105 protein-coding genes and 1 riboswitch (1 of these 106 only partly in view) are annotated in these 115,343 nt (G+C 32.1%); of the genes, 53 read left to right on the top strand and 52 right to left on the bottom strand.

The window, feature by feature from the left end:
• The 8 genes from cobA to ACKTTV_RS19130 all read right to left on the bottom strand — a co-directional run.
• Nucleotides 1-38: the beginning of a uroporphyrinogen-III C-methyltransferase gene (gene cobA, locus ACKTTV_RS19165; RefSeq protein WP_408032494.1), read on the bottom strand. The gene continues 730 nt to the left of window position 1, outside the view; 38 of the gene's 768 nt are visible here — the first part of the coding sequence; its start codon is at nucleotides 36-38; the stop codon falls past the left edge of the window.
• A gap of 63 nt (nucleotides 39-101) precedes the next feature.
• A complete protein-coding gene (locus tag ACKTTV_RS19160) occupies nucleotides 102-2,210 on the bottom strand; it encodes a HEPN domain-containing protein (RefSeq protein ID WP_408032493.1) in 2,109 nt (702 codons plus the stop codon).
• A 48-nt stretch (nucleotides 2,211-2,258) separates the two neighbouring features.
• Nucleotides 2,259-2,606 carry a 4Fe-4S dicluster domain-containing protein gene (locus ACKTTV_RS19155; RefSeq protein ID WP_408032492.1) on the bottom strand — a complete coding sequence of 116 codons (348 nt, stop codon included), beginning with the start codon at nucleotides 2,604-2,606 and terminating at the stop codon, nucleotides 2,259-2,261.
• Nucleotides 2,607-2,617: 11 nt separating this feature from the next.
• The gene (locus ACKTTV_RS19150; protein ID WP_408032491.1) at nucleotides 2,618-3,865 is read right to left on the bottom strand and encodes a sulfate adenylyltransferase subunit 1; all 1,248 of its coding nucleotides are present in this window, start codon (nucleotides 3,863-3,865) and stop codon (nucleotides 2,618-2,620) included.
• A gap of 38 nt (nucleotides 3,866-3,903) precedes the next feature.
• Nucleotides 3,904-4,809, bottom strand: a complete 906-nt coding sequence (gene cysD / locus ACKTTV_RS19145; RefSeq protein WP_408032490.1) for a sulfate adenylyltransferase subunit CysD — start codon at nucleotides 4,807-4,809, stop codon at nucleotides 3,904-3,906.
• Between the two features lie 17 nt (nucleotides 4,810-4,826).
• The gene (locus tag ACKTTV_RS19140; protein ID WP_408032489.1) at nucleotides 4,827-5,450 is read right to left on the bottom strand and encodes a phosphoadenosine phosphosulfate reductase domain-containing protein; all 624 of its coding nucleotides are present in this window, start codon (nucleotides 5,448-5,450) and stop codon (nucleotides 4,827-4,829) included.
• Nucleotides 5,447-5,701 carry a DUF2061 domain-containing protein gene (locus ACKTTV_RS19135; RefSeq protein WP_408032488.1) on the bottom strand — a complete coding sequence of 85 codons (255 nt, stop codon included), beginning with the start codon at nucleotides 5,699-5,701 and terminating at the stop codon, nucleotides 5,447-5,449. Before ACKTTV_RS19135 ends, ACKTTV_RS19140 begins: the two co-directional genes overlap by 4 nt.
• A gap of 119 nt (nucleotides 5,702-5,820) precedes the next feature.
• Complete coding sequence (locus tag ACKTTV_RS19130; protein WP_408032487.1) at nucleotides 5,821-6,228, bottom strand: RrF2 family transcriptional regulator; 408 nt, start codon at nucleotides 6,226-6,228, stop codon at nucleotides 5,821-5,823.
• Nucleotides 6,229-6,475: 247 nt separating this feature from the next.
• Here ACKTTV_RS19130 and ACKTTV_RS19125 point away from each other — a divergent pair, with 247 nt between their 5' ends.
• On the top strand, nucleotides 6,476-6,862 hold the full coding sequence (locus tag ACKTTV_RS19125) for a hypothetical protein (RefSeq protein WP_408032486.1): 387 nt from the start codon (nucleotides 6,476-6,478) through the stop codon (nucleotides 6,860-6,862).
• Here the strand turns inward: ACKTTV_RS19125 and ACKTTV_RS19120 are convergent.
• Entirely contained in the window at nucleotides 6,854-7,486 is a 633-nt protein-coding gene (locus tag ACKTTV_RS19120) for an NAD(P)H-dependent oxidoreductase (protein WP_408032485.1), read from the bottom strand. The genes ACKTTV_RS19125 and ACKTTV_RS19120 overlap by 9 nt on opposite strands.
• Nucleotides 7,487-7,567: 81 nt before the next feature.
• Here ACKTTV_RS19120 and ACKTTV_RS19115 point away from each other — a divergent pair, with 81 nt between their 5' ends.
• The 3 genes from ACKTTV_RS19115 to ACKTTV_RS19105 all read left to right on the top strand — a co-directional run bounded on the left by ACKTTV_RS19115 (nucleotide 7,568) and on the right by ACKTTV_RS19105 (nucleotide 10,276).
• Complete coding sequence (locus tag ACKTTV_RS19115) at nucleotides 7,568-8,476, top strand: LysR family transcriptional regulator (protein ID WP_408032484.1); 909 nt, start codon at nucleotides 7,568-7,570, stop codon at nucleotides 8,474-8,476.
• 148 nt (nucleotides 8,477-8,624) lie between these two features.
• A complete protein-coding gene (locus ACKTTV_RS19110; protein WP_408032483.1) occupies nucleotides 8,625-9,566 on the top strand; it encodes a GTP-binding protein in 942 nt (313 codons plus the stop codon).
• 140 nt (nucleotides 9,567-9,706) lie between these two features.
• A complete protein-coding gene (locus tag ACKTTV_RS19105) occupies nucleotides 9,707-10,276 on the top strand; it encodes a Crp/Fnr family transcriptional regulator (protein ID WP_408032482.1) in 570 nt (189 codons plus the stop codon).
• A 96-nt stretch (nucleotides 10,277-10,372) separates the two neighbouring features.
• On the opposite strand, the gene ACKTTV_RS19100 is transcribed toward ACKTTV_RS19105, so the two are convergent.
• Nucleotides 10,373-12,382: a sulfatase-like hydrolase/transferase gene (locus ACKTTV_RS19100; RefSeq protein WP_408032481.1), complete on the bottom strand. Its 2,010-nt coding sequence runs from the start codon at nucleotides 12,380-12,382 to the stop codon at nucleotides 10,373-10,375.
• 264 nt (nucleotides 12,383-12,646) lie between these two features.
• Nucleotides 12,647-14,353: a sulfatase-like hydrolase/transferase gene (locus tag ACKTTV_RS19095; RefSeq protein WP_408032480.1), complete on the bottom strand. Its 1,707-nt coding sequence runs from the start codon at nucleotides 14,351-14,353 to the stop codon at nucleotides 12,647-12,649.
• A 236-nt stretch (nucleotides 14,354-14,589) separates the two neighbouring features.
• Here ACKTTV_RS19095 and ACKTTV_RS19090 point away from each other — a divergent pair, with 236 nt between their 5' ends.
• The 17 genes from ACKTTV_RS19090 (at nucleotide 14,590) to ACKTTV_RS19010 (ending at nucleotide 31,128) form a co-directional block, all read left to right on the top strand.
• On the top strand, nucleotides 14,590-15,594 hold the full coding sequence (locus ACKTTV_RS19090) for an NAD-dependent epimerase/dehydratase family protein (protein WP_408032479.1): 1,005 nt from the start codon (nucleotides 14,590-14,592) through the stop codon (nucleotides 15,592-15,594).
• Nucleotides 15,595-15,708: 114 nt separating this feature from the next.
• On the top strand, nucleotides 15,709-16,620 hold the full coding sequence (locus ACKTTV_RS19085) for an alpha/beta hydrolase (protein ID WP_408032478.1): 912 nt from the start codon (nucleotides 15,709-15,711) through the stop codon (nucleotides 16,618-16,620).
• A 118-nt stretch (nucleotides 16,621-16,738) separates the two neighbouring features.
• Nucleotides 16,739-18,013 (top strand): NAD(P)/FAD-dependent oxidoreductase, encoded by a 1,275-nt coding sequence (locus ACKTTV_RS19080; RefSeq protein WP_408032477.1) that lies wholly within the window; start codon nucleotides 16,739-16,741, stop codon nucleotides 18,011-18,013.
• Between the two features lie 4 nt (nucleotides 18,014-18,017).
• Nucleotides 18,018-18,527 carry a GNAT family N-acetyltransferase gene (locus tag ACKTTV_RS19075; protein ID WP_408032476.1) on the top strand — a complete coding sequence of 170 codons (510 nt, stop codon included), beginning with the start codon at nucleotides 18,018-18,020 and terminating at the stop codon, nucleotides 18,525-18,527.
• Between the two features lie 141 nt (nucleotides 18,528-18,668).
• The gene (locus ACKTTV_RS19070; RefSeq protein WP_408032475.1) at nucleotides 18,669-19,577 is read left to right on the top strand and encodes a M43 family zinc metalloprotease; all 909 of its coding nucleotides are present in this window, start codon (nucleotides 18,669-18,671) and stop codon (nucleotides 19,575-19,577) included.
• A 197-nt stretch (nucleotides 19,578-19,774) separates the two neighbouring features.
• Entirely contained in the window at nucleotides 19,775-20,512 is a 738-nt protein-coding gene (locus ACKTTV_RS19065) for a class I SAM-dependent methyltransferase (protein ID WP_408032474.1), read from the top strand.
• Between the two features lie 127 nt (nucleotides 20,513-20,639).
• Nucleotides 20,640-21,020 (top strand): hypothetical protein, encoded by a 381-nt coding sequence (locus ACKTTV_RS19060; RefSeq protein WP_408032473.1) that lies wholly within the window; start codon nucleotides 20,640-20,642, stop codon nucleotides 21,018-21,020.
• Between the two features lie 106 nt (nucleotides 21,021-21,126).
• Nucleotides 21,127-22,173, top strand: a complete 1,047-nt coding sequence (locus tag ACKTTV_RS19055) for a cellulase family glycosylhydrolase (protein ID WP_408032472.1) — start codon at nucleotides 21,127-21,129, stop codon at nucleotides 22,171-22,173.
• A 162-nt stretch (nucleotides 22,174-22,335) separates the two neighbouring features.
• Complete coding sequence (locus tag ACKTTV_RS19050; RefSeq protein WP_408032471.1) at nucleotides 22,336-23,370, top strand: helix-turn-helix domain-containing protein; 1,035 nt, start codon at nucleotides 22,336-22,338, stop codon at nucleotides 23,368-23,370.
• A 118-nt stretch (nucleotides 23,371-23,488) separates the two neighbouring features.
• Nucleotides 23,489-25,180: a serine hydrolase domain-containing protein gene (locus tag ACKTTV_RS19045; RefSeq protein WP_408032470.1), complete on the top strand. Its 1,692-nt coding sequence runs from the start codon at nucleotides 23,489-23,491 to the stop codon at nucleotides 25,178-25,180.
• Between the two features lie 7 nt (nucleotides 25,181-25,187).
• Nucleotides 25,188-26,429: a serine hydrolase domain-containing protein gene (locus ACKTTV_RS19040; protein ID WP_408032469.1), complete on the top strand. Its 1,242-nt coding sequence runs from the start codon at nucleotides 25,188-25,190 to the stop codon at nucleotides 26,427-26,429.
• Between the two features lie 133 nt (nucleotides 26,430-26,562).
• A complete protein-coding gene (locus ACKTTV_RS19035) occupies nucleotides 26,563-27,330 on the top strand; it encodes a VOC family protein (protein ID WP_408032468.1) in 768 nt (255 codons plus the stop codon).
• Between the two features lie 36 nt (nucleotides 27,331-27,366).
• Nucleotides 27,367-27,810: an SRPBCC family protein gene (locus ACKTTV_RS19030; RefSeq protein ID WP_408032467.1), complete on the top strand. Its 444-nt coding sequence runs from the start codon at nucleotides 27,367-27,369 to the stop codon at nucleotides 27,808-27,810.
• Nucleotides 27,811-27,864: 54 nt separating this feature from the next.
• Nucleotides 27,865-28,173 carry a hypothetical protein gene (locus ACKTTV_RS19025; RefSeq protein ID WP_408032466.1) on the top strand — a complete coding sequence of 103 codons (309 nt, stop codon included), beginning with the start codon at nucleotides 27,865-27,867 and terminating at the stop codon, nucleotides 28,171-28,173.
• Between the two features lie 2 nt (nucleotides 28,174-28,175).
• Complete coding sequence (locus tag ACKTTV_RS19020) at nucleotides 28,176-28,637, top strand: hypothetical protein (protein WP_408032465.1); 462 nt, start codon at nucleotides 28,176-28,178, stop codon at nucleotides 28,635-28,637.
• Nucleotides 28,638-28,643: 6 nt separating this feature from the next.
• Nucleotides 28,644-29,069: a hypothetical protein gene (locus ACKTTV_RS19015; protein ID WP_408032464.1), complete on the top strand. Its 426-nt coding sequence runs from the start codon at nucleotides 28,644-28,646 to the stop codon at nucleotides 29,067-29,069.
• Between the two features lie 271 nt (nucleotides 29,070-29,340).
• Nucleotides 29,341-31,128 carry a PI-PLC domain-containing protein gene (locus tag ACKTTV_RS19010; RefSeq protein WP_408032463.1) on the top strand — a complete coding sequence of 596 codons (1,788 nt, stop codon included), beginning with the start codon at nucleotides 29,341-29,343 and terminating at the stop codon, nucleotides 31,126-31,128.
• A gap of 72 nt (nucleotides 31,129-31,200) precedes the next feature.
• Here the strand turns inward: ACKTTV_RS19010 and ACKTTV_RS19005 are convergent, their stop codons facing one another.
• The 4 genes from ACKTTV_RS19005 to ACKTTV_RS18990 form a co-directional block, all read right to left on the bottom strand.
• Complete coding sequence (locus ACKTTV_RS19005; RefSeq protein WP_408032462.1) at nucleotides 31,201-32,367, bottom strand: trans-sulfuration enzyme family protein; 1,167 nt, start codon at nucleotides 32,365-32,367, stop codon at nucleotides 31,201-31,203.
• A 134-nt stretch (nucleotides 32,368-32,501) separates the two neighbouring features.
• On the bottom strand, nucleotides 32,502-35,906 hold the full coding sequence (gene thrA / locus ACKTTV_RS19000; protein WP_408032461.1) for a bifunctional aspartate kinase/homoserine dehydrogenase I: 3,405 nt from the start codon (nucleotides 35,904-35,906) through the stop codon (nucleotides 32,502-32,504).
• 24 nt (nucleotides 35,907-35,930) lie between these two features.
• The gene (locus ACKTTV_RS18995) at nucleotides 35,931-37,223 is read right to left on the bottom strand and encodes an O-acetylhomoserine aminocarboxypropyltransferase/cysteine synthase family protein (RefSeq protein ID WP_408032460.1); all 1,293 of its coding nucleotides are present in this window, start codon (nucleotides 37,221-37,223) and stop codon (nucleotides 35,931-35,933) included.
• A 129-nt stretch (nucleotides 37,224-37,352) separates the two neighbouring features.
• Nucleotides 37,353-37,481: riboswitch (SAM riboswitch) on the bottom strand.
• 105 nt (nucleotides 37,482-37,586) lie between these two features.
• On the bottom strand, nucleotides 37,587-38,564 hold the full coding sequence (locus ACKTTV_RS18990; RefSeq protein ID WP_408032459.1) for an endonuclease/exonuclease/phosphatase family protein: 978 nt from the start codon (nucleotides 38,562-38,564) through the stop codon (nucleotides 37,587-37,589).
• Between the two features lie 379 nt (nucleotides 38,565-38,943).
• Between ACKTTV_RS18990 and ACKTTV_RS18985 the strand changes: the two genes are divergently transcribed.
• The gene (locus tag ACKTTV_RS18985) at nucleotides 38,944-39,405 is read left to right on the top strand and encodes a hypothetical protein (RefSeq protein WP_408032458.1); all 462 of its coding nucleotides are present in this window, start codon (nucleotides 38,944-38,946) and stop codon (nucleotides 39,403-39,405) included.
• Nucleotides 39,406-39,480: 75 nt separating this feature from the next.
• On the opposite strand, the gene ACKTTV_RS18980 is transcribed toward ACKTTV_RS18985, so the two are convergent.
• From ACKTTV_RS18980 to ACKTTV_RS18960, 5 genes are all read right to left on the bottom strand, one after another.
• On the bottom strand, nucleotides 39,481-40,779 hold the full coding sequence (locus ACKTTV_RS18980; protein ID WP_408032457.1) for a hypothetical protein: 1,299 nt from the start codon (nucleotides 40,777-40,779) through the stop codon (nucleotides 39,481-39,483).
• Nucleotides 40,780-42,177 carry a glutamate-cysteine ligase family protein gene (locus ACKTTV_RS18975; protein WP_408032456.1) on the bottom strand — a complete coding sequence of 466 codons (1,398 nt, stop codon included), beginning with the start codon at nucleotides 42,175-42,177 and terminating at the stop codon, nucleotides 40,780-40,782. It lies immediately after the preceding gene.
• A gap of 27 nt (nucleotides 42,178-42,204) precedes the next feature.
• On the bottom strand, nucleotides 42,205-42,720 hold the full coding sequence (locus tag ACKTTV_RS18970) for a gamma carbonic anhydrase family protein (protein WP_408032455.1): 516 nt from the start codon (nucleotides 42,718-42,720) through the stop codon (nucleotides 42,205-42,207).
• Between the two features lie 161 nt (nucleotides 42,721-42,881).
• Complete coding sequence (locus ACKTTV_RS18965) at nucleotides 42,882-43,610, bottom strand: LytR/AlgR family response regulator transcription factor (RefSeq protein ID WP_408032454.1); 729 nt, start codon at nucleotides 43,608-43,610, stop codon at nucleotides 42,882-42,884.
• Entirely contained in the window at nucleotides 43,607-45,859 is a 2,253-nt protein-coding gene (locus tag ACKTTV_RS18960; protein WP_408032453.1) for a tetratricopeptide repeat-containing sensor histidine kinase, read from the bottom strand. Before ACKTTV_RS18960 ends, ACKTTV_RS18965 begins: the two co-directional genes overlap by 4 nt.
• Nucleotides 45,860-46,108: 249 nt before the next feature.
• On the opposite strand from ACKTTV_RS18960, the gene ACKTTV_RS18955 reads away from it, so the two are divergent.
• Both ACKTTV_RS18955 and ACKTTV_RS18950 read left to right on the top strand, forming a co-directional pair.
• Complete coding sequence (locus ACKTTV_RS18955; RefSeq protein ID WP_408032452.1) at nucleotides 46,109-46,810, top strand: SIMPL domain-containing protein; 702 nt, start codon at nucleotides 46,109-46,111, stop codon at nucleotides 46,808-46,810.
• 45 nt (nucleotides 46,811-46,855) lie between these two features.
• Entirely contained in the window at nucleotides 46,856-47,986 is a 1,131-nt protein-coding gene (locus tag ACKTTV_RS18950; RefSeq protein ID WP_408032451.1) for a vWA domain-containing protein, read from the top strand.
• Nucleotides 47,987-48,116: 130 nt separating this feature from the next.
• On the opposite strand, the gene ACKTTV_RS18945 is transcribed toward ACKTTV_RS18950, so the two are convergent.
• The 4 genes from ACKTTV_RS18945 to ACKTTV_RS18930 all read right to left on the bottom strand — a co-directional run bounded on the left by ACKTTV_RS18945 (nucleotide 48,117) and on the right by ACKTTV_RS18930 (nucleotide 52,403).
• Nucleotides 48,117-48,944, bottom strand: a complete 828-nt coding sequence (locus tag ACKTTV_RS18945; protein ID WP_408032450.1) for an ABC transporter ATP-binding protein — start codon at nucleotides 48,942-48,944, stop codon at nucleotides 48,117-48,119.
• Between the two features lie 27 nt (nucleotides 48,945-48,971).
• Nucleotides 48,972-49,802 (bottom strand): ABC transporter ATP-binding protein, encoded by an 831-nt coding sequence (locus tag ACKTTV_RS18940; RefSeq protein ID WP_408032449.1) that lies wholly within the window; start codon nucleotides 49,800-49,802, stop codon nucleotides 48,972-48,974.
• Between the two features lie 12 nt (nucleotides 49,803-49,814).
• Nucleotides 49,815-50,840 (bottom strand): ABC transporter permease, encoded by a 1,026-nt coding sequence (locus ACKTTV_RS18935; RefSeq protein ID WP_408032448.1) that lies wholly within the window; start codon nucleotides 50,838-50,840, stop codon nucleotides 49,815-49,817.
• A 183-nt stretch (nucleotides 50,841-51,023) separates the two neighbouring features.
• Nucleotides 51,024-52,403 (bottom strand): CmpA/NrtA family ABC transporter substrate-binding protein, encoded by a 1,380-nt coding sequence (locus ACKTTV_RS18930; RefSeq protein WP_408032447.1) that lies wholly within the window; start codon nucleotides 52,401-52,403, stop codon nucleotides 51,024-51,026.
• A gap of 673 nt (nucleotides 52,404-53,076) precedes the next feature.
• On the opposite strand from ACKTTV_RS18930, the gene ACKTTV_RS18925 reads away from it, so the two are divergent.
• Nucleotides 53,077-53,691: a LuxR C-terminal-related transcriptional regulator gene (locus ACKTTV_RS18925; protein ID WP_408032446.1), complete on the top strand. Its 615-nt coding sequence runs from the start codon at nucleotides 53,077-53,079 to the stop codon at nucleotides 53,689-53,691.
• 159 nt (nucleotides 53,692-53,850) lie between these two features.
• A complete protein-coding gene (locus ACKTTV_RS18920) occupies nucleotides 53,851-57,375 on the top strand; it encodes a molybdopterin-dependent oxidoreductase (protein ID WP_408032445.1) in 3,525 nt (1,174 codons plus the stop codon).
• 2 nt (nucleotides 57,376-57,377) lie between these two features.
• Here the strand turns inward: ACKTTV_RS18920 and ACKTTV_RS18915 are convergent, their stop codons facing one another.
• The 3 genes from ACKTTV_RS18915 to ACKTTV_RS18905 are packed head-to-tail and all read right to left on the bottom strand — an operon-like array spanning nucleotide 57,378 to nucleotide 61,076.
• Nucleotides 57,378-58,157 carry a glucosaminidase domain-containing protein gene (locus tag ACKTTV_RS18915; protein ID WP_408032444.1) on the bottom strand — a complete coding sequence of 260 codons (780 nt, stop codon included), beginning with the start codon at nucleotides 58,155-58,157 and terminating at the stop codon, nucleotides 57,378-57,380.
• Nucleotides 58,158-58,215: 58 nt separating this feature from the next.
• The gene (locus tag ACKTTV_RS18910; protein WP_408032443.1) at nucleotides 58,216-59,151 is read right to left on the bottom strand and encodes a 1-aminocyclopropane-1-carboxylate deaminase/D-cysteine desulfhydrase; all 936 of its coding nucleotides are present in this window, start codon (nucleotides 59,149-59,151) and stop codon (nucleotides 58,216-58,218) included.
• A 5-nt stretch (nucleotides 59,152-59,156) separates the two neighbouring features.
• Nucleotides 59,157-61,076: an ABC-F family ATP-binding cassette domain-containing protein gene (locus ACKTTV_RS18905; RefSeq protein ID WP_408032442.1), complete on the bottom strand. Its 1,920-nt coding sequence runs from the start codon at nucleotides 61,074-61,076 to the stop codon at nucleotides 59,157-59,159.
• Between the two features lie 120 nt (nucleotides 61,077-61,196).
• On the opposite strand from ACKTTV_RS18905, the gene ACKTTV_RS18900 reads away from it, so the two are divergent.
• Nucleotides 61,197-61,601, top strand: coding sequence for a DUF983 domain-containing protein (locus tag ACKTTV_RS18900; protein ID WP_408032441.1), 405 nt, complete (start codon nucleotides 61,197-61,199; stop codon nucleotides 61,599-61,601).
• Here ACKTTV_RS18900 and ACKTTV_RS18895 read toward each other — a convergent pair.
• A complete protein-coding gene (locus tag ACKTTV_RS18895; RefSeq protein ID WP_408032440.1) occupies nucleotides 61,598-62,635 on the bottom strand; it encodes an NAD(P)/FAD-dependent oxidoreductase in 1,038 nt (345 codons plus the stop codon). The genes ACKTTV_RS18900 and ACKTTV_RS18895 overlap by 4 nt on opposite strands.
• Here ACKTTV_RS18895 and ACKTTV_RS18890 point away from each other — a divergent pair, their 5' ends adjacent.
• The gene (locus ACKTTV_RS18890; RefSeq protein WP_408032439.1) at nucleotides 62,636-64,654 is read left to right on the top strand and encodes a hypothetical protein; all 2,019 of its coding nucleotides are present in this window, start codon (nucleotides 62,636-62,638) and stop codon (nucleotides 64,652-64,654) included.
• Between the two features lie 101 nt (nucleotides 64,655-64,755).
• On the opposite strand, the gene ACKTTV_RS18885 is transcribed toward ACKTTV_RS18890, so the two are convergent.
• From ACKTTV_RS18885 to topA, 8 genes are all read right to left on the bottom strand, one after another.
• A complete protein-coding gene (locus tag ACKTTV_RS18885; RefSeq protein WP_408032438.1) occupies nucleotides 64,756-67,233 on the bottom strand; it encodes an Hsp70 family protein in 2,478 nt (825 codons plus the stop codon).
• Between the two features lie 9 nt (nucleotides 67,234-67,242).
• Nucleotides 67,243-67,536 (bottom strand): hypothetical protein, encoded by a 294-nt coding sequence (locus tag ACKTTV_RS18880; protein WP_408032437.1) that lies wholly within the window; start codon nucleotides 67,534-67,536, stop codon nucleotides 67,243-67,245.
• Nucleotides 67,537-67,633: 97 nt separating this feature from the next.
• A complete protein-coding gene (porN, locus tag ACKTTV_RS18875) occupies nucleotides 67,634-68,497 on the bottom strand; it encodes a type IX secretion system ring subunit PorN/GldN (RefSeq protein ID WP_408032436.1) in 864 nt (287 codons plus the stop codon).
• Between the two features lie 18 nt (nucleotides 68,498-68,515).
• Nucleotides 68,516-70,060: a type IX secretion system motor protein PorM/GldM gene (gene porM / locus ACKTTV_RS18870; protein WP_408032435.1), complete on the bottom strand. Its 1,545-nt coding sequence runs from the start codon at nucleotides 70,058-70,060 to the stop codon at nucleotides 68,516-68,518.
• A gap of 47 nt (nucleotides 70,061-70,107) precedes the next feature.
• The gene (porL, locus tag ACKTTV_RS18865; protein WP_408032434.1) at nucleotides 70,108-70,755 is read right to left on the bottom strand and encodes a type IX secretion system motor protein PorL/GldL; all 648 of its coding nucleotides are present in this window, start codon (nucleotides 70,753-70,755) and stop codon (nucleotides 70,108-70,110) included.
• A gap of 60 nt (nucleotides 70,756-70,815) precedes the next feature.
• Nucleotides 70,816-72,180, bottom strand: coding sequence for a T9SS ring complex lipoprotein PorK/GldK (porK, locus tag ACKTTV_RS18860; RefSeq protein WP_408032433.1), 1,365 nt, complete (start codon nucleotides 72,178-72,180; stop codon nucleotides 70,816-70,818).
• Between the two features lie 102 nt (nucleotides 72,181-72,282).
• Complete coding sequence (locus ACKTTV_RS18855; protein WP_408032432.1) at nucleotides 72,283-73,437, bottom strand: formimidoylglutamase; 1,155 nt, start codon at nucleotides 73,435-73,437, stop codon at nucleotides 72,283-72,285.
• A 61-nt stretch (nucleotides 73,438-73,498) separates the two neighbouring features.
• Complete coding sequence (gene topA, locus ACKTTV_RS18850; RefSeq protein WP_408032431.1) at nucleotides 73,499-75,973, bottom strand: type I DNA topoisomerase; 2,475 nt, start codon at nucleotides 75,971-75,973, stop codon at nucleotides 73,499-73,501.
• Between the two features lie 206 nt (nucleotides 75,974-76,179).
• Here topA and miaB point away from each other — a divergent pair, with 206 nt between their 5' ends.
• From miaB to groL, 7 genes are all read left to right on the top strand, one after another.
• A complete protein-coding gene (miaB, locus tag ACKTTV_RS18845; protein ID WP_408032430.1) occupies nucleotides 76,180-77,634 on the top strand; it encodes a tRNA (N6-isopentenyl adenosine(37)-C2)-methylthiotransferase MiaB in 1,455 nt (484 codons plus the stop codon).
• Between the two features lie 56 nt (nucleotides 77,635-77,690).
• Complete coding sequence (locus tag ACKTTV_RS18840; RefSeq protein WP_408032429.1) at nucleotides 77,691-78,917, top strand: sigma-54 interaction domain-containing protein; 1,227 nt, start codon at nucleotides 77,691-77,693, stop codon at nucleotides 78,915-78,917.
• A gap of 32 nt (nucleotides 78,918-78,949) precedes the next feature.
• Nucleotides 78,950-79,456, top strand: coding sequence for an LptE family protein (locus ACKTTV_RS18835; RefSeq protein ID WP_408032428.1), 507 nt, complete (start codon nucleotides 78,950-78,952; stop codon nucleotides 79,454-79,456).
• A gap of 12 nt (nucleotides 79,457-79,468) precedes the next feature.
• Nucleotides 79,469-80,197: a hypothetical protein gene (locus ACKTTV_RS18830; protein ID WP_408032427.1), complete on the top strand. Its 729-nt coding sequence runs from the start codon at nucleotides 79,469-79,471 to the stop codon at nucleotides 80,195-80,197.
• Complete coding sequence (secG, locus tag ACKTTV_RS18825; protein ID WP_408032426.1) at nucleotides 80,197-80,535, top strand: preprotein translocase subunit SecG; 339 nt, start codon at nucleotides 80,197-80,199, stop codon at nucleotides 80,533-80,535. Before ACKTTV_RS18830 ends, secG begins: the two co-directional genes overlap by 1 nt.
• Before the next feature lie 166 nt (nucleotides 80,536-80,701).
• Complete coding sequence (locus ACKTTV_RS18820) at nucleotides 80,702-80,977, top strand: co-chaperone GroES (protein WP_408032425.1); 276 nt, start codon at nucleotides 80,702-80,704, stop codon at nucleotides 80,975-80,977.
• A 78-nt stretch (nucleotides 80,978-81,055) separates the two neighbouring features.
• Complete coding sequence (gene groL / locus ACKTTV_RS18815; protein WP_408032424.1) at nucleotides 81,056-82,690, top strand: chaperonin GroEL; 1,635 nt, start codon at nucleotides 81,056-81,058, stop codon at nucleotides 82,688-82,690.
• 226 nt (nucleotides 82,691-82,916) lie between these two features.
• Here groL and sppA read toward each other — a convergent pair whose 3' ends face one another.
• The gene (gene sppA, locus ACKTTV_RS18810; protein ID WP_408032423.1) at nucleotides 82,917-84,662 is read right to left on the bottom strand and encodes a signal peptide peptidase SppA; all 1,746 of its coding nucleotides are present in this window, start codon (nucleotides 84,660-84,662) and stop codon (nucleotides 82,917-82,919) included.
• Nucleotides 84,663-84,709: 47 nt separating this feature from the next.
• Entirely contained in the window at nucleotides 84,710-85,117 is a 408-nt protein-coding gene (locus ACKTTV_RS18805; RefSeq protein ID WP_408032422.1) for a DUF6146 family protein, read from the bottom strand.
• Nucleotides 85,118-85,219: 102 nt separating this feature from the next.
• Between ACKTTV_RS18805 and ACKTTV_RS18800 the strand changes: the two genes are divergently transcribed.
• The 4 genes from ACKTTV_RS18800 (at nucleotide 85,220) to ACKTTV_RS18785 (ending at nucleotide 90,320) form a co-directional block, all read left to right on the top strand.
• Nucleotides 85,220-85,789 carry a DNA-3-methyladenine glycosylase I gene (locus ACKTTV_RS18800; RefSeq protein WP_408032421.1) on the top strand — a complete coding sequence of 190 codons (570 nt, stop codon included), beginning with the start codon at nucleotides 85,220-85,222 and terminating at the stop codon, nucleotides 85,787-85,789.
• Between the two features lie 40 nt (nucleotides 85,790-85,829).
• A complete protein-coding gene (locus tag ACKTTV_RS18795; RefSeq protein ID WP_408032420.1) occupies nucleotides 85,830-87,866 on the top strand; it encodes a dipeptidyl-peptidase 3 family protein in 2,037 nt (678 codons plus the stop codon).
• Between the two features lie 183 nt (nucleotides 87,867-88,049).
• A complete protein-coding gene (locus ACKTTV_RS18790) occupies nucleotides 88,050-89,300 on the top strand; it encodes a right-handed parallel beta-helix repeat-containing protein (protein ID WP_408032419.1) in 1,251 nt (416 codons plus the stop codon).
• Nucleotides 89,301-89,399: 99 nt separating this feature from the next.
• Nucleotides 89,400-90,320: an ion channel gene (locus tag ACKTTV_RS18785; RefSeq protein ID WP_408032418.1), complete on the top strand. Its 921-nt coding sequence runs from the start codon at nucleotides 89,400-89,402 to the stop codon at nucleotides 90,318-90,320.
• On the opposite strand, the gene ACKTTV_RS18780 is transcribed toward ACKTTV_RS18785, so the two are convergent.
• Nucleotides 90,317-90,508: a hypothetical protein gene (locus ACKTTV_RS18780; RefSeq protein ID WP_408032417.1), complete on the bottom strand. Its 192-nt coding sequence runs from the start codon at nucleotides 90,506-90,508 to the stop codon at nucleotides 90,317-90,319. The genes ACKTTV_RS18785 and ACKTTV_RS18780 overlap by 4 nt on opposite strands.
• Nucleotides 90,509-90,662: 154 nt before the next feature.
• Between ACKTTV_RS18780 and ACKTTV_RS18775 the strand changes: the two genes are divergently transcribed.
• Both ACKTTV_RS18775 and ACKTTV_RS18770 read left to right on the top strand, forming a co-directional pair.
• A complete protein-coding gene (locus tag ACKTTV_RS18775; protein ID WP_408032416.1) occupies nucleotides 90,663-91,343 on the top strand; it encodes an HAD family hydrolase in 681 nt (226 codons plus the stop codon).
• An 8-nt stretch (nucleotides 91,344-91,351) separates the two neighbouring features.
• Complete coding sequence (locus tag ACKTTV_RS18770; protein WP_408032415.1) at nucleotides 91,352-91,738, top strand: pyrophosphohydrolase domain-containing protein; 387 nt, start codon at nucleotides 91,352-91,354, stop codon at nucleotides 91,736-91,738.
• 2 nt (nucleotides 91,739-91,740) lie between these two features.
• Here the strand turns inward: ACKTTV_RS18770 and ACKTTV_RS18765 are convergent, their stop codons facing one another.
• Both ACKTTV_RS18765 and ACKTTV_RS18760 read right to left on the bottom strand, forming a co-directional pair.
• A complete protein-coding gene (locus tag ACKTTV_RS18765) occupies nucleotides 91,741-92,568 on the bottom strand; it encodes a TlpA family protein disulfide reductase (protein WP_408032414.1) in 828 nt (275 codons plus the stop codon).
• Nucleotides 92,569-92,633: 65 nt separating this feature from the next.
• Complete coding sequence (locus tag ACKTTV_RS18760) at nucleotides 92,634-93,683, bottom strand: branched-chain amino acid aminotransferase (protein WP_408032413.1); 1,050 nt, start codon at nucleotides 93,681-93,683, stop codon at nucleotides 92,634-92,636.
• Nucleotides 93,684-93,802: 119 nt separating this feature from the next.
• On the opposite strand from ACKTTV_RS18760, the gene ACKTTV_RS18755 reads away from it, so the two are divergent.
• The 5 genes from ACKTTV_RS18755 to ACKTTV_RS18735 all read left to right on the top strand — a co-directional run bounded on the left by ACKTTV_RS18755 (nucleotide 93,803) and on the right by ACKTTV_RS18735 (nucleotide 96,436).
• Nucleotides 93,803-94,306, top strand: coding sequence for a DUF4920 domain-containing protein (locus ACKTTV_RS18755; protein WP_408032412.1), 504 nt, complete (start codon nucleotides 93,803-93,805; stop codon nucleotides 94,304-94,306).
• A gap of 91 nt (nucleotides 94,307-94,397) precedes the next feature.
• Nucleotides 94,398-94,829, top strand: coding sequence for a hypothetical protein (locus tag ACKTTV_RS18750; RefSeq protein WP_408032411.1), 432 nt, complete (start codon nucleotides 94,398-94,400; stop codon nucleotides 94,827-94,829).
• A complete protein-coding gene (gene mnmD, locus ACKTTV_RS18745; RefSeq protein WP_408032410.1) occupies nucleotides 94,826-95,482 on the top strand; it encodes a tRNA (5-methylaminomethyl-2-thiouridine)(34)-methyltransferase MnmD in 657 nt (218 codons plus the stop codon). Before ACKTTV_RS18750 ends, mnmD begins: the two co-directional genes overlap by 4 nt.
• A gap of 75 nt (nucleotides 95,483-95,557) precedes the next feature.
• Nucleotides 95,558-95,689 carry a hypothetical protein gene (locus ACKTTV_RS18740; RefSeq protein ID WP_408032409.1) on the top strand — a complete coding sequence of 44 codons (132 nt, stop codon included), beginning with the start codon at nucleotides 95,558-95,560 and terminating at the stop codon, nucleotides 95,687-95,689.
• Between the two features lie 27 nt (nucleotides 95,690-95,716).
• Nucleotides 95,717-96,436 carry a tRNA1(Val) (adenine(37)-N6)-methyltransferase gene (locus ACKTTV_RS18735; protein WP_408032408.1) on the top strand — a complete coding sequence of 240 codons (720 nt, stop codon included), beginning with the start codon at nucleotides 95,717-95,719 and terminating at the stop codon, nucleotides 96,434-96,436.
• 13 nt (nucleotides 96,437-96,449) lie between these two features.
• Here ACKTTV_RS18735 and ACKTTV_RS18730 read toward each other — a convergent pair whose 3' ends face one another.
• Complete coding sequence (locus ACKTTV_RS18730; protein ID WP_408032407.1) at nucleotides 96,450-97,532, bottom strand: C1 family peptidase; 1,083 nt, start codon at nucleotides 97,530-97,532, stop codon at nucleotides 96,450-96,452.
• A 65-nt stretch (nucleotides 97,533-97,597) separates the two neighbouring features.
• Nucleotides 97,598-98,968: a saccharopine dehydrogenase family protein gene (locus tag ACKTTV_RS18725; protein WP_408032406.1), complete on the bottom strand. Its 1,371-nt coding sequence runs from the start codon at nucleotides 98,966-98,968 to the stop codon at nucleotides 97,598-97,600.
• Between the two features lie 78 nt (nucleotides 98,969-99,046).
• Between ACKTTV_RS18725 and ACKTTV_RS18720 the strand changes: the two genes are divergently transcribed.
• The 3 genes from ACKTTV_RS18720 to ade all read left to right on the top strand — a co-directional run bounded on the left by ACKTTV_RS18720 (nucleotide 99,047) and on the right by ade (nucleotide 102,910).
• A complete protein-coding gene (locus tag ACKTTV_RS18720) occupies nucleotides 99,047-99,427 on the top strand; it encodes a DUF423 domain-containing protein (RefSeq protein WP_408032405.1) in 381 nt (126 codons plus the stop codon).
• 87 nt (nucleotides 99,428-99,514) lie between these two features.
• The gene (gene pckA / locus ACKTTV_RS18715; RefSeq protein ID WP_408032403.1) at nucleotides 99,515-101,128 is read left to right on the top strand and encodes a phosphoenolpyruvate carboxykinase (ATP); all 1,614 of its coding nucleotides are present in this window, start codon (nucleotides 99,515-99,517) and stop codon (nucleotides 101,126-101,128) included.
• 159 nt (nucleotides 101,129-101,287) lie between these two features.
• Nucleotides 101,288-102,910: an adenine deaminase gene (gene ade / locus ACKTTV_RS18710; RefSeq protein WP_408032402.1), complete on the top strand. Its 1,623-nt coding sequence runs from the start codon at nucleotides 101,288-101,290 to the stop codon at nucleotides 102,908-102,910.
• A gap of 118 nt (nucleotides 102,911-103,028) precedes the next feature.
• Here ade and ACKTTV_RS18705 read toward each other — a convergent pair whose 3' ends face one another.
• The 9 genes from ACKTTV_RS18705 to ACKTTV_RS18665 all read right to left on the bottom strand — a co-directional run bounded on the left by ACKTTV_RS18705 (nucleotide 103,029) and on the right by ACKTTV_RS18665 (nucleotide 110,423).
• Complete coding sequence (locus tag ACKTTV_RS18705) at nucleotides 103,029-103,205, bottom strand: hypothetical protein (RefSeq protein ID WP_408032401.1); 177 nt, start codon at nucleotides 103,203-103,205, stop codon at nucleotides 103,029-103,031.
• Between the two features lie 269 nt (nucleotides 103,206-103,474).
• Nucleotides 103,475-103,783, bottom strand: coding sequence for a hypothetical protein (locus ACKTTV_RS18700; protein WP_408032400.1), 309 nt, complete (start codon nucleotides 103,781-103,783; stop codon nucleotides 103,475-103,477).
• 54 nt (nucleotides 103,784-103,837) lie between these two features.
• On the bottom strand, nucleotides 103,838-105,160 hold the full coding sequence (locus ACKTTV_RS18695; RefSeq protein ID WP_408032399.1) for a beta-1,3-glucanase family protein: 1,323 nt from the start codon (nucleotides 105,158-105,160) through the stop codon (nucleotides 103,838-103,840).
• 80 nt (nucleotides 105,161-105,240) lie between these two features.
• Complete coding sequence (locus ACKTTV_RS18690; RefSeq protein ID WP_408032398.1) at nucleotides 105,241-105,636, bottom strand: DUF1842 domain-containing protein; 396 nt, start codon at nucleotides 105,634-105,636, stop codon at nucleotides 105,241-105,243.
• Nucleotides 105,637-105,780: 144 nt separating this feature from the next.
• Nucleotides 105,781-106,170 carry a DUF1842 domain-containing protein gene (locus tag ACKTTV_RS18685; RefSeq protein ID WP_408032397.1) on the bottom strand — a complete coding sequence of 130 codons (390 nt, stop codon included), beginning with the start codon at nucleotides 106,168-106,170 and terminating at the stop codon, nucleotides 105,781-105,783.
• Nucleotides 106,171-106,530: 360 nt separating this feature from the next.
• The gene (locus ACKTTV_RS18680; protein ID WP_408032396.1) at nucleotides 106,531-107,277 is read right to left on the bottom strand and encodes a LytR/AlgR family response regulator transcription factor; all 747 of its coding nucleotides are present in this window, start codon (nucleotides 107,275-107,277) and stop codon (nucleotides 106,531-106,533) included.
• Nucleotides 107,270-109,006 carry a tetratricopeptide repeat-containing sensor histidine kinase gene (locus tag ACKTTV_RS18675; RefSeq protein WP_408032395.1) on the bottom strand — a complete coding sequence of 579 codons (1,737 nt, stop codon included), beginning with the start codon at nucleotides 109,004-109,006 and terminating at the stop codon, nucleotides 107,270-107,272. Before ACKTTV_RS18675 ends, ACKTTV_RS18680 begins: the two co-directional genes overlap by 8 nt.
• Nucleotides 109,007-109,078: 72 nt before the next feature.
• On the bottom strand, nucleotides 109,079-109,552 hold the full coding sequence (locus ACKTTV_RS18670) for a hypothetical protein (protein ID WP_408032394.1): 474 nt from the start codon (nucleotides 109,550-109,552) through the stop codon (nucleotides 109,079-109,081).
• 127 nt (nucleotides 109,553-109,679) lie between these two features.
• A complete protein-coding gene (locus ACKTTV_RS18665; RefSeq protein WP_408032393.1) occupies nucleotides 109,680-110,423 on the bottom strand; it encodes a Bax inhibitor-1/YccA family protein in 744 nt (247 codons plus the stop codon).
• Between the two features lie 46 nt (nucleotides 110,424-110,469).
• Here ACKTTV_RS18665 and ruvC point away from each other — a divergent pair, with 46 nt between their 5' ends.
• The 4 genes from ruvC (at nucleotide 110,470) to ACKTTV_RS18645 (ending at nucleotide 113,418) form a co-directional block, all read left to right on the top strand.
• Nucleotides 110,470-111,027 (top strand): crossover junction endodeoxyribonuclease RuvC, encoded by a 558-nt coding sequence (ruvC, locus tag ACKTTV_RS18660; RefSeq protein WP_408032392.1) that lies wholly within the window; start codon nucleotides 110,470-110,472, stop codon nucleotides 111,025-111,027.
• Nucleotides 111,028-111,086: 59 nt separating this feature from the next.
• On the top strand, nucleotides 111,087-111,449 hold the full coding sequence (locus ACKTTV_RS18655; RefSeq protein ID WP_408032391.1) for a four helix bundle protein: 363 nt from the start codon (nucleotides 111,087-111,089) through the stop codon (nucleotides 111,447-111,449).
• A 65-nt stretch (nucleotides 111,450-111,514) separates the two neighbouring features.
• Nucleotides 111,515-112,654 carry a radical SAM family heme chaperone HemW gene (gene hemW, locus ACKTTV_RS18650; protein WP_408032390.1) on the top strand — a complete coding sequence of 380 codons (1,140 nt, stop codon included), beginning with the start codon at nucleotides 111,515-111,517 and terminating at the stop codon, nucleotides 112,652-112,654.
• A gap of 14 nt (nucleotides 112,655-112,668) precedes the next feature.
• The gene (locus ACKTTV_RS18645; protein WP_408032389.1) at nucleotides 112,669-113,418 is read left to right on the top strand and encodes a cyclase family protein; all 750 of its coding nucleotides are present in this window, start codon (nucleotides 112,669-112,671) and stop codon (nucleotides 113,416-113,418) included.
• Nucleotides 113,419-115,343 lie beyond the last annotated feature (1,925 nt).

The following is a 115,343-nucleotide window of genomic DNA, read 5'->3' as shown; positions in this document are numbered from 1 at the left end:
CCTGCTCCTACTACTGTTAATTTGGGTTGCTTGTTCATTTTTATTCAATTTTAAAACACAGGGCGACAATCAACTATTTAACTCAAGGTCGCCCTGCTTACTTAATTTTCTAATGCCACTTCCACTTTTCTATAAGCATCAATTGTTGTATAGAAAGTTTTAGCTTCTTGTAAATATTTTTTTGCAAAAGCCTCTGTTGGCTCATTTTGATTTATTTGATATACCAATTCCGAAAAAGTTGTTGGTAATTCTATCTTATTTGTTTCAACAAATACCTTATCGAAGCTAGTAATTATTCCAGCTTGTGTATTTGTTTTAGCTCCTTCAGACGTTAATAGCGCCTTTGCTGTGTTGATTATTGCAGCATAAGAGTGATAAATACTATCAGACCATTGTCCTTCGTTTAAAGCTTCCGAAGCATTTTCAATTTTTTCTTCACTTTCGAACAATAAAGTCGCTACTAGATCAATAACTACTCCAGCACACTCTCCAACACCAATTGCTTTTACATACTTTTCATTATGCCCCCAATCGATGAAGTCTTCATCTGTTAAATTTGAAGTGTCCGATAATTCTTTTAGTAAATCATAGAAATATGTTTTTCCATTTCTATCATAATAACTTAAGAATTCTTCGTTTTCTTCTTTATTAGCTTCAAAATCATTCAATAATATTCTTAAAGCTTCGGGCCCTCTTTTACTTGGTATTTTTACTAATTTATCTGCAAAACGGCCTTGTCCATCTCCTACAATACCACCTCCTATTAAGACTTGTAATGCTGGTGCCAATAATGCTCCTACTTTTACCGACATTCCTTGGAAACCGATATGAGCCATATTGTGTTGTCCACAAGCATTCATACATCCACTAATTTTAATAGTGATATCAGTATTATCTACATAATGAGGGTATTCAGCTTTTAACACTTTTTCTAACTGTGCTGCTATTCCTGTACTACTTGCAATTCCTAAATTACAGGTATCGGTTCCTGGACATGCTGTGATATCGAAAAGACTATTATATCCAGTATCTGTAAAACCTAGTTTTTTTAACTCTGCATAAAACACAGGCAAAAACTCTTCTCTTACGTGGCGAATTAAGATGTTTTGACGTAACGTAAAACGTAATTCATTTGCTGCATATTTCTTTATTAAGTCTGCTAATAATCTCGCTTTATCTGTATAAAAATCACCTAGATGAACTTTAATTCCGACAGCATATAAACCTTCTTGCTTTTGTTTTAGAACATTTGTTTTCTTCCATTGATTATACTCATCAAGACTTTCAATGACTACTGGAGGAATTTCATCAGTTCCAAAAGTTATTTCTTGTTCGAATTTTGAAGTATCAATTGGATAAGTTTGATAAGCCAATGCTCTTTTTTCAGCTTCAACCAATGCTAAAAACCCGTCTAATCCTAAGCTTTTTACTAAGAATTTTAATCTTGCCTTCGCACGTTTTGCTCTTTCTCCATGACGATCAAAAACTCTTAATACCCCTTCAATTGTAGGTATTAATAAATCAGTTTCTAAAAACTCATACATTACATCTGCCTGACGAGGTTGAGATCCAAGTCCACCAGCCAACAACACTTTAAATCCTTTGATTTCTTTATCTCCTACTTTTTTAGTTTTAGCAATAAAACCTAAATCATGAATAAAGCTGATAGCACTATCATCCTCAGTCGCCGAAAATGACATTTTGAACTTTCTTCCCATTTCTTGACAAATTGGGTTTCTTAAAAAGAACTCGAATGTTGCATGCGCATATGGTGTTACATCAAATGGTTCTTTAGGATCAATTCCTGCTGTTTCCGATGCAGTTACATTACGAACTGCATTTCCACAGGCCTCTCTTAATGTAATATCGTCTTTTTCCAATTGCGCCCATAGTTCCGGGGTTCTATCTAAACTCACATAGTGAATTTGAATATCTTGGCGCGTTGTAATATGTAAGCGTCCACGAGAATATTCATCCGAAACATCAGCAATTCTGTGCAGTTGTTCGCTAGTTACTTTACCATACGGTAATTTTATACGAATCATTTGAACACCTAACTGACGTTGACCGTATACTCCACGCGCTAAACGTAAACTTCTAAAACGTTCTTCATCTATTTGACCTTCTTTAAATAAACGTATTTTACGTTCTAATTCTAGAATATCTTTCTCTACAACTGGGTTTTCTATTTCTGATCTAAAACTTTGCATGATTTTTAATAGTTTTCTTTGTAGGCCTCATTCGCCTCAAAGTGTTTTTTAATTGTGCAAAAAGCTCTGTTTTGCAAGTAACTCTTCTTCCGATTCTACATTATCTTCATCTGGCACACAGCAATCGACAGGGCAAACCGCCGCACACTGTGGCTCTTCATGAAATCCTTTACACTCTGTACATTTATCAGCAACAATGAAATAATATTCATCTGAAATTGGTTCCTGATCTTCGTCTGCATCTACTTCATTTCCACTAGGAAAATGTACATTTCCACTAAGGGAAGTTCCTTCGCTATAGTTCCAATCTACGGCTCCTTCGTAAATCGCTGTGTTTGGGCATTCTGGCTCACAAGCCCCACAGTTTATACATTCGTCTGTTATAATTATTGCCATCGATCATTCGTTTACTTAATAAAACCTACCCCAGCGGTATTATTGGTTTTAGGGTTTACTAAAATAAATGCTCCATTAGCCTTATTGTTTTTGTAACTATCAACAAATAATGGTTTGCTTACTTTTAAAGAAACTTCACCAATTTCATTTAATGTTAATTGATTCGAAGATTCTTTTTTTCCAGAGAAATCCGTTTCAATAGTTGAAGATATATTCACAATTTTCACCTGAGCATCATTTACTCCATGCTTGATGTAATACTTATTTGAAGCCTGTAAAGGAGTTTTATCCATCCAACAAATAGTAGCGTCTAATTGTTTCACTACTTCTGGCTCTTCACCAGCCTTAACAATCATATCTCCTCTACTTATATTTACATCATCTTCTAAAGTGATACTTATTGAACTTCCTCTTTTTGCTACCTCAAACTCTTTATCAAAGAAATGAACACTTTTTACTTTTGACTTTGTAGCCGAAGGTAAAATGGTTACTTCATCACCTACTGCTAAATCTCCTCCATACAACTTTCCTGCATATCCTCTAAAATCATGGTATTCTTCAGTTTTAGGTCTAATTACATTTTGCACAGGGAAACGAACTTGAGAGGCTTCTTGAATATCCTCAGGGTTTAAACTCTCAAGATGATCTAATAAACTCTGTCCATTATACCAATCAATTCTATCAGATCTGTCTACTACATTATCACCATGTAGTGCTGAAATTGGTATAAATGTTATATTTTGATTTTGGTATTCGCTTTTACTTGCTAAATACTCTATTTCCCCTTTAATTTGGTTGAATTTCTCTTGTGAAAAATCCACTAAATCCATTTTATTTACAGCAACAACAACATCTTTTACTTTCAATAAGTTATTGATAAAGAAGTGTCTGTATGTTTGCTCTACTACTCCATTTCTAGCATCTACTAAAATGATGGATGCTTGAGAGTTTGATGCTCCTGTTACCATGTTTCTAGTATATTCTATATGACCAGGAGTATCGGCTATAATAAAGCTAGTTTTTGGTGTTGAAAAGTAGATATGAGCTACATCAATCGTAATTCCTTGCTCACGTTCCGCTACTAATCCGTCTGTTGCTAAAGAAAAGTCTAAATAGTCAAATCCTCTTTGTCTACTCTTTTCTTCAATAGCTTCTAATTTATCGTCTGTTAATGATTTTGTATCGTATAAAATTCGTCCTATCAACGTACTCTTTCCATCATCTACACTTCCTGCTGTTGCTATTTTTAGTACATTCATCGCTTTTGTTTTTGTTTGTTTAGGTTACGTTTAATCTTTTAGAAATATCCTTGTTGCTTTCTTTTCTCCATCGCGGCTTCAGATCGCTTATCGTCAATCCTAGCTCCTCTCTCGGATATGGTTGATACTCTTATTTCGTCAACAATTGTATCAATATCGGCTGCCGATGATAATACTGCCGCTGTACAGCTCATATCTCCAACCGTTCTAAAACGTACCATTCGTTCTTCAACTGTTTCGTCTTCTTCTCTATAAACTACTTCGTCATTTGCAGACCAAATAAGTCCGTCTCTAACAAAAGTTTCTCTTTTATGTGCAAAGTATATTGATGGTATTTCAATTCCTTCTTGTTGTATATATGACCAAACGTCTAATTCTGTCCAGTTAGAAATTGGAAAAACTCTTACGTTTTGACCTAAATCGATACGTCCATTTAACATATCAAACAACTCAGGGCGTTGGTTTTTCTCATCCCACTGACCAAAATCATCTCTCACTGAGAAAATACGTTCTTTAGCCCTGGCTTTTTCCTCATCTCTTCGTGCACCACCAATACAAGCATCAAAACCAAATTCGTCAATAGCATCTAAAAGAGTTTCAGTTTGCAACATATTTCTACTTGCATACTTTCCTGTTTCTTCTTTTACCTTTCCTGCATCAATGTTATCCTGAACATTTCTCACTATTAACTCAACTCCAAGTTCTTCAACTAAACGATCTCTAAACTCAATAGTTTCAGGGAAATTATGTCCTGTGTCAATGTGCATCAATGGAAAAGGAATTTTACCTGGGTAAAATGCTTTTTGAGCAAGTCGCACCAGTGTTATGCTATCTTTCCCTCCTGAAAACAATAACACTGGCTTTTCAAATTGAGCGACTACTTCCCTTAAAATATATATGGCTTCGCTTTCTAAGGCTCCTACTCTAATTTCTTTCGTATTCATCTTCCTATTCTATTTTTTTAAACATGCAAACCGCACTCTCTGTTATTTTCTACTTTTGTGGGATCAAAATATTTGAATTCGTTAGGTATATTAAACTCTTCTAAATATTGATCTAATTCTTCGTCTGAATAATTGTAAAAAGGACTTACTTTAACTAATCCGTCTTTGCTCTGTGAAACAATATCAATACTATCTCTAAAAGCAGTTTGTCCTTTTCTTAAATTGGTAAACCAAACATCAGGTTTATGCTCTTGCATGGCTCTTTTAAATGGCTCCAACTTTACTTGTTCTGTAAATAAAGCATGGTTGGGATCATCAACAGTTGGTAATCCTAAGGTTACATTTCTATGAGCTACCGTTTGCTTTGGAACATATAACTGAACATTTAATTGAAGCTTGTGAATTAGTTCTTCAGCATGCTTATAAGTTTGAGGGGTATTGTATCCTGTATCACACCAGATAACCTCAATATCATTATTTAATGAAGTAACTAAATGTAGAATAGCACCTTCATAAGGTCTAAAGTTTGTAGTAACCACTGGTTTTAAAGCCATATCTAAGGCCCACTGCACAATTTCTTTAGGTGTTTTGTCTTTTAATTGTTCGTTTACTACTTTTAAATCAATCATTTCTAAACTCATTTTTTACCCCATTTTATACTATTCCAAACTCTTTCGTGAAAAAAATATAAGAGCATTTTTGTTACTAATTCTATTCCTCCAATAGATAAGGCTGTTTTTACTTGTCCTGTAATAATCCAAGAAATTAGAATGGTGTCAAGAGTTCCAACTGCTCTCCAACTAATTGATTTTACTACACTTCTAATTGGTTTCTCAGATTCCTTATCTACGCTATAATTGGTTTTATTTTCTAATACTTGTTCTACAATCATTTTTAAATACCTTTACCCTATCGGATTAGTAGGTTTTAGAGTTGACAAATATACAGAGTCTAATTTAATATGAAAGAAAAAATTAAAAAATTAACAATTCGATAAGATTAATATAACAATTATACCAAGTCGGCTAAGGTTGTATTTCGAAGAACATTCAAAGTGTTATCACGCACTTGAATCATTAATTTATGCACAGAACAGGCGTCCTCATCTGGGCAGTCATCGCACTTTTCATAAAAGTTTAAACTAACACATGGAACCATAGCTATTGGACCTTCTAATGTTCGAATAACTTCCGTCATTTTAACATCTTCGGCTTCTTTTAACAAATAGTATCCACCACCTTTTCCTTTTTTAGCTCCAAGAACTCCTGCTTTTCTTAATGTTAGTAATATACTTTCTAAAAACTTATGCGAAATATTTTCTTGTTCAGATATAGTAGCTATCTGAACCTTAGTTCCTTTTTCTTGTCTAGCAATAAAAGTAAGTGCCTTAATCCCGTATTTTGTTTTCTTTGAAAGCATACTACAAATATAGAGTTTTTACGCTTTCTACTAATTTAGGTATTTTGATTTCAAAAAAAAACCTTTAAAACTACAATTTTTATGATCCAAAGTATCTTTTCTATCTTTAAAAGAAAATGGCTTAATGCATAAATTCCTCTTTCATTCCTCTAGTGATTACGATTGATTCTTTTAAATAAAAAACTGTATATTTAACTGACAACCAAGCTAAAAACCGACTTTTAAATAATCTAAATCGTTTATTCGCATGGAAAAATATTTAAAGTATTTACTTATTTTCTTTTTCATAGTTGACCTTATTATTTTCATCCTTTCTCAAGTACAACCCGATTTTTTACTTTCACTATTACCTCAATTTGATATTGAAAGTAATAACAATACTTATCCAAGATTGGTAGGAATTTTGTTTTTATCTCTGGGTTTGGCTAGGTTATATGGTGGTCTTTTTATTAAAGAAAAAGGAGCTTTTATGGTATCTATTTGGAGTTGGGTGGTAGAATTGATTTACACATTGACAGAATTAGCTCGTGGTGAATTTATACTAAACGAAAATTTAATGGCACTTGTTTTAGCGCCATTAATGCTGTTTTGGTCGTTGCTTCATTTTAAAAAAACTTGGTTAAGTTCAATCTAGACATTCAGTTCCAAACCAGTTGGAAATTGTTGTTTTTAACTCGACCTTTGCTTGATTTAAAATAGAATCAACATGTTCTTTATTCTCATTTACGCCAAATGCTGAAATTTGCTCAGAAGGTACTCCAATGAAATCAAAATTCTGTTTTATTGTGGAAGAGGCAAATTCCTTGTAGTCTTCTGAACTATTATAATCAAACCCCGCTACAATAATTGACAAAGCTTTTTTATTTTTACATAATCCTTTGAAACCACTCTCAGGAGTAAATGAAAAGGTTTTTTCACTAACAACAATAGCATCTATCCATGCTTTTACTGCGGCTGGCATTGTAAAATTATATATAGGGAAAGCAAGTACAATATGATCTGCTATCAAAACCTCTTCTATCAGTACATGGTGATTGAATAAAATAGCCATTTCTTTCTTAGAAAAATCTCTCTTCCCTTCATTCCATTCCATCATTAAGTTTAAATTTTCTCTGAGTAGTAAATCTGGTGGAGTTTCAACCAAATCAAAGTGTTTAATTTTAGTTTTATTCTTTGCTGAATCAATAAATTGATCTACTAATTGTTTGGTATAAGAACCAATTCTGGGTGTGTAACTCACGACTAAAGTTTGCGACATAATATTTAGTTTTCAAGCAAATATAAATGTCATAAACTCATAATTTTCATTATTTTTATTCACTAATTAATAACTATAGTTATGATTAACTTAGAATGGTTGAGAACCTTCGGTGTTATATATGAATGTCATAATATAACTGAAGCTTCAAAAAAATTAAATATGACTCAACCCGGTGTTAGTAAACATTTATTGGCTTTAGAAGCACATATAGGTAAAAAACTTTTTGAAAGAACTACTCGAAAATTGACAGCCACCGAGTACGGAAGTTTTTTGTACAACCAAATAAATAGTCCTCTTGAACAACTGAAGAAGGTTGAATATTACTCTAGTCAAAGAACAAAAAAAACTCGCCATGCAATTTCAATTGGCTCTACAATAGATTATTTCAAAAAAGAGTTAATTGATAAAATATATTCTTTTGATATGTTTATTACAGTGCAATTTGGAACCGAAAAGGAACTTATAGAAGCTCTAGAGCATGATCAAATACAATTGGTGACTGGTATACCAAAATACAATGTTTACGATCATAGATTCGAACCTATCGGCTATAATTCTTTCGAACTTGTTTGCTCAACTGACGTTACCATTCCTGAACAATTAATTGTCAATAATAAAAAACTAAGTCAATGGCTACATAAACAAACTTGGTTTGTTTACGATAATAATCAATGGGAAATAAAAAGATTTTGGGAACACTACTTTAACTTAAAACCCAAAATAGTTCCTCGGTATGTGCTTCCTTCATATGCAGACATTATTGATGCTCTAAAAATAAATACAGGGTTCAGTATTGTTCCTAAAACCTATTGTACAAAAGCAATAAAAGACAATTTAATAAAAAGCCCAATTGTTCTTGATGAGATAATAAACAGGCCTTTATTTTATTCTTCAAAACACAAAAATTTCAATAGTAAGGAAGTCAAATACTTTATCAACAAACTAAAAGACAAAGGTAAAACTCAACCTGATGCTACCTCCAACTAGAAGAATATTGTTAAAAATTCTAAAATTCAACGACTATACAAATGATTTACCTTAGTATTGCAGGAATATCGTTTAAGCCTTAAATTGAAAAACACAGTTGGTTTTTATAGCTTATACCATTTATTAAGGCAATGCAAACTTATCTATTATGGCAGACAAACTTTATAACAAAGAAGCAATCATTGTACTAGTTGGTTTTTTAGGAGCTGGAAAAACTACCTTATTAAAACACCTTGTAAGCGATTATTTAAATGAAGGATGGAATCCCTTTTTAATTTTGAATGATTACGAGAATGCGCATCTCGACATTCAGCAATTTAAAGAACATATGGATTCTACCTGGATTAAAGCCCTTAGTGGAAGTTGCATTTGTTGTAGTGGTATTCATGCGCTACGTGATTTTGTCAATAATATTCCTTCAAGGGAGAAAGGAATTACACTGATAGAAGCCAACGGAACAACTGATGCCTGCGCTCTTTCAGAATTTTTAGGAGTTGGTATTGAGGATCGTTTCCTGCCTCCTGTTCAAATATCGGTTGTTGATGTAAAAAACTGGCAAAAACGTGGGGAAAACAATGAGTTAGAAAGAAATCAAATTCAAGTTTCTTCTTTAATTGTTTTAACACATACTGAAAATGCCTCACCAGAACGAAAAAAAATAGTGATTGATGAGGTAAAAAAAATCAATCCGAACGCAAAAATTGTCAACATAGATGATCTGGAAGTTACAAAATTGCCGCAACTATTACCTTTAAATTCCATTCCAGAGAAAATGGATCATCACAAAGCTCATTGGGCTTCCTGCTCTATAGATTTACCTCAACTACCAAATATTAAAAGCATTGATTTAATTTGCAAAGCCATTCCCAAAAGTATCCTTCGTGTTAAAGGATGTGTTCAAATTGAAGGGGGAGAAACCTTTACCTATTTCGAACGTACTCCAGATGGAGAAGCTTATATCCGACCATTTAATGGAATTCCTACAATGGGTTCAAAGCTTTTAACTGTTGGTCTAGGTAGTGAAATATCACTTCTTGAAAAGATTATAGCTTCTAGTATTTCCACGAGTAAAAAAACAACTACCGTCTAAATATATTAGTTTATTTTTTTTTAGAAAGTTCTATTTTAAGTTTGTTTGAATTTTTAACAGATACTTAGATAATTTTAACAACAAAACACTATCTATTAACTAAGGCATTTTTTAAGTTTATCAGTTGAATTCTCCAAACAATGAATGAACTTATAAACTACATAAAATTAAGAACTTCTATTCAACCCGACGAAATTGAATTAATCAAGAAACATTTTGTTTTTGAAAACATTCCCGCTCACCACACTTTATCAGAAGCTGGAAAAATAGAGCGTTATATTTACTTTCTTATTGATGGTATTGTGAAAGGTTTTCAAAATATTGACGGAAAAATTGTTATTCAACAATTTGTAAATGAACAAGATTTTTTCACTTCTCTCGATAGCTTTATGAATGAAACACCTTCTTTAGACTATTATGAAACCATTACCGATTGTAAACTCTTAAAACTATCTAAAGTTGATTATGATTTTCTACAAAACAAAACTAATTTTTGGGAAACATTTGTAAAAACAGTTACAAGCGAACATTTGAACTGTAAGTTAAATCGCGTACGAGACTTTCAAACTTTAACTGCCAAAGAAAGGTATGTCAAATTTGTGAATGACTATCCAAAACTAGCCCTAAATGTTTCAATTGATAATATTGCCTCTTTTTTAGGTATGGAACCTCAATCGTTAAGCCGAATAAGAAAACAACTTACCATTTAAAACTAAATGATTCTTTGAATCTGTTCAGAGTAAAATAAATAACAAGAGCCTTAATAAAACTTAAGGCTCTTGTTTTGTGTTTAAAGTATATGTTCTTTAATTTTTGATAAACTTTTCTTTTCTTAATCCATCAACAACAATAAAATATACTCCCGGTTTCAAACCAGATACATCCAAAGAAGTTATTTTCTCTTCTTTTGTATAACTTAAAACACTTAGCCCTTTGAAACTAAATATTTCAATATTTCGTTGCGGATGATAAAAATTAATTCGTGTACTAACTGGTGAAGGATATAATATTCTTTTATGCTCTTTTTTCCCATTTTCATCATATCCGTGACCGCACTCACTTCTTTCTAAATCTTTTAATTCTTCCTCTGGAGATAACTCGCGCTTATCATTCTTAGTACCGTTATTCGCACGAGAGTTTTGAGGTTGAGGAATTGTTGCGTGTAAAGCATCAATATGTGTATATTTTGGTGTACTATTACTAGGTATCCACTGTAATTCGATAAAAGGGTCATTCGTTCTATCTAAATGATCAACTAGTTTTTGATGAAGGTTGTCAATTACATCATCATACCCCATTCCCCTGTATATAGGATTCATTTCGTAAGGATCATTCGTCTTATCATATAAAACCATTTTATCTTCTTCCCTGATATGATCAAGATCTCTAAAATTTCTCCAACTACTATTCGCTAATACATAAGTATATTCATCACTATATATTGATCTCCAAGCTCTATCGGTTCCACCAGCGCTCCCTTGATCGAAAGAACAAAACGCATATTCAGGAAGCGTATCTTGCTCTCCTCTTAAAGATTTTGAATAATCAAATCCATCCATATATCTCGGAACATTAATGTCCGCCAATCCTAGTATCGTTGGCACTATATCAATAGATGACATTGGGCTTTTTTCTGTTCTAGAAGCAACCTTATTTGGATATGATATTAATATTGGAACTCCTACAGATTCTTCATACCACACTCCTTTGGTCATACGCCCATGTGACCCCAATAATTCTCCATGATCAGAAGTAAATACAATAATAGTATTATCGAAAAGGTTGTTATCTTTAAGATGCTTAGTAATTCTAAAAAATTCACGATCAATAGAGCTAACAGCTCCGTAATACCCAGCATATGTCGGCCATACCTCATCTTGCTCTCCAGTCTTTTTTACAGTAATCTTAGTTGCATTTGGTCTTTTGGGTAGACTTTGTGGGTTAGGATATTTATCTTCCCATTTCTTAGGAGCAGCATACCCATATCCGTATTTAATTTCGCCCTCTTTTGTTCTTTTTCCTGGTTGATATCGATCTTCATATCCAGGTCCACCCGCAGTATGTGGAGGTCCATAAGAAACGACCGCGCAAAAAGGTTTACCATTGTTGTTCTGCTGTTGGTTTCCAATAAAATTAATAAGTTTTGTTGTTAACCAAGTTGGACTCCACTGAGAAGTTGTTATCGGATTTTGAGCATCATCAACATAGTATTGTTGTTTATTAGGTCTAATATTTTTTGATATTATCCACTTATCAAAACCATGTCTTCTTGAAGGTGGTACATATCCTTCAGGAGCTCCCGCTTCATCCAAATGCCACTTCCCTAAATAGGCTGTTCTATAACCATTGCGTTTTGTAATATCTCCTAAGGTATTAGACTCTGTGGAAAGGCGAACCTTATTTCCATAAACACCATTTGTAATATTGTACTGCCCTGTTAAAATATTTGCTCTATTCGGACCGCAAATAGGACGGTTAACAATTCCATTACTAAAAAACACGGCATCTTCGCGTTTATATTTGTTTAATTTAGGTGTTCTTACGGGATCTCCATCTCTAAGAAAACCTAACGACTGTCTTCTCCACTGATCGGAAATCACCAAAATAATATTTGGTTTCCGTTCCTGTGTTGATCTTTTTTCAATTGAAGTAACTTCTGAAGTTGAATAATTTTTGTGGTTAGCGTTTGTTTTGAAATCTTTCACTTGGACATAAGACGCTTCTGAATCTTTTAGAAACGAAACATCCATTGAATTTTGAGAATGTAAAGTGAAAATTGAATAAAAAAACAGCAAATTAACTATGAAATTTTTCATGTGTTAAGTTTTAGGTTATTAATTTGCCGGAGTCTCCCGTGTAAAAATACAAATATTTTTCAAAAACCAATACAAGCAACTAAAAACCAAACAATTAAATCAATAAAAAAATCTTCACTATCCTTATATTTCATCTTTTAAAAAAGAAACCCACAGCACTTTAAAAATTAATAAGCACTGTGGATCTTAAAAAATCTCTAGAGACCTTAACTATAACACCTTACGATTAAAGCTTCTTCTTATTTATAATTATTAGTTGCCCTTTTATCTACGCTTTCTCTTCTTCATTTTAGCAGTCCCTTTTTGAGGAATCTTCGCATACAAGGCGTCTTTGTAAGTATACTTTGGCATGCTATTGCTAGGTATCCATTGTAATTTTATAAAAGGATCCTTCATTTTATTTAAATGATCAACTAACTTTTTATGTAAATCATCAATAACATCATCATATCCCATTCCTCTGTATATTGGATTCATTTCATAAGGATCTTTTACTTTATCATATAAAACCATCTTATCTTCTCTACGAATATGATCAAGATCTCTAAAGTTTTTCCAACTAGAGTTAGCTAATACATAAGTATATTTATCGCTATAGATAGACCTCCATGAACGATCTGCATTCCCTACACCTCCTTGATCAAAAGAGCAAAATGCATATTCTGGCAAAGTATCTTGTTCTCCTTTCAAGGATTTAGAGTAATCGAATCCATCCATAAAATCTGGAATATCAATGTCTGCCAATCCTAAAATAGTTGGCACAATATCAACGGATGACATTGGACTTTCCTCAGTTCTAGAAGCTACCTTATCTGGATAAGATATCAGCATAGGAACTCCTACGGACTCTTCATACCAAACACCTTTGGTCATTCTTCCATGTGAACCGAGCATTTCGCCATGATCTGCCGTGAATACTATAATTGTATTATCAAAAAGATTGTTATCCTTTAAATATTTAGTAAGTCTAAAAAACTCATGATCAATAGAACTAATGGTTCCATAGTATCCGGGTAAAACAGGCCAAACTTCATCTTTTTCACCTGTGTTTTTTGCAATAATATCTGTTGCATTTGGTCTTCTATAGAGCTCTTTAGGTTTCGGATACAAGTCTTCCCATTTCTTAGGAGCGGCGTATCCATAACCATATTTAATCTTTCCGTCCTTTGTTCTTTTACCAGGCTGATACCTATCTTCAAACCCAGGTCCTCCACCAGTATGAGGAGGTCCTATAGAAAGTACCGCACAAAAAGGTTTATTATTATGATTTTTCTTATTATTCTTAATAAAACCAATCAGCTTTTTTGTTAACCAAGTAGTTTCCCATTCAGGAGCTGTAGTCGGTTTTTGTGAGTCATCAATGTAAACCTTTTGTTTAAAAGGCGAATGCCCTCTGGTCAAAATCCATTTATCAAAGCCATGCCTTCTTGATTTTGGTACATAACCTTCAGCTCCTCCTGCTCCATCCAAGTGCCACTTACCTATATAAGCAGTTCTATAACCATTAGTTTTGGCTATATCTCCCAAGGTAGTTGATTCCTTAGAAAGACGAACTTTATTTCCATAAACACCATTGGTTATGTTATACTGTCCTGTTAAAATATTTGCTCTGTTAGGACCGCAAATCGGGCGATTAACCACACCATTACTAAAGAATACAGCATCTTCTTTTTTATACTTATTAAGTTTTGGTGTTTTTACTGGGTCCCCGTCTTTAATAAAGCCCATTGCTTGTCTTCGGAATTGGTCCGATATTACCAATATTATATTCGGTTTTTTCCGAGATTTGGTTAAATTTTCTTCATAATTATCGACATTAAAACTTGGTACGTTAGCATCATACAACGTTACCTCTCTAGCTTCAACTTGAGGTGAATTGTAAATTTGATCAACTAGGATTTCTTCCTGATTTTGAGAATGTAAAGTAAAAATTGAATAAAAAAACAGCAAATTAACTATGAATTTTTTCATTTGTTAAGTTTTAGATTATTAATTTGCCGGAGTCTCCCACATAAAAATACAATTAATTTTCTAAAAAAGTGTAAATCTATATTTAACACTAGAGAATAACAGTTCTTTTTTCACGGTACTTACCATCCATTTTTATAAAATTTTGACAAAAAAGTTAGTTAAAAGTACTTTCTAACAAATGTTATTTCTGCTCAAATAAAAGCAATCTAAGTTTGCTTTAAAATAAAAATTTAAACATGAGTAACGAAATTTCATTAGTAACAGGAGGAAATGGACATCTAGGAAATAACTTGGTTAGACTTCTCTTAAAAAACAATATAAAGGTTAGAACTACTGTCCGTAACATTGATAATAAAGTACCTTTTAAAGATTTAGATTGCGAAGTTGTTCAAGCGGATATTACCGACAGGAGTTCTTTAAAAAAAGCATTCAAAGGTGTAACTAATTTATATGCTGTTGCAGCCAACTTCTCTATGTGGGCAAAAAATCCTAAAGAAGAAATTTATGACAATAACATGCAAGGCACACAAAATGTTTTTGATATAGCTAAAGAATGTGGCATAAAAAATATTGTTTACGTAAGTTCAGTAGCTAGTTTAGATTTCACAAAACTCCCCGCGAGTGTTGAAAACGGATATAATAAAGATCGAAGAAATTGGTACTACAACTCTAAAAATGATTCTGATAAACTTGCCTTGGAGTTGGGTAAAAAATATGGAATAAAAACTGTGCTCGTACTTCCTTCTGCAATGATAGGTTCTGAAGCTCATAAACTTAGTTATTCAAATAACTTAATACACCAAGTTTTAAAGGGAGAAATACCTGTTGACACAAATATTTCTCTCAATTGGATTGATGTTAAAGATGTTGCCTTAGGAACCTTCAACGCCATGAAAAGTGGAAAGAACGGTAAACGATATATTCTTTCAAATGAAAAACACACAACGCTGCAAGAAACCGTTAAGGTTGCTGCAGATATGTTTCCAGAGTTAAATTTAAAAATCCCTAAAAAGGCGCCTAAATGGTTACTTTATTCTGTAGCTGGCTTAATGGAATTTAGCAGTAAACTCAGCGGTAAAGAACCTCTTTTGCAGCGTCATTATATTGACATGTTTTATGGTCTTAAACAGGATTATAATATCGATAACTCTAGAAGAGATCTCAATTTTAATCCTAAGTCTTCGAAAAAAGCGCTAGAAAGTGCGCTTCTCTATTTGAAAAATGACTGGGATAAAAATTAAAAAAATCATGCTAAAATCAGAGGTTAATCAAACATGTGAACAATCTCTGATTTTTGTTTCATATATTTTGATTAACTTGATCTTATCTAACCATTAAGTCTAAACTAACCAATTATGTTTAAAAACGTTTTTACATTTCTTTTACTAATTTCAATAGAAATTTCAGTTGGTCAAACACTATACAAAAACCAAAATTACTCAGAAGTTAATAAAACAACACACACCTATTCTTCTCAAGGAAATAAGACGCTTTTATTGGATTTTTACAAAGCCAAACAAAATGAGCAAACAACACCATTGATTATTTATGTTCATGGAGGAGGATTTTCTGGAGGGAAAAGAGATGAATCAGAAATTGTGAGTTTCGCTACTAAATTAGCTCAATATGGATATGCAGTAGCTTCTGTATCTTACCAGCTTACAATGAAAGGAATTGGTTTTGGTTGTAATGTAAATACGGATAAAAAAATAGAGGCTATAAATACAGCTTCTAATGATGTAAACTTAGCGGTAAAATATATCCTAGAGAACAACAATAAATTTAAGATTGACACAACTAAAATTGTCCTTTCTGGCTCTAGTGCTGGTGCAGAAACAGTTTTAAATATGGTGTACACCTACAAAGATGGTGTATTGTCTCCTGATTTTTCTTATGCTGGCGTCATTGGCATGGCAGGTGCCATTACTACTTTGAGTAACATCAATGAAAATAGCGCAATACCAACGCAACTTTTTCATGGTACAGGTGATCGACTCGTACCTTATAACATTGCTCCTCATCACTATTGTACTCCTGATAGTAGTGGGTATTTAATGTTGTTTGGTTCTAAGGCAATAGCAAAGCGATTATCAGGATTGGGCACTTCATATTATCTATACACAATTGAAGGTGGTTCGCATGAGTGGGCTAGCCTTCCTATTACACAATGTTTTGATGAAATTATAGATTTTATTTACAATGATGTTCTAGAAACAGAATCTAAGCGACAGACAATAAGAACAATTAATAGTGTTTCTCCTAATTAAAAGCTATTTTCATTAGTTGATTTTTTAACAAAATGACAAGTATTTTCTTAAACTAGCTTAAGTATTTTCCATTTTTATTTGACGATATTTGTTATACAAAATGAAAGTTAACTTAACTATGAATAACACTAAAACGCTCGTTGTTGTAGGTGGTGGATTTGCTGGATTGGAACTAGTAAAAAGACTAGGCAATTCAAAAGAATATCAAATCATATTGGTGGATAGTAATAACTACAACTTCTTTCCCCCTTTAATTTACCAGGTATCAACTGGTTTTATGGAACCTTCAGCTATTAGTTATCCTTTCCGAAAAATACTTAGAAACTTAAAAAATGCTCGATTCCGTTTAGGTTCATTGGAAAGAGTCGTTCCTGAGGAAAACAAAATTATTTTAAGTAACGGAGAATTCAGTTATGATATACTTGTTATGGCAACTGGTACAGAATCGAACTTCTTCGGGAATAAAAATATCGAAGAGAAAAGTTTACCTATGAAAACTATCAGTGATGCTTTATCGCTTCGTAATACTATTCTTACTAGACTAGATCATGCTACAAGAATTCATGACAAAGAAGAAAGAAAAAAATACTTAACTTTTGTTATTGCAGGTGCAGGTCCAACTGGTGTTGAACTTTCAGGTATTTTGGCTGAGATGAAAAGCTCAATTATCATGAAAGATTACCCTGAGTTGGATAAGGAAGATTTAGGAGAAATTAGTTTAATAGATGCGCAAAGTTCTGTTTTGGCGCCAATGTCCGATTCTTCAAAAAGTTATACGACCAAAAAATTAAAAGAACTAGGGGTTCAGTTAATGATGAATACTTTGGTAAAAGATTTCGATGGAGAAACTGTAATATTATCAAATGGAACAGAAATTAAATCGAGAAACCTTATTTGGGCTGCTGGAGTTTCAGCAAAAACATTTCCTGGATTTTCAGAAGAAAGTTTTGGTGTTGGAAAACGATTAAAAACAGATAAGTTTAATAAAGTTGTGAGCTATGAAAATATTTATGCCTTGGGGGATTGTGCTATGATAAGTGATGATGACAACTATCCTAAAGGACATCCACAGTTAGCACAACCCGCCTTACAGCAAGCAAAAAATCTAGCTCAGAACCTACTTAAATCGAAACAATATTGGAAACCTTTTAAGTACACTGATAAAGGATCAATGGCCATTATTGGTAGAAATAAGGCGGTATTAGACTTCCCTAATCAAAAAAGTTCTATCAAAGGATTTAGCGCTTGGTTAATCTGGATTTTTGTTCATATTATGGGACTGGTCAACTTTAAAAATAAAGTAAGAACACTATATAATTGGTTGGGCTATTATATATACAAAGATCAATACTTCAGAATGATTATTAAACCAACTAAAAAAGATATTCAATAATTAGATGACAATCTCATTTAAACAAATAGAAAAAGAAGACCTAGCAAAGGTTTTAAGTTTATTTAAAGAAGCCGCAGAAAAGATTAATAAAAAAAATGTTGATCACTGGCAATATTGGAAAAACCCTCCTAAAGAGAAGGTTGAATGGGTTGCCGAAGGAATTGCGAATCGTGAGTTCTATTTTATCAATACCGAACAAAATGAGAATATCGGAATGGTCAGAATTTTAGATGAAGATATTCCTTACTGGGGAAAGCAATCTGAAAAAGCTAAGTATATTCATTCATTGGTTATTAAAGAAAGGTTTAACGGAAAAGGATTAGGAGCTACTATTATTCAAAAAATTGAAAACGATTCAATAAAGACCAACACTGAGTTTTTAAGACTGGATGCCGATGCTAAGAATCTTGGACTCTGTCGTTATTACGAAAAAATTGGTTTTGAAAAAGTAGGCATTAAAAAAACTCCTTTATCCACTAACAACCTCTATCAGAAAAAGTTACAAACCACATAACATATTAACTCTTTCTTTTTTCTATTTTATCGAATTAAACAATCTCATTCTTTTCATAAAGTTTGACGCAACCTTTTATATGTTTTTTCATCTTTAGGTATATAACCAAAGTTAAAACTGCTTATAACCAAAAACCAAAGTATGAAAAACAAAATCCTACTACTAGCGATTATAGGAATAATCTTTTCCTGTAATAAAGATGAAAACGATACACCAAGTACACCAACACCCCCTACATTGTACACATTACCCATTGTTGTACATGTGATCCATGGTGGTGAAAATATCGGTGAAGGCTCCAATCTATCTGACGAACGAATTAAAGAACAAATAAAATCTCTCAATGACGATTTCAGGAGAAAAAAAGGAACCTTAGGTGAAAACAACTCTCCAATAAGTGACGACTCATTTATTCAATTTAAACTTGCACAACGAGATGCAAATGGAGCTCCTACTAATGGAATCATTAGAATCAATTATTATGAAAATGATCCTGATCGAGATGAATCCGAACGACCTCATGACTGGCTTCCTAGACTCGCATACTGGAATCCAGAAAAATACATCAATGTATGGGTATATGGAGGACTAAACCGTAATGAAGCTCTCGGGTATGCAACCATTCCTACTACAAACTTACCTGGGCTAGAAGAAGAATTGGTAGCTGTTGGTGATGGTATTATGATTAATGCTCACCACTTCGGAAAATCGGAAATTCAAGATGGAGCTCATTTAGGTAAGACCTTAACACATGAAATGGGGCATTTTTTAGGATTATTCCATATCTGGGGGAGATACGATGGTAAACATTGCCATGAACAAGATGACTATATTGAAGATACACCTCCTGTAGCTGGTCCCATTGAAAATTGTGATAACCCTCCATTAGCTTGTGATGGAAAAATAGCTCCCGTAAATAATTACATGAATATTACCTATGATAAATGCCTAAATGAATTTACCAAGGATCAAATTGAACGCATGCGATACGTTTTAAAACATGCTGTTAGAAGAAAAAGCTTAACTAACTCCAATACCATTGACAGATAAAAAGTCTTTCACTAACAAAATATACTATACCATTAAACGTTTTGAGTCGGAACTAAGTTTTTGACTACAGAGAAAGGGAATCAGAAGAATAAACAGCACAATACCGTGCTGTTTTTTTTATTAAAATGGGTTATATTAGAGTGTCTATTTCAACCCTCAATAAAACCAAGTAAATCAACATATTAAACCATTTATTTATGAAGGATAACTTTTCTTTACGCTCTGATAATTATGCTAAATTTAGACCGAGTTATCCTTCTGATTTTTTTGACTATTTAAGCACTCTTGTTACCAATAAAGAAAATGCATGGGATTGTGGCACGGGTAATGGTCAAATAGCCTATCAACTTTCTAAATCGTTTCAAAATGTTTTTGCTTCAGATATAAGTCAATCGCAGCTTGACAACGCCTTTAAAGCTGAAAATATACATTATAGTAAACAACCTTCTGAAAAGACTAATTTTAACAATCAAACTTTTGATTTAATAACTGTTGCTCAGGCCATACACTGGTTTAATTTTGAAAAATTCTATGATGAAGTAAAAAGAACATCCAGAGAAAATAGCATTCTTTGTGTCATGGGATATGGAAGAGTTCGAGTGTCAGATGAAATAGACGAAATAATTGATCATTTTTATATTAATGTTATTGGAAAATATTGGGATAAAGAAAGAAGTTATATAGATAAAAATTACCAAACGATTCCATTTCCTTTTCAAGAGATTCAAACACCAAAATTTATCAATGAGCATTACTGGAATCTTGACCATTTTATAGGTTACTTAAACACTTGGTCTGCTGTAAAGCACTTTACCAAGAGTAATAATTTTAATCCTGTTAAAGAAGTTCAAAAAAAACTAAATCAATATTGGGCGAAAAATGAACTCAAAAAAATTAACTTTCCATTACTCCTTAGAATTGGTGTTTCTAAATAAACCTGATTTCTTAAGTTTTCTAAATTATTATACCATTCCAGAATTCCTCCCAAAAAACATGTAGTTTATTTACATTTATGAGATTTTCTTTAATTTTAAACTGAAATAATATTGCTAAAAATTGAGTATGCATAAGAAAAAAACACTCAAACTAGATCAAAACATGTTTTGGAATTCAGACATTGTCAGATTTATTCTAGTATGTTTGTTTGTCGGAATTACGGGAATATTTGTTTATCTTTTCTTCACAGATGAATTAAAGTACATCGGTCATGAAACAACATCAATTAGAGCCAAGATCATTTCTGAGAGAAGGTACCATGTTGGCCATGGACTATATGTACAAACAGGAAAATGTGATTTTGTTTATGAACAAAAAAAGTATACTGTCCGATTCAAAACTAAAAACTATCGGGCAATTGGTAATAAAAAAGAGTTTGAAATTGGAGATATAATAACTCTGAAAATTTCAAAGAAAAACCCCACAATTACTAAGTTTTTATATTAACACGCTTTCACTAACTTACCAAATTCACTCTTTTAAACACTAGTTATCAAACCCAAAATCTATCAAAAAACGTATCTTTATAAGAATCAATAATGATACTTGAATTATGACGTATAGACGATTTATTATAGTTTGCTCTTTTCTCGTTTTAATTTCTTGTAGTAGTCGACAAGAAATACAACCATCTTCAGAAAATATACCTCCCGTTCCTGAGCAATTGAATGGTCTATATACAATTGAAGGTTCAAAACTTCTAAAAAATGGTTCAGCAGTTCGATATAAAGGAGTGAACGCCTTGCAAACCTATGGACTTGGTAATATCGATTTAATGGATCGTTGGAATGTTGAAATCATTCGAGAATTCATTGGTAATCTTCGAGAACAGCCTATTGAAGGAAATCCAATTTTGGGAAGTGATAATGTTTGGTATCATTCTCTACAAAACATCGTAAATCAAAATAGAGCACATGATAAAATCACCATCTTATGTCCTTTTGGATGGGTAAACTCGAATGGTGAACGAACTTTATTTACTGGACTTAATCCTTCCTCTCAATCATTTTATGAAACCTATAAAACTAAAATGAAACTTATAGCAGAACATTTCAAAAATCAACCAGACGTTTGGATTCAAGTTTGGAATGAACCTTATCATTGGAATAATCAAAACGATTATACTCATGAACTCTGGTTAAATGATATGAAAGATATGGTTGATAATCTTAGATGGGTTGAGGATTTTCAAAATATAATCATTGTTCCTGGAAATGAGCAAGGGCAGTCGGAAAGTGCTATTTTAGAAAGGGGAGATAGGCTTCTAAATAACCGATATAATATCTTGTTTGATCTTCATGCCTATGAAAAATGGCTTGTGAATACCAGTCAAGAACAAATTACAACAAGAATTAATCGTTTAAAAAATAATGACTATGCCGTTATTATTGGTGAAATTGGAGTTCAAAATGTTGGTGATGTAATGCCTGTTGAGCACTTTTTAAATGCTGTAGAAGCAACAAATACTTCAACTCTTGCTTGGTTATGGAAGCTCGAAAGCAGCGATAATAACGCTCTACTTACGGAAGAAGGTGAACCTAATGCTAGTAACAACAATAACTACTGGGGAAACACTTTTAAGGAGTTTTTGGAAAGGTAGATTGAGTCATTGAAGTTATTATATTAAGAAAATCGGTTGACTTTCCGAGAAATACGAATTAAACTATCGATTAAAAATATCTTTGGTTCTATTATTTATGAATCCATTATATTTAACACTTGAAAACAATCAGCAAACTGAACTTACCAAGTCTATTAATTTATGATAAACGATATTGCTAAAATCATCGTATTTTTATTGTTACTCTTAGCTGTATTTTTAATTACGGTTCCTTCAAAAAATAAAACAGCCAACTATTTTTTTGCGGCTTTTCTTGTTGTTACCTCTTTCGATTTTACTGCACTTTTTTTAAGAGATGTTTATATACAAATTCCTAGTCTAAATAGTATTCGAGTTGCATCTGTTTTTTTACAAATGCCGTTGTTTTACTTCTATGTAAAAACGACCTGTTATACTAATTATTCGCTTTCACCTAAACTATTACTACACGGAATTCCCTTTGCTGTATTTTCAATATTGTTTCTAAACATTGGACTTTCAGGCAAAACTGATTTAATTTATGAAGCTAGTGGACAAATTCAATATTACTCTTATATCATCATAATCCTATATACTTTAAAGCAATATCGAAACAGTTATTTAGAAAATTACACTTCTGAAAATGAAACTTACAAATGGTTAAAAACAACCACTATTCTATTTTTGATTGGTAATTCCTTAGTTGTTCTCAGGGCTTTCGTAAATCAAGATATGCTTCGTGTATTGAATACTGCAATCTTTCTTTTTGCTCTTACTATTATCTGTTGGTTTGTTTTAAAAACAATGAGAAGTCCTCATTTGTTTACTGGCATTGAAAAAGAAATAAAACCATTACCTCAAAAAGAAACTATTGAAGAAAGTGATCAATACGATAAGGACATCAAACTTATCAACCAATTTATGGAAGAGAAAAAACCTTACCTCGACGATGCACTTACACTTCAAAAATTAGCAGAACAAATTGACATTCCTGAAAAGCGTCTCTCCTTTATTATTAACAAAGTTGTGGGGAAGCATTTTTACGATTATATTAACTTTCATCGAATAGAAGAAGCTAAGATTCTTTTAAAAAATAAAGGGCTAAACATTCAAGAAATCATGTATGAAGTAGGTTTTAACTCTAAATCTTCGTTTAATACTGCTTTCAAAAAAAACACTTCAACAACACCTTCTTCCTACAGAAAATCAAACACTTAAAAAAGTACGACTTTTATTCGAACCTTTTATTTACCATAAAAAGGTACGAGTTCCTTTACTAAAACCTCTAGTCGGTTTTTAACCCGCATCTTTGACTCGAATTACAAAACACAATATCATGAGTCAAAAAGCAAACTACTCTAGTACTAACATTTCAAGTCTTACTTTTTTCACGATCTTTATGAGATCTAAAATTGCTTTATTAATTTTTATCCTATCTATTAATGCACATGCTCAAAATCTAACTCAGGAAAAAACCAAAGAAATTAACGCTCTTTTCAATTCTTATTTTTCAAAAAACAAACCTGGGGCTACTTTTACTATTTTAAAAAATCGCAAGGAAATATTTCAAAAAAGTGAAGGACTAGCTAACGTTGAAAATCAAGTTTCAATTAATACTTCCACTCGATTTAATATTGCTTCGGTTTCAAAACAATTCACCACTTATTTGGCTTTATTGTTAGAAGCAGAAGGCAAACTATCTTTCACGGATGATGTTCGTAAACACTTACCGGAATTAAATCATTTACCGTCTAAGATCACAATCAAACAATTAACAAACCATACACATGGTTTACCTAACCCAGACGAGTTAGCACAATTAAGCGGAAAGAACTCAATGCATTTTGAAGAAATCGTTGCTATGCTTTTAAAAATTAAAAAGCCAACTTTTTTACCTGGAGAAAAGTTTGACTACAACAACACTGGTTATATTTTGTTAGCTGAAATTATTGAAAGAATTGGTAAATCTTCATTCGAAGAACAATTAAAACAAAAGATTTTTTCTCCTTTAGGAATGCATAACACTTATGCTGTTAAGTATACAAACAGCGTGGTAAAAAATAAAGCTTTTTCTTATCAAGAACGCAACGGAAACTACATTCAACAGCCAGTAAAGTTAGCCACCATTGGTTCATCAGGAATCTATACTTCAATACATGATTTAAGTCTTTGGGCGAATAACTACCACGATATTAAACTTGGACAAAGAGAATTTTACAACAGAATGGAAGAGGTTACCGTAACTGATTCACAAATAAAAACGAATTATGGTTTAGGATTGCATAAAGATGTTTACAAAGGAATAGAAATCGTTTTCCACGGAGGAGGAACTGAAAGCTATCGTTCCTATATTTTACATGTTCCATCTCATAAGTTATCTTTTGTTTTCCTTTCAAACGCAGGAGGTATGACAGGACTAGATGTTGTTTATAACTCATTAGAAATTGTTCTAAATGAAGAATTAACGGAACCTACATCTAAAACCAATAGCAACAACACCAACTTGAAAGACTTTGAAGGGACTTACGAAATTTACCCAGGATATTATTATAATTTCATTATTGAAAAAGGGAAGTTATGTTGGCAACAGTTTGGTGGTGATGTTAAAACTCCTCTTAAGTCTTTAGGTAATAATGCCTTTGAATTTCCTTATATCCCACACTCAAAGTTTGTATTTCATAAAAATCGCATAAACTTTCATGTGGCCGATATTACTAGATATTGTAAGAAAGTTTCTTTTGAACAAACTCCGAACTTATTAGAATCAGATTTATCGAAATATGTAGGTTTTTATAAAAATGAAGAGTTAAATACAATATATGAATTGAAAATTATCGATAATGAATTGGTTGCGAAACACAACTCAAATAATACTATTTTACTAAAAGTACTTGAGAAAGACAGCTTTTACACGAATGAATATTACTTTGGAAAAGTAGATTTCATAAAAAACAGCAGCAAGGAAATAACTGGACTTAAGGTATCTGCTCAATACTTAAACGAAATCGAATTTAAAAAAATCAAATAAATAACATATGAAAATACTTAAACACATCGCAATCGTTGTTCTTGTCTTATTAATTTGGACGGCATTTATAGGATACGGATTTATGGATGGTTTTCTTCTAAAGCCATTAACTAATGAGAATACACCAAAGGCTTTTAAAGAAGCAGTAAAACAAAAAGTCAATGATGAATATGTAGGGAATTTCGCTATGACCTTAATTGAGGATGGAAACGTTTCCGAACAATGGTACTTTTCTCAAGGTAATGAGATTACTAAAAATACTCTATTCCCTGTTGCTTCGATTAGTAAATGGGTAAGTTCATTTGCTGTTATGAAACTCGTTGAAGAAGGAAAGGTAGATTTAGATACTCCTATCGATCAATACCTAACCCGATGGCATTTACCCGAAAGTGATTTCGACAATAGTAAAGTTACCGTTAGAAAACTACTCTCACACTCTTCTGGATTAATTGATGATTTAGGTTATGGAGGCTTCCTTCCAAGCGAAAGCATCCAAACTATTGAAGAATCGTTAACAAAAGCCAAAGATTCAGGAAACTCTGAAGGAAAAGCAATCGTTGGTTATGAACCTGGAAGTAAATATATGTATTCAGGCGCTGGCTATACTTTACTACAACTATTGATTGAAGAAGTAAGTGGAAAACCGTTTCAGGAATACATTAAAAATGAAGTTTTACTTCCTTTAAATATGCAACAATCCACGTTCAGTTACCAAGGGCAGAATTTCGAAGTTGCTAAAGTTTATAAAACGGATGGTACTACAAGAGTTATGAATAAATTCACAGCACTTGCCGCCGCTGGTCTTTACACTAGTACTAATGATTTATCAAAATTCTTACTGGCAAATGTTTCTGAAAATCCTGTACTGACAGAAAAAACCTTGAACACTATGCAAAAAGCAGAAACATTTATTAATGACACACCTGTTTATGGATTAGGTCCTCATTTGTATAGTCAAAATGATACTAGCTCCCATATTATTGGGCACGATGGTAGTGGAAATAATGCTATTAATACAGCCGCTAGGATTGATGTTAAATCAAAATCTGGGATCATTGTTTTGGAAACTGGAAATTGGAATATTGCGTCGGCTATTGCTGATGAATGGATATTTTGGAAAGCAGGAATCGCTGACTATGTTGTTATGCAACGAAACAAATCATATATACTAACACTATTAATTGGTGGCTATATAAGTATTGTTTTTTTGTATATCATTATCGTTCTAAGAAAGCGAGGGAAAGTGTGAGGTATTTTAATTAAATCTTAGCTTTAAAACACATCGTTAAAGTATGTTAAGGGTCTCTAATTTTAACATGAATAATTCTCCATTCATTTATCTTTAGTATACCTTTATTTGACTAATCAAAGGCTATAATAGAATGAAAATTGACCATGTACTTTTAAGAGTTGATAACTTGGAAAACACCATGAATGATTTTAAAGATCTTGGATTTAGAGTTTATCCTGGGAATAGTAAGAAAAACTGCCATCATGCAATGATTTATTTCAAAGATGGTTCCTTTTTAGAACTCATCGATCAATCAATGTTTCCAAGGGTATTCAGATTTCTTGCTCGTATTAAAATCCTTAATTTATTCGGTATTATATTTAAGAGATTTGCTCATTATTGCATTTCAAAAGAACGGTTCTTGGACTTGGCGGTTCTTTCAGATGATATTGATTCATTTCATAAGTTATCTGAAAAAAAATCCAAACTAATAAAAATGACAAGAAAAAATCATTTAAATCAAATTGTAAATTGGAAGCTCTTTGCTTTTGATAAAATGCATCTTCCTTTTGTTATGTCTGAATATAAACCGAATCGATTTCCTGAAAATGATGCCTATATCCATAAGAATGGAGTGTTAGGTATAAAACAAATTGATATTGATGTTAAAGACTCTAAAGCATACATTGAGGAGTATAATACTTATTTTAAAACCAAGTTTTTGAATATTGAAAATTTCACCATTGGAAATACTACAATCCTATTGAATAACTCAAAGAAATATGGTTTAAAATCAATTACTTTATCAACCAATAAAACACTTATAGATATTGATAATAAACTTAGTCATTATGGTATTCTATTAGCAGAAAACATTAACTCTAAAAATGTGATATCCGAACTAATAACTACACCATAAATAGTTACAAAGCTAATTTTAGTTAACTTTAGAACTATGAATACGTATTTACCCATAATTGTAGAAGAATACTTTGAGACCTCACTTTCAAAAGTTTGGCATGCCATTACGGATTTAAAAGAGATGAAACAATGGTATTTTGAACAGATAACAGCATTTAAAGCCGAAAAAGGTTTTGAAACAGCTTTTGAAGTTCATATTGAAGATAGGACCTTTACTCATTTATGGACCATACAAGAAGTTATTCCTTTTCAAAAAATAAGATATCAATGGAGGTATAAAGAATATACAGGAGATTCACAGGTGGTCTTTGAATTAAAAGAAATTGATGAAAAGGTATTACTAATAGTTACCGCCGAGTATATTGAAGATTTTCCGAAGAACATCCCTGAGTTTAAAAGAGAGTCAGGTGTTCAAGGATGGAATTATTTAATCAAAGAAAGTTTGAAAAAACATTTAGAGAAGGTAAGTAATATTTAAGTTTTGCAAGAGATTATTAATATCAATAAAAGCGGCACAATATTATATTTGTCAATGGGAGTTTATAATATTTATGCTATCGGAGGGTGGCATGTTGAGCTCGGAAAGTTTGAGGTTTCATTTAAAAATATGGAAACAGATATTAAAATTTTTCCAGAGAAAAGCCTATTGAAATTACAGGATTTCTACAAGAATGAAAAAATAAAAAAAATATTCTCTGTTATTGTAAATAAAGGAGGAGAATATGAGATTAACTTTATTCATCAGAACTCTATAATATTAAAAAAGTATGGCTTCCCTCTTTCTTACTTCTTAAATAAAATTGACTCAAAAGAAATTGAAATACTTATTAAAAGGAACTGAAAATGAAAAACTATCTCATTGCTTCTCTATTTATTTTAGGTATGAGCTGTAATCATAAAAATGAAAATAAATCCACCAATAACTCTATGCAGAAGGTGGCATTGGAGTTCATAAACGATTATGTCAAAAATTGTGATAATATGAAGGAAGGACTTGATGTTGAGGAATGGGTCGCAACACATAAAAGTTCGAGTGATTTGTTGAAATCAGAATTAAGTAGAATATTGAAAGAAGCTGATGAGAAAGATCCTGAATATGGACTTGGGTTTGACCCTATTTTTAATGCCCAAGATTATCCCGATAAAGGTTTTAAACTGATAAGTTTTGATTCGATAAAAAGAATCGTAGTTGTAGGCGATAAAGAATTAGATGGCTTTAAACTAAATATTCATATGGTCAAAGTTAATAATGTCTGGAAAGTTAACGGAATCGGAATTGTTAATACAAACTCAACAACTAAATAATAAACTATGAAAAGACTATTTGCCATATTAATATTAATTTCTATATCTAGTTTTTCGTTCGCCCAAGATTTAGTTAAGGACCATTGGAGCATTGATAAAATAATTGGACAAAATTTAAATGATACCGATAGCTTTATCTTAACTCAAATTGATAATAACAAAGGTTCAGAAGGACATCGTATTTATTTTGAAAAGAATGGTGCTTTTTCATGCTATTATTCTGCTCAATGTGGCAATGACTGTTTTTCTCAATCGACAGGTACTTATGAAATTGTTGATAAAGAGCATCTAAAATTATTTGTCGTGGAGTATAAACAATTTGGATTTTGTAAAAGTGAAACTCTAAAACTAAACCACGATTTAGGTATTTATTTCGCGGTAAAAATTAATGATACTGAAATTAAGTTAGAACGTGTACCCCAAAGCAATTAAAATAATAAAGCAAGCCCTTTTGGCTTGCTTTAATTATTCTTTCTAAAACTTACATCTTATCCGTTTAAGGATTAATTTTAAACCTGCAATAACTCCTTCTGCCTTAATCTATATAGATACGACCTATTCCTGCATGACTCATTGCATTCATTCGTGAAATAGAATGATATATTTTTTCAGAACACTTTCGCCTAAATTTATTCTGTAAATATGCTTGAAATCCTGAAAAAAGACTTACAACTACTTTTTTACTAAACTTAATATTTTTAACATGAAAACAATTCAATTTGGATTAGCGGAAAATTATGATAGTGGGAGAAACTGTGATGTCGCAACAAATGCTTTAAAAGCTGTAGAGGTTCATAACTCTGAGGCTTCATCAAAAATGTGGTATCACATTGGAACAGTTAATGGAGCAACAGTTAATTGGGGTAACAGTAAAAGTTACAGCAATGGATACAATCCTTCGATTGCTATCAATGATGGTAATACCGTTGTGGAAGTTCACGAAACTAGTAATGTATTTACAAATACGATGTACTACAAAGTAGGAAATTTGAATGGAAGTTCTATCGATTGGGGAAGTGATCATAGCTACGATTCAGGAAAACAACCATCCGTTGCAATTAACAACAATGGAACTGTTGTAGAGGTACATAAATCTCAATCTTACAATGATTTATATTATCGTGTAGGTAAAATTGATGGTACTAAAATAAAATGGGGAAATAGTCATAAGTACGACAGTGGTGTAACCCCTTCTGTAAGTATTAACAATAACGGAATTGTTGTTGAAGTTCATAAATCACAAACTTATGCCAGTTTATATTACCGAGTTGGACAAATTGATGGCAACAGTATTAAATGGGGAAGTAGTCATAAATATCAAAGTGGAGTAAAACCTAGTATCGGAATTACTGATAATGGAGATGTTATTGAAGTACATGAATCAGAAGGGTTAACAGGTCTTTGGCAGCTAGCTGGACGTATAAATGAAACAGAAATAAGCTGGGGCAGCTCTTCTAATTTTGACTCAGGTAGTACCCCTAAAACGGACACTTCATTTGATGGAAACACTTCAATACAAGTTCATGAAGGTAGTTTATATAAATTATGGTATTCGAATAGTAGGCTAATGGATACAGCTAATTTTATTGGAAATTTACTTCCATTCATTTCTAATTTACCTCTAAAAAAAATGGTCTTTCCAGCTACTCATGATACTGGAATGTATGCAGGAGGGCTAGCAGGAAGAACACAAGACTTAAATCTTTATGAACAACTAAGCTCTGGAGCTAGATACTTTGATTTAAGACTCGATGGAAATCTAAACATAAGGCATGGTATCGTTTATGGCCCTAAGCTTAAAAGCGTCTTAGAAAGTATTAAACAGTTTTATGATGAGGGGCATAAAGAGCTTTCTATTTTGAAATTCTCGCATTTCGACAACTTCTCTGAAAGTAGTTATTCAAAAATGAGAAATGATATTAATAAATATTTAGGTCCATGGCTATTCAAAGAGTTGCCAAAAGGCGTTAATAGATTAGCAGATATTACCATGGGAACTTATTTAAATTCAGGTGGTAAAATATTAATTGTCGTTGATGGTGATTGGGCCATTAATTATCCAGAGACTGGCTATTGGGTTTATAGAGATTGGGATTCGAAAACTCCCGAAAAAGGAGATTTAACCGTTTATGATGAATACTCAGATACAACCGATTTAAATAAAATGATCAATGGACAGTTAACGGATTTGAAAAAATTTAACGGAAAATGTGATAACAATTCTCAAGTCCCTTGTGATTTATTTTTGCTTTCATGGACACTAACTCCTATCACAGCGGTTTGGGAATATTCAAAAAGTGCTAATAGAGTTTTAGGTGATGAAATGATGCAACATCTAACTCCAAATTCATATGGTTACTTTACTAACTTATTGTACCTAGATTATTTCCAATACGCAAGACCAGCCTTTATTGCTAGTATTCTATTAAAAAGCTATAACAACCTTAAAATAGTTGAACAAGACACTTTCGTCTTCGCTGATAATAATTGATTACACCACACGTTGAAAAACAAAAAAGCAAGCCTTTTGGCTTGCTTTAATTATTCTATATAAAACTCAAATCTATCCGTTTAAGGCCTGATTTAAATCTTCAATGATGTCTTCTACGTTCTCTAAACCAATAGAACAGCGTACTAATCCATCAGTAATTCCAACTTCTAATCTGTCAGCCTCACTTAACTTACTATGTGTTGTAGATGCTGGATGCGTTGCAATAGTTCTTGTATCTCCAAGGTTTGCCGATAATGAACACATTTTGATTCTGTTTAAAAATGCTCTACCTGCTTCTATTCCTCCTTTAACTTCGAAAGCCACAATATTTCCGCCTAAACGCATCTGTTTCTTAGCTACTTCATACTGTGGATGTGATTTTAAGAAAGGATATTTCACAAAATTCACTTGATCATGTCCTTCTAAAAACTCCGCTACTTTCAAAGCGTTTTCGCAATGTTTCTCAACACGTATTGAAAGCGTTTCTAAACTCTTAGATAATACCCAAGCATTAAATGGAGACATCGCTGGCCCTGTATTTCTAGAGAACAAATAAATCTCTCTAATAAGATCAGACTTACCTACAGTTACTCCACCAAGTACTCTTCCTTGCCCATCAATTAACTTAGTAGCAGAGTGGATTACCAAATCAGCTCCGTACTTAATTGGGTTTTGTAAATAAGGTGTAGCAAAGCAGTTATCTATTACTAATAGAAGATTATGCTTCTTAGCTATTTCACCTAACAATTCTAAATCTATAATATCAACAGCAGGATTCGTTGGTGTTTCTGCATACAATATCTTCGTATTAGGTTGAATTAGACTTTCTATTTTCTCAGGCTCATTTACTTTGAAATAACTTGTTTCGATATTCCACTTTGGAAAATATTTTGTAAACAAGCTGTGCGTTGATCCAAAAACCGAACGAGATGAAACAATATGATCTCCTGAATTTAAAAGCGCTGCAAAAGTTGAAAAAACAGCTGCCATTCCCGTAGCAAAAGCATAACCCGCTTCAGCACCTTCCATGTCCACTATTTTATTTACAAACTCTGTTGTATTCGGATTGGAAAATCTACTGTATAAATTTTTTTCTTTTTCTTCAGCAAAAGAAGCTCTCATATCTTCAGCATCATCAAATGTAAAACTAGATGTTAGATATAAAGGAACAGAATGCTCAGAGAACTGGGTTCTTTCTGTCTGAGTTCGTATTGCTTTTGTTTCAAAATTTTTGCTCATCTTATTTTTTAGGTTTTTTGTATCGTATTAGTCTTTATAAGCTTGTTTATAAACGCGTTTAAACTTTTACTGAATTCAGTAAAAGTTTAAACATTATTTTATTTATAATTTCGATTGTCGTTTATCATTAGGTCTTAATTACCGCTCTTGGCCAGTCGTAAAATATCTCCAAAAACTCCTCTCGCTGTTACCTGTGCTCCTGCTCCTGCACCTTGGATAACAATTGGTTGTTCTCCATAAGATTCTGTGTAAATTTCAAAAATTGCATCAGAACCTTTTAAACTTCCTAGTGGTGAGTTTTGAGGAACAGATACTAATTTTACATCTAACTGACCTTTTGTTTGTTGCAAATCTCCATGTAAATCTCCAATATATCTTAAAACATGACCTTCTTCTTGCTTCTCTTTTGCCTCTTGGAAGAATGGATTCAACTTAGTCAAGTCTGATAAAAATTCATCCGCAGTAATATCTCTATATGCTTCTGGAATAAGGTTTTCAATCTTGATATCTTCAAATTCATTTTCTAAATCTAACTCACGAGCTAAAATCAATAATTTTCGAGCTACATCATTTCCACAAAGGTCTTCACGTGGGTCTGGCTCAGTAAATCCTTTATCAATTGCTTCTTGAAGTACCGTTGAAAACGGAACCTCATCCGCAGAAAACCTATTGAATATATAACTTAATGATCCAGAGAATACACCTCTAATTCTAGTAATATTTTCACCTGAATCGTGTAATAATTTTATAGTATCAATTAATGGAAGACCAGCCCCAACATTTGTCTCATATAAATAACTCTTGCTATTTGCATCTAATGTTTTACGCAGCTCTTTGTAAAAATCATAAGAAACGGTATTGGCTATTTTATTGGAAGAAACTAAATCGAAACCTGCCTCTACTAAAGGAATATAATTCTTTGTAAAATCTAAACTAGCTGTATTATCAACTGCGATTAAGTTTTCTAAATGATGCTCTTTTGCATAATCAATCACACTCTGAACAATGGTATCGTTCTTTTCACTCGCATCTAGTGCTGATCTCCATTCTCCATTTGCTCCAGTTGTAGACAACAATACTTGCTTTGAATTTGCAATAGCAAATACATTTAATTGTATTTTCTTTCTTTCTAAGATATTTTTAGCACTGTCTAAAATCTGATCAATAAGTGTTCCTCCAACTAAACCTTTCCCAAATACTGCAATGTTAATCTTTTTAGCTACTCCAAAAACTTGTCCGTGAATTACGTTTAAAGCCTTATGAAGTTGACTCTTCTTTACAATTAAACTTACATTTTTACCTGTAATTGTATTGTTAAAAAGTAACGGTACTATTTGGTTTTTAATTAAGGCGTTATATGGGTGGTGGAACTCACTTAAATCTTGACCTACAATTGAAATTACAGAAACGTCATCAAGAATAGAGATTTTATTTACATCTTTCGTATAAAAGTCATTTTCAAACTCTACCTCTAAAGCTTTTACAGCATTTTCGGCATTTTCTTTATCTACGACCAATCCAATTCCTCTTTCAGAAGAACCTTGTGAGATAATACTTACACTAATATCCTGATTACTCAAAGCTCTAAAGATTCGAGCATCTACTCCAACCTTTCCTAACAATCCTCTTCCTTCGAAATTTAATAGAGCAACATTATCCAAAATTGATAACGACTTGATTCCTTTTTGACTAGATTTTGAGGTAATCAACGTTCCTTTATCATTCGGTTTGAATGTATTTAGAATTCTTAAATTGATATTTTTTTCTAATAAAGGAATGATTGTTTTTGCGTGTAAAATATTCGCTCCGAAATTGGCTAACTCATTCGCTTCAGAAAATGATAATTCTTCAATTTTCTTTGCATCTGCTACTAAATCAGGATTCGCAGTAAATATTCCGTCAACGTGCGTATAATTCTGTAATTCTCCCGCATTTAAGTAATTCGCTAATAAAGAGGCTGTATAGTTACTTCCGTTTCTCCCTAAAGTTGTTGTTTCATCATTTAAAGTTGATGCGATAAAACCAGTAACAACATTAACGGTATTTCCATTATGCGCTTCAAAATACTTGGTTACCTTTTCTTTTGATACTTCGTTAATCGGTTGTGCATTTCCAAAGTTCTCATCTGTCTTTAGTAACACTCTGGCATCTGTTGGATTCGCATTGATTCCCTTTTGCTCTAATAACTCAGAAACGGTTTTAATAGACAACAATTCTCCTTGTGCTAAAACCTCATCTTTAATTTTCGAGCTATAGTCGCCCAACAAACTTACACCTTCGAATAATCTTTCTAAACGATCAAACTCTTTAGAGAAGTCAATCAATGGAGTTACCAATGTTTGCTCTCTTTTAAAGGCTTCAAGCTGCTCAGTATATGCTTCATTTTCAGCAGCTTTCTCTAAAATACTTTCTAGAGTATCCGTTGCATTTCCTCTTGCAGAAACTACCACTGCTATATTCTCTCCTTCGTTAACTTTTTGTTCTATAATAGACACTACATCATGGATTCCATCATTCGATAATGACTTTCCTCCAAACTTTAAAACCTTCATTTTTTTATTCGTACTATTTTTATTGAATATAGGTTCAACAATCTTTTTTAGTTGTTCGTATTCGATTAGAAATGCATCATGTCCATGATCTGAATTAATTTCATCATAAGTTACATTTGGATGCACTGCTGCTAATTCTTTTTGTGTTTCTCTGTTTTCTTCGGCAGTAAAAAATAAATCAGAATCTACTCCAACGATATGAATATCGGCTTCTATCGTTTCTAATACATTCAGTCCTTCTCTACCTTTTGTTACATCAATGGTTTTTAACAATTGATTCATGAGTTTATAGGAAGCTAACTGATAGCGTTCCTGTAACTTTTTTCCATGATGCAATAACCAACTTTCAACATTAAAAATTTGTAATTCTTCATTTTTAGTTCGTTGAAAACGCTTCTTAAAAGATTCTGGCGTTCTGTAGCACAACATGGCATGAATTCGTGCATCATGCACTGGATTGTTTGAATTGGTTAAAAACAATTCTTGAATTTGACAATTGGCTATTAACCAATCAGTCGATTTCCAATCCGTAGCAACAGGAATTAAGTGCTCAGTTATTTTTGGTTGTATGACTACCATTTCCCAGGCAATTCCTCCTCCTAATGATCCTCCTATAAGGGCAAATAACTTTTCAATTTTAAGTTTTTCTAACCCTAACAAAAAAATCCTTGCAATATCTCTTGCTATAAAACTTTTATAATCATCAATTAAAAAATCATCATAACCATTTCCAGGAATATTAAAACAAAGTATGGTGTACTCATTTGTATCAATTACTTTATTTTCTCCTATTAAATCTTTCCACCAACCATCTTCTCCAGCAACATCGCTATTTCCAGTTAATGCATGATTTATTAAAATTACAGGTGCAGTACCCAGTGCTTCACCAAACAACTGATAACTTAATGGTAAATTACTGAACTGGGCACCACTTTCTGTAACGTAACTTTCAATTGTTACGTGATTTAAATTTTTGTTTAAACTCATTGATTGTATTTAGAAAACAATTTGTTACGCTAATGTTTCTTCAGATATTTTAGCAAATGCTTCTTTAAGGTCTGTTTTTAAATCTTCAACATTCTCAATTCCAACAGATAAACGTATTAAGTCTTTTGTAACTCCAGTACTTTCCTGTTCATCATCGGCTAATTGTTGATGCGTTGTACTTGCTGGGTGAATAATTAAAGATTTTGTATCTCCAATATTGGCTAATAATGAAAATAGCTGTGTAGAATCTGCAATAGTTTTTGCTGCTTCGTAACCTCCTTTTGCTCCAAAGGTAACAATTCCACTTTGACCTTTTGGTAAATATTCATCGGCTAAAGATTTGTATTTACTACTTTCCAACCCTGGGTAATTTACCCAAGCTACCTCTTCCTGTTCTTCTAACCACTTGGCTAAGGCTAAAGCGTTTTCACTATGCTTTTTTATTCTTACTTCTAAAGTTTCTAACCCCTGTATTATTTGGAATGCGTTTGTAGGACTTAAGGCTCCTCCGAAATCACGTAATCCTTCTAAGATTAACTTAAATGTATATGATGCGGCTCCTAATGCTTCGTGATATACTAATCCGTGATATCCTGCAGAAGGCTCTGTAAACTCAGGGAATTTACCATTTGACCAGTCAAAAGTTCCCGCGTCTACAATTACACCTCCTAAAGAATTTCCTTGACCTCCAATATATTTTGTTAAGGAATGAATCACAATATTTGCTCCGTGTTCAATTGGATTTAATAATGCTGGTGTTGCAACTGTATTATCAACAATAAATGGTACTTGTGCTTTCTTTGCATGAGCTGAAATGCCTTTTAAATCAAGCACATCTAATTTTGGATTCCCTAAAGATTCAACAAAAAATGCTCTAGTATTCTCTTGAACTGCCTTTCCAAAATTTTCAGGATCCGAAGCATCAACAAAAGTTGTTGTAATTCCTAACCTTGGTAATGTTACTTTTAATAAATTATAAGTACCTCCATACAAACTACTTGAAGCAACGATATGATCTCCAGCTTTTAATAAGGTTAATAAACCTGTTGAAATAGCAGCCGTTCCTGAAGCAAAAACTACCGCTCCAATACCTCCTTCTAAAGCCGCTAAACGCTCTTGTAATATTTGATTAGTTGGATTATTTAATCTTGTGTAAATAAACCCTAGTTCTTTTAATGAAAATAAATTTGCGGCATGATCTGAATCATTAAATACATAAGAGGTTGTTTGATAAATAGGCACTGCTCTAGTTCCTCCCGTTTGTTTTACATCATGTCCTGCGTGCAACGCGTTTGTTGCGAATTTTTGTGTACTCATTTTTCTTGTTTTTGAGTTAATATTAAATTAAACCAAAAGTCAAAACACATCTCTTTTTAGATGTTGCTTACTAGAAAAATGTTATTAAGAAATTTTAAGAGATTCTTATAAGATTTTGAATCTTCTCATGGGTTATCTATCCTATTTTACTTTGTGGTTAAAAGCAATATTTAGGTAGAATTTAGCACCTTCTTTGCATAGAGCAAAGGGTTGCTAAGGTTTCATCGGGTCTAATCCCTCCACCTTTCTTGATAACATCGTCAATAAGTCTTTGAACTTTTCCGAGTGCAAATATTTTAAAAATAAGTTTTAATATCCAAACATTTTTTATGTTTTTTTCTCGAAAAGGATTTCTGAAAGTTCTTACTTCAACTTAAATTGCATTTCAACAGGCAGATGATCAGAGGCTTGACCAAAACTTTTCAACACACTTCCTTTTTCATACCTAATTGTATTTTTTGTGTAAAAAATATAGTCTAACCTTTCATAAGGTTTTTCAGAGTCAAATGTTAAGTCATAGCTCGATTCAGAATAAGCTGCATTCCCAATATTAGGCAAGTCAAATATTTTCTTGATAGCAGCATCTTCATAGGTTGGATCACTATTAAAGTCTCCCAATAAAATAGTTGGATTTGTTTCTGCATAGTGCTTAAAAATTCTAACAACCTTCTCTAATTGCTTTATTCTGGTTTCTTTATCAAATGCCTCTAAATGAACGTTCAACACAACAATTTCTTTCCCTTCAATAACTACTTTCACAATTTGCAAAAGCCTATCCAAATAAAATGCTTCCCTATAAAATGGATTATTTGAAACTCTCTCCAAAACAATCCTTTCGTAATCTTTTAAAGGATATTTACTAATTATCGATTGCCCCGAAATTACTTTTCCGAAATGCATATTTGGTGGCCAATATGGAAAGGGAAGGTAGTTTTCATCCCAGTTGATTCCTTTTGCTGAATATGGATAGCCTAGCTTTAAAATTTCTTCTTCCTGATCAATATTGTACGAGCGAGAAGCATCATAGTCAATTTCCTGAAAAGCAATAATATCAGGATTTACCTTCTTTATTTCTGTTAGTACTTTTTCTAAATTTTTATCGAATAACTCTTTTGGTTTGGATACAGCTCTGTTATTGGTCATACCACTTAAATACCCAATATTATACGTTACAATGCTATAAATTGAATCGTTATCGATAGATACTGCGTATTTGTTCTTTGACAGCTGAGCATAACTGGATTTATCTAATGTTGGCGAAGATGCCCAAAAGAAAAAAGCCAACACTCCCACAAATAATACAATTATTAGTTTAATTAGAACTTTAAAAAATTGCTTCATTACGAAATAAATTTTGGTTTAGTTTTCATCTGAAATTTTTCAATTATCAAATGTAATTCGTCAAGAGTTATTTTAAATATTAAAACTTCCCATGGCGTATTTCGTACTCCTTCATCCCCATAAATACTGAATTATCAGAGCATAACATTTTTAGCTAGACCTTAAAAAAATGTTAATATTAATTTCAAATTTAAACCTTTTTGATTTAGCAATGTCAAAGTAGTGTAATTAAATTTAAAAGATTACAACAAATTTCTCTTTTGAGAATTTAAAGTAATTTATTGTTAACAGGAATTATTTGATGAAGACAAAGTCTTTTTTAGGGAAAAAATAAAAATTACCCAACAAAAAAGTATTTATAATTTATAACGTATTACAGATGAAAAAAATAGTAGCAATTTTAGTAGTGGCTTTCGGTTTCAATTCAGCCATCATAGCTCAGGAACATAAAAAGGAAAAATTTGAAGAAACTTTAACTGTTGATCAACAAACCGAACTAGCGGTAAAAAAAATGACATTAAAGCTTGATTTAACAACTTCACAACAAGAGAAAATAAAACCTTTTTTAGCCGAACAAATAGCAGATAGAAAGGCAATGAGAGCGAAGAGGAAAGAAATGAAAAAAAATAAACAGAAACCCTCTTCTGAAGAAAGATATAAGATGATGAATGCAAGATTGGATAAACAAATTGCTTTCAAAGCTGAAATGAAACGCATTTTAAACGCTCAACAGTATGATAGATTTGAAAAAATGGCTGATCGTAAAATGCATAAAATGAAAAAGAAAATGCACAAAAAAGGTAAAAAGCGTAGGAAGATGGAGCATGATGACGATAAATAGTAGTAGATGAGGAATTCATAGCCTCGGATTAGTTTTGTAAAAGCTCGGTTTTAAAACCGAGCTTTTTTGCTTTGTCTAGTTGATATTATCATATAAAACAACTGGGCTAAAACCATAGCCTTTCTTATTATTATCGGAAAAGTGAATTCTATAATTAAGAGTTCCTTCATCTGTTTTCTCAACATAACCTATTCTTGCCATAGGAACAATAATTAACTCCTCTCCATAAGCGGCTGTCATAAACCTTAATTCAACTATTTTATCAAGTTGATCATCAGTTGTAAAAACTTTATACTTAATCTTCTCCTGGGCAATATAATTGGATATTTTCTCTTCTAAACTTTCTAATATCTCCTCGTTAGGCTCCAGAATTAAATCATTTCCTGCTGCTCCCCATTTGTGCTTCCAAACGAAATCTTTATAGTGTAAATCATTCTGTTTGAAAAGGTGCTTAGTATTTGACAACTCATAGCAATTAGGATTATACTCATGTTCTATATAAGGGCACAACCTCTTAGAGATTTCAAATTGCTTTATAGGATGATTAAGGTATTTCAGATCATTATATTTTTTATCAAATCTAAATTTCCAACTATCTGAATCTTCCGGATAATTATCCTTGTAAAGAGCTTCCGTAATTAACACCCTATTATAAAGAGCTTTTATTTTTACAAAGTCATTTCTGTTTTTGTAATAAAGAGAATCGTTATTCTCCAAAATTTCTTTTATGTCGACTATTTTTACAGGAACATTCAATTCTTTTTGGGTCGCAAAAAACTCAAACTTCGTTTTTTGCTTGTCAATTTCTCTATCAACTAATACTACCTCTTGACTTCCCTCTACCTGAAATATTTTGTTATAGAATTTTATAAAATCATCCCAATTGGTATTCATATTTTCAGCGAAAACAAATGCATTAGAATCTGATATAGAGTTTAGTACCATTGTATTCATTTTAGCTGCACTTATTGGATAGGTAGCTACCGCTTGAAACTCTATATTTTGCAATCCTTTTTCTGTTACGGCCATATCAAAACTCCCAAAAGTAAAGTCTCCTTTTGCTTCAATATCAATAAGAGTTTCTATTGATGGTTTAAATCCCTCAATAGAAGAAATATTCTCGTATTTACCTTTAAGAACTTCCTTTATAAATGCTACAAAACTATCTGAAAATCTTTTATCTAGTTTTACATAATAGTTCCCTAGTTGCATCTTTTCTCCATTTTTGAAATGATACTTTGATTCGAAATAATTTAATATTCTTTCATAAGTTTTTTCAGGGATCCTTTCTAATTTCACAAATTCATGAATATCAATATTCTTACAAGGAAACTTATTGTCTATACTTGTTTTAATCATGTTTAATTTATTCATTTAGAAAGACAACTCTTTTAGGAAAGCATCGATTCCTTGTTCTTCAAAAATTTCAATGGCAATATCAGCTGGTGATTCTCGTTTTTCAAGTCTATGATATAGAGGAGTTAAAAACCGTTCTTCATTCATATTTCTCTTTAACAAACCGTCTTTAGCTATATCTAGCAATTCTTTTATTAAAGGAACGATGCTTATGCGTCCAATAAAAATGCGCATTGAATTTTTAATAGCATTTACTCGTAACTCCTTCCAAAAACTTAAAGGATATCGCCTTTCAAAACTTTTAGCTACTTCTAAATTTTCAATTAAACCTAAAGTAAGGGCAGTCGTTGATAAGGTTTCAGAAGGAGGTTGCTGACAGCACATTCTACTTTCAATAGTTCCATGTTTGGGGACTAACCTAGTATTAAACCAAGTGCAAGAAAACATCTGGTTAACATCTTCAATTTCAGGTTTTATTTTTATAATATCTCCATTCAAAGATTCGACAAAACAAGGCTCTTCTCCTTCCAAATATTCGGCATATGTTTCTTTATTTAAAATTTTATAAAAATGCCCTTCCCTTTCGATTAAAAAGGGTTTAAAATTCAATAGGTACTCAATGTAATCGACTTCATCTTTGAATTTAGGAGGTATCCCAATTTGTTCTTTTCGGTTTGGAAAGCAATGCTTCCATAAATCCTCACGATTTGCCTTAACACCTTTTTCCACCTTACCTAGCCATATAGGAGAATTAGCACAAAGTGCTATTTGCAAACCAGACAAGGCATTTAAGGTATTTATAGCTAAAATTGTTTTTTCTTCTTCTATTTCAACATGACATTGATTCGATGCCGTTATTGTTAAAAGGCATGCATCAGATCCTTTATTTTCTGGAACAATATTATTTGATGAAAATTTATTGAAGAAAAAATATCTCTCCTTCGGCATCATTAAACTTAATGAAGGGTCACCTAATGGTTGAATTCCGTATCCTAACATTAAACAATTGTGCATTTTAAAGTACCCTTTTAACAAGTTTAAGAGCTCTGATAAGTAATGCTCCAGCTTGATTAAATCAGTTTGCGGAGCCAAAACAAGCTCTATGATACTATAACCTACATCAGTAGTAACGGAATCATAAAAACAATTGAATTTTTCAAAACTATCGTTATTGATAATTATGGCAGATTCTACTTCTTTACCCTGTTTGTCTGTAACAAGTTTGAAGCCCTCTTTTTCAAGATAAAAAAACATATTTTTTATAATTGAATATGGAGCGGCATTTCCGTCGATAGTAACGATTGGAATTTCACATTCGATTCCAATTCCTCTAGGTTTATGTTTATTCTTATAAGTGAAGGATTTTTTAAATTTCGTAGTTAATTCATGGTTAAGTTTGATTCTTTTTTTTTTCATTTTGGGGGATTAATATAATTTGGTTATTTATTCTTCAAACCAACTGGAGTATTTCACATAATTATTAGCTATACGATTAATTTCTCCTGAAATTAGCTCCTGTGAAATATCCTTTACTTTTTTAGCTGGAACACCAGCATAGATACTACCACTTTCAACGTGTGTATTTTTAGTTAAAACAGCTCCTGCAGCAATAATTGAATTTGACTCTATAATACAATCGTCCATAATAATGCTACCCATACCTACTAAAACATTATCATGAATAGTACATCCGTGAACGATAGCATTATGTCCTATTGAAACATTATTACCAATGGTAGTCGGTGATTTTTGATAAGTGGCATGTATAACAGCACCATCTTGTACATTTACTTTATTTCCGATATGTATATAGTGAACATCTCCACGAATTACGGCATTAAACCAAACACTACACTCTTTTCCTAATTTTACATCGCCTACAATCGTAGCATTCTCCGCTACATAACAATCTTCTGGAATTTGAGGATGCTTTCCATTTACAGGTTTTATTATTTTCATATATCAGTTATCAATTATCAGTTATCAGTTATCAGTTATCAGTTATCAGTTATCAGTTATCAGTTATCAGTTAGTAAGATGCTACTTTTTATTTAAAAAAACGACCCGTATAGTTTTAATTATACAAGACTTTTCTGTCAACCTTATTTCTCACTTTAAAACTACTTAAAATAAGACAGTAAATTCGCTTTTTTAGTTGAAGAAATTGATAGTTCTTTTCCATTACTCAATACCACACTACCACCTTTTCCTTTTTTGTATTTTACTACTGCATTTACATTTACCAAATAAGATTTATGTATTCTAGCGAAAGAGTATTCTTTTAAAGTTTCTTCAATGTATTTTAAGGTTTTACTCACCAATTTTTTAGTATTCTCCAAATAGATTTCAGTATAATTATCATCCGCTTTACAATAAAAAATATCATTTACATCAATAACTTCAAAACCATCTTGAGTAGGAATCGTTATTTTTCCTGACTTAACTTCCTTTGGTGTTAAAACCGTATTCTCTAATTGTGTTTCTTTCTCCTTTATTTGTGTAACATGATTTACGGCAACTATTAAATCATCTATTGAAATAGGTTTTAAAAGATAGTAAGAAGCTTGATTGTTTAAAGCTTCAATTGCATAATGATCATATGCCGTTACAAAAATAGTTTCAAAGGTTCTGTCTTCAATTTTCTCCAATAAATCAAAAGCATTTCCATAAGGCATCTCAACATCAAGAAAAACTAAATCTGGATTGTGTTCTTGTATCAACTTATAGCCCTCTTCAATATCTCCAGCTTCTCCTATAACAGTTACGTTAGGGCAATACTTTTTTATATAATTTCTTAGAATGTCTCTACTTATGGCTTCATCTTCAACAATAATTGCATTTATGTTCATAGTTTAATTTTTTTTAATAATAATTCTACTTTGGTTCCCTCTCCATTCTCATATGCATCGGTCACTCTTACTTCAATTTTATCTTGATACATATCATTCAAAATACCAACCCTTTTTTTGATGGTACTCATTCCTTTCGACTTCTGTTTTAATTGATTTTTTGTTTTCATTTCCATGGATTTCTTTCTTCCAATACCATTATCTTCAATAATCACTTGTACGATATCATTTTCTTTTTGCTCCATTAAAATCCTTAAATATCCTTTTTCTTTTTTATACCTCAACCCATGCCAAATGGCATTTTCAATATAAGGTTGTAATAACATTGGAGGAATAATATAGGTATCTAAAGGAATTTTTTCATCAATATTTATTTCATACTCAAATTTATCTTGAAATCTATTATGTTCGAGTTTCACATATAGCTGCAATAATTCTGCTTCCTTGGACAAAGGAATAAAGTCTTCATCAGAATTTTCCAAAACCGAACGCATTAATACCGAGAATTCAGATAAGTATCTATTAGCACTTCGTTCATCGTTAACAGCTATAAAACTATTTACCGAATTCAATGCATTAAAAATAAAATGAGGATTCATTTGAGAGCGCATAGATTTCAGTGCTAAGAGATTATTTGCCAATTTCTGCTGCCTAATGTTACGGTACATAAAATACATGAGTAAAGAAATTAGTACCATTCCAGCTATTAATGAATAAATAACAATTTCCTGACGTTTGTTACTCTCTTGAGCCAATTGTTGATCTTTGTAAGCCAAATCTATTTTACTATCGGCTAGCTCTTTATCTTTCTCTAAACTCGCAATTCTATTTTGATTATCAGAAATACGTTTACTGAATCGTTTTACTTGCTGAATTTCTTGTTCTCTTTTCGCATACAAAGTATCTACCAAGTTCACATAATCTTGATAATTTTTAAGTGCTTTCGTAAAATCACCCACGGTTGCATAGACTTCTGATAACTTCCTAGTTGCATCTTTCTTAACAATTAAATCTGATTTCTTATCGGCATCACTAATACTCTTCTCCAAGAAAGGAATGGCCTCCTCATATTCTTCTTTTAAGAGATAAGCATTTCCTATTTTATAATTAATTTTCTGAGAAGTTATTGAGTCTACTAAGGTTTCATTGTCTATTGCTTTATTTGCATTTATTGAAATCCCCACCGCATCGACCTCATCAGTTGTTATCTCTTCCGCCTTTTTTAAACTTTCTTTTCTTAACTGTATTTCCTCATCATAACGTTGTGATGAATTCAAATAATCCGCTACTTTCTCCTCTTGTTCCAATGACCTCTTTACATTCTCTTGGTTTGCAAGTTGTAACGAGTTTTGGTATAACACATCTGCCTTCGCAACTTGCCCAGATTTAGCAAACACCTCCGCTAGCTTCGAGTTTAAGTCAGTTATTTTAGATTTATTCCCTTGTTTTTCTGCAATATTTAAAGCTGTTTCGTAGTTAGTTTTCGCTTTCGACCAATCCTTCATTGCTTGCAATACATCTCCTAAACCTTCGAACAAAGTCATTCGTTCAAAATTTGAGAGTTTACCTTTCTTTGATCTATTATAACTTTGCTCACTTTCTTTATACTTTTTTGATAAAAATTGTGATTTTGCCAATAACAAACGAACAGTAACATTGTCTTTTTGTTTTAAAGAAGTATCGTAATTCTGAGAAGCTAAATCATATTGTCTCCAGTAAAAATAGATGTCTCCCATTACTTTAAAGGCTTCTGCTTTTCTTCCTTGAGTTAAATCTTCTTTAAATGTTTTTTCTACAAAAGATAAACTTTTATCAATATCTTTCTCTTTAAATACTTTTGCTGAATCGATATATTCACTAAAATAACTTTTGAACCTTATCTTTTTAAAAGAACGTGAGCTTTTAGATATTTTATCAGATATCTTACTAAATGTTTTCTGTTTATCTTCTTTCTCAACCTGTATTACAATTTCATCATTCCCTTTAATTGTATAATACACGGTTTCAAAATCAAAATGACGCACTATTAATTCGTCATTATATCTAGCCTGAACTTTGTAATATTCATCTATTGTCGAATAACTATATTGAATCCCAGCTACTGTAACGTCCGCATTCTCTATTGGTTTTCTTGTTTCTTTATCTAATACTTTAACTTTAACCGAAAACTTAACAGCTATTTCATCTTGTGCTTTTAAAGTTGAGGACACTATAAAAAGGCATATTATAAATACATATCTCAACATCATTGATATTTTCTTTTAAGTGTAAACTTATTATCAAAAAATGAATAAAAAAAATTGACTTTCTCTATTGAAGAGTTTTTCACCGTTAATTTTTCCTTGATTACTCAAAAAACTGACTCGCATACTAAGTAAAAGATGCATTTCACTCATTCTGAATTTTATTTGAAGAAAGTTGCTTCTAATTTTACTTCATAATTAATCGAGATAATGCCACAGAAATAAGTTGGTTCTTCTCGGCAAAAAAATGAAAAAATGAAAAACTTTTATATCACCATAGCTTTACTAATTTCAACTATATCTTTTGCCCAACAATCTCTTAACGATAAAGCACAAATTGATGTGATTGGAAAATCAGAAATGGAAATAAGTCCTGATGAAATTTACATCGATATTTTTTTAGAGGAAAGAATGGAAAAAGGAAAGAAACTCACCTTAGAACAACTGGAATCCGAATTAAAGAAAGAACTCCAAGCGATTAATATTCCTACTGAAAATTTATTTATTTCTGATATCAATTCAGTCTTATCAAAAACAGGTTGGTGGAGCAAAGAAATTCTATCTACGGGGAAGTATTCTTTACAGGTCAAATCTTCGGAAAAAATTAAAAAGGTCTTTAAGGTTTTTAAAAAATTGAAAATAACAAGATCTTCAATCGTAAAGGCAACACATTCGAAACTCGCAGAATTTAAAAAGAAAAACAGAATAAACGCAATAAAAGCGGCAAAAGAAAAGTCTAATTATTTACTAAATGCTATTAATGCTAAAACAGGAAAGCCTTTACGTGTAAATGAAATAGAACATCAGCTTAACGATTTTGCTCAAATTAATTATGTAAGTAATTCTAAAATGTACGAATCTGATTTTTCAAAATCTAGAAGTTTTAAAAAGGATCAAGTTCAGTTTGAAAACATCAAACTAACCTCAAGCATCCATGTCATCTTTGAAATAAAATAATTCAACTCCAAACTATATAAAAGTTTAATTTAAAAATATAAAATAATGAAAAGAATCACCATAACCTTTGTAACATTATGCATACTTTTTTTAGGAAAGAATAGTCATGCCAACCAGAAAAATAGTTTTGAAAACAATAAACAACAAACAATTAAAGTTGCCCTACTACTTGACACAAGTAATAGTATGGATGGACTTATTAATCAAGCCAAAGCACAATTATGGGAAATTGTAAATGAACTTTCATATGCTAAATGCCATGGAGAAACCCCAAACTTAAAGATTGCTCTTTATGAATATGGGAATGATGGTTTACCGTCTAAAAATGGATTTATTAGACAAGTAACTTCGTTTACAAGTGATTTGGATGATATTTCTGAACGCCTTTTTGCTCTTAAAACAAATGGAGGAAGTGAATATTGTGGTGAGGTTATTTTCACTTCTATTAAAGAATTAGAATGGGGTAAAAATAAAAATGACTTAAAGTTAATATTTATCGCTGGTAACGAACCATTCACTCAAGGAAAAATACATTTTAAAGATGCTATTTCGGATGCTAAAGAAAAAGACATTGTAATCAATACCATTTTCTGTGGAGATTATAACCAAGGAATTTCTGGTAGTTGGCAAGAAGGTGCATATTATGGAGGTGGTGATTATATGACCATAAATCATAACAAGAATATTGTTCATATTGTAACTCCTTATGACAACGATATTATCATCTTAAATAAAAAGCTAAACAAGACTTATTTATTTTATGGAAGTATTGGAAGAGCTAAATATGAAAAACAAGCACTTCAAGATAGCAATGCCGAAGCTTTGGATGAAGTTGTTGCTGTTAAAAGAGCAGTTACTAAAAGCTCAAAGCTATACAAGAACTCCTCTTGGGATTTAGTAGATGCTTCAGACAAAAAAGATTTCTCATTTAAAAAACTAAAAAAAGAACAATTACCTGATCATCTTAAGAATAAATCATCAGAAGAAATTAAGAACTATGTTCAAAAGAAAAAAAATGAAAGAGATGCTATTCAACAAAAAATTCAAGAACTAAACAAGAAAAGGAATGCTTACGTAGCTAAAAAACAAAGGGAAAATTCTAAAAAGAATGAATTAGAAAGTGTTATTATCAATTCCATTAAAAAACAAGCTAAGAAAAAAAATTATAGTTGGTAGTAGCATTGCATAATTTCAGGGAAAATTGAAATAGTAAGTTTTTTTGATTAGCTAGGGTAAAAAGAACATAACTTATGTTGTGTTCTTTTTTGTGATTAAAATAAAGGTGCTAACGTAATTCTTCATCTTTTTAATGTTCCAAAAAGTTTAAAAGTTCCTTTCTGTATTGATAATAATCTTCGTGATTTAAAATTTCTTGTCGTTTTCTAGGTCTTCCAAAATCAATAGGTAAAACATTTCCAATTTTTGCTTTTGGACCACTTGTCATCATCACAACCCGATCAGCTAAAAATATGGCTTCATCAACGTTATGAGTAATCATAACAGCGGTAATTTTTTCTTTACTCCAAATATCTATTAAGACATCTTGTAGTTCTCCTCGTGTTAATGAATCCAGCATTCCAAAAGGCTCATCTAATAACAAAACTTTTGGCTTTATTGCAAATGCTCTCGCTATTCCAACACGCTGTTGCATGCCTTGTGATAACTCTTTTGCTTTTTTATGAAAAGCCCCATCTAACCCTACTTTATGTAAATAATACATAGCTATTTCTTTACGTTGTGATTGTGTTACATGAGCAAATACTCTATCAACACCTAACATTACATTTTCTAAGGCAGTCATCCAAGGCATTAAACTTGGTGACTGAAATATAACGCCTCTATCTGGTCCTGGACCTTGAATAGGTTTCCCCAATAATGAAATTGTGCCTTCAGTTACGTCATTTAAACCCGCTATCATTGAGAGCAAAGTGGTTTTACCACATCCAGAGTGCCCTATAATTGTTACAAATTCCTCCTTAAATATTTGCAAATTTAAATTCTCCAAAACTATATATTCCACTTTTGAAGTTTGATAAGCCTTCTTTATATTCTTTAAATCTAGTAGCACCTCTTTATATGTATAAAGAGCTTTTGATTTCAATTTCTTTACTTCTTGTAATTCATGCAGTTCCATTTTCTTTTTGTTTTAGTAGTTAAACATCTAAATTTTTGGCAATACATCAGGTAGGCTATATACTTTTCCCAAAGATTTCTTTCTCCCTTTACCTATTGCTATTAAATACTGCATTACAGTATTTCGAGTTTCTTGATAATTCCAATCATCATTAAGTTCAGTTTTATCTCTTGGACGATCCAAGTAAATTTTATATTCTGGTCCTAACGTTGCATTAGGTCCAGGAGTTAACGGAATTATTCTATCAGACATATAAATTCCTTCATCAACATCGTTTGTTATTAAAAGAACTGTTTGTTTATTATTTTCCCATATTTTTAATATTTCATCTTGAAGTTTTCCTCTTGTTAAGGCATCCAAAGCTCCCATAGGCTCATCCATGACAATCATTTCGGGACTCATAGCTAATGTGCGAGCTATTGCTACACGTTGTTTCATTCCTCCAGAAAGTTCTCTTGGAAACTTATTCGCGGCCATAGTCAATCCTACCAGATTTAAATAATCAGCAACCATTGATTTTTGCACCTGAGCAGATTCCTTTGGAAAAGTTTCCTTTACACCCATCAATACATTTTGCTCAACATTTAACCAAGGTAACAACGAGTAGTTCTGAAAAATAATTCCTCTTTCATGACTAGTTCCATCGATAGGCTTTCCTTTAAACAAGATTTCTCCGCTTGTTGGTTTTTCTAGCCCAATTATTAAATTAACTAAGGTTGTTTTTCCACTTCCTGTAAAACCTACGATAGACACAAACTCTCCTTCTTCAATGGATAAATTTATATCCTTTAAAACTTCTGTTCTGTTCGAACCAGAACCATAAGATTTACATACATTTTTTAACTCTAAATATGCCATATATCAAAGGAATTAAGCAATACTGTTTTTATTATATGAAATCATATTTTGTACAAAAAGCATCATTCTATCCAATAAAAAACCGATAATCCCAATGACAAACATGGCTACGATAATTTTAGAGTTAGAATCGTTTGCTCCATTTTGAAATTCTTCCCAAACAAATAAACCTAAACCAGGACTTTGAGCCAATAATTCAATTGCTATTAAAACCATCCAGGCAACGGATAATGTTATTCTTAATCCAGTAAAAATTAATGGTAATGACGATGGTAACACTATTTTAAAAACCTTCTGTAATGGTTTCAATTTCAAAACTTTTGAAACATTGATGTAATCTTTATCAACAGAAGAAACTCCCATTGTTGTATTCACTAAAGTTGCCCACATTGAACAAAGACCAACACTAATAAATGAGATGACAAATGAATTATCGGAACTTGTTTCTATCAATAAAGTTTTAACAACCATAAAGACTAATAAATACCATACGACTGGAGATACCGGTTTAAAAACTTGAATAAACCAATTAAAGGTACTCCTTAAAGTATTACTCAATCCGATAAAAATTCCAATAGGAACTGCAATTATAAACGCTAATAAGAATCCAGCAAAAACTGTCTTTAAACTAGTGAACACTATATCTACAAATGATGGTCTGCCCGTATAAATAATAGGACTTTCTCCTGCTGCTTCTCTTTGCTGATTAATTACTTGTGTTTTAGCTAAAAAATCTTCTTTGTCTTTTCTTATCAAGTAATAATCGTTTATTAATGATTTTACAGATGTCCAAACCTGAATTGGAGATGGTAAAGTATTGGTTTGACATTCTGAATCGTTAGTTTCAAAACAAGCTTTTAACGCCTTTGCTTCAGCTATTCCTTGATCATTCATTACTTTTTCCACCCTAAAATCAATTTCTCTATTTCTCAAATATTCAGCACCTAAATACCATATTCCAAGAAATAAGACAATCGAAGCTATTGGAATAATGAATCTATTCAATAAAGACTTCTTTCCAATTTTTAATAAATTCATTTTTGATTTCAGAGGGTTTAACAAAGCTTTAGTTTGTTTTTTGTTCTTTGGTTTGATTTTTTGTTTCATATTTCTTTTCTAAGTCTTCATACTAAATAATCTAAGCCTCATTTCTTTAATAAGAGATATTATTAACTATAATAAAAGCTGTGATATTTAAAATGGGTTATATTTAAAATAGGACTAATTTTTATTCCCAATCTGGAAACTATTGATATAATCAATCGGATGCTTTGCATCGTATAACTTACCATCTATAAAATCATTCGTTGGTTGTTTATACCCATCAGAATCTGGTATATCAGAAACAGGTATGTATCCCTCATTGACTAAGGCGTTAGCGGCTTTTTTCCAAATATCTGGTCTGTATATTTCTTTTATCGTTTCATGATACCAAGACTCAGGTTTTGAATCTGGAATCTGTCCCCATCTTCTCATCTGAGTTAAAAACCAAATGCCATCAGAATAGAAAGGATAGGTAGCGTGATATTTATAGAACACATTGAAATCAGGTATTTGACGTTTATCTCCTTTTTCAAACTCAAAAGTACCCGTCATTGAATTTGCAAGTACAGATTGTGGCGCTCCTACATATTCAGATTTCGACAAGATTTTTACTGCCTCCTCTCTATGATTAGATTCATCCAACCATTTTCCAGCTCTAATAAGAGCCTTTGTTACAGCTATTGCAGTATTCGGATTCTCTTCTACGAACTTCTTGGTCATTACAAATACTTTTTCAGGATTATTTTTCCATATATGGTAATTCGTAATTACTGGAACTCCAATACCTTTAAAAACTGCTTGTTGATTCCATGGTTCACCAACACAGTATCCAGAAATAGTTCCTGACTCCATTGTCGCAGGCATTTGAGGTGGCGGAGTTACTGATAATAATACTTCTGCATCAATTTGTCCTTGTACATTATCACGTGTATACATTCCTGGGTGAATCCCAGAAGCCGCCAACCAGTATCTTATTTCATAATTATGAGTAGATACAGGAAATACCATTCCCATTTTAAAAGGTTTTCCATTTTTCTTGTATTCTTGAATCACAGGTTGTAATGCCTTTGACGATATGGGATGTTCAAGTTTACCATCTCTATCAATAGTAATATTCGGTTTCATTTTCGACCAAACATCATTAGATACTGTGATACCATTTCCGTTTAAATCCATTGAAAATGGTGTTACCAATTTGGCTTGCCTTCCAAAACCTGCCCCAGCCGCTATCGGCTGCCCAGCCAACATATGAGCTCCATCTAACTGACCATCAATTACTCTATCCAAGACATTTTTCCAATTGGATTGGGCTTCTATTGAAACAAACAATCCTTCGTCTTCAAAAAAACCTTTTTCTTTAGCTATGGCAAGAGGAGCCATATCTGTTAGTTTTATAAAACCAAATGTTAACTGAGGTTTTTCAATCTTTTCAGAGATTTGGCTTGCTTGTTCAACTGATGAAGGTAGTACCTCTGTTCGATTCTTTTCGTTGCATGCTAACATCAACAACAACCCAAACATTAACAGTATACTGTGGGGTTCCTTTAACTGTTTCATTTTTTTTGCTTTTAATTGATTTACTTCTTTAAATAGAAGGTATACAGGTTTTACCCAAGGAAATAGTTACCTTCGATTTAGTTCAAATTATCGACAAAAACATATTGAGTAGTATCAGCAGATATATTGTTGTAATCGTGAAAAGATTATTACAAATTTAGGGGCATTGTCATTCTTTTAAACGTTTCTATTATAACCTTAAAGGTTCAAACGTTCACTTTCTCAAATTTTCTCAATTGTTTTTTTTAGAAACTGATTAATTCAGTATTGGTTCTCGATATTTAAGTAGTTTACTTTTCTACTTAAATTAGTTTTTTCCGTGTAGTGTTTTAAGTTTGACAAATTAAGAAATGAGGTTTCTAGTAATTTAGCCTCAATGACTTTCTTCACTTGTCTTTTTCAATAGGATTTTACATAAGTCAATATAAAAAAAATTACGTAGAAATACGTATAAAATTAAAAATTTTGTATAAAAAGTTATTTAAACTAATAATTCAGTCATAAAACCACTAATAGCAAATATTTTTAAAAGAACCATTTATAACTAAACTAATACCAGTTATTAATCGATGAAAGCCATTGCTTAAACATTTAAATATCATTACGTATAAACACGTAAATTAAAGTACTTTAAGTGGTTACTTAAGGTAATTATTTATTAATTCTCCTAAGTATGTATTCTAATTCTTCTTCATTGATTAATGTTATTCTTATGCATGGTCATTCTCTTATTAGAGATTGCATAAAATCGGTATTAGAAAAAAAGAATAATATTCATGTAATTGATGAAACCAGCAATATTAGAAGTGTAATTAATATATTAAAATATAGGAAAGCTGATGTTTTAATACTTGGTTTTGATAGAATTGAACTTAGCACTATGGAATTAATTCATAACATTAAAAAAGAATATCCAAAAATTAAAACGCTTCTATTTACAAAAGATTTTTTCACAGGTGACCCACTCATTAATCTTAGAGAAAATATTGACGGATATCTTAACGAGCATTCTGGTATAGACAATCTCCTCGAAGCTATTGAGTCATTGTACTCGGGAGAGACTTATTTTACGGAAATTAATAAACCAAAAGATCCTCTAACAAATCTCACCTTGAGAGAAAAACAAGTGCTTAATCTTGTTTTAAAAGGAATGAGTAGTAAGGAAATTGGAGTTAAATTGTTTATAAGTACCCGAACAGCAGAAACTCATCGTTTTAATTTGATGAAAAAATTAGAAGTAAATAATCTTATTGCGCTATCAAATAAAATAACAGATTTAATACGTTAATAATTTGTTCGTGCTTCTTTTCCATATTTAATCATCTCATTTTAATCTCCAACAACACAAAAAACTCCACTAAGCATCAGTTTATCAATGAATTAAACACTTGAACTACGTAATTATACGTAATAAAACATTATCTTACTGGTATTTAAAACAATAGCTATGTTTGAAAATGAAATCAAGACAACTTGCTCCTATTGTGGAGTCGGGTGTGGAATACTAGTTAGTAAGACTGCTGATGGCAAAGTTCAAGTAAAAGGTGACCCCAATCATCCTGTCAATAAAGGAATGTTATGTTCCAAAGGAATGAACTTACATTATGTTGTTAACGATACCTCGGATAGGTTGCTTTATCCTCAGATGCGACCTAATAAACTCACTTCTTTAGAGAGGGTTTCTTGGGACAAAGCTTTGAGTTCTGCTTCCAATATTTTTAAAAACTTAATTGAAAAATATGGACCCGATAGCGTTGGGTTCTACGTTTCAGGTCAATGCTTAACAGAAGAGTATTATATTGTTAACAAACTTACCAAAGGCTTCTTGGGTACAAATAATATTGATACAAACTCTCGTCTTTGTATGAGTTCTGCTGTTATTGGGTACAAAAATACTTTTGGTGAAGATTCTGTGCCTATTTCGTATGACGACATTGAGCTTGCCGACTGTTTCCTTATTTCTGGTGCGAATCCAGCTTGGTGCCATCCTATATTATTCCGAAGAATTGAAAATCATAAAGAATCCAATACAGATGTTAAAGTTATTGTTGTGGATCCTCGTAAAACAGATACAGCCAGTTTCGCCGATTTACATTTACAAATTCTTCCAGGAACCGACATTATTCTGAATAACGCCATTGGTAAATGGCTTATCGATAATAATAAAATTAACATTGATTTTATTATTAATCATACCGAAAACTTCGAACTGTATAAGAAACAAGTGCAAGAAACTTCTTTAAGTTTAGCAGCGAAACTTTGTGGTATTTCCTTACAAGAAATTGAACAAGCTGCAAATATTATAGGAAACTCAAAAGCGTTTATTAGTATGTGGGCAATGGGACTTAATCAAAGTAGCATTGGAACATACAAAAACTATTCATTACTCAATTTATCTTTACTCACAGGTCAAATAGGTAAGCCTGGTTCTGGTCCATTTTCATTAACAGGTCAGCCCAATGCCATGGGAGGAAGAGAGGTTGGAGGTATGGCTAGTTTATTAGCCGTACATAAAGATCTTTCTAACGCTGAGCATCGAAATGAAGTTGCCAAATTTTGGGGTGTTCAAAAAATATCTGCAAACCAAGGATATACAGCTACCGAAATGTTCGATGCTCTAGAAAATGGAAAAATGAAAGCAATATGGATTATTTGCACCAATCCATCTGTTAGCATGCCTAATGCCAATAAGATTGAAAAAGCGCTAAAAAGAGCTGAATATGTAATCGTACAAGATATTTCTAATAAATCAGATACACTTCAATTTGCTGATTTGATTTTACCTGCAGCGGGATGGCTCGAAAAAGAAGGCACCATAACTAATTCCGAAAGAAGAATTTCCTACCTACCTAAAATTATTGATCCCCCAAAAGAAGCAAAGTCAGATGTTGAGATTCTTTGTGAATTTGCTAAAAGAATGGGATTTGATAGTTTTAACTATGATTCCACAAGTGCCATTTACGATGAGTACTGTTCAATGACAAAAGGAACCAATATCGACGTATCTCATCTAAATTACACAAGACTTCAAAAAGAAGGTACGTTCCAATGGCCAGTACTTTCACCAACCCATAAAGGAACTCCTAGACTATTTTCAGATAAAGAATTTTATACCTCTTCAAAACGCGCTATTTTTAATATTCCCTCATCAATCCATAACATTTCTCCAAAAACATCTACCGAATTCCCATTGATTTTAACTACGGGTAGAATTAGAGATCAATGGCACACAATGACCAAAACGGGTAAAGTAGCACGACTTACTACTCATTATCCAACCCCAGTTCTGGAAATACATAAATATGACGCGGAAATTCGGCAAATAAAAAGTGAAGATATTATCGTAATTAACAGTAAAAATGGTCAGGTTCGGGGAAGAGCTAAAGTAACTAATTCAATTAAACAAGGAGTTGTTTTTTTTCCCATGCATTGGGGTAAAGTTTTAAATAATAATTTGAACCGGGCAAACAACTTAAGTAACAGCTCCGTTGATCCGTTTTCCAAAGAGCCCGACTTCAAATACACACCTGTTTCTGTGAAGAAATATCATAAACCAAAAGAAGAAATAATAGTCGTTGGTGCAGGTGCAGCCGCATTCCGATTTATTCAAAATTATAGAGATAAAAACACCACGGATTCAATTACAGTTTTTTCTAAAGAACAGAATACATTTTACAATAGAGTATTATTACCCGAATACATTTCTGAAGAGTTAAACTGGGAACAATTGAAAAAGGTAAAGAAAGAAGAACTAGAAAAACTAAATATTGTACTTTATCAAAATACAACTATTGTTCATGTTGATAAAAGCAAACAATTTGTTAAGGATAAGCAAGGGAATGTTTTTTCTTATGACAAACTTATTTTAGCAACTGGTAGTCGACCTTTTATCCCATCAAATATTCTATCAAATACAAAAGGATTATTTAGCATAAGAAGTAAATCGGATGCTGATACCTTTAAAGCCTATCTAAATAATTATAAGTATCCAAATAGTCAAAAACACGTAACTATTGTTGGAGGAGGACTTTTGGGGCTCGAAATGGCAAGTATATTAAGAGAACAAAAGATTGGTGTTGATATTATTCAAAGATCAGACAGGTTAATGAAAAAGCAACTTGATAATACTTCAAGCAAAATATTAAGATTGCATGTAGAAAAAATGGGAATTAAAATATATTTCTCAAATGAAGTGAGCGAAATAAAGAATATCCAAAACCATGATTTAAAAATAAAACTAAAAAACAATGGCACCATACATACAAATGCTATTATTTACGCTATAGGAACTCAACCAAATGTTGAATTCGCTAAATCGGCAAATTTGAAAATAAACAAAGGTATTGTTGTGAATGAGTTCCTTCAATCGACTGATGCTAATATTTTTGCTATCGGTGAAATTGCAGAGTTTAAATCAAAGCTTTATGGAATTACATCTGCTGTCGAAGAACAAGCCTCAAAATTAGCGAATTTCATTTTAGGAGATATCAATAGTATTTATAAAAGTTCTGCAGATATGAACATTTTAAAGTTTAAAAATTTAAACCTGTGTAGTATCGGTACTATTCAAGTTCCAGAAGACGATGATAATTATGAAGAAATCATTTTTTCCGATATTAAAAGAGGCTACTATAAGAAATGTGTTGTGAAAAACGACATCCTAATTGGAGCTATTTTAATAGGAGATAAAAATGAATTTGCCGAGTTCAAAGCTTTGATTGAAAACAAAACGGAATTAGCTGATAAAAGAAACTCTCTTTTAAGTAGTAACACTACAGCAACTATAGTAAAGGGTAAACTTATTTGTTCTTGTGGTCAAGTTGGAGAAGGCAACCTAATAGAAGCCATTCAAAAAGGTGCTCAAAAACTTGATAAGCTTTGCAAGGAAACTGGAGCAGGCCTAGGTTGTGGAAGCTGTAAGCCAGAAATTAGAGAGTTATTAAAGCAACAAGTTCAACCAATATATTACTAATATTACTGAACTAACAAATGTTGTCCTATACTTATTTGATTGCTTCTTAAACCGTTTATTTCTTTTAATAGTTTCACAGATATATTATGTCTTCGAGCTATAGAATACAAAGTATCTCCTTTTTTAACTTCATAATAGTTACCTATGGTTTTTTGTCTTTTTTTAGATGGTCTTATTCGATCATACTTCATTAAATCATACTTATGAATAAGACTTATTAATTTTTGAGGATATCGCCTATCAGTAGCATATCCGGCTCTTTTCAAGCCATACGCCCAACCTTTGTAATCGGTATGCCTAAGTCTAAATAAACTTGCATATCGCTTTCTAGTAAGTAAAAATTGGGAATGATCTTCGTAAGACGACTCTGGATATTTATACTTTCTAAAACACTCTCCTTTTTCATCATCATCATGAGTTACACTTTTTCCCTTCCATCCTCTATGACATTTGATTCCAAAATGATTGTTCGATCTAACGGCCAAAGGGCTTCTTCCGCTTCCAGATTCTAAAATACCTTGCGCCAAGGTTATACTTGCAGGTATATTATGCTCATGCATTTTTTTAACTGCAATTGGAGCGAACTTTAAAATATACTCATTGGTATTCTTAGGGGTTGTTATTGAAGTTTTTTTAATTTGTTCCAATTGAGGTATCTCAGGCATTTCTTCCTTTTCCTCCAGTACTACCTTTCTATTAGAAGTAACTACTTTCTTTTTTGATCCACAACTTGATAATAATAGGGATGCTAAAATAATTGCTACGCTTAATTTAAACTTCATCTTATATACTCTTTACCTTTTCAGGTTATTATCTTTCTGGCATTTTAATTCAATGCCTTTATTGCTGAATTAAATTTATACCTTTTCTTTTCAATTTTTGATTGACTCCTTCAATTCCTTGCAAACCTCCAGTATGAATAACTAGTATTTTAGATCCTCTTGGAAATTTATCTTTTGAAATCATATCCATAATACCATAAAGCATTTTACCAGTATAAATGGGGTCTAAAGGTACTGTTGTGTTTTCTTTAAACTTATTTATAAAATAAATTAGTTTTTCATCAAACTTTCCATAACCACCAAAATGGTACTCGGTTTCTAAATACCAATTATCATTCCGATTTGAAAACTTTTCAATTTCGCCTTCTAAGAAATTTCCTTTTAACGCAGGAAAACCAATTACTTTTTGAGAACCATTTACTGAATTTATTAAACCAGCAATAGTTCCTCCAGTACCAACAGCCGAGCAAATATAATTGAATTTTTCATCACCCTTTGTTAAAATCTCTTCACAGCCTTTTACAGCAAGTTCATTAGAACCTCCTTCTGGCACCAAATAAAAATCACCAAGCTCTTGTTTAAGTTCGTTTAAAAAAGAAGTGCTTGTTTTATTTCTGTAATCTTCTCGTGAAACAAACTTAAATTGCATTCCTTGTTCATGAGCAAACTTCAAGGTTTTATTACTCTTTAAAACGCCGTCTATGTCTTTTGCCAGCTCATCGCCTCTAATAACACCTATTGTTTTGAATCCTTTTATTTTTCCAGCTGCGGCTGTTGCTGCTATGTGATTTGAATAAGCCCCGCCAAAAGTTAAAACAACTTCTGTCTTTTGCTGCTTGGCTTCAACTAGGTTATACTTAAGTTTTCTGTATTTATTTCCTGAAATGTACGGATGAATCAAATCTTCGCGCTTGATAAAAAGTTCTACGTCTTTATCGTCTAGAATTGGTAAGATTATTTGTTGGTTAACTATATTCTCCGAAGCTTCAAACATGCCTGTTAATTAAAAGTGCTCACCTTTTCCTCTACTTCTTCCCACTCCAACATTAGGTCTTCGAGTTTTGTTTTTTTTGCCTTGTATTTTTCAAAGAAATCAGGTCTTGAAGAAACCTCTTCATAGTTTTGAGCCAATTCAAGATCGATCTTCTCAATATCCTCTTCTAAGTCTTGAATTAAATTCTCTATTTTATTTAATCTATTCTTTAGTTTCTTCAACTCCTTTTCTTGTTCTTTAGAAAGCTTATAAGCAATCTTTTTAGAGGAACTCTTCTCCTCTTTAATCACCGTTTGCTTTTCAGCTTCTCTCAAATTTTCAAGTTGGTGCTGTTCTAAGAAATAATCGATATCACCCAAATATTCTTTTATCTCTCTATCCTTAAACCCATATACCGTACTTGTTAAACCTTGTAAAAAATCTCTATCGTGTGATACTATAATCAAAGTTCCATCGAAGTTTTTCAATGCTTTCTTCAAAACATTTTTTGATGCTATATCCAAGTGGTTTGTGGGCTCATCCATAATCAATACATTGAATGGTGATAATAACAACTTACATAATGCCAATCGATTTCTTTCACCTCCAGATAGTACCTTCGCTTTTTTATCTACTGATTCACCACTGAATAGAAAGGCGCCTAACATATCTCTAACCTTAATTCTGTTGGTATCGTTTGCCGCATCCTCCATGATTTCCAATACCGTCTTTTCCTGAGGTAAATATTCAGATTGATTCTGAGCAAAATACCCTACTTCAACATTATGCCCCAACTTCATGTGACCATCAAAAGGAATCTCCCCTACCATCATTTTGGCTAAAGTAGATTTACCTTGTCCGTTTTGTCCAACAAATGCTATCTTACTGTTTCGCTCAATTAGTAAATCAACATTCTCTAAAACTTTTTTCTCTCCATAGTTTTTACATAAGTTCTCAGCTTCAACTACAATTTTACCAGGCTCCTTCGATATTTCAAATCTAACATTCATAACCGCATTATCATCTTGATCAACCTCAATCCTTTCAACTTTATCAAGTTTTTTTATCAATGATTGAGCCATTGATGCCTTATTCGCCTTTGCTCTGAACTTTTCAATTAACTTCTGTGTATGTTCAATCTCTTTTTCTTGATTCTTTTGAGCTTGTAGTTGCTTTTCTTTTATCTCAGCTCTAAGTTTTAAAAATTCGGAATAGGGCTTTTTATAGTCATAAATTTGCCCAAGAGAAATTTCAATAGTTCTATTGGTTACATTATCTAAAAACATTTTATCATGTGATACCAAAACAATTGCTCCTTGATATGATTTTAAAAAGTTTTCCAACCATATTATCGATTCAATATCAAGGTGGTTTGTAGGCTCATCCAGTAATAAAATATCGTTGTTTTGTAATAGTAGTTTTGCAAGCTCAATACGCATTCTCCATCCTCCAGAAAAAGTATCTGTTAACTTGTCAAAATCTTCTCTTTTAAAACCCAAACCTTGAAGAATTTTTTCAGTATCTCCTTGATAATTATATCCACCAATTAATTCATATCGCTCATTCTTTTCGTTTAAATCTATTATTAACTGATTATAACCATCACTTTCATAGTCAGTTCTTTCTGCCAATTGATTGTTAATAGACTCAATTTCTTTCTCGATTTCTTTAATTTCGGTGAATGCTTGGTAAGCCTCTTCTAAAATTGTTCTTCCATGAACAAAGTCAATATCTTGTCGTAAAAAACCAATACGGACTTCTTTATCAAATGCAATCGTTCCTCCACTACTTTCAATGTCTTTCGATAGTACTTTTAACAAAGTTGATTTTCCTGCTCCATTTTTTCCTATTAAACCAACTCTATCACCTTTATTTAATTTAAAAGTAATTCCAGAAAAAAGATCGGTCCCCATAAATGAAACCGTTAAATTATGTACGTTTAGCATTTTTATAAACTAATTAATGTAATTTTGTAACTATAGTTACAGGTGGTTTGATTACAAATATTGAAATTTGCACAAACTTACAAAAACGAAACAGTTTATTTAACTTCAAAGTCTTATTATATGTTCGGAAAAGGAAGTAAATTATATAGTATTTTCAGAAATAAATGTCCTCAATGTCATGAAGGTGATTTTTTTAAATATAAAATTTCTTTCAACCCAAAAAAGGTTACAACTCTTCATGATAACTGCCCTAATTGTGATTTGAAATATATGATGGAACCATCTTTTTATTTCGGAGCAATGTATGTAAATTATGCAATTGCTGTAGCTCTATTTGTAGCTGTTTTCATTATTGCTAAAGTATTTATTGGTCTTTCTATTTTACAAAGCTTTATTGCCATTATTATAATATCTCTTATCCTTACTCCTGTAAGTTTAAGGCTTTCTAGAATAATTTGGATTAACATTTTCGTTTCTTATAAGAAGAGAAAAGAATTAAAGTCGTTAAATAAAAAGCCTGCTTAATTAAACCTTGTTATCGCTATTTCTTCTTCAAGAGGGGTTTTATTTTCTAGGTAATTAAATAAGCTATTTGCTATTGTTGGGGCAATCATAACTCCACGTGTTCCAAGTCCATTCAAAACTGCCAGATTGCTATATTTTGGATGCGTTCCGACAAGTGGGCGTCTATCTTTAACTGTTGGTCTAATTCCAGCTGAATGGTCTACAATTTCATATGGAACAGAAATTACTTTATTCAGTTTATCTACTAATTCTTGTTTTCCATCTTCGGTTAGCAAAGAAGTTTTATCTGTCCAATTGAAAGTAGCTCCAACCTTGTAATGGTGATCTCCCAACGGCATTACAAACACAGATGATTTAAGAACAAAATCTATACTTAATTCAGGTGCATAAATATTCAAAATCTCACCTTTTGTACCGTTTAAAGGAAGATAGTTAAAAAATGGATTTTTTTTGAGGCCATAACCTTCACAGAAAACAACTTTTTCAGCAATGACATTATTATAACTAATGGTCGTACCAACCTTCAAGTTCTCATAAACAAATTCCTCTTCAACAAGCCTGTCTTCATTTCTTAAATAGTTCTTATAACTATTTATTAAAACTTCCGTCTTAAGTCTTCCAGTACCCTGTAAAGTACCAAATCCATGATTGCATATAATTCCAGCAATTTCTGTTTTTTCAATCTGAGACTGCATATAAATCGACATATTTGGTTTATCAAGAGCCATAAACCAATTGTTTTGATCTTGAATGGAGTTGAAAGCCTTTTTCGTCTTGAATTTTACATCAAAATGTGTTTTTAATTTTGATTGAAGTTTTTCATATTTAGGCATGGCATATTGCAATTGTTCGTGCCCATTCCAAGCTGGTGTAAATCTTTTTAGTATAACTGGATTATACATCCCTCCAGCTACCAAAGACGAAGTTTGAGAGTTATTCTCAAAAACCACAAACGTTTTACCATTTTCTAATAGTTTTTCCGCAAAAGCAATTCCTGCTAAACCAAGACCAACAATAATATAATCAACATTCATATGCCAAAAGTACGAACATTACTCGTAAATAAATTTATTCAGTACTTTAAACTTAATCTATTTTTCATACTTTGGTCTACAAATAATTGTATCAAAATTGCCATGTATCAATCTCCTATTGATTTACTAGAAATTTCTTTAGATGAACTAGAAAGTATTGACCATAAAATTCTTGTTCGATTGGAAAAGCGCCTCCGCTTACTTCAAATTCAGAATGAGAACTCTTCCTTTAACAGGGATTTACAGTTTCAACTGCTTCAACAATTAAAAGATCCTCAGAAAAGAGCTTGTATTCTTTTTATTGAAAATCATCCTAATTTTAAGCAATTTTTAAAAACTGGTAAATGTACTGCTCCTAGATGTTTTAATTTTAAAAACTACCAAAATGAAATTCCAGATGGACTTGCTAATTTTTTAGCTCCCTATCTTGAAGATTATTTTATCCCGGTTTTTAAATCTTCATTTCAAAACAAAAATTACGACATTATTAATCAAGCTTTAAATAATGATTATATTTTTACGCGAGAATTTCTTCATACTCTTTACAGTTATGTTCTGCAACAATTAACAATCTTGGTTAAGGTAATTGAACAAGCGAAACCAAGAACTTTATATAAAAAATGCCCTCAAATTACTTACAACGGATTTATAAACTTATTAAACCAAATACCTATTGGTCTAGTTAAATCTGGAAAAATTGATTATGTTAATGCACTCTTAAAATATTATAGAAGAACTCGACAACATAACGCTGAGTATTTAAAAATAAAATATGCATACAGAAATCTTTTTAAATTAGAATTTGATAATCCTGATGTTACAGAAAAGGTTAAGGAAATATCAGAAATAGGCTATGAGGAATCCTCTTACGAAGAATCTCACTTAGATTATTTTTCTGGTAAAAATTTAATTTCTGCCATTGCCTTTATTGTTGCAATTGTTATGTTCATTGCTAAGGCTTCTAATTCAAATACTCGTTCAACTTCAAATAGAACAAATACTTATAATAATAGTTATAATTCTAACATAAATACTATTCATGAGAACTTTCAGACTACCTATTTAAAAAAACTTTTTGGAAGAAGTTATATTCTTAATGAAGTCTATTATGACAGTACCGCTTATAATTTAAAAACGGGTAGTAATCCTTTCAATCTTGTGCAAAAAAGCTCTAAAGCCGATAGACCACTAATAACAATAAAAAACACAAGTGAAAAAGATGCTTTCTTATTTTACTTAAACAAAAAAGATAGTTTTTTTTATGGCGCCTTTATTCGTTCTAAAGATAGTTTACAATGCTCACATGCTATAGAAAACGAATATATTTTTTATAGAGGTCTCGAATTCTCCTTGCTTTCTTATGAAAATTCAGGTGAATATACTTTTAAGAAAATGGATTTAACCGATATTCAATTATTATCTAAAAAGTTTGTTCTTTTTGCTTCTAATGATTCTACACTTGTTACAATTAATAACAAAGGGGTCGCTTTTAAAAATATATTGGTCGATACTTTGAAAAACGAGCTTCTTACCAAAGAAAGAGTACCGGAAGATCTAAGCATTATTAATGCTACTAAGCATGACTTTTTTCGAAAACTTTATAAAAATTCTAAACTCTCCTCAAAAAACTCCAAAGAAATAAAACTTAAGAATGGGGCTAACCCCTATCCTAAATTTTTCAGGAATAGAAAACATAAAGCTATTGAAGGTTCTCCTATCATAATTAAAAATAAGAATAAAAAGCCCCTAATTGTATTTAACAGGAATTTACGAGAGCAAAGAGACTTTGCTGCTTATGTGAAGCCTAATAAGGCTATTAGAATAAAGATTTCTCCTAAAAATGACACTTTATTTTTTTACATAGCGGAAAAATTATGGAAAAATAAAAAAGGGGATACCATTATACAGTTAAATAGTAATACCAGAAAACTTTCAAAAAAACCATTTGTAATGAGTTCCACTTTCTTTAATGGCATCCGATTCTACACTGATAATGAAACCATTAAAATTAGCATGTAGAGTTAACTTAAAAAAACAAATACTTATTAATAACAAAGAAAATTCATGAGTTATTAGTAAGTATTTACGGCTTTACCCTCTTTATTTATTTAGATCCTGGTTTATTGAATTCCGGTTTGATCATCTATTCCTAAATCTTTAGATGTATCATTGTCTTTTGGTAATAAAGAGTTTAGTTGATAGACTATTGATTTTAGCACTCTATAGTCTTTATCTTCTAGGGCTTTATCTCCATGCAAAAACATGCGCTCTGCTTTTATTTTATCAATGAAAACATCAGCATTCATCTTAAAATGAAGATATACATCTATAAAGTTTTTTTCATCAGAATTAAACATAGTGTTATCTAAGGAGTTTAACTCTTTAATTTTAGCCTTAATTAGGTATTTATTTCCAGAATTCAGTATAGCAACTTCGTCTTTTATAATGTGTTCGTACCTAGACATAAACTGTTGATTCCCTTCTTCATTTAATTTAGCTTCCAAATAACTTTTTACCAATCTATACTCTGTTATGTCTTCATTTAACACTCTGTTTCGAGTTAACAAATCATACTCATTCATTAACTCTCTTTTCTGATTATCAATACTATATTTAGTGTCACTAATGTCTTCTTCTGGACTTAAATTTAGAGCTATTTGCAATTCTATTAATTGGTCTTTAATCTTCTTTAATTTTGCTAAAAAATCATAATCATCTCCATTAGTTTCTAATTCTCTTTCTAGTTTACGAACTCCTTTATCAAGTTCTCTTTCTAGTTTGTCTTTACTCAGATAACGTTCTGATGGTGTGAACTTATTTATAAAATCTTGCTCTATTGAATTTAAAAACACATCAACTTCCAAATCTCTAGATTCTGAAAGTTTGATCTCCAACTCTATATCTGTTCCTTTTATTAAATCACTTTCCAATAGGTTTCCTGGAATTTCAATATATCCTATTGTAAGCCCTGAACTAGGTAATCCTGCATTATTTCCCTCAACAATATTAATTCTTAAACTATCTTCACTACCTTTTAAAATAGTCTTAGAAATGGTTTTATAGATCATTTTTCTAAGCGGTAGTATACTATTTTTCTTAAAAACAAGCTCCAATCTTGTTTCCTTATACTCCATATCATCTATCTCCAAACAAATATCAATTGGAAGTACCTGCCCTTTTACTTGGTACTTTCCATGATTTATTGCTAATGTTTGATTAGTATAAATGACCTTATTCTTTTCGTCATATATGTCTAATTGAAATGTATTCAACTCATTTTCCAACAAATCAACATAGATATAAGCCTCTTTGGTAAATTGAACCATTCCTGAATCGAATCCTCCATCTTTTCTAATAATTCTGTAAGTTCCCCTGAATTCCACATCAGCTTTTATATGGATAAGCTCTTCATCATCTCTTGAGTTTCTTTCGTAAAGAATTGTAAAGTCAACATCTTCATAATCGCTAGGCTTTCCTTGTGAGATATCTTCATTAATCTTTTTGAATTTTGACCCTGCAAAATATGCCGCCCCCTTACCTACAGCCTCTGTAGGATCGACTTCTGAAGATAATGGTATCTTAACCTCTTCTAATAACTTCTTTTTCACATACGGAATTAAAGTTGTGCCGCCTACCATTAGCATTCTTTCTACCTGCTCTGGTTTGATATTATTTCTGGTTAGTAAGTCTAAAATAAACTCAATAGTTCGTTGAATTAATGGGTTAATTAGGTCATTAAATTGAATTCTGCTTATTTCAATGGTTTCATAAAAATCTTCTTCTTCTATCTCTACTTCAATTTCTACCGTCTCAAAAACACTCAATTCTTTCTTCGCTTCTTCTGCCTTAAATAAAAGTTCATAATACAATCTTTTATATTTACTATCTTTTTTACGGCATTCTTCCCATAAATTTTCAATAGCAAACTCTTTCTGTATTACTGGAATTATAAGACGTTCTACTATGAGATTATCAATATCCAAACCTCCTAAATAATTATCTCCTGAGTTATCTACAACATCAATTTCTCTGTTATCTATTTTAAGCAAAGCCACGTCAAAAGTTCCTCCACCAAAATCATACACTAACCAATACTTTTCTTCTTCAATATCCAAATTATTTTTATTCGCAAAAGCTAAGCTAGCTGCAATTGGTTCTTGCAACAAATATACCTGCTGAAATCCTGCCTGTTGGCCTGCTAATTTGGTAGCATTTGATTGTATTGTATCGAAAGAAGAAGGAATGGTAATAACAACTTCATTTATGGTAGTACCAGTATGTACAAAATTTTGGAGCTCCTTTAATACTTCAGATGATAGTTCTATAGGTCCTAATTCTTTTTCAATATTAGGAACCCAATATCTATCTGATGTTCCCATTTTTCTCTTAAAACAAGTGAAAACATTTAAAGGGTCACGTTCATATAAATCTCTTGCTTTATCTCCTACAAATATCTTATTCTTTCTATAAGCCACCGCAGATGCTAACGTAGATTTCAGACCTAACGGGTTTTTATATACTTCTAGAGTACCATCAATATAGGAAGCTATCATACTATTTGTAGTCCCTAAATCTATACCAAAATTAACTGTATTCATTTTTAATGATTAAGTTACAATTACAATACCTTTTTGAACAATAAACACACCGTCTTCTTCCCTTTTATATATAATCGGTTTTAATACTTTAGTAATTTTCATCTCACTATGTATATCATTTTCTAAAGACGCATTTACATCAGTTCTTTCTTCCGTATATCGTTCTCCCAACGGATTTTTCAAGTAGTATCCTAACTCGTCAAGTTCATGGTATATACGTCTAATATTTCTCTTAAAATTGTTGAAATTTTCACGTTCGGATTTTTGCTCTATTTCAAACACTTGATTTAGTATTTCTATCATAACATTTTTTAGAAGCTTGTTCAAATATACAAAAAGTAAAAAAGAGTGTTTGCATAGTACAAACACTCTTTTTTTGAAATTATTAAATGTGAATTTTCTAGTAATTCCACATGTCCATTTCTCTGTCTCTGATTCCTTCTTTTATTCTATTAGCTTCTAATAGTTGGAATAAAGAATTACCTCGAACATAGTCTTTAATTGATCTGTCTCCATAAAGGTTTTCTTCTTTCTGAATGATAGCATCAAATCTACGTGCATTTAAAAGGTTGTCATAAGAAATTGGTCGTGCCGAATTTAATGCATTAAATACTTTTGATTTATGCAAACTTTCTCTTGCATCTGGGTAGAATACCCAAAATAAAGCATAAATACTATCTCCATCATCAATTTCTTCTCTTCCTAATACTTGTACATCTGGTCCCATTGGTGCAAGACCAAGTAAACGATACTTCAATTCACCTTGTCTTTTATCAAAATACCAAATTCCTTTCAGCATGTAACCTTTTACCTGCTCAGATTTAATTTCATAGGTATCTGTATTACCATATCCATCATCTCTATTATCAAGAGTTTTTTCTTTGATTTCATCCATTCCAATTTTAGTCGTGAAATAAGAATCATCATAGATTTCCTTTATTTCTCCATCTCTAATTCCTTTTAGCAAAGAATCATATAATGAACGCCTATTATTACCAGTATTTGTGGTATCAATTGGGTAGTAATAAGGTAAATTAATTTTCTGATTTAAATCAACGTATTCCCACACTACCTTCGACCACAAGACATCTCTATCACTTATATTTCCATATGGTAATGGTTTATCATCTTCAGAAGCTATCTGCGCCTCTGACTTAAATCCAATTTCGCTTACCTTTTTAGCATTTAAAAGGTTTGCTTGGGCACTTGCGTAACTTGTTGATACAAGTGTTAATGCAACCAAATAAAAACGCTTCCAATTCATACTCATCTATTTTTCTTATTAATTTGTAATCTCAATATTTACAGGTAATACCTTCTTAAGCTTATAGTTAGATCCTGAAACTGTTGCTTTAATATCAAAAATAGATATTAAATCGTTTCTTCTTGCCTTAGCTAATGCTTTCTTAGCTCTAGCATTTAAACGTGTTCCTGACACAGGTATTGTGATTTGACCAGGTATTTTAATTTTAAAACTAGTTACGTTTAGTTTTAAATCAAATAAGAAGTCTGGTAATCCAGCTCCAACAACAACTTTAGCTACACTTGATTTCGGCATTCTAACTGTACCAAATTGGTTTCTTACCATACCATTCGCTGGTGGAATATCTTTAATTCTAAATTTCTTTGAAGAACTCACAGGTTTTCCATCAGGTAACTTACCGCTTACTCTAATTGTAACTTCATTTCCAGCCTTAGGACGCATCGCATAACTGTTTCCTTTAACTCTATTTAATCCAGGAGCACTTGCAGTAACTTTGTTACCTGGTATTCCAGGAATAGATATTGTTAATGGGTTTGTTAAACCACGATATACAACGTTCATCTTATCTGCAGAAATTACTGCATCATTAGGTCTAGGAATAACAGCATAAGAACTTTCGAATGGTACAGGAACTTCTTCACCGTTTTCAGTAAAGAATATTGTACCTTTAATTTTCTTATCTCCAACAGCTCCTGCAGGCATATCTACAACAACGTGCCCATCTTTGAAGTTTTTATAATCTTTATTACCATTAAATTCAACACGTGTTGGTTTTAATGTAGGGTCATATCTACCTAAAACAACCGATCCAGTAACTTTTTCACCAGGGTAGAATGCGTTCTTATCTAAAGCTACAATACCATTGTAGTTACTCATAGATACCTCTGACTCTAATTGCCCTCCTACTAAAGCTGAATATATTTCTGTTTCAGTAGTTCTGATATCACTTTGGATTTGGCTAACGTTAGCGATCGATGTAATTAAAGGCATTCCTTCATATCTACCTTTCAACCAAGGAATATCTTGACCTTCTGCAGATTTATCTGGATTTGTATTAAAACGTTTATCAACATTCTTTAGGATTTCCGCTGATGCTTTTTCTCCTAAAATGCCTTTTAATTTTGTGTTATAGTTGTTTATTTCAGCTACAAATTTATTCCCTTCTTCTGTGAATTTTTCACCTGAAAATAATAATTCATCTACTTTATCCGGGCTCTTTTGAGACTCATAATTTGTCTTATCCTCATCAGCAATGTCTTCCGACATTTTATCTTTTAAAGATGATAAGTAGTCGAAGAAACCATTAGATAATTCGCTAATTTGTTGAGCCTTCTTATTTAATTCTCCGAATTTCTCAGGTTGTTCACTCGCTTTAGTAGCTAAACCTTGAAGTGAATTCGCATTATTTGTTGCCGCAACCGTATTCGAATCCTCAATCTTTTCTTTCATGAATCCAAAAGATGATAATACCTTCTTATCCATCTGCATAGCAAGCATTGCTAAGAAAACCAGATACATAAGGTTAATCATCTTCTGCCTTGGTGATAATTTTCCTCCTGCCATAATTTTAAAATGATTTTAAGTTAATAACTAGATATAATAATACCTAATTATTTATTAGACATTGCAGATAACATTCCACCATAAACTCCATTTAATGAAGATAAGTTTGTAGCTAATGAATCCATTTGCTCTTGTAAACGTTGCGTGTTTTCAACCATTGCTGAGTTAATTTCAGCCTGTCTTGAAGCATTATCTACTTGAGTAGAGTACAAGCTATTTAATGACTCCATTTTAGCTGCAGCCATAGCCATTTGCTCATTGTACTGATTCGTAGAAGAAACAGTTTCTGATGTTGCAGTTAAACCTTCAGCAGCACCTTGGAAATTTTTAATACTATCTCCTAAGCTTGAGATTAAATCAGCATCTAATTTAGCCTCTTTTAAGATGTTATCTAATTTTTGAGATAACAAACTTTGAGCTTCATCAGGAGTAGCTTCATTTTTCTTTCCTAAAGATGATCCACCAGCTAATTCAGGATAAACTTTTGTCCAGTCTAAATCTTCTTCTACTGGTTCAAAAGCAGAAAGGGCGAATACTAAAGCCTCAACAGCCATACCAATTGTTAACATTAAACCTCCAGTTAAGAAACCAAATTTAAAGTGCATAATTTTAAATAAAGCTCCAACAATTACGATAGCCGCACCTAAACCGTAGGCCATGTTAAATAATTTCTTAGTTGATTTTGATTGTGCCATAATTTTTAATTTTTAAGGGAAATTAATTAATATTTAAGTTTAATTTGGGTACTATTTTGGTTATTGGCTTTTGTTTGTTCCAAGATAATCTTGAACAGTTCTAAATCCAATATAACTTCTAGCGGTATCGGCATACTCCCAATCTCTCGAACTCACCTCTAAGAAATAAGCTACATCTTTCCATGATCCACCACGAATAATTTTTCTTCTATTTTCTCTATTTTCAACATTAGGGTTCATTGTTGATCCCATATAGTATGACATTTGATTGTAAGCGGTATTTGTCCACTCTGCAACATTTCCTGCCATATTATATAAACCATATTCATTAGCATTGTAAGATACAGCTTCAACAGTATATAAAGCTCCATCAGCGGCATAATCTCCTCTCACTGGTTTGAAGTTTGCTAAGAAACATCCTCTATCACTTGTTGTACTTGGTCCACCCCATGGGTATTTTGCATAATTCAATCCTCCACGAGCGGCATACTCCCATTCAGCCTCTGTTGGAAGTCTAAATGCTGGAACTAGCCCTAATTTTTTCTTTGAACGTTGGTAATTGTTTTTCTCTTTAGTTCTCCAATGACAAAAAGCTTTTGCTTGACGCCAACTAACACCAACTACAGGATAGTTTTCATAAGCCTTATGTGCAAAATATTCTTGGTGCATTGGATCATTATAAGAGTAATTAAAATCTTTAATCCAAACTGTGGTATCAGGATAAACATTAATTACCTCATCTTTCATGAATTCTTTTCTGTTCTTTCCAGACCTTGCTGCTTGTTCATTATCAAACCAGAAATAACGGTAGTTTAATAACTTAGTATTAAAAGTTCTAATACCATTTAAGGCCTCTTCTTTTTTAATATATAAAGAATCCATTACCTCTACATAATCGGTATCAGGAAATTCTTGGTTTTCCCAAATAATTTCTTCTTCCCAATTTAATGGTTTCAATGAATCCAGTCCTTCACCTAATTCATAATAATTCTCACGCATGTATTTGTCATACGGAGTTTCATTCACTGTGTCTTTTGATGCAAACGCATATAACTGAATTCCTTCTGGTTTGTCATCTCCTTCACCTGAAGAAGCAAACTCAGCCTGCATAGCTAATTTAGTACGAGTAATTGAATCTCTTACCCAATGTACAAACTGCTTATATTCACTATTTGTAATTTCAGATTCATCCATATAAAACGGTTGAACTGTTACGGTCTTTGTTGGAGCATTCATCGTTCCTAATGGATCTTCATCTTGTTTACCCATAGTAAAAGAACCTCCAGGTATTTTTGCCATTCCATATGGCTTTTCAGCAAACCATTTTCTCTTCGATTTCACACCAACCAACTCTCCTCTATCGCCACTGGAACCACAGGCGTAAACGATAGATACTAATAATGCACATACTGCTAATTTCTTCATACTTTATTCTTTTCTTATAAAAAGAGGCGTAAACCTATTATTTTTTTTATTAAAAAACAATTTCGAGATATAAAAAATACTCAAGACAACCTTAACTGTCTTTTATGCAAGCTTTTGCAAAGCTTTAAACCATCTTTTGGGTATTTTTAATTTGAGAGCTTCTTCATAATCTCGATAGCTACATGGTATTAACGCATGTCTTTTATGTTTATTATTCGATATTAAATTTATTTCCATCCACCAACGACCACTTCTATCACTTTTGTAAAAATTTAGTGGATCATCGTCATCTAAAATCACTGTATATTTTTCATAACTCTCCTTTGAAACGAAAGGATAATCGTTAGCTCTTTTGTTAACTCCTTCTATGAAATACCAAATGATTTGGGCTATTAATTTTGCTGTTTGATTATTAACATCAATAGCGCCATTGTATTCATAAACTCCGAAAGAAGTTACTTTATCACTTATTCCTGCATATCGTGCTATTGCACAAGCATCTTCCCCATAAAAACCATTGGGAGAGGCATTAGTGTTACCAGGAGCATCGCTTTGTCGAACACTTCCAATATCAAAGCTGACTATATCTGCATCTCTCAAAATTGGTTCCACCAAAGTTATATCCTTAACTTCACCAAGTCTATAGGCATCAAAATATAGTTTATCAACTAATTGGATTTCTTCTTGAGAATTAAAAAACGTTTGATAACCTATATTGCTATAATTAAATAGGTTATTAGGCTCTTCCATAATTATTTTGCTAAGAAAAGACCTTGACATAAGTTCTTCATCAGACGTTCCGATATCAAATCGGCTGTCTATGGCAACTAAATTTACAGTTTGCTCAAGTTCATCATATGCCCTATAATTCGCATACGTTAAATCTTGAGTTCCACCAATAATTATAGGAATAATTCCCTGTTTGATTAAAAATGATACAGTTTTAGAAACTGCAAAGTAAGTATCTTGTATTGTATTACCTTCATCAATATTCCCCAAATCGGCAATTGAAACATGCCAATCTCCGGAAAATAATTGATACAATTCTTTTCTAACATAATACAAGCCTTCATGAGAATTGTATTGCTCAGCTCCCCTACTCTCAGCAATACCCATGATGGCAATTTTCACTCCAGATAAATCTGGAAAGCCTTCTTCAGTATGCAATTGCACCAATTTACCAAGCACCATAGCTGGGCATGACATAATATTGGTAACTACCGAATTTTCTAATGGTGAAAAGAATTCGACATTCATTTATTTAAGGGGATTAAAAGTATCGCAATATACTAAAAAAACTATTTCAACCTAGAATTGTTTATTTCTTTTTTTTGGTTGCTTTCTTTTTAGGTGTTTTAGCCTCAATCATTTTAACAGCCTCTTCCTGAGTAAGTTTCTCTATCTCTGTTGTTTTAGGAAGTTCTACCTTTATTTTTCCTTTGATAACATTAAAACGTCCCCATCTGGCTTTTTCTACTCTAATACCAACTTCTTCAAAATTATGAATAAGTTTTTCTCTTTCTTTACGTTTTTTGTCCTCAATTAATTCTTCTAAATCCGCTTGAGACAAATTATCAAAGTCATATTTCTTATTTACATTGATAAAAATTGAATTCCATTTAATAAATGGACCAAAACGACCAACTCCTTTCTGTATTGGCATTCCTTCATAGGTTCCAATAGGCGCATCAGCTTTTCGTTTTTCTTCAATTAACTCAATAGCTCTATCCATATCAACAGACATTGGATTTTCTCCTTTCTCAAGAGAAACATATTTTCCATCAAACTTTATATAAGGGCCAAAACGTCCATTTGCTACAACAACTTCCTTTTCTTCATAATTACCTAATGATTTAGGTAGTTTAAAAAGATCCATTGCTTCTTCGTAAGTAATAGAACTCATGGTTTGATCTCCCTGTAAACTAGCAAACTTAGGTTTTTCTTCATCTGTTGCTTCACCAATCTGAACCATTGCTCCAAATCTTCCTAAACGCACATATACGTTCTTACCACTTTCTGGATCAACTCCTAACAGACGTTGCCCACTTGCTCTGTCTGCATTTGCTGCCACATCTTCTACATGTAAATGGAAACTTTTGTAGAAGTCTTTGATCATAGCTGTCCAGTCTTCTTTACCTGATGCTATTTCATCAAACTCATCTTCCACTTTTGCTGTAAAACCATAATCTAATACAGATTCGAAATTCTCAACTAGGAAGTCATTTACAATATTACCTATATCGGTTGGAACCAGCTTACCTTTATCTGAACCCACTTTTTCAGTTAGTTCTTTTTCAGTTATACTTTCATTGCTCAACTTTAACTGAGCATATTTCCTATCCTTACCATCTACCGTTCCTTTCTCAATATATTGTCTTCTTTGAATCGTAGAAATTGTTGGTGCATATGTTGAAGGACGTCCAATTCCTAACTCTTCTAATCTTTTAACGAGCGCAGCTTCCGTATATCTTGCAGGTGGTCTGGTATATCTCTCAGTTGCCAAAATAACCTCATTGGTAAGCTCTTCACCAATTACCATTTTAGGCAACATTCCTTCTTGCTCCTCATCTTCATTATCAGTACCTTCTAAATAGACCTTTAAGAAACCTTCAAACTTAATTACCTCTCCATTAGCTAGGAAGGTCTTATCATTTTTATTATTATCAATTTTAACTGAAGTTCTTTCTAATTGAGCATCGCTCATCTGAGAAGCTAATGTCCTCTTCCAGATCAAACTATATAGCCTATCTTGATCATAATCAACAGAAACATCATGACATGACATATCCGTTGGGCGAATTGCTTCGTGAGCCTCCTGCGCTCCCTTAGATTTCGTTGAATAATTTCTTGGTTTACTAAATTCAGCTCCATAATAACTAGTTATTTCACTTTGAGCTGCCTTTTTTGCATCATCAGATAGATTTACACTATCTGTTCTCATATAGGTTATCAATCCGGCTTCATACAACCTTTGAGCCATCATCATTGTCTTTGCCACTGGAAAACCAAGTTTTCGAGAAGCTTCCTGTTGTAATGTTGACGTTGTAAACGGTGCAGCTGGAGATTTTTTAGCTGGCTTTTTCTGTAAGTCTGCCACATTAAATGTTGCATTCAAACATGAGTTTAAGAACGCTTCAGCTTCTTCTTTCGAAGGAAAATTCTTACCAAGTTTAGCCTTAAACTTCTTACCTTCCTGACTTACAAACTCTGCATCAACTCGATATGATGCTTGTGCATTAAATGCTTCAATTTCTCTTTCTCTCTCAACAATTAATCGAACTGCAACCGATTGCACTCTACCAGCTGAAAGTCCTCCTTTTACTTTTCTCCAAAGTACAGGTGACAATTCATAACCAACTAGTCTATCTAAAATTCTTCTTGCTTGTTGAGCATTTACAAGATTATAGTTAATGCTTCTTGGGTTATCAACTGCTCTTAATATGGCGTTTTTCGTAATCTCGTGAAAAACAATCCTTTTGGTACTACCATCTTTCAACTTCAATTGCTCAAACAAGTGCCATGCAATTGCCTCTCCTTCCCGATCCTCATCGGATGCTAACCAAACAGTTTCTGCTTTCTTGGCTAAATCTTTTAGTTTTTTAACCACAGCCTTTTTATCTGTGGAAACAATATATTTGGGTTTAAAATCGCCATCAACATCAATTCCTAATTCTTTTGACGGAAGATCCGCAATATGTCCAAAACTAGACTCTACCTGGAAATCTTTTCCTAAAAACTTTTCTATTGTTTTTGCCTTTGCTGGTGACTCTACTATAACTAAATTCTTTGCCATTTTTCTAACTCTTAAAATAGCCACACTAAATACATTGCGGCTGTTTTCAGTTTGCAAAAGTAGCCACTTTTTTTTTATTTGACCTTTTATTGATCAAATTTACTTTTTGTATTTATTTTATATTCAATTAATTTCTGTCATCTTGTCATATTATTTCTATTTTGGTTGTATCTTTGCTGTCTATTTTTTACCTCGATATAAGATTTATGGAACACGTTGAGAAAGTAATTGATGAAAAAAAGCAAGGAAAGCCTTTATTAACTGATCAAAAAGAAGGAAATAGTAAAAAGCTTTTTATTGAAAGTTATGGATGTCAAATGAATATGAATGATAGTGAGATTGTGGCATCTATTCTTGCTGAACAAGGCTTTAATACAACTGGAAATATAGAAGAAGCTGACCTTGTATTAATGAATACCTGTTCAATTCGTGAAAAAGCGGAACAAACTGTTAGAAACAGACTTCAAAAATATAACCATGCAAAAAAACACAACCCAAAAATGAAAGTTGGTGTTTTAGGATGTATGGCAGAAAGATTAAAGACTAAGTTTTTAGAAGAAGAGAAAATTGTAGACTTAGTAGTTGGACCAGATGCTTATAGAGATTTACCTAATTTGGTTGAAGAAGTTGAAGCAGGTAGAGATGCCATTAATGTTATTTTGTCAAAAGAGGAAACTTATGCAGATGTTTCTCCAGTAAGATTAAATTCAAATGGAGTTTCGGCTTTTGTTTCAATAACACGTGGTTGTGATAACATGTGTACCTTCTGTGTTGTTCCTTTTACTCGTGGTCGTGAGCGAAGTCGTGACCCTCAAAGTATTATAAGCGAGATTCGCTCAATGCAAGAAAAAAACTATAAAGAAATTACTTTACTTGGTCAAAATGTTGATTCATATTTATGGTATGGAGGAGGACTAAAAAAGGATTTCAAAAAAGCTTCAGAAATGGCTAAAGCCACTGCTGTTGATTTTGCACAATTACTTGACATGTGTGCTAACGAATTTCCTAAAATGCGTTTTCGTTTTTCTACCTCGAATCCGCAAGACATGACTCTTGATGTAATTCATGTAATGGCAAAGCATAAAAACATATGTAAATATATTCACCTTCCTATTCAAAGTGGTAGTAATGCTATGCTTAAGGCTATGAATCGTCAACATACACGCGAGGAATATCTAGAATTAGTAAGAAATATTTACGAAATAATTCCTGAAATGCACTTGAGTCAAGATATGATTGCTGGTTTCTGTGGTGAAACTGAAGAAGATCATAAAGATACGCTTGATTTGATGGAACAGGTAAAATATAGTTTCGGTTTCATGTTTGCTTATTCTGAAAGACCTGGAACTTTGGCTGCTAAAAAAATGGAAGATGATATTCCTTTGGAAATAAAGAAACGTCGCTTACAAGAAATCATCAACTTACAACAAGACCATAGTTTATTAAGAGCTAAAGAACATGTTGGTAAGGTTCAAGAAGTGCTTATTGAAGGAACTTCTAAAAAGAATGTTAATGAATGGAAAGGACGTAATACTCAAAATACTGTAGTTGTTTTCCCTAAAGAACATTATAAAATGGGCGATTTTGTTAATGTAAAAATTGAAGATTGTACATCGACAACCTTAAAAGGAACTGCCGTTGGGTATTCTGAGAACAACTAAATAGAAAACTGAAGAAAAACCCAGCATAATAAAGTTTTTCTTTCTACTAAAAATATATGGAGAATTTACAAGCTATAAAACAACGTTTTGGTATTATTGGTAACGATCTGCAATTAAACAGAGCTATTGAAAAAGCTTTGAGAGTTGCCCCTACCGATATTTCTGTTTTGGTTGTTGGTGAAAGTGGTGTTGGTAAAGAAAACATCCCTAAAATAATTCACCAACTTTCACACAGAAAACATGCTAAATACATAGCTGTAAATTGTGGTGCCATTCCTGAAGGTACTATTGATAGTGAGCTCTTCGGTCACGAAAAAGGTGCATTTACTGGAGCTACTCAAACTCGTAAAGGGTATTTTGAAGTTGCTGATGGTGGAACCATTTTTTTAGATGAAGTTGGAGAACTTCCTTTAACTACTCAAGTACGATTGTTGCGTGTTTTGGAAAACGGAGAATTTATAAAAGTAGGTTCTTCTCAAGTTCAAAAAACGAATGTAAGAATTGTTGCTGCTACCAATGTTAACATGCATGAAGCCATTTCAAAAGGTAAATTTCGTGAAGATTTATATTATAGACTAAGTACTATTGAAATTCCTTTACCTCCTCTTAGACAAAGAGGTGAAGACATACATCTTCTTTTTCGAAAATTTGCTGCCGATTTTGCTCAGAAATACAGAATGCCAGCTATTCGACTAGAAGATAGTGCTATTAGAGTTTTGGCTAACTATAATTTTCCAGGAAATATAAGGCAGCTAAGAAATATTGCTGAGCAGATTTCAGTAGTTGAAGAAAACAGAAATATCTCACCTGAAAAATTGGTACAATATTTACCCGATATTCAAGGTAACCTTCCTGCTGTGGTTGGAAACAACACCTCTAATAATGATTTTGCAAATGAACGAGATATCATGTATAAAATCTTGTTCGATATGAGAAATGATATTAATGATCTTAAGAAGCTAACATTAGATTTATTAAAGGATGGAAACTCACAACAAGTACAAAAGGAGAATCATAGGTTAATCCAAAAAATATATCAAGAACAGGAAACTGAAGTTATTCCAGAAGTCGAAGTTGTTCAGATACCTCAACAAACAAATCAAAATAATTATGATTTTGTTGAGACAATAGAAGAAGATGAAAGCTTATCATTGCAAGAGAAAGAAATAGAAATGATTAAAAAGTCTCTTGATAAAAATAACGGAAAGAGAAAACTTGCAGCAAAAGAATTGGGTATTTCGGAAAGAACATTATACCGAAAGATTAAACAATATGATCTGTAAAACTTTTAATTATTTTCACTAAAATATTAAACATGAAAAAAGTAATTCAAATACTCTTCTTTAGTTTTATTACAATAACTCTTGTTTCTTGTGGAGTGTATTCTTTTACTGGAGGAGATGTTGGGAATGCTAAAACAATTCAAATAGATTTCTTTCCAAATCAAGCTCCGATTATAGAACCAGCCTTAGGACAACGTTTTACCCAAGACCTTCAAGATTTGTTTACTCGCCAAACTAACTTAACACTGGTTTCTAGTAGTGGTGATTTACATTTTGATGGTGAAATTGTTGATTACAGGATAAATCCAATGAGTGCACAAGCAAATCAAACAGCTGCACAAAATAGGTTAACAATTGTTGTAAATACGCGATACACTAATAATTTGGATGAAAAGAAAAATTTCGAAAAGCAATTTTCATTTTATCACGATTACCCAGCTGATGTTCAACTTACTGGTTCAAGATTAGATGCAGCATTTGATGAAATTATAGAACGAATTACTCAAGATATATTTAATGCTTCTGTAGGTAAATGGTAAGATTCTATTAATTTGACAAACTCTAATTACATACAATCCATAATTGACAAGAATACTATTCTAGACGAAGATCTTAATAAATTAAAATCTTTAGTAGAAAAGTATCCTTACTTCCAAGCAGCTCGAGCTTTATATCTAAAAACTTTGAAGAATAATGAAAGTTTTAAGTATAACAATGAACTTAAAGTTACTGCTGCTTATACAACAGACAGAAAGGTTCTTTTTGATTTAATTACTTCAAAAGAGTTTCAAAAATCAAATAAGAAAAAAGAAAAAAAGATTGTTCCTAAAGCTATTAGTATTTTATCTCGAACGAAAGAATCGAAAGTAGATAAAGCTATGCAAGAGCTTTCTATAGGAAAACCTCTAGTTTTTACTAAAAGTGAATCCTTTTCTTTCAATCAATGGTTAGAACTTTCTTCCAAAAATGTCATTGTTAGAGAAAAGGAAGATAAGAAAGATCCAGAAAAGACCTATCAAGACTCAATTATTGATAAATTTATTGAAAGTAGCCCAAAAATATCAAGACCTTCAAAAACAAATACAACAAGTTTTAAACCATCAGAAGTTAAAGAAGACAATCAATTGATGACTGAAACTTTAGCCAAAATCTATCTCGAGCAAAAGAAATATGACAGTGCTATAAAAGCTTATAATATATTAAGTTTGAAATATCCAGAAAAAAGTGGTTTCTTTGCAGACCAAGTAAAAAAAATTAGAATATTACAAAACAATAAATAATGACTACATATACTTTACTTTTAATTTTAATTTTGATAGTAGCGGTTGCTCTAATATTAATTGTAATGGTACAAAACCCTAAAGGTGGAGGTTTATCTTCTTCATTTGGAGGAGGTGCTCAAAACATTGGAGGAGTTCAAAATACAAACACTTTCTTAGACAAGACAACTTGGACTTTAGCCATTGCTATGTTTGCTTTAATCTTATTAGCTAACTTTGCTATTCCAAGAGGAAATGGAGAAAACGCTCCTCAGTTAGAAGAAACTTTAAGCGGAGTTGAAACAACTCAAAGCGCACCTGCAACAAACGCAAATACAACTAAAGACAGTGTTCAGTAAATCTACTTTAGTTTTGAAATAATAAAAATGTCAACGTGTCATTATCGTTGACATTTTTTTTTATCCAAATATTAAAATTCTTGAAAATGTGTCAGTATCATTTCAATGGCATAGTTTCTGTCATTTTAAACACAAATCAAAAAAATAATAACTAAAAAAATATAAAATGGGATTAAACATTAAACCTTTAGCAGATAGAGTTCTTGTTGAACCAGCTGCAGCAGAGACAACTACTGCTTCAGGAATTATTATTCCTGATAACGCTAAAGAAAAGCCGCAAAGAGGAACCATAGTTGCGGTTGGAAATGGAACCAAAGACGAACCTTTAACGGTAAAAGTTGGTGATACTGTTTTATACGGTAAATATGCTGGTACTGAGTTAAAATTCGAAGGAAAAGATTACCTTATTATGAGAGAAAGTGATGTATTCGCTATTATCTAACAAACTCATTTTAAAAAACTTAAACTAAATTAACAAACATCTTGTTCTTTAACAAGGTTAAAAAATTGAAAAAACACAATGGCAAAAGATATAAAATTTGATGTTGACGCTCGTGAAGGCCTTAAACGCGGTGTTGATGCCTTAGCTAACGCAGTAAAAGTAACATTAGGTCCAAAAGGTCGTAATGTAATTATTTCAAAATCTTTTGGAGCTCCTCACGTAACTAAAGATGGAGTTTCTGTAGCAAAAGAAGTTGAATTAGAAGATGCTCTTGAAAATATGGGCGCTCAAATGGTTAAAGAGGTTGCTTCTAAAACTAATGACTTGGCAGGTGACGGTACAACTACGGCTACTGTTCTTGCACAAGCTATCGTTAAAGAAGGTTTAAAAAACGTTGCTGCTGGGGCTAATCCAATGGATTTAAAGCGTGGTATTGAAAAAGCGGTAAATGCTATTACTGAAGATTTAGCAAAGCAATCGAAAGAAGTTGGTGATACTTCTGAAAAGATTCAGCAAGTTGCTTCTATTTCTGCTAATAACGATGCCTTTATTGGTAACTTAATTTCAGAAGCATTTGGAAAAGTTGGTAAAGAAGGTGTTATTACAGTTGAGGAAGCTAAAGGTACTGATACTTACGTTGATGTAGTAGAAGGAATGCAATTTGACAGAGGTTATTTATCTCCTTATTTTGTTACTGACGCGGATAAAATGATTGCTGACTTAGACAATCCTTATATTTTATTATTCGATAAAAAGATTTCTAACTTACAAGAAATCCTTCCTATTTTAGAGCCAGTTGCTCAATCTGGAAAGCCTTTATTAATCATTGCTGAAGATGTAGATGGACAAGCTTTAGCTACTTTAGTAGTAAATAAATTACGTGGAGGATTAAAGATCGCTGCTGTAAAAGCTCCTGGGTTTGGTGACAGAAGAAAAGCAATGTTAGAGGATATCGCTATTTTAACTGGTGGTACTGTTATTTCTGAAGAAAGAGGTTTCTCTCTTGAAAACGCTACTTTAGACCTTTTAGGAACAGCAGAAACTGTAACTATTGACAAAGACAACACTACTATTGTTAACGGTTCAGGTGATGAAGCTCAAATTAAAGCAAGAGTTAATCAAATTAAAGCTCAAATAGAAACTACAACTTCTGACTACGATCGTGAAAAGTTACAAGAGCGTTTAGCTAAATTAGCTGGAGGTGTTGCTGTACTTTATGTTGGTGCTGCTTCTGAAGTTGAAATGAAAGAAAAGAAAGATAGAGTTGATGATGCTTTACATGCAACAAGAGCTGCGGTAGAAGAAGGTATTGTTGCTGGAGGTGGTGTTGCCTTAGTAAGAGCCAAAAAGGTTCTTGAATCTATAACTACTGATAATTTAGATGAAACTACTGGAATTCAAATTGTAAATAGAGCTATTGAGTCTCCATTAAGAACAATTGTTGAAAATGCTGGTGGAGAAGGATCTGTAGTAATTAATAAAGTATTAGAAGGAGATGCTGATTTTGGGTATGACGCTAAATCTGATGCTTATGTTAATATGTTAGAAGCTGGAATTATTGATCCTAAAAAAGTAACTCGTGTTGCTTTAGAAAATGCTGCTTCTGTTTCAGGTATGATTTTAACAACTGAGTGTGCTTTAGTTGATATTAAAGAAGATTCTCCTGCTGCTGCGATGCCTCCAATGGGTGGTGGAATGCCAGGAATGATGTAAAAAACATCGTTAAATATATTTAATGAGGCCTCGAGAATAACTTCTCGAGGCTTTTCTTTTAAAATAAGTTTCTCAAAACAAGTCCGTAGAACATTTTGAAGAAATTCATTCATTCACAAACGTAAATATTACTAAAAAAGATAAGCATCAAAGCATTTATATAATAAGGCAATAAAAAACACCATCATAGTTACTATAATGGTGTTTTTATATATGTTATTTACTTTTATTTTATATCATAAAGAAAAGGCATTCTTGCTTGAATTCCTTTCAAGTTCTTAAAGTCTTTAATTGCTTTGTAAGCTCTCAACTCTTCATCTCCTAACAACTCTTGCAAAATCTCTTCTTTCGAACTTTTCCCAAAAGGAGAAATCTTAAGAGATTCTTTTAATTCCTTTTTATAATTCGGGTAATTTCTAACTCTGTAATTATCAACTTCGGCCAAATCTGCTGCTAGTTCAACTGCATCATTTAAACCTCCTAGTTCATCAATCAATCCATTTGCCAAAGCCTCTTTTCCTGTCCAAACACGACCTTGAGCAATTGCATCTACTTGTTCAAATGTCATTCCTCTTCCCGCTGAAACTCTATCAACGAATACTTGATATGTATCTTCTACTCCTTGCTTTGTTACATCATAAAATCTTTTATCCATTGGTTCGAAAAGGCTATAATTAGGACTATTATTTGTAGACACTTGCTCCGCATTTATTCCAATTTTCTTTGCTAATTCACTAGCATTCGGAAGTACTCCAAAAACACCTATTGACCCTGTAATAGTTGTTGGTTCAGCGATAATTTTATTAGCGTTACAAGCAATATAATAACCTCCTGAAGCAGCAACATTACCCATAGATACGACTACAGGTTTTTCTTTTTTAAGCAATTCTAATTCTCTCCATATTAACTCAGAAGCCAATGCACTTCCTCCAGGAGAATTTACTCTTAAGACAATAGCTTTAACATTTTTATCTTTTTTAGCCTTTCTCAACGCTTTATTGATTAACCCTTGCCCAATAATATCCTGTGTTCCTTCCCCATAAAATATCTGCCCTTGAGCATAAATAACGGCTATCTTATTTTTTGAAGATGATTTTATTTTACCATTTCCTGCTTTCACATAATCTTCTATGGATATAAATTTTGGTTTTACTCCTATATTTGACTCTAATTTTTCTTCATATTCATCTTGATATATAACTCCATCAATCAACTTGTTTTCTAGAGCCATTTGAGGAGTTCGAGCCTTTAAACTATCAGCAGCAATATTTAACGCTTCTATTGAAAGCCCTCTATTTGATGAGATATCTTCTAACATTTCAGACCAAATAGACTTCAAAAAAGAAGTTGTTTGCTCTCTATTCGCCTCACTCATTTCATTACTTAGATAAGGCTCTACGGCACTTTTATATTTCCCATGTCGAATTACCTCCATTCTTACACCGAACTTATCTTCAAAATCTTTATAATATAATACCTCAGTAGAAAGTCCGCGAAAATCAATGATACCAACAGGGTTTACAAAAACACTATCTGCAACCGAACTTAGATAATAATTCTTTTGCTCATAAAAATCGTTGTAGGCGTAAACAAATTTTCCACTTTCCTTAAACTCTTCTAGTTTATTACGAATGGCCTGCACTTGGGCTATTCCAGCATTAACAAAAGTTGTATTGATGCTAATTCCTTCTATCTTCGAATCATTTTTAGCATTTTCGATAGCAGCAATAATATTATTCAACCCTAAAGCACTTGACGAAATACCTAAAGCATTTACTAAAGGATTATCATCCTTAGGTGCATAATCCTTAATTTTTAATGATAAGTCAAGTTCCAATATCGAGTTAGACTTTACCACAACCTCATTTGAAGATCCTGCAACCGAAGCGATAAACACGAAAAGGATAAAAATTAAAAATAATGCAATAAAAAAGCCTAAAATTGAGGCCAATAAGTTTCTTAAAAACTTCATTTCAAAATATTTTATTAGCAAATATAAGGTTTTGTAGTGAGTAAAAACTACCTCAGGGTCATGCGATATTTACGTTGAGCGAATTGAAAATACTGGAACAACAAGTAGTTTACTTCATACCCGTATTCAACATATGGATCGTAATTAATTCTATTCTCGTAGACATTAGGGTTAAATAGACTTGGGTTGTTAACTCTTTGATTCCATATTGGGACAAAAAATCTATTTTTAATTTCTAAGTATTTTAAAGAATAATAACCTCGAGGTCTCGCTATTGAATAAAGGTAATTATTAAACCCAGGGTCAATTATTATAATTTCATACTCTAAACTATCATTGGCTATAACCACAGGCTCTTCCTTTTTACCAGCATTCGCTTGCGAAGGAATTGAACTACAGCTAATAATTATAGTAATTACACATACAACACCTAAAACATTTTTTAAAAAACTCATAATCACGGGCATTTACTTTCTTAAAATTGCAAAAATTATTCCTTTTTTACACTATTTTTATCTTATTTAACAAAATTTTGAAACGCTAACAAAATTTATATCATGAAAAAAAGATGCTTCTGGGTTAGTAATGATGAACTCTACACCAAGTATCATGATGAGGAATGGGGTGTTCCTGTTTATGATGATCATACTTTATTTGAATTTTTAATTCTTGAAACTTTTCAAGCTGGGTTAAGCTGGATTACAGTTTTAAAAAAAAGAGAGAACTTTAGAAAGGCTTTCGATAACTTCGATTACAAAAAAATATCAGATTATTCCGAAAAGAAATATGAAGAGCTTCTTAATAACGAAGGAATTATAAGGAATAAGCTAAAAATAAAGGCCACTATTTCAAACGCAAAAGCTTTTATGAAAATTCAGGAAGAGTATGGTTCATACTCCAACTACTATTGGGCTTTTGTGAATGGAAAACCAATTCAAAATGGCTTTAAAACAAAAACGGAAGTTCCCGCTACTACAGATTTATCCGATAAAATATCTAAAGACCTAAAAAAGAAAGGGTTTAAGTTTGTTGGTTCAACAGTTATTTACGCATACATGCAAGCTACAGGGATGGTTAATGATCATACTACTGATTGCTTTCGCTATAAGGAAGTTCAAAATTTGTAACTTTAGCATTTGATTTAAAAAAACAATTAAATTTTTAATAATGAAACTCAAACAAACACTTTGTGTTATTGCTACCGCGGGTCTTTTTGCTTCTTGTGGTGTTGACACAAAAAAAGAAGCGAAAACAACCGAAACTAAACCTAAAAAGGAGTTTAATTATGTTGTTGAGCAATTTGCCGACATTAAAGTTTTACGATACCAAATCCCAGGTTTTAATGAGTTAACTTTAAAAGAAAAACAACTTGTTTATTACCTTACACAAGCAGGGTTATCAGGTAGAGATATTATGTGGGATCAAAATTATCGCCACAATCTAGAAATTAGAAGAGCTCTTGAAAATGTGAATTCTAATTTTTCTGGAGACAAAGAATCAAAGGATTTTAAGGCCTTCAAAACTTACTTAAAAAGAGTTTGGTTTTCAAATGGAATCCACCACCATTATTCAAATGATAAAATTAAGCCTGAATTTTCAAAAGAATATTTAGAGCAATTATTAAAAGAAACCAACACTGTTCTTTCTACAGAAGCTTTAGAAGTTATTTTTAACGATAATGACAATAAAAAAGTTAATAAAAAAGCTGGAGTAGATAATGTTTTAGCTTCTGCAATTAACTTCTACGGACCAGATATTACAAGTAAAGATGTTGAAGATTTTTATGCCAAGGCATATAAAGGTCCAGATGGAAAACCAATTGAAGCTGGATTAAACTCAACGTTGGTTCGTGAAAATGGAGAACTTGTTGAAAAAGTATGGAAATCTGGAGGACTATATGGAGAAGCTATCGATAAAATTATTTATTGGCTAGAAAAAGCTAAAGGAGTTGCTGAAAATGATAAACAAGCTAAAACTCTTGAGCTTTTAATTAAGTATTATCAAACGGGAAGTTTAGATACTTGGGATGAATATGCTATTTCTTGGGTGAGTTCTACTGAAGGAAATATAGACTGGATAAATGGTTTTATCGAGGTTTATAACGACCCTAAAGGATATAGAGGTTCTTATGAATCAATTATTCAAATTAAAGACTTTGATATGTCTAAGAAAATGAAAGTATTGTCTGATAACGCTCAGTGGTTCGAAGACAACTCTCCATTAGATCCGTCTCATAAAAAAGAAAATGTAGTTGGGGTTTCATACAAAACAGTTAATGTGGCTGGTGAAGCTGGAGATGCCTCTCCAAGTACTCCAATTGGTGTAAACCTTCCAAACAACAACTGGATTCGTCAGGAACATGGATCTAAATCCGTTTCATTAGGAAATATTATTGGTTCATATAATAATGCTGGAGGTACTGGTAGGTTAAAAGAATTTGCTTTTGATCAAGAAGAAATTGACTTAGAAATTAAATACGGTAAACTTGCCGATAAATTACATACTGCTTTACACGAAGTAATTGGTCACGCTTCAGGAAAAATAAATGATGGAATTGGTCAACCAAAAGAAACCTTAAAAAATTACGCTTCTACCATGGAAGAAGGTAGAGCCGATTTAGTTGGTTTGTATTATTTAATGGATCCAAAGTTACAGGAATTAGGATTGGTTGATAATTGGGAGAATGTTGGTAAAGCGGCTTATGATGGGTATATCAGAAACGGATTAATGACGCAGTTAATTAGAATTAATCTTGGTGATGATATCGAAGAAGATCACATGGTAAACCGTCAATGGGTATCGGCTTGGTCATTTGAACAAGGCGAAAAAGATAACGTTATACAAAAAGTAACCAAAGACGGAAAAACGTATTATAAAGTAAACGACTATACTAAACTCCGTGAAATTTTTGGTCGTCTGTTAAAAGAGACGCAAAGAATTAAATCAGAAGGAGATTTTGAGGCTGCCAAAGCATTAGTTGAAGGATATGGAGTTAAGGTTGATCAAGCTATTCACAAAGAAGTATTGGATAGAAATGCTCAATTCACTTCTGCACCTTATAGTGGTTTTGTAAACCCTGTATTGGTTCCTGAAAAAGATGAAACAGGAAACATTACCGATATAAAAATTACTCAACCCGAAACTTTTGAAGGTCAAATGTACTTCTACTCTAAAAACTACAGTTTTTTACCGGCAAAAAAATAATTAAAACTTGCTCTTAATTTAAAAATCGTCTGAAATTTATTTTAGACGATTTTTTATTTAAAACTCCTCAAAAAACTGCCTCCAAAACCTCTTCTTTTTGTATAATCAATAATTTATACGTACATTGGGACTGGGAGCTTCGTGATTTAAAAACACAAAATCGTCGATTAAATATTTAAAATCATGAAGAAAAAAGCACACTTGTTGGTTCTACCATTCATTACACTTATTACTACTTTTCTTTTAATTTCTTGTTCAGAGTCACATGTTGAAGAATCTCTTTCAGCAAAAAGAAACGAACACTACAATAGGGCTTCAAATTCAAGTGAAGTAACATTAACTACTGTTAATGAGCAAACCATTAATAATGCCATAAATCAAGCTGGAGCATGGCTAAGCAATAACAATACTAGCTCAAGCACTTATACGATTAACATCCCATCTGGAAGTCACAATGTTGGTTATTTTAACGACAGAGCTTCTATTAATTTTATTAACTTCAATTATGCTGGAAGGCTAATCATTAAAGGAGAGGGAAGCAAAAATACCACGATTAACTTTACGGATAGAGTTACCCATGAAATTTTCATGAGAAACTGTTCTAACATAACATTTCAAGGAATGCTAATGGTTAGGGATGAATTAACTGTTTCTCAAGGTGAATTAGCAAGAGATCTTTACCAATCAGGTGGAAAAACATATGCAGAAATCAACATCGATCAAGGATATCCTTCTCCTCAAAACATCTATCCCCTCGCGGCTGTAAACCTAGCTGCAGGAAGATATATTAGAAGGTATTCTGATCACACTTGGCCTCGAGTAGAAAACGGTACTAATCAATGGCGCTGGGACAATCCAACACATGTATCGGGCAACACTTGGAGATTGCAAATTTTAGGTAGTAGAGGTGCCCTACAGGAAGCTAGAAATTATTTTGCTTCAGGTGATAATATTGGAATTAAATCGAAATGTACTGGTCAATCCTTTATTATAAATGGTTCTAACTCCATTCAATTTATTGATGTTACATGGCGTTTAGCCACAAGAGGTGTCGTTGGCTGGGGATCAAATGATATTTTATTCGAAGACTGTAAAATTCTTCGTACAAGAGTCAATGGAGCTTGGTCATATTTATCAAGTCCAGGAGGTGGTCCTCAAATTGGTCGTGAAAACGATAATGATTTTACACAAAATGTAACCTTTAGAAATTGTTATTTTGCCGCCTCTGGTGATGACGGTATTGGTTTATTTAAAGTAAGAAATGTGAACATCATTAACACCAGAGTAAACAATAATTTTGCACGAGGTATTTTGATCTATAAACATCAAGGGCAAATTATACCAGAGCAAGTTTGTCAAACTGGTTTAATCGTTAGAAGCGATCGCGTTGAAGATTCCGATGGAAACGTATATAATATACCTTCTTGTAACTAATACTATTATTCATTAAATTTATACCTAAATAAACAGTATAAAAAGAAACCGATTCTAAATTAGAATCGGTTTCGTATTTTTAACCAGAAAATCAATTCAATGGCTAAAAAGACAAAGGACCCTGGATTCGGTCATAACTCTCAGAAGAATATTCGTGGAATGATTAATAAAGATGGGAGTTCAAATGTAATTCACATTAATAAGAAATTCAATGTAGATGATTTATACACGTATTTTATTGACTTATCATGGTATAAATTTTTCTTCTTTGTTTTCTTAGGATATATTCTATTAAACATTTTTTTTGGTTTTATCTATATTGCCATTGGTATCGATGAAATTACTCCTTCTAAAGGAGATTTGATGGAAGATTGCCTGAATGGCTTTTTCTTTAGTGCTCAAACATTAACTACTGTTGGATATGGAGGAATTGCTCCTCAAGGGATAACAGCAAATATTGTGGCCGCATTTGAAGCCATGATAGGTTTACTTAGCTTCTCTTTTATTACGGGACTTTTATATGGACGATTTTCGAAACCTAAAGCGGCCATATTATTTAGTAAAAATTTTATCCACAGAGATTTCAAAGGAGGTAAAGCCATCATGTTTAGATTAATGAATAGCAGAAAAACTGTTATGATTGAACCTGAAATAACGGTTACTCTTTCTATGAATGAAAAAAATGCAGACGATACATACAGCAGAAATTACTATCGATTAGCACTTGAAAGAGATAAAATAATGTATTTACCCACTGTATGGACTATTGTTCATGAGGTTGACAATACAAGTCCACTAAACAAATACTCTCCAGAGGAAATTAAAAAACTCGATGCTAAATTATACGTGCTTTTAAAATACCATGAAGAGTCATTTGGCCAAGTTGTATACCAAGCAACTTCTTATGATTTTATGCACTTAATAACTAATGTAAAATATAAACCTTCTTCTGAGTTCAATCAGGAAGGTTATACCGTTTTAGATCATCACAAACTTAGTGATGTTGAAAGTATGGTTTAATTTTTATTTATGTATTTAAACAAAAATAAAAGCAATATGGTAGCAACAATACCTATTGCTGTATATAGAGCTCCATTTTGATAGTATTTTTTATTTCTTTTTGCATCTTTTTTGTAACTAAAAATCATTACTGTCACAAAAACAACAACAAACAAACTAGCAAAAATTATTCGTCCTGGAGTAAACATAAAATTGTATTTTTAGCAAAGTTAAAGAATGATTTTATTATGGTAAACTCTTTAGTATATAATTATAAACACACTTCTATATTTTATAATTAAACAATCTCCAATAATAATACACCTTGGTGCCATAAACTCATAAAAACAAACTTCAAACACAATGACAAAGAAAAACCTTATTGTTTTAGATATTGACGATACACTAACAAAAAGCGAGGAAAAACATACCGATTCACTTTTATTTGCCATGAAACATTTTGGAATTACAGAAGTAAATACCGATTGGCGAACCTACAAAAACGCATCTGACAGTTATATTTTTTCGGCTAATTATGAAAAAACTCATGGAAAAGAATTTAGCTTTGATTTAATTCCTGAGTTCGAAAAAGTAATGACCGAGCGCTTCTTAACGTTTCCTGATACTCCTGAAATTTTAGGTGCTCAAAAAATTATAAATTTCTTTATTGAGGAAACAAACTATGGAGTTTGTTTTGCTACAGGATCAATCTTAAAGCCTGCTTTGCTCAAATTACAACAAGCTGGTGTTAATATGATACCCGAAGTACTTGAATCTTCAAATCAGTTATTTACAAGAGAAGATATTGTTACGTCTGCCATGAATAAAGCAAAAAAATACTATGGAGTTGATAATTTTGAGCAGATCATCTCCTTTGGCGATGCTTTATGGGATGTAACTACTGCGAAAAATTTAGGGATCCATTTTGTTGGTGTAAACAAGAAAAATATTGAAGATTTTAATAAAATGAATGTAAAACATCATATAAATGATTGGTCCGAATTCAATTTAACGGAAACTGAGAAAAAACTAGGGATAAAATAGATAAACAGATGAAAGATAAAATAAATGCTGTTCATGAGTTTCATGAAGCTTTTGGTTTAGGTATTAAAAATGAACCTACTGCAAATATTGGTAAGGATCGAAATTTGCTTCGATTTAATTTAATGAAAGAAGAAAATGAAGAATACTTTGAAGCTGCTGAAAATAATGATTTAGTGGAAGTTGCTGATGCTTTAGGAGATATGCTTTACATTTTATGCGGTACCATTATTGAACATGGAATGCAACATAAAATAGAAGAGGTTTTTAACGAGATTCAACGAAGTAACATGAGTAAATTAGGTGAAGACGGTAAACCTATTTACCGAGAAGATGGTAAAGTTTTAAAAGGGCCTAATTACTTCAAGCCAAACATTGAGAAAATATTAGATAAATAATTTTAAAACTTACCCTTTATCCTATCCAATTCTGAAGCAAGCGTGTGAACATTACTTACCATTTTAATAATGATACCGTTACTGTCGACAATAATATGGGTAGGATATTGTTTTAACTTAAGTTTTTTTACCATGTACTCTTTTTGAGAAGGAACCGTCGGATACTTGAATTCTTTTGTTTTTAAAAACTCCTCAAGCTTATCTTTTTTATCAAAAGCCAAGCTAACAAAAACAACGTTTCTATCCTGATACTTATCAACTAACTTATTTAATTCTGGAAACTCCTCTACACAAACTTTACAGGTAATAAACCAGCATTTAATTACAACAACTTTTCCTTTGGTATCTTTCTTATTGAAAGCTTCACCTTTTAAACTAACAAAGTTATAATCGGGTAATTTCTTGCCTTCCATTCTATAATAATGGTTAGCCGTAGTCGCCAAACTCGTAATATTCTTTTTTATTTTTTCATCAGCACTCTTGTTCAAAGGAACCAACTGATAAGCCTTCTTCCCTGCTTTTAGTTCATTATTAGGCAAGAACAACCCTGTCCTTAATAAACTTAAGAACATTCCCTTGCTAATAGTTTTCCCATCTTCATCCAATGGTTGAAAACTAGACATTAAATCAATATTACTTTTCGAATAGGTATCCCAACTTTCGAAACTTTCTTGAACTGACTCTAACGGATTCTCTTCTAAAGTAGTTTCAGTTTTTTCAGCAACTGAACTTGTTCCAGTACTATTCTTTTCAGAATAGAACCCGTAGCCAAAAGCCATTATTGCAAACCCAGCAATAACAGATATGACTGCTATTAAAATATTTTTCATTTCCCCCCTCTAAAAATTAATTTCTAATAAAATTAAATATAAAAATAGGGAAAATATTACAAATGTTAAACTTTTACTCTCCAACCATGAACATCTTCAGACTTATTGTACTGAATATTCATAAGTTTTTCCTTGAAGAACGATGCATAAGTAGACTCCAATTCTGGCAACTCATAAGTAAAGTCTTTATGTTTAAATCCTTTAATTGGATTTACAACCGCAGCTGTACCAGAACCAAAAAGCTCTTTTAATTCACCTTTTTCGGCAGCCTCTCTAATTTCAGATACTTTTATGTTTCTTACCTCAATATCAATATTATTGTCTTTCGCTAATTGAATAATAGATTTTCTTGTAATACCATCTAAAATTCTGTCATTTGTAGGCGCCGTTATTAATTTATCTCCTATTCTAAAGAAAATATTCATAGTTCCAGCTTCCTCCATATATTCATGAGTATTAGCATCCGTCCATATTATTTGCTGATAACCTTCTTTGTGAGCTAAGCTTGTTGGGTAAAACTGAGAAGCGTAGTTCCCGGCAGCTTTTGCATAACCAACACCTCCATCTGCTGCCCTACTAAACTTATCAGCAACCACTACTCTAACCTCTCCAGCATAATACGACTGTGCAGGTGAACAAATAATAATAAACTTATAATCATTTGAAGGTGAAGCCGAAATAGCTGGTTCGGTTGCTATTACAAAAGGACGTAAATATAAAGAGTTACCAAAACCTTTTTTAATCCATTCGGTATCCAAGTGTAGTAATTGCTTTAATCCTTCATGAAATATCTCTTCAGGTAAAGCAGGCATTGCCAAACGTTCTGAAGACGCATTCAACCTTTTAATGCTTTCATCAGGTCTAAACAAGAAAATATCACCATCGTCATCTTTATAAGCTTTCATTCCTTCAAAGACAGCTTGACCATAATGAAAAACTCTTGCTGATGGTTCAAAAGTCATTGGTCCGTATGGAATAATTTCTGGACTTTCCCATTCACCATTTGTATAACTGCAAACGAGCATATGATCTGTAAACACTTGTCCAAAAGACAAATTACTAAAATCTACACTCTCGATTTTTGAAGTCTCCACTTGCTGAATTTTAATATCCATAAAATTAAAGTTTTAGTTTTTCACAAATTTACAAAAACAACTAGTACAAAAGCCATTTACTTTAAGAATCAAACAAATATATCTATCTTTGTTATCTCTCTTAATATAAACAACTGATTATGAAAAGATTGTTATTTGCTGGCCTAGTAGTTGCTGGCTTAATTTGTTCATGTAAAACAACGAACAAAGAGAATTCCAATGAAAAAAACGTCCAAAAAACTGAATATGTGTCTTTTGGAGAAAACTTTTCTTCTGAAAATCCACTCTCAAAAACAGAGTTATTAAATAAGTATCAAAATTTAAAAGCTGGAGATACATTAAACGTACAATTTTCTTCATCTGTTAATTCAGTATGTAAGAAAAAAGGATGTTGGATGAAACTAGATCTAGGAGAAGATAAAGAATCAATGGTTCGTTTTAAAGATTACGGCTTCTTCGTTCCTTTAAATTCTGAAAAAAAAGAAGTTATTGTTAAAGGTAAGGCTTTTGTTACTGAAATTTCAGTTCAAGACTTACAACATTATGCCAAAGATGCCGGTAAATCGGAAGAGGAAATTGCAAAAATTACCGAACCGAAATACACCTATGCTTTTGAAGCTACCGGGGTACAAATGCAACAATAAAAATATGATCAAGTTAAACTATCTATTATTAGGAATAAAAAACATGATAGTTTAACTTATTCTATTTATAAAACGTATCAGATTTATTTTAATGAAATTCATAATTCGATTTTTCTTAGTAGGGTTATTCTTATTCATTTCTTGTCAAAACAAGAAAGAAAACACTGAAGCTGAAGCTACAGAACTGGTCATGTATCAGCCTTCTGAAATGGCCGCTTTAATGAATACAATGTATTACATGAATTTAGACACTAAAAAGAAAATATTGAATAACGAAAATATCGGCTCTTTCCCTGAAAGATTTTTAACAATTCATACAGCTACTCTTACTGATACAAAAGACCGAACGGATGATTTCGTGAGGTTTTCTAATGAGTATATTAATAATATGAAATCGTTTTATCGAAGTGATTTGGTGGACAGAAAAAACAACTTCAACAAAGCTATACAAAGTTGTATTGCTTGCCACCAAACTTCATGTAGAGGGCCTATTCCTAGAATTAAAAAGTTATTGATTCAATGAAACGAGAAATCATTATAACTTCTGACGGCTCAACTACTATTCACTTACCTGACTGGAATGAACAATATCATTCAAAACACGGTGCTATTCAGGAGGCATATCATGTTTTTATTAAAAATGGATTAGAAGCTATTGAAAAAAAAGAAGTATCTATTCTGGAGATAGGTTTCGGAACGGGTTTAAATTGCTTTATTACTTTCTTAGAGTCTAAAAAGAAAATAAACTATACAGGTGTTGAAGCCTACCCTATTGAAGGTAATGAAATTGAAAAATTAAACTACGTTTCTGGGCTCAAAGCAGAAAAATATCAAAACATATTTGACAAACTGCATAGTACTACTTGGGAAAAAGAGCATAAAATATCAAAGACATTTACTCTAAAAAAAGAACAAAAGTTTTTCGAAGAAATAAATGATTCCAATAGTTACGACTTAATTTATTTCGATGCCTTTGGAGCTCGTGTTCAACCAGATCTATGGACGGAAGACATATTTAGAAAAATGTTCGAATCTCTTAAAAATGAAGGTGTTTTAGTTACCTATTCTGCTAAAGGAAGTACGAGGCGAGCTATGGAAACTGTTGGTTTTTCGGTTGAAAGATTACCTGGACCTCCTGGAAAAAGAGAAATGCTAAGAGCCACGAAAAAAGAATAACTTCTCTTTAATTAAAAACATAACCAACAATAGTAGCTATATTTGCAACCTATTGTTGTACGTAAAATATTTACAATGAAATTTGAAAGACGATTTGGAAACAGAAAAAAAGCAAACCCTAAAAAAGGTTTAATTTTGGTTATACTTCTGGCTCTTGCACTTTTTTTATGGTTTAATGCTGAAAAGCTTATTGGACGCTTTTTATAAACTTAAAGAAACGGTAAAAACATTATCATGAAGCCATTTACGTTTAAAGAATTTACTGTACATCAAGATAAAACTGCTATGAAAATTGGAACTGATGCCGTTTTATTAGGAGCTTGGTGTGATTTAAAAAACTATCCTGATACTATCTTAGACATTGGCTCTGGAACGGGAATTATTTCCTTAATGTTAGCACAAAGATGCAATGCCAGTACGATAGAAGCAATAGAAATTGATGAAATGGCTTATGAACAATCCGTTGAAAATTTTGAACGTTCTGATTGGGGTGATCGCTTGTTTTGCTACCATGGTGATTTTAATGAACTCATTGAGGAAATACAAGAAGAAGAGGAAACCTACGATCTAATTATCACTAATCCTCCGTTTTACACTGATCACTATAAATCAGAAGATGAGTCTCGAAACAAAGCTCGTTTTTCTGAGTCTCTTCCTTTTAATAATTTAATAGAAGGAACTAGTAAAATACTTAGCGATAATGGGATATTCGCTGTTATAATTCCATTTAAAGAGGAGCAACATTTTGTCAGTTTAGCTAATAAACATAACCTAATTCTGAAGCGTGTTTGCCATGTGAAAGGAAATGCAAATTCGGATATTAAAAGAAGCTTATTAGAGTTTTCTTTTCAAGATACTACTCCTGTTAAGGAAGAATTAATAATTGAAAAAGAAAGACATCAATATACTGATGCATACATAAATTTAACTAAGGATTTTTACTTAAAAATGTAGAACCTTTTCTTTCTTAAATTTTCAATTTCATTTTAACCTTTTTAGGCAATACATCTTTATGTACAAGAACGGATATTGTCTTTAACATTAGAGCATTTCTGGACATATACACATATCCACCTTTATCATTCATCCCTTCGGAATTTTTCATAATATAAAACTCTTTCCCCGATTTGTCCACTGCTTTTCCTACGATATGCATATTATGATCATCGGTAGTAGTCCCTTTTACAAAAGCATCTTGTCTCATTTGTTGAGTCACCTTTTCAAATTCTTCCTTTTGAGTAAGTTTTGCCTCTCCTTTTTCAAAATTAAAATTCGGCTCAGAAGCATCTCCATCCCAAGCTAATGAATATCCTCTTTTAAGCGCATTATCAATTAAATTTTTAAAATCATTTATTGGAATATTAACATACTTATTCTCATTCCAATTTGCTGGAATGTTTAGAACAAAACTATCATAAAAAGGATGATGATTATAACTTGTAACCTCAATATAATCATTGGGATTAATACCTATAAATTCTTCAGCAAAATCCTTAGGATTATACTCTTTTTGTTTATAAATGAATGTCTCTGGTATTTTACCTAAATATGCATTTAAAATACCTTGTAGTGCTCTTTTCCAACTGCTTGGCTTTATTCTTCCATATCCACTAGTAGCTATCGATTTCATCATTGCTTCAATTGCATTATCCATTTCAACATGATCGTGTTGCCAATCTCCTTCAATAATTCCATTGTATACGGCTTCAGGTATCGCTCCATATTTACCATAACCTTTTAAAACACTAAACGTCAAATCTCCGCTATCAAGCCAAGATTTACCTTCAGAGTCAATGTATTTCTTTGCTTTTTCTATATAAGTTGGATGCACATAAAAAATGGGAGAAAGTGGTATAGGCTCTTTTCCTAATCGAATTGCTTCAGTTTCAATAAACGATGTGGTAGCAAAACTCCAACAGGTTCCTGAAGATTGTTGGTTTTTTAATGGTGAAGTTTTTATAAAATAATGAATCTTATATTCATCTGTTGTTTGTCCAAGTAATTGAACACATAAAAATAAGGCAAAAAGAGTAACTATTATTTTCTTCATTTTAAGTCTTTTAAATAAAAGACAATCACGAAAATAAAATGTTACTCTTCTTATATCTTTATTATTTATCCTTTTACACTATCTGGGTTGTATCCTAAATATGGAACTTCCTTTTCTACAAAAGTAATTCCATACTCTTCTAACTCCTTTAAAATAGGTTCGTAAACTTCTTTTTTAATCGGTAATTGCACACCAGGAGTTGTAATATCTCCATTCAGAATCTTTAAAGTAGCCATCGCCACAGGCAAACCAACTGTTTTAGCCATCGCCGTATACACTTGATCATCACCTTTAATTACCATACTACTTTCAATCTGCTTCTTCTCTCCTTTTTGTAAGTACCCGAAAATATGATGCATTACAATCATGTCTTTATCTTCTGACTTTAACATCCAAGAATCCATGAGGATTTTCTGCAATATTTGTGCTGGAGTAGCATTCTTTAATCCCACTTTCTTTTTAGCATTAAATAAATCCAACTCCGAAAATTTATCCCACATTAAATCATCCTGATCGATTTTTAAATATGATCTAAACTTTAATTCAACAGAATCACTCGGAGAATACGCTAAAAACAAATTGGTAAAATCACGATAGCTCATATTCTCTGAATCTTCAATAGTGTAGCTATCATCTGTCATTCCTAATTGTACAAAAACGTTCCATGCCCTGGAAAAACCTACACGTCGAATAGTACCTCTATACATAGTTTGGATATCTTCCAACCCATAAATACTTCGATATTTTAATGAATCACGATTCGCGTAAGCCTCAAATCTTCCACTTCCATTAATTGTTAAAAACTCTGTTCTTCGAAACAATTTATGATAAGGAATATATTTATAAGTACCTTCTTGAATAAACATCGAAGCACCTCCTTGCCCTGCTAAAACAACATTTCTAGGGTTCCAAGTAAATTTGTAATTCCATAGGTTTGTATCACTTTCAGGAGCTACTAAACCACCACAAAAAGATTCAAACAACAGCATCTTCCCTTCCTCTTCCTTAATTCTATCAATTACCTGCATGGCACTCATATGATCAATTCCTGGGTCAAGTCCTATCTCATTCATAAACACCAGTCCTTTAGCTACTACCTCATCATTTAATGCTTTCATTTCCTTAGAAATATAGGAAGCTGTTACCATACTCTTACCAAAACGCACACAGTCTTTTGCCACTTCAATATGAAAACGGGCAGGAAGCATTGATACAACGATATCAGCATTTTTAATAGCCTCCTCTCTATCTGTTTTATCGAATACATCTAATTTAATAGCAGAGGCATTTTGTTGTCCCTCTATTTTTGAAAGCGCGTTTTCAACTGACACATCACCAATAGTAATATGTAACGATTCCTCTTCTGATTTATCTATTAAATACTTGATAAGTGATGAGCTTGATCTACCTGCTCCAATAATCAATATATTTCTCATTTTAGGTGTACTTTTGTTTTGTTGTTTTCCGATCACAATATCGGTAAAAAAGTTTAATTTCAAACAAAAAACTTAAAAATGTATAAAAATATAACAATAAGTAGTGTTTTAGGTGGACTAGCAGTTATTCTTGGAGCTTTTGGCGCACACGCATTAAAAAGTAAATTATCTCCTGAAGCTTTAAATAGTTTTGAAACAGCCGTTCGTTATCAAATTTACCATGTCCTTTTACTTTTATTTATTAACCTAAGTCAGCATTTAAGTAATTCAGTAAAAAACAAAATATCCTTAATTACTTTTATCGGTATCCTCTTCTTTTCAGGATCTATTTATGCAATACATTTGTTAGGTGTTCCAGCCAAAGCCATATGGTTTATAACACCCTTAGGTGGAGTATTTTTAATTGTTGCATGGTTTATGGTGGCCTTTAATTTTTCCAAAAAAGTTATTAAAAAATAATCGTTAATAAAATTTCCTATTGTTTTAGTTCGTTTAACAAAAAGAACTATTTTTGTCATAAATAAAACACAACTAAAATATTTAGAGATGACAAATCTTGATGCGAAAACGATTTCGATAGACAATCTTGGTATCAAAAATGCCACAGTTCGTTATCAGTTGACTTCAGACGAGTTACATGATATTACTATCGAAAAAGAACAAGGAGAAAACACTAGCTTCGGAGCTTTAGCTGTTAAAACAGGTGAGTTTACAGGCCGTTCTCCAAAGGATCGCTTTATTGTAAAAGATGATATAACTAAAGATGAAATCTGGTGGGGTGATATCAATATCCCTTTTGATTCAGATAAATTTGACAAGTTATATGAAAAGGTAACTGCTTACCTTTCTAACAAAGAAGTTTTCGTTAGAGATAGTTATGCTTGTGCGGACGAAAATTACAAGTTAAACATTAGAGTTGTAAACGAGTATCCATGGAGTAACATGTTTGCATACAACATGTTTTTACGCCCAACTGCTGAAGAACTAAAAGGTTTTTCTCCAGAATGGACTGTTATTAATGCTCCTGGTTTTATGGCAAATCCAGAAGAAGATGGAACACGTCAACACAATTTTGCCATTTTAAATTTTGGTAAAAAGATTGCCTTAATCGGTGGTACTGGTTATACCGGTGAAATCAAAAAAGGAATTTTTTCTGCATTAAACTTCATCTTACCTGTATTCAAGAATACATTGCCAATGCACTGTTCAGCAAATGTTGGTAAAGAAGGTGATACTTCTATTTTCTTTGGATTATCTGGAACAGGAAAAACGACTTTATCTACAGATCCTAATCGTAGTTTAATTGGTGATGACGAGCACGGATGGACTTCAGAAAATAGCGTTTTCAACTTCGAAGGAGGTTGTTATGCTAAAGTAATTGATTTATCTCAAGAAAAAGAGCCGGAAATCTACGGAGCTATTAAAAGAGGTGCAATTTTAGAAAACATTGTTACTGATGAAAAAGGTGATGTTGATTTTGCAAATACTTCAATTACTCAAAACACACGTGTAAGTTACCCAATTCATCATATTGAAAATATTAAAACTCCTTCAATAGGAAATAATCCAAAAAATATTTTCTTCTTAACAGCTGATGCTTTTGGTGTGTTACCTCCGATCTCGAAGTTAACACCAGGTCAGGCTGCTTACCACTTCATTTCTGGTTATACAGCAAAAGTTGCTGGTACTGAAGCAGGAGTTACTGAACCTTTACCTAGTTTCTCAGCTTGTTTTGGAGCTCCTTTTATGCCATTACATCCAACTCGTTATGCTGAAATGTTAAGTGAGAAAATGAAAGAAACTGGAGTAAACGTTTGGTTAGTAAACACTGGATGGTTTGCTGGACCTTATGGAGTTGGTGATAGAATGAAATTAAAATACACCCGTGCAATGATTAATGCAGCATTGAATGGTGGATTACCTTCAGAGATTACTTATGAAGATTACCATATTCATTCAGTATTCGGATTGGCACAACCTAGAAAATGTCCAGGTGTACCTTCTGAATTATTGAGCCAACGTCAAGCATGGAACAACGATGAAGGTTATTACAAAACAGCACATAAATTAGCTGATTCATTTAGAGAAAACTTTAAGCAATTTGAAGAGTTTGCTAATGAAGAAATTTTAGCTGGTGGACCACCAATCATTGAAAGATAAATTCATTTAAAAGCATCCTTTTTAGGATGCTTTTTTATTTTACATTTTATCCTTTTAGTTCCCTCTCATGGGTTACTCCTCTTTTTTATCTTTCTGAATGTGTTTTATCTTAAAAAATAATTATATTCAGCCCATTACCATTAATAACAAGAGTAAATAATGCTTATACAAGGAAATATTGTTGACATACAGAATCGAAGAATTTACAAAGGGGAAATTCAAATTGAGAACGGAAAAATAACATCTATTGTTGAAAAAGAACACTCGAAAGAAACCTTTATTCTCCCAGGCTTTGTTGATGCTCATATTCATATTGAAAGTTCTATGTTAGTTCCTTCTGAATTTGCCAAAATTGCCGTAACTCATGGAACCGTTGCCACAGTTTCCGATCCTCATGAAATTGCCAATGTTTTAGGGGTAAAAGGAGTGGACTTCATGATTAATAATGGTAAAAAAGTGCCTTTAAAATTTAATTTTGGAGCTCCTTCTTGCGTTCCTGCCACTTCTTTTGAGAGTGCTGGGGCTATTATCGACTCTGATGATATTAAAAAAATGATGGCCAATCCTGATATTAAATACTTGGCCGAAATGATGAACTATCCTGGTGTTATTTATCAAGACGAAGAAGTTTTAAAAAAAATAGCTTGGGCCAAACATTTTAACAAACCCGTTGATGGTCATGCTCCAGGAGTGAGAGGTGAAGATTTAGATAAGTACATTGCTGCTGGAATTTATACCGATCATGAGTGTTTTACTTATGACGAAGCTTTTGAAAAACTTCAAAAAGGCATGAAAGTAATTATCAGAGAAGGAAGTGCTGCTAAGAATTTTGAGGCATTGATCGACTTACTTCCTGAACACTTTGAAAACATAATGTTTTGTTCTGATGACAAACACCCTGATGATTTATTAGTTGGTCATTTGAATCAGTTATGCGAGAGGGCTATTGCTAAAGGAATGGATGTTTTCAAAGTTTTACAAGCTGCTTGTTTTAATCCAGTTAAACATTATAATCTCGATGTTGGTTTGTTACAAAATGGAGACGATGCTGATTTTATTATTGTTGAAAATTTAGAGCAATTTAAAGTGTTACAAACCTATATTAATGGTGAGTTAGTTGCAGAAAATGGAAAATCATTTATAAAGCATGTCGATTTTGAAGTTTTAAACAATTTCAATACTGAAAAGAAAAGTATAGAAGATTTTGAGTTTCATTCTTCATCAGAAAAGATTAGAGTTATTGAAGCTTTAGATGGCGAATTGGTAACAAATGAAATAGAATCTGATTCTTTAATCAAAGATGGTAACTTAATTTCTGATACCGAAAATGATGTATTAAAAATGACCGTTGTAAATCGTTATGAAAACAGCGAACCATCGATAGCTTTTATCAAAAACTTTGGTTTAAAAGAGGGCGCTATAGCGAGTTCAGTCGGTCATGATTCTCATAATATTATTGCCGTAGGTGTTTCGGATGAAATGATCTGCAAAGCCGTGAATTTACTCATTGAAAACAAAGGTGGAATTTGTGCGGTAAACGACAAAGAATCTAAAGTGGTTGCACTGCCTGTTGCTGGAATAATGAGTGACAAGCCTGCTGACGAAATTGGTAAAGCCTATGCTGAGCTAGATAGCATGGCAAAGAATATGGGAAGTACACTTAGAGCTCCTTATATGACACTTTCTTTTATGGCTTTATTAGTAATACCTTCATTAAAATTATCGGATAAAGGATTGTTTGATGGGAATTCGTTTCAGTTTACTTCATTAGAAGTAAAATAAACTTATAACAGTTATAATATAAAAAAATATGCGCTTCTATTAATTTAGAAGCGCATCCTAGATTTTTACACAAAAGTGTATTCTTTTTCTTTTTTATTATACTGTTTGAATACCCTATTTATTCACCACTAGTATTAGGTCCTAACCACACTTTCCCTGGGTAATTCGGATTTATTGCTACATTTCCTTTGAAACCTTGGCTTCTTAAAAACCCAATAAATTCCTCAGTTGTTTTAGGCGCCGATACAGTGATCTCATAATCAACCGACACTTCCGTTTTTTCTACAGTTTTCATAATGTTAAAGTTATACCATTTGTAATTTGAAATTACCGGGTTAAAACGTTCTTTTTTCCTTTTCATTTCAGAATAAAAAGAAACCGTAGCTATGGCTATGCTTTATTTTTCTTCTTTATCTAAAGAAAAAAATCTTCATTTTCTTTTACGGTAATTTCAAACATCAACTGGCATTAGATTCCTACTCTTATCAGGCTTTTCGGAATTCGCCTCGTTTTTATAGTGATACTGCTCCACTTATTTATTATTAGAAAGAAACAAACTACCTACTACCAAGTAGCAAGTGTACCTCTATTTTGATAAATAACTTTACCAAATTCTGTTATTTCAACAGTACAACTCAACTCTGAAGTTTCATAATTAGCCGATACAGTTCCTAAAAATTCCTGTAACCCTGTATTTTTCCCGACATCTTGATTTGAATTTTCAGGAGTCAAATTAATGGTTCCTAAATTCATTTCATTGAAACTAGCACTAACAGTAATTTTGTTTATAGTTGTATTTATAGTATAATCGAATAAAAACTCTCCTATTGATCTAGCTCCTTTTATTGGTGATGTTGTTGTATTATTTGACATGTTTTTTACTTTTTAAAATTAATTTTGATTATGTTTCTTGAATAATTATTTTTTTTACCCTGAAGTATTTACATCGTAAAAAGAAATAGTTAATGTATTCACCTTAGCAGGATCAAGCGAAACTTGAACTGCCGAGAAACGATCGGAGTATGCAAAGTTGTAAGCTTGAGACAACCCTTGTAATGCTGCCGCATACTGATTGTAAAATGCATCATTACTTTGAAGGTTACTAAACAATGATGTATTTGGTATTTTACTAAACCACTCACTACTGGTCATAGCTCCAGCCATTGTAACACCAAAAGTTGTGGTTGACCCAATTGCACCAATGTTAAACCCTGCTAATAAATCACCAGTAATCCATCCATACACATCATTTGCTGGACTCTGTTTTGCAGCACCATTTAACGAAAACATAGCATTAGCTCCGTAAATTCCATCAGGATTTATCAAATCCTCTTTTTTAAATAATAGAGTTGCATCTACTCCTCCTATTTTACCAGTCAATGTAACATCCAAACTCTCATCAATAGAAGCTGTTAAGTCATAATTTTGAGCACTTTGAGGTCCCGATGGCGGTACATTAGGGCCTACCCCATTGAAATGTCCTGCTATTTTAGCGATAACTCCATTTCCTAATCCATTAACAGTTCCTCCTTGCGTTCCCTTACCAAAGGTCTTATTTAAATAAGTTAAATAAGATTCAAATAAATGATATGGTGTTACAGGTACTCCTCCTATTGGTGGATAAGAAGACGGTCCAATAATTCTAGCAAAGCCAGATCCCGGTTGATTTGGGTTTTGAGTAAATTTTCCTGGTACCAAAGCAGGAAGCGCATTACTTAATCCTGATTTTGGTGTTGATGTTAATTTATCTAGCGCCTTATAAACCTCATTAGAAGTTATTCCTTCCTCTAAACCATAATCAATTTGCACTGGAATTAATCCATCCAGAGAAGTTTCTAGTTTCATTGGAATACTCCAATAATCGATACTTGTTAAATCAGCTACATCCGTTGAAGCTCCATTAAAGGTTAACTCCATTTTATCATACCTCAAAAAGAAATTTGGGTCGGTTATGTTCTGAGCTGGCTCGTAGTAAGCACCTAAAACATCCCACGGCTGTCCATAACTTATATAGATTCTTCCACTAAAGTGTTTTATTTGAACTCCGCTTTGCAATTTTTCTAAAGAATACCAGTTTCCTTTTCCCTTTTCAGCATTTAAAGGTAACACCTCTACTTCTAAAGGCTCAAACTCACCTGCATGGTAACTAATATCAAATTGATCGGTAGTACTTCCTGGAACGAATCCAATGTAAATGTCTTTTTGGGCAACATCACTCCCTTTCGAAAATTTTACAGTTAATACATTCATAATAGTAATAGTTAAGGTTTAAAAAATTAAAAAATAAGCTCTAAGTACTTTGACATAGAGCTTACTAGTGAACTATATGTTTATAGTTTAAATATATCTGCTTTCACAGGAACTCCCTCTTCATGTTTTCCTACGAAAGAGAACCCTCCTTCTCCATTCCAGTCTGCTTTTAAAGCCATATTGGCTTCAAAAGATAATTGAAGTGGAGCATCCTTTATATCGGCAGGAATGTTTCCTGTTATGTGCAACACTCTTACAATATCTCCTACTCCAGCAGCGTAAACAGTACCAGACACTTTACCTACATATGTTTTTTTATTAGTTCCATCACTGATTCTTACAGTTCCACTTACTGTATGATCTTCTGGGTGCACTAATAATGAAAAGTTAACGATGGTTGCTAAAAGGTTAGGAACAAATCCCATAGTACCTTTGTAATAAATTGTTTCTACTGCGGTGTTTGTTGATGTAGTCATACTATACTTTTTTTGTTGATTATTTAATGGAATAACAACATATTCTGCTAATACATTTGCTTTTCCTACTCTATTTATAAAAAGTTTCTCTAATTCCTCCTCGATTGATGTAGTGGTTACTTCTTGACTCTATTGATGTTTAGGTTAAGACCTAACTTCTACTGGTAAATTTTCGTAATGCTTACCTCTGAAATTAAAACCTCCTAATCCTTTATCATTAGCTTCTAAAGCAAAATGAGCATTAAATGGAAATACTATAGCAGATATAGCATCATTTGAAGGAATTGCCCCTTCCAAAGTGATTACTTTTGTGAAAGCCCCATAACCCGTAGCATAAACAGTTCCTTTAACATTTCCTACATATGGTTTTTCCACTGGAGGATTCATATGAATACGAACCGTTCCATGTACTTGATGAGTTTCTTCATCAACTGTTAAATTGAAGTTTACGTAAGGACTGTTTAAATTAACTGAGCTTCCTAAAGTTCCTTGCATCGTTTGTACGTTAGTAGTAATTTCAGTTTGAGTTGACATAATATTTGGTTTTTAGTTTCCTACTCATAAGGCTTTTCGGATTCCGCCTCGTTTGATATAATGGTTACTGCTCCATTTTAAAAGTTTGTGTTTTTGTTTTCTTAAAAACGCCAAACACCTTACATTTCTGAGGTAAAAGTATCTCAGAATTGAAGTCATAGTATTTAAAATGGAATAAGCGCAGGTTTGATTTCCATAAAATAGAGAATTTATGGAATGAAGTATTTTCGATATTATAAGAACATCGAATTATTATAACATGAGTAGTTAAGTAATGAAAGCAAAGTTTTTCTGATAGTATTGAACTTTCTATTTCATTATCAGTCTTTCAAAATAAGTAAAACAGGATTACCTTTAAAACTATTTTAAGGTTCTTACTTTTTTAATAATATCCTTATAACGATCGCTCAAAGTAACTTTATGATTTCCTGATACAAGAATCAAATTATCAGCAGGGACTATCTCTATAATTTTTTCAATGTTAACAATAAAGTTTCGGTGCGTTCTTGCAAAAATGGCATTATCGAGAAGAGTTAATAGTTTCGTAAGGGAAATAAGAATAACAAACTTTTCTTTTTCAGTAATAATATTGCAGTATTTTTCTTCTACTTCGATGTAGATAATCTCTTTTATTTGAACTTTTTTGAGAGACTTCCCTTTTTTAATAAACAAATAGTCACTACTTATAACGGTATCTTCTTCTTCCGTTATAAAAACATCTTCCTGCTCATAAAACTTTTCAACTGCCATTTCTATAGCGTACAAAACTTCAAGTTCGTTAAAAGGCTTCATCAAAAAACTAAAAGGTTGCGTAAGTTTTGCTCGTTCAAAGATTTTGCGATCTGTACTACTTGTTAAAAAAACAAAAGGTTTGGAAGCTTCAGGTACAGTATTAATGGTTTCTGCAAAGGTAATTCCATCAGGAACACCATTCAAAAAAATGTCAATTATTACAATATCTACCTTTACCTTATAAAATAAAGCCAAGGCTTCTTTAAAACTAGGTGCAATGCCAGATACAGTATAATTATTATCTTCTAGCACTTTAACTAAGCGATCACTTTCTTGAGGAGTGTCTTCAATAATTAAAATATTTACATTATCCATTAAGAGGTATTTTAGGTAAAGATACAATCATTTTAGTACCTTTTCCTAATTCACTCTCAATATCAAATTTTCCATTATTTTTTTTAATCATTGATTTACATAATTGCAGTCCTAAACCAGTTCCAATAACATCTTCATGCTCTTTTTTATTTAAAAGAACATTGTCTTCTAATAGTTTCAAGCGAGTCTCTTCACTCATTCCTAAACCAGTATCTTCAATCACCAAATCACAATAATCTTCCGAAGTGTTTCTAGTATATATTTTAATACTTCCCTTGGTTTTAGAAAACTTGATCGCATTGTCTAACAAATTTCTCAACACTATTTTCAAAGACTCTTGGTCAGCATAAACAACATCTTTTTTAGACACTGTATTTTCAAATGAAAGTTCTTTTTCTAATAGTAAAGGTTGGTAATTATAGGACACATGCTCTGCGATAATAAACAAACGCTGTTTTTCTATATGGAAGTATTGTTGTTTGGTTTGTAACAAAGCCCAATTCAACAAATTATCTAACAAACCATATGCCCCATTAACAATGGTACTATTCTTTTTAAGCAAATCTTCTAAAGCAATGAGGTTCTTAGATTCTAAATTAGACACCAGTATTTTGTTACTATTTTTTAAGGAGTTAACCGATGATCTTAAATCGTGACTCACAATAGAAAAAAGTTTGTCTTTGGTGGCATTTAACTCATCTAGAGTTTCCTTTTGCTCGGTAATGATTCTATTGTTTTTTACTTTTTCACGATAAAAATAAAGAATTCCTCCTAAGACAATTAACAAACCAACTGCGGAATATAAAAAGATATTTCTTTGAGTTTCTTGAAGTTCATTTTTCACTTGTAAAAAATCAACTTCTTTTTGTTTTTGTTGAACAGCAAACTCTTTTTCTTTTTGAGCAACTTCATAAATTCTATTTTGGTCGTTTAAAGAGTCTTTCCATTGCTGCGCTTCTTTTCTATATTTCAAGGCCTTCTCAAAATCTTTTCTGTTTTCTTCTACTACAGACATGTTTCTAGAACTAATAAACCTTGAATAAAAATTGTTAGTTGTTTTAGCAATGTTATAAGCTTTTTCAAAATAAGGAATAGCTAAATCATCTTTGTATTGTTCATAATATAAGGTAGCCATATCTCCGTAGCAACCTATTAATTTTATAGTGTCTTTTTGTATTTCTTGAAATTTCGTACTTTTTTTTAAGAATATTTCAGCTTTTCCAAATTTTTTAAGATGTAAATAGCAAAGGCCTAAATTATGAATTATTAAACTTTTATTATTAAGATTAAGTTCGTTTTTAGTAGAATCTAGCAAAACCTCAAAATGAGATATTGCTTTTTTAAATTTGCTTTGTTCTAAAGCTAATAATCCAAGGTATGTGTCAACTAAATCATAATGATTAAAATGTTTAGAAATCTGATTATATTCGTTCTCAGCTTCTTTAAATATTCCTTTTTTGTCAAAACAATATCCTCTTAAGAAATGAGAAAAATTTTTTAGAGTTTGATTTTTACTTGTAATAAGTTGTTTTTGTGTGTAAATTAAAGTCGAGTCCCATTTTTTTTTGAGAAAATACGTAGTGGCCTTTTTAAAATTAATATCAGATTCATATTGATCTGAAATCTTAATCACCTCTTTCTCTAGTTTTTGAAAATCAATGTCCTGAGATCTGATAGATATAGAATAAAAAAAGAGTAGAAATGCTAGTCGAATGTATTTAGCAGTCATTTATTTAAGATTAGTTATATACAAAACTACTTAAAAAAAATGGTCTACTCTTTTAATGTTGTTTACCTTTTACTAACTAGGCCTTTGAACAGTAGTTGTAGTTCCTCTAGAACCTTCAGGGTCTTCATCCCAATTAATCACTTCTACTGTTGTAAAACTATTGTTTAAACCAGGCATGTCTTTTGGAGAAAAACCAATTGGAACAACATAAGCGTAAAAAGTATCAGAAGGGATAAATTTATTATTTCTACCAACATAAATAGTTACTTTATCATCATTATCCACTGAATACGAGATATTAAATTTAATTTTCTCTGTATAGTTGTTTTTTCCATTTTCGTTTTTTGGCATGTTGGCTTCAGAAACATAAATTGTACACATAAGAGTTATTCTAGTTTCGTTTCCCTTTTTTCCATTTGAAGTGGCAGATACATCAGTTGGAGCTAAGGGCCTATCTGAGGTTGTTTGTAATAGTTTTTTAGTGTCAGCGTTGGTTAAACTTTTTACGTTTCCAAAGTGCGCTCCTTTAATTACTCTTGTTGCCATAATAATATGTTTTTTAAAGTTTAGATGTCCGAAAAGTAGTAAATTAAAAATAGTTATGTACTCATTTAATCATAAGAAAGTATTTCTTTGTAATAAAAGAAAGAATTCATGGAACCAAAGAGATCTCTCACCTCCAATAAGCAAGTTTCCTTAGTAATCGTAACACCTCAACGTACAACCAAATAAGAGTTATCAAGAAACCCCATGTAGCCAACCACTCTCTGCTTTTTGGAGCTCTACCAACATGCCTATGGATATAATCAAAATCCAACAACAAACTTAAAGATGCAACTATTGCTGTTACAATATTAAACGTAATGGCATACCAAGAGTTACCCCATAAAAATGGAATCGTTATATCAAATAACCAAAAAACCCATCCGATAAAATATAACATAAAAATACTCATAGATGCGGTAATAATAATTGCTTTAAATTCTCTAGTCACCCGTATCAAACGGAACCGATAAAGAAATAGCATAACAAAAAAGGTAACTAAAGTTGTTCCTATAGCTTGAAAAGGTAAATTTGGAAAACGTTTATGGGCATAAGCACTTATACCTCCTAAAAAGAAACCTTTTGCTAAGGCATATATGGGTAACATATATTTTGCTGAGCTATGTTTATAAGAAATAAACACGCTGCAAAACACGGCAACCAACGCCCCAATGGATGTATACCATTTTACACTTACGCCACTAAAGTAAAGATGCCAAGTATAAAAAGCTGTTGCACAAACTAACAATAACATCAACATACATTTAAGAACAATTCCTGCAATCGACATTCTTTTTTTAGTATAATGATGCGATCTCTTCCAAAAATAACTGGTAAAGGCAGGGTTAGAAGTTCTTAAACCGAAAACACTCATTAACGATATAATTGATTAGTTTTGTATTTGTTCAAAGTACGAAAATTTGCAGACAGAAAAAATAATATTAGGTATTGATCCTGGGACTACCATTATGGGGTTCGGGATTATCAAAGTAGTAGGAAAAAAGATGGAGTTTGTTCAAATGAATGAACTACTTCTTAAAAAATATGATGATCCTTATTTAAAACTAAAACTAATTTTTGAACGCACTATTGAACTAATCGACACTTATAATCCGGATGAAATTGCCTTGGAAGCTCCTTTCTTTGGAAAAAATGTGCAATCGATGTTGAAATTAGGAAGAGCTCAAGGTGTCGCTATGGCTGCAGGACTTTCTCGTCAAATTCCAGTAACGGAATATTTACCAAAAAAAATTAAAATGGCCATTACAGGTAATGGTAATGCTAGTAAAGAACAGGTTGCTCTTATGCTTAAATCTTTGTTAAGTTTAAGAGAAATTCCAAAAAATTTAGATGCAACAGATGGTTTGGCTGCCGCAGTATGCCATTACTATAACTCAGGAACCAAAGTAGGAGGAAAAAATTATACAGGCTGGGCTGCCTTTGTAAAACAGAATCCTAAGAAAATCAAGGATCGATGATCGGTTAGCAGTTATCAGTTATCAGTTATCAGTTATCTATATTATTAAAAATAAATGCTATGAAATTAAAAAACAACCCGCTACAAAATAAATCTTATGATTTTGCTTTGGCGATCGTTCAATTAAGTAAAAAACTAATGAAAGAACGAAAAGAATTTATTCTTTCAAAACAAATTTTGAAAAGCGGCACATCAATCGGTGCTAATATTATTGAGGCTAACGGAGCTATTTCAAAAGCGGATTTCTCTTCCAAAATGTCTATTGCCTATAAAGAATGTTTGGAAACTAAGTATTGGTTATCCTTATTAAAAGATAGTAACGATTTAGAACTAAGCAAATTTGAAAGGTTGTTTTATGAAGCCGATGAAATCGGTAAAATTCTTTTTTCTATATTAAAAACAACAAGAATTAAAAAACAATAAATCTTATTCAGTTATCAGAAACAATTATTAATGTTTATTGATTACTGATAATTGACAATTGAATAATGGCTGGAATTTACGTACATATCCCTTTTTGTAAGCAAGCATGTCACTATTGTGATTTTCATTTTTCGACATCATTAAAAAATAGAGATGAGCTTTTCGCTTGTTTGATAAAGGAATTAATATTGAGAAAAGATGAGTTAGCCAATGAAACTATTGAAACCATTTATTTCGGTGGTGGAACTCCTTCCCTTTTACTCGATAGAGAAATTCAACTCTTGATTAGTGTTATACGTGGTTATTATAAAGTCGTAGATCAACCTGAGATAACTTTAGAAGCCAACCCTGATGATTTATCAGAAGGTAGAATCAATCTCTTATCTCTAACCGATGTAAATAGATTGAGTATTGGAATACAATCGTTTTTTGAAGAAGATTTAAAAATGATGAATCGTGCACATAATGCTGAAGAAGCAAAAAATTGCCTATCATTTGCAACAGAGCATTTTGAAAACATTACTATCGATTTAATCTACGGCATTCCCAACATGAGTAATGAAAGGTGGAAAGAAAATCTGCAAATTGCTTTTGATTTTGGTATTAATCATATTTCATCCTATGCCCTAACTGTTGAGCCTAAAACCGCTTTAGATAATTTCATTCGTAAAGGAAAGTACCCTAAACCCGAAGAGAAAGTAGCTAGAGAGCATTTTGAAATTTTAGTTAATGAAACTAAAAAGAATGGTTTCGTGCATTATGAAATATCAAATTTTGGAAAACCTAATTACTTCTCAAAACATAATACAAGTTATTGGCTTGGTAAAAAATACATAGGTATTGGTCCGTCAGCTCACTCATTCAATAAAACTCATAGAAGCTGGAATGTTTCCAATAACAATAAGTATATCAAAGAAATTAAAACCGAAAAGCTTCCAAATGAAATAGAAGAACTGAGTATTGAGGATAGATTTAATGAATATTTAATGACAGGGTTTAGGACTATTTGGGGAGTATCGCTCTCTAAAATAAAAGAAGACTTTGGTGAAACTAACTATTCAAAACTTATACAAAATGCCCAAAAATTCATTAGTGAAGGTTTACTAAGCATTGAAACAGACGCTGATAATTATAAAGTTCTTAAAACTACTAAAAAAGGAAAGTTCCTTGCAGATGGATTAGCTAGTGATTTGTTTATTATTTAACTACTTTTATGGCTATGAAAGCTAGCATCGAATATAATAAACAGCAATACACTATTGATTTATCAAAACCTCTCGACATCTCTATTCCCATTGATCTCTCGAAGCAATGCTTAAACGCTTGGTATATTGATGACCCCAAAATATCACCTGTGGTTTTGGGAGATTGGACTGGCAGCGTTGAACAAGGTGCGGATGTTAATTTTAATAATATTGCTTTTAATCCTCATGCCCATATAACACACACAGAATGCGTTGGTCACATAACCAAGGAATTTTACTCGATCAACAAAAAACTTAGTAAATTTTTCTTTTTAGCTGAAGTTGTTAGTGTTACTCCTGAAAAAATAGATAATGGAGATTTTATAATTACCAAAGATGCCATAAAATCGTTCATTCACAGCAAAGAACTCGAAGCCATTGTTATCAGAACACTTCCAAATACTGATAAAAAGAAAACGACTAGATATTCCAATACCAATCCTCCGTATTTACTTCAAGAGGCGGCAGAATATTTAAAAGAGAAAGGAGTAAAACATTTACTAATAGATCTTCCTTCTGTTGACAAAGAACAAGATGAAGGAAAACTACTTTCTCACAATGCTTTTTGGAATACTCAAGAAGAAATAAGATTTGATGCAACTATTACAGAATTTATTTATGTTCCTAGTAGTATTAATGATGGTACATATTTGTTAAACCTAATGGTTGCTCCGTTTGAAAACGATGCAACCCCAAGCAAACCCATATTGTATAAAATATTGTAACAATAAACAACTAAGCCCGTCCGAAGACAGGCTCAATTGTTAAACGAATATTTAAAATAATGTTCCTTAAAACCCAATTGTACAATTGTTTTGAGTATGTAGGGGAGAGCAATGTATTATTAACTATAACAAATGCTTTTGGGTTAAGTGTGTACGCTTTTTTGTTTTTTTCTACGCTTGTAGAAGTGTGTATCCTCGCAAATGTTTCTTTTTAGGGATCTCTATCTATTCACCGAGATTTACTTTATGTTTCATCTACACTTCAAAGATATAAAACACCTTCCCTCATAGGATAAAAAAAAGTTGACTGACATTCTGGACGAGATTAAACGCATATAAGTATCGACCAACAGCAAGCCTAATAAAACTACCAATGGACTGTTTAAACGTATGAATGGTTCTTTTTACACTATAAACTGTAATTAAAACCATTAAAACTCTTATTTTTTGGCCTTTCAAATATCGACGAATGGTATTTGTAATCGTTGAATGTAAATCCATTAAGATCAACATAGTGATAAAAATCAGGAATAAAGTTTGAAGTTGAACCGTACCAAAAATATAAAGAACTAAATAAAGAATGGCTATATGTTCGAAGACTAAGTACAAGGTCAAACATGATTACTGAAAAAGCACAAATGTTTACCTATTGTTTTACTATTTGAGTTTTGAAAGTTAGTAGTAACATAAAACAATTGAGCCTGTTCGAAAACAGGCTCAATCGTTAAACGAATATTTAAAATAATGTTCCTTAAAACCTAATTGTACAATTATTTTGAGTAAGTAGGTTGTGCAATGTTATGTTAACTAAACATATTTTGCTAGGGTCAAGTGTGTACGCTTTTTTTGTTTTTTCTACGCTTGTAGAAGTGTGTATCCTCGTAAATGTTTCTTTTTAGGGATCTCTATCTGTTCACCGAGATTTACTTTATGTTTCATCTACACTTCAAAGATATAAAACACCTTACCTCATGAAATAAAAAAAAGTTGACTGACATTCTGGACGAGATTAAATGCATGTAAATACCGACCAATAACAAACCTCTACAAACTACGAATAGAGTGTTTTACACTATGAATGGTATGTTTTAATGTATAAAATGCAATTAAAACTAACAAGAACCTTATTTTTTAGAGCTTCCAGTATCGACGAATGGTATTTGTAATCGTTGAATGTAAAAATATCTACCTGAGAACAATCAAAAATGAATTGAAATGCATATTGAAAACAAAGAGCTGAAAAATGATTTATGAAGAAGATTACTTTTGAAAGAAATTATCGTAACAATTTGTGCACAAAATTGTTTAGAGATGTATGTAGGTTTAGCAATGTTATGTTTTACAAATATTTTGTGAGTAATGCGAGCATGCTTTAGATTACTATCTTTTTAAAATTTGTAGTGTGTAATTGTATATGTTTCTTTTTAGGGATCTCTATCTGTTCGGCGAGATTTACTTTATGTTTCATCTACACTTCAAAGATATAAAGCTTTAGAGATGTATCTCATTAAATAAAGACGACTAACATAGTTATAAAGATTAGCTGAGCTAGCGGATAGATAAATCGCTCATAAACATGTATAAAAGACACTTAAACAATTATAAATAGCTAATAATCAATTACAAATTGCTATAACAAAAAACATCAGTGATTAGTTTTGAATGATATTATTTGCCATATCTAAAAGTTAAAATGTAATTACTACACAAACATAATCTTAAAAAGGATGGTATCTTAATAACATTTTATACCAAACTAACTAGGCAAAAAAATACTACCTTATAAAAGCATTAGTAAAATTAAGAAGTTTATAAAAGAATAAGGAAAATGGGAACTTGAAGAAAATAGTTAAGAGCATTATATAATGCTCTTAAGAATCAAAATGTACGCAACTTGAATATTTTATTTAGTAGGTTTAGCAATG

It is taken from the genome of Tenacibaculum xiamenense (assembly GCF_964513065.1).
Lineage (GTDB): Bacteria > Bacteroidota > Bacteroidia > Flavobacteriales > Flavobacteriaceae > Polaribacter > Polaribacter xiamenense.
This window is presented reverse-complemented; position numbering and strand designations above follow the sequence as displayed.

Excerpts from the sequence above, each read along its gene's own strand:
- ACKTTV_RS19160 (WP_408032493.1), bottom strand. The coding sequence starts at position 2,210 with ATGCAAAGTTTTAGATCAGAAATAGAAAACCCAGTTGTAGAGAAAGAT.
- ACKTTV_RS19155 (WP_408032492.1), bottom strand. The coding sequence starts at position 2,606 with ATGGCAATAATTATAACAGACGAATGTATAAACTGTGGGGCTTGTGAG.
- ACKTTV_RS19150 (WP_408032491.1), bottom strand. The coding sequence starts at position 3,865 with ATGAATGTACTAAAAATAGCAACAGCAGGAAGTGTAGATGATGGAAAG.
- cysD (WP_408032490.1), bottom strand. The coding sequence starts at position 4,809 with ATGAATACGAAAGAAATTAGAGTAGGAGCCTTAGAAAGCGAAGCCATA.
- ACKTTV_RS19140 (WP_408032489.1), bottom strand. The coding sequence starts at position 5,450 with ATGAGTTTAGAAATGATTGATTTAAAAGTAGTAAACGAACAATTAAAA.
- ACKTTV_RS19135 (WP_408032488.1), bottom strand. The coding sequence starts at position 5,701 with ATGATTGTAGAACAAGTATTAGAAAATAAAACCAATTATAGCGTAGAT.
- ACKTTV_RS19130 (WP_408032487.1), bottom strand. The coding sequence starts at position 6,228 with ATGCTTTCAAAGAAAACAAAATACGGGATTAAGGCACTTACTTTTATT.
- ACKTTV_RS19125 (WP_408032486.1), top strand. The coding sequence starts at position 6,476 with ATGGAAAAATATTTAAAGTATTTACTTATTTTCTTTTTCATAGTTGAC.
- ACKTTV_RS19120 (WP_408032485.1), bottom strand. The coding sequence starts at position 7,486 with ATGTCGCAAACTTTAGTCGTGAGTTACACACCCAGAATTGGTTCTTAT.
- ACKTTV_RS19115 (WP_408032484.1), top strand. The coding sequence starts at position 7,568 with ATGATTAACTTAGAATGGTTGAGAACCTTCGGTGTTATATATGAATGT.
- ACKTTV_RS19110 (WP_408032483.1), top strand. The coding sequence starts at position 8,625 with ATGGCAGACAAACTTTATAACAAAGAAGCAATCATTGTACTAGTTGGT.
- ACKTTV_RS19105 (WP_408032482.1), top strand. The coding sequence starts at position 9,707 with ATGAATGAACTTATAAACTACATAAAATTAAGAACTTCTATTCAACCC.
- ACKTTV_RS19100 (WP_408032481.1), bottom strand. The coding sequence starts at position 12,382 with ATGAAAAATTTCATAGTTAATTTGCTGTTTTTTTATTCAATTTTCACT.
- ACKTTV_RS19095 (WP_408032480.1), bottom strand. The coding sequence starts at position 14,353 with ATGAAAAAATTCATAGTTAATTTGCTGTTTTTTTATTCAATTTTTACT.
- ACKTTV_RS19090 (WP_408032479.1), top strand. The coding sequence starts at position 14,590 with ATGAGTAACGAAATTTCATTAGTAACAGGAGGAAATGGACATCTAGGA.
- ACKTTV_RS19085 (WP_408032478.1), top strand. The coding sequence starts at position 15,709 with ATGTTTAAAAACGTTTTTACATTTCTTTTACTAATTTCAATAGAAATT.
- ACKTTV_RS19080 (WP_408032477.1), top strand. The coding sequence starts at position 16,739 with ATGAATAACACTAAAACGCTCGTTGTTGTAGGTGGTGGATTTGCTGGA.
- ACKTTV_RS19075 (WP_408032476.1), top strand. The coding sequence starts at position 18,018 with ATGACAATCTCATTTAAACAAATAGAAAAAGAAGACCTAGCAAAGGTT.
- ACKTTV_RS19070 (WP_408032475.1), top strand. The coding sequence starts at position 18,669 with ATGAAAAACAAAATCCTACTACTAGCGATTATAGGAATAATCTTTTCC.
- ACKTTV_RS19065 (WP_408032474.1), top strand. The coding sequence starts at position 19,775 with ATGAAGGATAACTTTTCTTTACGCTCTGATAATTATGCTAAATTTAGA.
- ACKTTV_RS19060 (WP_408032473.1), top strand. The coding sequence starts at position 20,640 with ATGCATAAGAAAAAAACACTCAAACTAGATCAAAACATGTTTTGGAAT.
- ACKTTV_RS19055 (WP_408032472.1), top strand. The coding sequence starts at position 21,127 with ATGACGTATAGACGATTTATTATAGTTTGCTCTTTTCTCGTTTTAATT.
- ACKTTV_RS19050 (WP_408032471.1), top strand. The coding sequence starts at position 22,336 with ATGATAAACGATATTGCTAAAATCATCGTATTTTTATTGTTACTCTTA.
- ACKTTV_RS19045 (WP_408032470.1), top strand. The coding sequence starts at position 23,489 with ATGAGTCAAAAAGCAAACTACTCTAGTACTAACATTTCAAGTCTTACT.
- ACKTTV_RS19040 (WP_408032469.1), top strand. The coding sequence starts at position 25,188 with ATGAAAATACTTAAACACATCGCAATCGTTGTTCTTGTCTTATTAATT.
- ACKTTV_RS19035 (WP_408032468.1), top strand. The coding sequence starts at position 26,563 with ATGAAAATTGACCATGTACTTTTAAGAGTTGATAACTTGGAAAACACC.
- ACKTTV_RS19030 (WP_408032467.1), top strand. The coding sequence starts at position 27,367 with ATGAATACGTATTTACCCATAATTGTAGAAGAATACTTTGAGACCTCA.
- ACKTTV_RS19025 (WP_408032466.1), top strand. The coding sequence starts at position 27,865 with ATGGGAGTTTATAATATTTATGCTATCGGAGGGTGGCATGTTGAGCTC.
- ACKTTV_RS19020 (WP_408032465.1), top strand. The coding sequence starts at position 28,176 with ATGAAAAACTATCTCATTGCTTCTCTATTTATTTTAGGTATGAGCTGT.
- ACKTTV_RS19015 (WP_408032464.1), top strand. The coding sequence starts at position 28,644 with ATGAAAAGACTATTTGCCATATTAATATTAATTTCTATATCTAGTTTT.
- ACKTTV_RS19010 (WP_408032463.1), top strand. The coding sequence starts at position 29,341 with ATGAAAACAATTCAATTTGGATTAGCGGAAAATTATGATAGTGGGAGA.
- ACKTTV_RS19005 (WP_408032462.1), bottom strand. The coding sequence starts at position 32,367 with ATGAGCAAAAATTTTGAAACAAAAGCAATACGAACTCAGACAGAAAGA.
- thrA (WP_408032461.1), bottom strand. The coding sequence starts at position 35,906 with ATGAGTTTAAACAAAAATTTAAATCACGTAACAATTGAAAGTTACGTT.
- ACKTTV_RS18995 (WP_408032460.1), bottom strand. The coding sequence starts at position 37,223 with ATGAGTACACAAAAATTCGCAACAAACGCGTTGCACGCAGGACATGAT.
- ACKTTV_RS18990 (WP_408032459.1), bottom strand. The coding sequence starts at position 38,564 with ATGAAGCAATTTTTTAAAGTTCTAATTAAACTAATAATTGTATTATTT.
- ACKTTV_RS18985 (WP_408032458.1), top strand. The coding sequence starts at position 38,944 with ATGAAAAAAATAGTAGCAATTTTAGTAGTGGCTTTCGGTTTCAATTCA.
- ACKTTV_RS18980 (WP_408032457.1), bottom strand. The coding sequence starts at position 40,779 with ATGAATAAATTAAACATGATTAAAACAAGTATAGACAATAAGTTTCCT.
- ACKTTV_RS18975 (WP_408032456.1), bottom strand. The coding sequence starts at position 42,177 with ATGAAAAAAAAAAGAATCAAACTTAACCATGAATTAACTACGAAATTT.
- ACKTTV_RS18970 (WP_408032455.1), bottom strand. The coding sequence starts at position 42,720 with ATGAAAATAATAAAACCTGTAAATGGAAAGCATCCTCAAATTCCAGAA.
- ACKTTV_RS18965 (WP_408032454.1), bottom strand. The coding sequence starts at position 43,610 with ATGAACATAAATGCAATTATTGTTGAAGATGAAGCCATAAGTAGAGAC.
- ACKTTV_RS18960 (WP_408032453.1), bottom strand. The coding sequence starts at position 45,859 with ATGATGTTGAGATATGTATTTATAATATGCCTTTTTATAGTGTCCTCA.
- ACKTTV_RS18955 (WP_408032452.1), top strand. The coding sequence starts at position 46,109 with ATGAAAAACTTTTATATCACCATAGCTTTACTAATTTCAACTATATCT.
- ACKTTV_RS18950 (WP_408032451.1), top strand. The coding sequence starts at position 46,856 with ATGAAAAGAATCACCATAACCTTTGTAACATTATGCATACTTTTTTTA.
- ACKTTV_RS18945 (WP_408032450.1), bottom strand. The coding sequence starts at position 48,944 with ATGGAACTGCATGAATTACAAGAAGTAAAGAAATTGAAATCAAAAGCT.
- ACKTTV_RS18940 (WP_408032449.1), bottom strand. The coding sequence starts at position 49,802 with ATGGCATATTTAGAGTTAAAAAATGTATGTAAATCTTATGGTTCTGGT.
- ACKTTV_RS18935 (WP_408032448.1), bottom strand. The coding sequence starts at position 50,840 with ATGAATTTATTAAAAATTGGAAAGAAGTCTTTATTGAATAGATTCATT.
- ACKTTV_RS18930 (WP_408032447.1), bottom strand. The coding sequence starts at position 52,403 with ATGAAACAGTTAAAGGAACCCCACAGTATACTGTTAATGTTTGGGTTG.
- ACKTTV_RS18925 (WP_408032446.1), top strand. The coding sequence starts at position 53,077 with ATGTATTCTAATTCTTCTTCATTGATTAATGTTATTCTTATGCATGGT.
- ACKTTV_RS18920 (WP_408032445.1), top strand. The coding sequence starts at position 53,851 with ATGTTTGAAAATGAAATCAAGACAACTTGCTCCTATTGTGGAGTCGGG.
- ACKTTV_RS18915 (WP_408032444.1), bottom strand. The coding sequence starts at position 58,157 with ATGAAGTTTAAATTAAGCGTAGCAATTATTTTAGCATCCCTATTATTA.
- ACKTTV_RS18910 (WP_408032443.1), bottom strand. The coding sequence starts at position 59,151 with ATGTTTGAAGCTTCGGAGAATATAGTTAACCAACAAATAATCTTACCA.
- ACKTTV_RS18905 (WP_408032442.1), bottom strand. The coding sequence starts at position 61,076 with ATGCTAAACGTACATAATTTAACGGTTTCATTTATGGGGACCGATCTT.
- ACKTTV_RS18900 (WP_408032441.1), top strand. The coding sequence starts at position 61,197 with ATGTTCGGAAAAGGAAGTAAATTATATAGTATTTTCAGAAATAAATGT.
- ACKTTV_RS18895 (WP_408032440.1), bottom strand. The coding sequence starts at position 62,635 with ATGAATGTTGATTATATTATTGTTGGTCTTGGTTTAGCAGGAATTGCT.
- ACKTTV_RS18890 (WP_408032439.1), top strand. The coding sequence starts at position 62,636 with ATGCCAAAAGTACGAACATTACTCGTAAATAAATTTATTCAGTACTTT.
- ACKTTV_RS18885 (WP_408032438.1), bottom strand. The coding sequence starts at position 67,233 with ATGAATACAGTTAATTTTGGTATAGATTTAGGGACTACAAATAGTATG.
- ACKTTV_RS18880 (WP_408032437.1), bottom strand. The coding sequence starts at position 67,536 with ATGATAGAAATACTAAATCAAGTGTTTGAAATAGAGCAAAAATCCGAA.
- porN (WP_408032436.1), bottom strand. The coding sequence starts at position 68,497 with ATGAATTGGAAGCGTTTTTATTTGGTTGCATTAACACTTGTATCAACA.
- porM (WP_408032435.1), bottom strand. The coding sequence starts at position 70,060 with ATGGCAGGAGGAAAATTATCACCAAGGCAGAAGATGATTAACCTTATG.
- porL (WP_408032434.1), bottom strand. The coding sequence starts at position 70,755 with ATGGCACAATCAAAATCAACTAAGAAATTATTTAACATGGCCTACGGT.
- porK (WP_408032433.1), bottom strand. The coding sequence starts at position 72,180 with ATGAAGAAATTAGCAGTATGTGCATTATTAGTATCTATCGTTTACGCC.
- ACKTTV_RS18855 (WP_408032432.1), bottom strand. The coding sequence starts at position 73,437 with ATGAATGTCGAATTCTTTTCACCATTAGAAAATTCGGTAGTTACCAAT.
- topA (WP_408032431.1), bottom strand. The coding sequence starts at position 75,973 with ATGGCAAAGAATTTAGTTATAGTAGAGTCACCAGCAAAGGCAAAAACA.
- miaB (WP_408032430.1), top strand. The coding sequence starts at position 76,180 with ATGGAACACGTTGAGAAAGTAATTGATGAAAAAAAGCAAGGAAAGCCT.
- ACKTTV_RS18840 (WP_408032429.1), top strand. The coding sequence starts at position 77,691 with ATGGAGAATTTACAAGCTATAAAACAACGTTTTGGTATTATTGGTAAC.
- ACKTTV_RS18835 (WP_408032428.1), top strand. The coding sequence starts at position 78,950 with ATGAAAAAAGTAATTCAAATACTCTTCTTTAGTTTTATTACAATAACT.
- secG (WP_408032426.1), top strand. The coding sequence starts at position 80,197 with ATGACTACATATACTTTACTTTTAATTTTAATTTTGATAGTAGCGGTT.
- ACKTTV_RS18820 (WP_408032425.1), top strand. The coding sequence starts at position 80,702 with ATGGGATTAAACATTAAACCTTTAGCAGATAGAGTTCTTGTTGAACCA.
- groL (WP_408032424.1), top strand. The coding sequence starts at position 81,056 with ATGGCAAAAGATATAAAATTTGATGTTGACGCTCGTGAAGGCCTTAAA.
- sppA (WP_408032423.1), bottom strand. The coding sequence starts at position 84,662 with ATGAAGTTTTTAAGAAACTTATTGGCCTCAATTTTAGGCTTTTTTATT.
- ACKTTV_RS18805 (WP_408032422.1), bottom strand. The coding sequence starts at position 85,117 with ATGAGTTTTTTAAAAAATGTTTTAGGTGTTGTATGTGTAATTACTATA.
- ACKTTV_RS18800 (WP_408032421.1), top strand. The coding sequence starts at position 85,220 with ATGAAAAAAAGATGCTTCTGGGTTAGTAATGATGAACTCTACACCAAG.
- ACKTTV_RS18795 (WP_408032420.1), top strand. The coding sequence starts at position 85,830 with ATGAAACTCAAACAAACACTTTGTGTTATTGCTACCGCGGGTCTTTTT.
- ACKTTV_RS18790 (WP_408032419.1), top strand. The coding sequence starts at position 88,050 with ATGAAGAAAAAAGCACACTTGTTGGTTCTACCATTCATTACACTTATT.
- ACKTTV_RS18785 (WP_408032418.1), top strand. The coding sequence starts at position 89,400 with ATGGCTAAAAAGACAAAGGACCCTGGATTCGGTCATAACTCTCAGAAG.
- ACKTTV_RS18780 (WP_408032417.1), bottom strand. The coding sequence starts at position 90,508 with ATGTTTACTCCAGGACGAATAATTTTTGCTAGTTTGTTTGTTGTTGTT.
- ACKTTV_RS18775 (WP_408032416.1), top strand. The coding sequence starts at position 90,663 with ATGACAAAGAAAAACCTTATTGTTTTAGATATTGACGATACACTAACA.
- ACKTTV_RS18770 (WP_408032415.1), top strand. The coding sequence starts at position 91,352 with ATGAAAGATAAAATAAATGCTGTTCATGAGTTTCATGAAGCTTTTGGT.
- ACKTTV_RS18765 (WP_408032414.1), bottom strand. The coding sequence starts at position 92,568 with ATGAAAAATATTTTAATAGCAGTCATATCTGTTATTGCTGGGTTTGCA.
- ACKTTV_RS18760 (WP_408032413.1), bottom strand. The coding sequence starts at position 93,683 with ATGGATATTAAAATTCAGCAAGTGGAGACTTCAAAAATCGAGAGTGTA.
- ACKTTV_RS18755 (WP_408032412.1), top strand. The coding sequence starts at position 93,803 with ATGAAAAGATTGTTATTTGCTGGCCTAGTAGTTGCTGGCTTAATTTGT.
- ACKTTV_RS18750 (WP_408032411.1), top strand. The coding sequence starts at position 94,398 with ATGAAATTCATAATTCGATTTTTCTTAGTAGGGTTATTCTTATTCATT.
- mnmD (WP_408032410.1), top strand. The coding sequence starts at position 94,826 with ATGAAACGAGAAATCATTATAACTTCTGACGGCTCAACTACTATTCAC.
- ACKTTV_RS18740 (WP_408032409.1), top strand. The coding sequence starts at position 95,558 with ATGAAATTTGAAAGACGATTTGGAAACAGAAAAAAAGCAAACCCTAAA.
- ACKTTV_RS18735 (WP_408032408.1), top strand. The coding sequence starts at position 95,717 with ATGAAGCCATTTACGTTTAAAGAATTTACTGTACATCAAGATAAAACT.
- ACKTTV_RS18730 (WP_408032407.1), bottom strand. The coding sequence starts at position 97,532 with ATGAAGAAAATAATAGTTACTCTTTTTGCCTTATTTTTATGTGTTCAA.
- ACKTTV_RS18725 (WP_408032406.1), bottom strand. The coding sequence starts at position 98,968 with ATGAGAAATATATTGATTATTGGAGCAGGTAGATCAAGCTCATCACTT.
- ACKTTV_RS18720 (WP_408032405.1), top strand. The coding sequence starts at position 99,047 with ATGTATAAAAATATAACAATAAGTAGTGTTTTAGGTGGACTAGCAGTT.
- pckA (WP_408032403.1), top strand. The coding sequence starts at position 99,515 with ATGACAAATCTTGATGCGAAAACGATTTCGATAGACAATCTTGGTATC.
- ade (WP_408032402.1), top strand. The coding sequence starts at position 101,288 with ATGCTTATACAAGGAAATATTGTTGACATACAGAATCGAAGAATTTAC.
- ACKTTV_RS18705 (WP_408032401.1), bottom strand. The coding sequence starts at position 103,205 with ATGAAAACTGTAGAAAAAACGGAAGTGTCGGTTGATTATGAGATCACT.
- ACKTTV_RS18700 (WP_408032400.1), bottom strand. The coding sequence starts at position 103,783 with ATGTCAAATAATACAACAACATCACCAATAAAAGGAGCTAGATCAATA.
- ACKTTV_RS18695 (WP_408032399.1), bottom strand. The coding sequence starts at position 105,160 with ATGAATGTATTAACTGTAAAATTTTCGAAAGGGAGTGATGTTGCCCAA.
- ACKTTV_RS18690 (WP_408032398.1), bottom strand. The coding sequence starts at position 105,636 with ATGACTACATCAACAAACACCGCAGTAGAAACAATTTATTACAAAGGT.
- ACKTTV_RS18685 (WP_408032397.1), bottom strand. The coding sequence starts at position 106,170 with ATGTCAACTCAAACTGAAATTACTACTAACGTACAAACGATGCAAGGA.
- ACKTTV_RS18680 (WP_408032396.1), bottom strand. The coding sequence starts at position 107,277 with ATGGATAATGTAAATATTTTAATTATTGAAGACACTCCTCAAGAAAGT.
- ACKTTV_RS18675 (WP_408032395.1), bottom strand. The coding sequence starts at position 109,006 with ATGACTGCTAAATACATTCGACTAGCATTTCTACTCTTTTTTTATTCT.
- ACKTTV_RS18670 (WP_408032394.1), bottom strand. The coding sequence starts at position 109,552 with ATGGCAACAAGAGTAATTAAAGGAGCGCACTTTGGAAACGTAAAAAGT.
- ACKTTV_RS18665 (WP_408032393.1), bottom strand. The coding sequence starts at position 110,423 with ATGAGTGTTTTCGGTTTAAGAACTTCTAACCCTGCCTTTACCAGTTAT.
- ACKTTV_RS18655 (WP_408032391.1), top strand. The coding sequence starts at position 111,087 with ATGAAATTAAAAAACAACCCGCTACAAAATAAATCTTATGATTTTGCT.
- hemW (WP_408032390.1), top strand. The coding sequence starts at position 111,515 with ATGGCTGGAATTTACGTACATATCCCTTTTTGTAAGCAAGCATGTCAC.
- ACKTTV_RS18645 (WP_408032389.1), top strand. The coding sequence starts at position 112,669 with ATGAAAGCTAGCATCGAATATAATAAACAGCAATACACTATTGATTTA.